Annotated in this window: 84 protein-coding genes and 2 pseudogenes; 44 read left to right on the plus strand and 42 right to left on the minus strand. The window is 37.2% G+C overall.

What is annotated here, in order from left to right; all coding sequences use genetic code 11:
• Positions 1 to 355 precede the first annotated feature (355 nt).
• Positions 356 to 1,537, plus strand: a complete 1,182-nt coding sequence (locus BT999_RS08480) for a tyrosine-type recombinase/integrase (RefSeq protein ID WP_072697359.1) — start codon at positions 356 to 358, stop codon at positions 1,535 to 1,537.
• A 10-nt stretch (positions 1,538 to 1,547) separates the two neighbouring features.
• Here the strand turns inward: BT999_RS08480 and BT999_RS12745 are convergent.
• The 12 genes and pseudogenes from BT999_RS12745 to BT999_RS08550 all read right to left on the minus strand — a co-directional run.
• Positions 1,548 to 1,685 (minus strand): annotated as a pseudogene (locus BT999_RS12745) (helix-turn-helix transcriptional regulator); the annotation flags it as partial.
• A 2-nt stretch (positions 1,686 to 1,687) separates the two neighbouring features.
• Positions 1,688 to 1,912 carry a hypothetical protein gene (locus tag BT999_RS08490; protein WP_072697361.1) on the minus strand — a complete coding sequence of 75 codons (225 nt, stop codon included), beginning with the start codon at positions 1,910 to 1,912 and terminating at the stop codon, positions 1,688 to 1,690.
• A gap of 15 nt (positions 1,913 to 1,927) precedes the next feature.
• Positions 1,928 to 2,281, minus strand: a complete 354-nt coding sequence (locus BT999_RS08495; RefSeq protein ID WP_072697362.1) for a nucleoside triphosphate pyrophosphohydrolase family protein — start codon at positions 2,279 to 2,281, stop codon at positions 1,928 to 1,930.
• Between the two features lie 192 nt (positions 2,282 to 2,473).
• Positions 2,474 to 3,298 carry a hypothetical protein gene (locus BT999_RS08505; protein WP_072697364.1) on the minus strand — a complete coding sequence of 275 codons (825 nt, stop codon included), beginning with the start codon at positions 3,296 to 3,298 and terminating at the stop codon, positions 2,474 to 2,476.
• A 12-nt stretch (positions 3,299 to 3,310) separates the two neighbouring features.
• A complete protein-coding gene (locus tag BT999_RS08510; RefSeq protein ID WP_072697365.1) occupies positions 3,311 to 4,234 on the minus strand; it encodes a DUF1351 domain-containing protein in 924 nt (307 codons plus the stop codon).
• Complete coding sequence (locus BT999_RS08515) at positions 4,234 to 4,446, minus strand: hypothetical protein (RefSeq protein ID WP_072697366.1); 213 nt, start codon at positions 4,444 to 4,446, stop codon at positions 4,234 to 4,236. Before BT999_RS08515 ends, BT999_RS08510 begins: the two co-directional genes overlap by 1 nt.
• A gap of 11 nt (positions 4,447 to 4,457) precedes the next feature.
• A complete protein-coding gene (locus BT999_RS08520; RefSeq protein WP_072697367.1) occupies positions 4,458 to 5,537 on the minus strand; it encodes a hypothetical protein in 1,080 nt (359 codons plus the stop codon).
• A 13-nt stretch (positions 5,538 to 5,550) separates the two neighbouring features.
• On the minus strand, positions 5,551 to 6,384 hold the full coding sequence (locus BT999_RS08525) for a PD-(D/E)XK nuclease family protein (RefSeq protein WP_072697368.1): 834 nt from the start codon (positions 6,382 to 6,384) through the stop codon (positions 5,551 to 5,553).
• Complete coding sequence (locus BT999_RS08530) at positions 6,375 to 6,836, minus strand: hypothetical protein (protein ID WP_143145522.1); 462 nt, start codon at positions 6,834 to 6,836, stop codon at positions 6,375 to 6,377. The genes BT999_RS08525 and BT999_RS08530 overlap by 10 nt, the downstream gene beginning before the upstream one ends.
• Before the next feature lie 1,051 nt (positions 6,837 to 7,887).
• Complete coding sequence (locus tag BT999_RS08540) at positions 7,888 to 8,616, minus strand: DUF5131 family protein (RefSeq protein ID WP_072697371.1); 729 nt, start codon at positions 8,614 to 8,616, stop codon at positions 7,888 to 7,890.
• A 54-nt stretch (positions 8,617 to 8,670) separates the two neighbouring features.
• Positions 8,671 to 9,738, minus strand: coding sequence for a three-Cys-motif partner protein TcmP (gene tcmP, locus BT999_RS08545; protein ID WP_072697372.1), 1,068 nt, complete (start codon positions 9,736 to 9,738; stop codon positions 8,671 to 8,673).
• A gap of 34 nt (positions 9,739 to 9,772) precedes the next feature.
• Positions 9,773 to 10,411: an XRE family transcriptional regulator gene (locus BT999_RS08550; protein ID WP_072697373.1), complete on the minus strand. Its 639-nt coding sequence runs from the start codon at positions 10,409 to 10,411 to the stop codon at positions 9,773 to 9,775.
• Positions 10,412 to 10,524: 113 nt separating this feature from the next.
• Here BT999_RS08550 and BT999_RS08555 point away from each other — a divergent pair, with 113 nt between their 5' ends.
• The 6 genes from BT999_RS08555 to BT999_RS08580 all read left to right on the plus strand — a co-directional run bounded on the left by BT999_RS08555 (position 10,525) and on the right by BT999_RS08580 (position 13,426).
• Entirely contained in the window at positions 10,525 to 10,737 is a 213-nt protein-coding gene (locus BT999_RS08555) for a helix-turn-helix domain-containing protein (protein ID WP_178139339.1), read from the plus strand.
• An 82-nt stretch (positions 10,738 to 10,819) separates the two neighbouring features.
• Positions 10,820 to 11,194: a hypothetical protein gene (locus tag BT999_RS08560; protein WP_072697375.1), complete on the plus strand. Its 375-nt coding sequence runs from the start codon at positions 10,820 to 10,822 to the stop codon at positions 11,192 to 11,194.
• A 1-nt stretch (position 11,195) separates the two neighbouring features.
• The gene (locus BT999_RS08565; protein ID WP_072697376.1) at positions 11,196 to 12,290 is read left to right on the plus strand and encodes a hypothetical protein; all 1,095 of its coding nucleotides are present in this window, start codon (positions 11,196 to 11,198) and stop codon (positions 12,288 to 12,290) included.
• On the plus strand, positions 12,220 to 12,720 hold the full coding sequence (locus BT999_RS08570; RefSeq protein ID WP_143145523.1) for a hypothetical protein: 501 nt from the start codon (positions 12,220 to 12,222) through the stop codon (positions 12,718 to 12,720). The genes BT999_RS08565 and BT999_RS08570 overlap by 71 nt, the downstream gene beginning before the upstream one ends.
• 26 nt (positions 12,721 to 12,746) lie before the next feature.
• Entirely contained in the window at positions 12,747 to 13,199 is a 453-nt protein-coding gene (locus tag BT999_RS08575) for a RusA family crossover junction endodeoxyribonuclease (protein WP_072697378.1), read from the plus strand.
• A gap of 41 nt (positions 13,200 to 13,240) precedes the next feature.
• On the plus strand, positions 13,241 to 13,426 hold the full coding sequence (locus tag BT999_RS08580; RefSeq protein ID WP_143145524.1) for a hypothetical protein: 186 nt from the start codon (positions 13,241 to 13,243) through the stop codon (positions 13,424 to 13,426).
• A 10-nt stretch (positions 13,427 to 13,436) separates the two neighbouring features.
• Here BT999_RS08580 and BT999_RS08585 read toward each other — a convergent pair whose 3' ends face one another.
• Complete coding sequence (locus BT999_RS08585) at positions 13,437 to 13,892, minus strand: type II toxin-antitoxin system YhaV family toxin (protein WP_072697380.1); 456 nt, start codon at positions 13,890 to 13,892, stop codon at positions 13,437 to 13,439.
• The gene (locus BT999_RS08590) at positions 13,885 to 14,523 is read right to left on the minus strand and encodes a hypothetical protein (RefSeq protein ID WP_072697381.1); all 639 of its coding nucleotides are present in this window, start codon (positions 14,521 to 14,523) and stop codon (positions 13,885 to 13,887) included. Before BT999_RS08590 ends, BT999_RS08585 begins: the two co-directional genes overlap by 8 nt.
• Positions 14,524 to 14,843: 320 nt before the next feature.
• On the opposite strand from BT999_RS08590, the gene BT999_RS08595 reads away from it, so the two are divergent.
• The 20 genes from BT999_RS08595 (at position 14,844) to BT999_RS08690 (ending at position 37,805) form a co-directional block, all read left to right on the plus strand.
• Entirely contained in the window at positions 14,844 to 15,341 is a 498-nt protein-coding gene (locus BT999_RS08595; RefSeq protein ID WP_072697382.1) for a glycoside hydrolase family protein, read from the plus strand.
• A 4-nt stretch (positions 15,342 to 15,345) separates the two neighbouring features.
• Positions 15,346 to 15,777: a holin family protein gene (locus BT999_RS08600; RefSeq protein WP_072697383.1), complete on the plus strand. Its 432-nt coding sequence runs from the start codon at positions 15,346 to 15,348 to the stop codon at positions 15,775 to 15,777.
• Between the two features lies 1 nt (position 15,778).
• A complete protein-coding gene (locus BT999_RS08605; RefSeq protein ID WP_072697384.1) occupies positions 15,779 to 16,036 on the plus strand; it encodes a hypothetical protein in 258 nt (85 codons plus the stop codon).
• Positions 16,023 to 16,355 carry a hypothetical protein gene (locus BT999_RS08610; protein WP_072697385.1) on the plus strand — a complete coding sequence of 111 codons (333 nt, stop codon included), beginning with the start codon at positions 16,023 to 16,025 and terminating at the stop codon, positions 16,353 to 16,355. Before BT999_RS08605 ends, BT999_RS08610 begins: the two co-directional genes overlap by 14 nt.
• A 2-nt stretch (positions 16,356 to 16,357) precedes the next feature.
• Positions 16,358 to 17,884, plus strand: coding sequence for a hypothetical protein (locus BT999_RS08615; RefSeq protein ID WP_143145526.1), 1,527 nt, complete (start codon positions 16,358 to 16,360; stop codon positions 17,882 to 17,884).
• 24 nt (positions 17,885 to 17,908) lie between these two features.
• Positions 17,909 to 18,208 carry a DUF4406 domain-containing protein gene (locus tag BT999_RS08620; RefSeq protein ID WP_072697386.1) on the plus strand — a complete coding sequence of 100 codons (300 nt, stop codon included), beginning with the start codon at positions 17,909 to 17,911 and terminating at the stop codon, positions 18,206 to 18,208.
• A 36-nt stretch (positions 18,209 to 18,244) separates the two neighbouring features.
• Entirely contained in the window at positions 18,245 to 18,463 is a 219-nt protein-coding gene (locus BT999_RS08625) for a hypothetical protein (protein ID WP_245791001.1), read from the plus strand.
• Positions 18,464 to 20,143 carry a portal protein gene (locus BT999_RS08630; RefSeq protein WP_072697388.1) on the plus strand — a complete coding sequence of 560 codons (1,680 nt, stop codon included), beginning with the start codon at positions 18,464 to 18,466 and terminating at the stop codon, positions 20,141 to 20,143.
• Positions 20,144 to 20,407 carry a Bbp19 family protein gene (locus BT999_RS08635; protein ID WP_072697389.1) on the plus strand — a complete coding sequence of 88 codons (264 nt, stop codon included), beginning with the start codon at positions 20,144 to 20,146 and terminating at the stop codon, positions 20,405 to 20,407.
• Between the two features lie 4 nt (positions 20,408 to 20,411).
• Complete coding sequence (locus BT999_RS08640) at positions 20,412 to 21,065, plus strand: hypothetical protein (RefSeq protein WP_072697390.1); 654 nt, start codon at positions 20,412 to 20,414, stop codon at positions 21,063 to 21,065.
• Positions 21,066 to 21,123: 58 nt separating this feature from the next.
• A complete protein-coding gene (locus BT999_RS08645) occupies positions 21,124 to 22,110 on the plus strand; it encodes a major capsid protein (RefSeq protein WP_072697391.1) in 987 nt (328 codons plus the stop codon).
• Positions 22,111 to 22,176: 66 nt separating this feature from the next.
• Positions 22,177 to 22,557 (plus strand): Bbp16 family capsid cement protein, encoded by a 381-nt coding sequence (locus BT999_RS08650; protein ID WP_072697392.1) that lies wholly within the window; start codon positions 22,177 to 22,179, stop codon positions 22,555 to 22,557.
• Positions 22,558 to 22,594: 37 nt separating this feature from the next.
• Positions 22,595 to 23,194, plus strand: coding sequence for a phage connector family protein (locus tag BT999_RS08655; RefSeq protein ID WP_072697393.1), 600 nt, complete (start codon positions 22,595 to 22,597; stop codon positions 23,192 to 23,194).
• Between the two features lie 6 nt (positions 23,195 to 23,200).
• Positions 23,201 to 25,513: a phage tail protein gene (locus BT999_RS08660; RefSeq protein WP_072697394.1), complete on the plus strand. Its 2,313-nt coding sequence runs from the start codon at positions 23,201 to 23,203 to the stop codon at positions 25,511 to 25,513.
• Positions 25,513 to 25,974 carry a hypothetical protein gene (locus BT999_RS08665; protein ID WP_072697395.1) on the plus strand — a complete coding sequence of 154 codons (462 nt, stop codon included), beginning with the start codon at positions 25,513 to 25,515 and terminating at the stop codon, positions 25,972 to 25,974. Before BT999_RS08660 ends, BT999_RS08665 begins: the two co-directional genes overlap by 1 nt.
• Before the next feature lie 28 nt (positions 25,975 to 26,002).
• Entirely contained in the window at positions 26,003 to 26,629 is a 627-nt protein-coding gene (locus BT999_RS08670; RefSeq protein WP_072697396.1) for a virion core protein, T7 gp14 family, read from the plus strand.
• A 69-nt stretch (positions 26,630 to 26,698) separates the two neighbouring features.
• The gene (locus tag BT999_RS08675) at positions 26,699 to 29,026 is read left to right on the plus strand and encodes a VgrG-related protein (protein ID WP_072697397.1); all 2,328 of its coding nucleotides are present in this window, start codon (positions 26,699 to 26,701) and stop codon (positions 29,024 to 29,026) included.
• Positions 29,027 to 29,038: 12 nt separating this feature from the next.
• Positions 29,039 to 35,869 carry a MuF-C-terminal domain-containing protein gene (locus BT999_RS08680; RefSeq protein ID WP_072697398.1) on the plus strand — a complete coding sequence of 2,277 codons (6,831 nt, stop codon included), beginning with the start codon at positions 29,039 to 29,041 and terminating at the stop codon, positions 35,867 to 35,869.
• A gap of 18 nt (positions 35,870 to 35,887) precedes the next feature.
• Entirely contained in the window at positions 35,888 to 37,120 is a 1,233-nt protein-coding gene (locus BT999_RS08685) for a hypothetical protein (RefSeq protein WP_072697399.1), read from the plus strand.
• Positions 37,121 to 37,145: 25 nt separating this feature from the next.
• The gene (locus tag BT999_RS08690) at positions 37,146 to 37,805 is read left to right on the plus strand and encodes a DUF4376 domain-containing protein (protein WP_072697400.1); all 660 of its coding nucleotides are present in this window, start codon (positions 37,146 to 37,148) and stop codon (positions 37,803 to 37,805) included.
• A gap of 249 nt (positions 37,806 to 38,054) precedes the next feature.
• Here the strand turns inward: BT999_RS08690 and BT999_RS08695 are convergent, their stop codons facing one another.
• Together BT999_RS08695 and BT999_RS08700 are read right to left on the minus strand one after the other, a co-directional pair.
• Positions 38,055 to 38,564: a hypothetical protein gene (locus BT999_RS08695; protein WP_072697401.1), complete on the minus strand. Its 510-nt coding sequence runs from the start codon at positions 38,562 to 38,564 to the stop codon at positions 38,055 to 38,057.
• 3 nt (positions 38,565 to 38,567) lie between these two features.
• Positions 38,568 to 38,984, minus strand: a complete 417-nt coding sequence (locus tag BT999_RS08700; RefSeq protein WP_072697402.1) for a hypothetical protein — start codon at positions 38,982 to 38,984, stop codon at positions 38,568 to 38,570.
• A gap of 218 nt (positions 38,985 to 39,202) precedes the next feature.
• Here BT999_RS08700 and BT999_RS08705 point away from each other — a divergent pair, with 218 nt between their 5' ends.
• The 4 genes from BT999_RS08705 to BT999_RS08720 all read left to right on the plus strand — a co-directional run bounded on the left by BT999_RS08705 (position 39,203) and on the right by BT999_RS08720 (position 42,938).
• Positions 39,203 to 39,550: a DUF4156 domain-containing protein gene (locus BT999_RS08705; RefSeq protein ID WP_072697403.1), complete on the plus strand. Its 348-nt coding sequence runs from the start codon at positions 39,203 to 39,205 to the stop codon at positions 39,548 to 39,550.
• Positions 39,551 to 39,612: 62 nt separating this feature from the next.
• Entirely contained in the window at positions 39,613 to 40,128 is a 516-nt protein-coding gene (locus BT999_RS08710) for a zinc ribbon domain-containing protein (protein WP_143145527.1), read from the plus strand.
• 293 nt (positions 40,129 to 40,421) lie between these two features.
• Positions 40,422 to 41,252 (plus strand): Rha family transcriptional regulator, encoded by an 831-nt coding sequence (locus BT999_RS08715; RefSeq protein WP_072697405.1) that lies wholly within the window; start codon positions 40,422 to 40,424, stop codon positions 41,250 to 41,252.
• Between the two features lie 477 nt (positions 41,253 to 41,729).
• Positions 41,730 to 42,938: a glycosyltransferase family 2 protein gene (locus BT999_RS08720; RefSeq protein WP_072697406.1), complete on the plus strand. Its 1,209-nt coding sequence runs from the start codon at positions 41,730 to 41,732 to the stop codon at positions 42,936 to 42,938.
• Positions 42,939 to 43,320: 382 nt separating this feature from the next.
• Here the strand turns inward: BT999_RS08720 and BT999_RS08725 are convergent, their stop codons facing one another.
• The 10 genes from BT999_RS08725 to argF all read right to left on the minus strand — a co-directional run bounded on the left by BT999_RS08725 (position 43,321) and on the right by argF (position 55,846).
• Complete coding sequence (locus BT999_RS08725) at positions 43,321 to 44,676, minus strand: amidohydrolase family protein (protein ID WP_072697407.1); 1,356 nt, start codon at positions 44,674 to 44,676, stop codon at positions 43,321 to 43,323.
• Positions 44,677 to 44,687: 11 nt separating this feature from the next.
• Entirely contained in the window at positions 44,688 to 47,441 is a 2,754-nt protein-coding gene (locus BT999_RS08730; protein WP_072697408.1) for a CBS domain-containing protein, read from the minus strand.
• Between the two features lie 153 nt (positions 47,442 to 47,594).
• Entirely contained in the window at positions 47,595 to 48,023 is a 429-nt protein-coding gene (locus BT999_RS08735; protein WP_072697409.1) for an ACT domain-containing protein, read from the minus strand.
• 75 nt (positions 48,024 to 48,098) lie between these two features.
• Positions 48,099 to 49,406, minus strand: coding sequence for a phenylacetate--CoA ligase family protein (locus BT999_RS08740; RefSeq protein ID WP_072697410.1), 1,308 nt, complete (start codon positions 49,404 to 49,406; stop codon positions 48,099 to 48,101).
• A 74-nt stretch (positions 49,407 to 49,480) separates the two neighbouring features.
• Positions 49,481 to 49,711: a hypothetical protein gene (locus BT999_RS08745; protein ID WP_072697411.1), complete on the minus strand. Its 231-nt coding sequence runs from the start codon at positions 49,709 to 49,711 to the stop codon at positions 49,481 to 49,483.
• Entirely contained in the window at positions 49,711 to 51,270 is a 1,560-nt protein-coding gene (gpmI, locus tag BT999_RS08750) for a 2,3-bisphosphoglycerate-independent phosphoglycerate mutase (protein WP_084650663.1), read from the minus strand. Before gpmI ends, BT999_RS08745 begins: the two co-directional genes overlap by 1 nt.
• 56 nt (positions 51,271 to 51,326) lie before the next feature.
• Positions 51,327 to 51,722, minus strand: a complete 396-nt coding sequence (gene rsfS / locus BT999_RS08755; RefSeq protein WP_245791002.1) for a ribosome silencing factor — start codon at positions 51,720 to 51,722, stop codon at positions 51,327 to 51,329.
• A gap of 20 nt (positions 51,723 to 51,742) precedes the next feature.
• On the minus strand, positions 51,743 to 52,324 hold the full coding sequence (locus BT999_RS08760) for a nitroreductase family protein (protein WP_072697412.1): 582 nt from the start codon (positions 52,322 to 52,324) through the stop codon (positions 51,743 to 51,745).
• Between the two features lie 188 nt (positions 52,325 to 52,512).
• Positions 52,513 to 54,525 carry an acetate--CoA ligase gene (acs, locus tag BT999_RS08765; RefSeq protein WP_084650664.1) on the minus strand — a complete coding sequence of 671 codons (2,013 nt, stop codon included), beginning with the start codon at positions 54,523 to 54,525 and terminating at the stop codon, positions 52,513 to 52,515.
• A 418-nt stretch (positions 54,526 to 54,943) separates the two neighbouring features.
• Positions 54,944 to 55,846 carry an ornithine carbamoyltransferase gene (gene argF, locus BT999_RS08770; RefSeq protein WP_072697414.1) on the minus strand — a complete coding sequence of 301 codons (903 nt, stop codon included), beginning with the start codon at positions 55,844 to 55,846 and terminating at the stop codon, positions 54,944 to 54,946.
• A 137-nt stretch (positions 55,847 to 55,983) separates the two neighbouring features.
• Here argF and BT999_RS08775 point away from each other — a divergent pair, with 137 nt between their 5' ends.
• Positions 55,984 to 56,763, plus strand: a complete 780-nt coding sequence (locus BT999_RS08775; RefSeq protein WP_072697415.1) for a TrmH family RNA methyltransferase — start codon at positions 55,984 to 55,986, stop codon at positions 56,761 to 56,763.
• Between the two features lie 27 nt (positions 56,764 to 56,790).
• The gene (locus tag BT999_RS08780) at positions 56,791 to 57,066 is read left to right on the plus strand and encodes a hypothetical protein (protein ID WP_072697416.1); all 276 of its coding nucleotides are present in this window, start codon (positions 56,791 to 56,793) and stop codon (positions 57,064 to 57,066) included.
• A 28-nt stretch (positions 57,067 to 57,094) separates the two neighbouring features.
• Here the strand turns inward: BT999_RS08780 and BT999_RS08785 are convergent, their stop codons facing one another.
• A complete protein-coding gene (locus BT999_RS08785) occupies positions 57,095 to 57,904 on the minus strand; it encodes a formate dehydrogenase accessory sulfurtransferase FdhD (RefSeq protein WP_084650665.1) in 810 nt (269 codons plus the stop codon).
• A 246-nt stretch (positions 57,905 to 58,150) separates the two neighbouring features.
• On the opposite strand from BT999_RS08785, the gene BT999_RS08790 reads away from it, so the two are divergent.
• From BT999_RS08790 to BT999_RS08820, 7 genes are all read left to right on the plus strand, one after another.
• On the plus strand, positions 58,151 to 58,708 hold the full coding sequence (locus BT999_RS08790; RefSeq protein WP_072697417.1) for a 4Fe-4S dicluster domain-containing protein: 558 nt from the start codon (positions 58,151 to 58,153) through the stop codon (positions 58,706 to 58,708).
• A complete protein-coding gene (locus BT999_RS08795; RefSeq protein ID WP_072697418.1) occupies positions 58,708 to 59,652 on the plus strand; it encodes a CoB--CoM heterodisulfide reductase iron-sulfur subunit B family protein in 945 nt (314 codons plus the stop codon). Before BT999_RS08790 ends, BT999_RS08795 begins: the two co-directional genes overlap by 1 nt.
• Positions 59,653 to 61,611 (plus strand): CoB--CoM heterodisulfide reductase iron-sulfur subunit A family protein, encoded by a 1,959-nt coding sequence (locus tag BT999_RS08800; protein WP_072697419.1) that lies wholly within the window; start codon positions 59,653 to 59,655, stop codon positions 61,609 to 61,611.
• Complete coding sequence (locus BT999_RS08805; protein ID WP_072697420.1) at positions 61,599 to 62,093, plus strand: hydrogenase iron-sulfur subunit; 495 nt, start codon at positions 61,599 to 61,601, stop codon at positions 62,091 to 62,093. Before BT999_RS08800 ends, BT999_RS08805 begins: the two co-directional genes overlap by 13 nt.
• Positions 62,083 to 63,051 carry a 4Fe-4S dicluster domain-containing protein gene (locus BT999_RS08810; RefSeq protein WP_072697421.1) on the plus strand — a complete coding sequence of 323 codons (969 nt, stop codon included), beginning with the start codon at positions 62,083 to 62,085 and terminating at the stop codon, positions 63,049 to 63,051. The genes BT999_RS08805 and BT999_RS08810 overlap by 11 nt, the downstream gene beginning before the upstream one ends.
• Complete coding sequence (locus BT999_RS08815; protein WP_072697422.1) at positions 63,051 to 64,109, plus strand: 4Fe-4S dicluster domain-containing protein; 1,059 nt, start codon at positions 63,051 to 63,053, stop codon at positions 64,107 to 64,109. Before BT999_RS08810 ends, BT999_RS08815 begins: the two co-directional genes overlap by 1 nt.
• A 217-nt stretch (positions 64,110 to 64,326) precedes the next feature.
• Complete coding sequence (locus BT999_RS08820) at positions 64,327 to 65,166, plus strand: FAD/NAD(P)-binding protein (protein ID WP_072697445.1); 840 nt, start codon at positions 64,327 to 64,329, stop codon at positions 65,164 to 65,166.
• 386 nt (positions 65,167 to 65,552) lie between these two features.
• Here the strand turns inward: BT999_RS08820 and BT999_RS08825 are convergent, their stop codons facing one another.
• On the minus strand, positions 65,553 to 66,374 hold the full coding sequence (locus BT999_RS08825) for a MipA/OmpV family protein (protein ID WP_072697423.1): 822 nt from the start codon (positions 66,372 to 66,374) through the stop codon (positions 65,553 to 65,555).
• Positions 66,375 to 66,551: 177 nt separating this feature from the next.
• On the opposite strand from BT999_RS08825, the gene BT999_RS08830 reads away from it, so the two are divergent.
• The gene (locus BT999_RS08830; protein ID WP_072697424.1) at positions 66,552 to 68,483 is read left to right on the plus strand and encodes a hypothetical protein; all 1,932 of its coding nucleotides are present in this window, start codon (positions 66,552 to 66,554) and stop codon (positions 68,481 to 68,483) included.
• Between the two features lie 260 nt (positions 68,484 to 68,743).
• Here BT999_RS08830 and BT999_RS08835 read toward each other — a convergent pair whose 3' ends face one another.
• From BT999_RS08835 to BT999_RS08890, 12 genes are all read right to left on the minus strand, one after another.
• Positions 68,744 to 69,646 (minus strand): hypothetical protein, encoded by a 903-nt coding sequence (locus BT999_RS08835; RefSeq protein WP_072697425.1) that lies wholly within the window; start codon positions 69,644 to 69,646, stop codon positions 68,744 to 68,746.
• A 48-nt stretch (positions 69,647 to 69,694) separates the two neighbouring features.
• The gene (locus BT999_RS08840; protein ID WP_072697426.1) at positions 69,695 to 70,222 is read right to left on the minus strand and encodes a hypothetical protein; all 528 of its coding nucleotides are present in this window, start codon (positions 70,220 to 70,222) and stop codon (positions 69,695 to 69,697) included.
• Between the two features lie 24 nt (positions 70,223 to 70,246).
• Positions 70,247 to 71,005, minus strand: a complete 759-nt coding sequence (locus BT999_RS08845; RefSeq protein WP_072697427.1) for an ankyrin repeat domain-containing protein — start codon at positions 71,003 to 71,005, stop codon at positions 70,247 to 70,249.
• Positions 71,006 to 71,073: 68 nt separating this feature from the next.
• Positions 71,074 to 72,381: a phenylacetate--CoA ligase family protein gene (locus BT999_RS08850; protein WP_072697428.1), complete on the minus strand. Its 1,308-nt coding sequence runs from the start codon at positions 72,379 to 72,381 to the stop codon at positions 71,074 to 71,076.
• 190 nt (positions 72,382 to 72,571) lie between these two features.
• Entirely contained in the window at positions 72,572 to 73,207 is a 636-nt protein-coding gene (locus tag BT999_RS08855) for a flavodoxin family protein (RefSeq protein ID WP_072697429.1), read from the minus strand.
• 41 nt (positions 73,208 to 73,248) lie between these two features.
• A complete protein-coding gene (locus BT999_RS08860) occupies positions 73,249 to 74,637 on the minus strand; it encodes a hypothetical protein (protein WP_072697430.1) in 1,389 nt (462 codons plus the stop codon).
• A 45-nt stretch (positions 74,638 to 74,682) separates the two neighbouring features.
• The gene (locus BT999_RS08865) at positions 74,683 to 76,101 is read right to left on the minus strand and encodes a CAP domain-containing protein (protein WP_072697431.1); all 1,419 of its coding nucleotides are present in this window, start codon (positions 76,099 to 76,101) and stop codon (positions 74,683 to 74,685) included.
• Entirely contained in the window at positions 76,082 to 77,254 is a 1,173-nt protein-coding gene (locus tag BT999_RS08870) for a DUF362 domain-containing protein (RefSeq protein WP_072697432.1), read from the minus strand. Before BT999_RS08870 ends, BT999_RS08865 begins: the two co-directional genes overlap by 20 nt.
• Before the next feature lie 31 nt (positions 77,255 to 77,285).
• The gene (ligA, locus tag BT999_RS08875) at positions 77,286 to 79,376 is read right to left on the minus strand and encodes an NAD-dependent DNA ligase LigA (protein WP_072697433.1); all 2,091 of its coding nucleotides are present in this window, start codon (positions 79,374 to 79,376) and stop codon (positions 77,286 to 77,288) included.
• Between the two features lie 58 nt (positions 79,377 to 79,434).
• A complete protein-coding gene (locus tag BT999_RS08880) occupies positions 79,435 to 79,782 on the minus strand; it encodes a type II toxin-antitoxin system PemK/MazF family toxin (RefSeq protein ID WP_072697434.1) in 348 nt (115 codons plus the stop codon).
• Entirely contained in the window at positions 79,770 to 80,345 is a 576-nt protein-coding gene (locus BT999_RS08885; protein ID WP_072697435.1) for a tetratricopeptide repeat protein, read from the minus strand. Before BT999_RS08885 ends, BT999_RS08880 begins: the two co-directional genes overlap by 13 nt.
• Before the next feature lie 117 nt (positions 80,346 to 80,462).
• The gene (locus tag BT999_RS08890; RefSeq protein WP_072697436.1) at positions 80,463 to 81,803 is read right to left on the minus strand and encodes a UDP-glucose dehydrogenase family protein; all 1,341 of its coding nucleotides are present in this window, start codon (positions 81,801 to 81,803) and stop codon (positions 80,463 to 80,465) included.
• A 422-nt stretch (positions 81,804 to 82,225) separates the two neighbouring features.
• Here BT999_RS08890 and BT999_RS08895 point away from each other — a divergent pair, with 422 nt between their 5' ends.
• Together BT999_RS08895 and acpS are read left to right on the plus strand one after the other, a co-directional pair.
• The gene (locus BT999_RS08895) at positions 82,226 to 83,770 is read left to right on the plus strand and encodes a hypothetical protein (protein WP_072697437.1); all 1,545 of its coding nucleotides are present in this window, start codon (positions 82,226 to 82,228) and stop codon (positions 83,768 to 83,770) included.
• A 6-nt stretch (positions 83,771 to 83,776) separates the two neighbouring features.
• Positions 83,777 to 84,157, plus strand: a complete 381-nt coding sequence (gene acpS, locus BT999_RS08900; protein ID WP_072697438.1) for a holo-ACP synthase — start codon at positions 83,777 to 83,779, stop codon at positions 84,155 to 84,157.
• A 2-nt stretch (positions 84,158 to 84,159) separates the two neighbouring features.
• Here acpS and BT999_RS08905 read toward each other — a convergent pair whose 3' ends face one another.
• Positions 84,160 to 85,593 (minus strand): cation diffusion facilitator family transporter, encoded by a 1,434-nt coding sequence (locus BT999_RS08905; protein ID WP_072697439.1) that lies wholly within the window; start codon positions 85,591 to 85,593, stop codon positions 84,160 to 84,162.
• Between the two features lie 65 nt (positions 85,594 to 85,658).
• Entirely contained in the window at positions 85,659 to 86,048 is a 390-nt protein-coding gene (gene crcB / locus BT999_RS08910; RefSeq protein ID WP_072697440.1) for a fluoride efflux transporter CrcB, read from the minus strand.
• 110 nt (positions 86,049 to 86,158) lie between these two features.
• Here crcB and BT999_RS12750 point away from each other — a divergent pair.
• Positions 86,159 to 86,257 (plus strand): annotated as a pseudogene (locus BT999_RS12750) (transposase); the annotation flags it as partial.
• Positions 86,258 to 86,507 lie beyond the last annotated feature (250 nt).

An 86,507-nucleotide genomic window follows, 5' to 3' on the forward strand; every position in this document is an offset into this window, starting at 1 on the left:
GGTAACTTGCGGGTAACAAGCAAGGCGTATATAGACTAATACTCATATAAAACAAACGCTTGTAAAACTTTAACGTGTCCCACCTTCTCCGCCAACTATAAGATTTAATAAAAATTATAAAGAGTCATAACGAAAGATTAACCAAGTAAACGCCTATCTTTTAAGAGCAAGAAAGAGCTAGGAAGAGTTGAGAAAGTTATAGACAGCCAAGCAATTTATAGGGTAACTTTAAGGGTAACAGAAATATTACCTAAAAAGTTACCCTTATCTTTTGTGAAAAATATCGAAATATTAAAGGTTTATAAAGTTTATAATGCTGGGTAACTAAAACAATTGAGTTGTCGAGGGTTTAGTTATGGCACTAACAGAAAAAGAAATAAGTTCTTTGAAGCCCAAAGAAAAGCTTTATCGTAAAGTAGACAAAGATAATTTATTTATTGAGGTTCCGCCTTCAGGTAAAAAACGTTGGCGGTTTCGTTTTCGTTTTAAGGGTAAGGATCAAGGCGTGTCTATTGGCATTTATCCTGAAATATCTTTAAAAGATGCTCGTTTAAAGGCTCATGAATTTAAAACAATGCTTTTAAACGGCGAAAACCCAGCAGATAGAAATAAAAAGAAAGCAAGCGAATATACTTTTAAAGATATTGCAGTAGAGTTTTTTGAAAATAATGCCCACAGGGTAACTCAAAATTATAAAGAAGATACTTTTAACCGCATTCAAAACCATGTATTCCCATTTATTGGCGATATGCCTATTGATACCATCACGGTACATCATATAATTGAGCTATTAAAGCAAATGGAACGGCTTAAGATTTTAGAAACAGCTAAAAGAATGCGTCAAAAAATAGCGGAAATATTCAGGTATGCTATTGTCTTGCGTTTATGTGATCACAACCCCGCAGCCGATTTACAAGGGCTTATCCCCCCACCCGTTAAAAAACATTATGCCACTATCACAGATGAAAAAGAAATAGCCCATTTGTTAAGGGCTATAGAAAATTATCACGGTTACGCAGGTACAAAATTAGCTTTAAAGATAGCCCCTTATATTTTTGTTCGCCCTGATGAACTGGCGGGAGCTGAATGGTCTGAAATTGATTTTGAAAAAGCTGAATGGCGTATACCGGCTGAAAAAATGAAAATGAAACAGACGCACATTGTGCCTTTAGCACGGCAAGTTGTGGAGCTATTTCAAGAAGCGAGAGAAATATCACGCAGTCAATATTGCTTCCCCTCGCTTAGAAGTCAAAAAAGAAGAATTACCCCTGATGCTTTGAGAATGGCACTCAGAACATTAGGGGTAACTAAAGAAGAACTTACTACTCATGGTTTTAGGGCTATGGCTTCAACCCTGCTTAATGAGCAGGGTTACAACAGAGATTGGATTGAGCGTCAGCTGGCACATGGAGAGCGGAACTCTGTTCGCTCAGCTTATAATCATGCTGAATTTTTGAACGAAAGGCGGAAAATGATGCAAGACTGGGCGGATTATCTGGACAATCTGAGAGATACTCTAGGTATTGGTCATAAATAGCCAAGTCGTTTTTTCTTAGAAAAGAAGAACGCCCAATTTTTATATAATTGGGGAACTGGTCTTTTTTTATCAAGGTTCTTATTTTTGAGACTGATATTTTATAGACTTTTGAGACTTCTTCCAAAGTAAACATTTTTTGTTCTGTCATGGTTATTCTTTCGCCTCTTCATATTTTCTTTCTGCGTCTTTAAGTGCTTTTTCATAGAAAGGGATAGCCTCTTGTTGTGTTATAAGAGAAAACACACCAACTGTTATATTATTTTCGTCTTTAATTTCAGACACCAATATATCAATTCCTTCTTCACTTATTTTTTTTACAACATTAGATAATGCATTTTTTAAAATTTTTGCGAGTAATAGGCTGTTAGTTTCCATGCTATTTCCTTCTTATTAAACTATTTTACCACCGTGGCGGTGTGGGCGTGTTTTATTAGTCTTGTGTTTTGTGGCGATACAACTTTCTAACGGCAGATTTAAAAAGCCCGCTAGGTCAAATATTCTAAGCACAGCATCAGCGAGTTCTTCAGTAAACATTAATTTAGCAGGAATATTAAAATCACCGCCCACTAATACAGTTGAAGACCTGTAAACTTCTAAAGCTTCAGATAATTCAGAGTGCATTAAAGATATTTGAGTCGGGATAAAGTAAGGTGAGAGCTTGCTTAAATCTTCTCTGTCTATGTCATCATACCAGCCTTTTTCTACTGCTAATTTGTGGACTTCGGCGGGAGTTGGGATATTCATGATTTATCCTTTATTTTTTTACCCCTGATGTGAAAACAAAAGGGGCATTCTTTTAATCTGTTGACTGTTCCGCACTTTTCGCAGGCTTTAGCCTTTAAGCCGTCGGACAGTTTAGCCATTTTACAAGAGCCATTAATTAAGGCGAAGTTCTTTGGTTTAAACTTCGCCTTTTGATTTGGGCTATCGCCTGAATTATTGGATTGGTTGGTCATCGTCTGGGCTTTGTCCTGCTAGGTCGTCATTCATTGGAATTTCGGTAAAATCGGCATCGTGAACTTCTTCGTTATTTTCGTCATTATCCGTTTTAGCTTCTTCACTTTCACTGACGGCGGTTATTGCCAAAATTTCTTGAGGCGGTGGCGGGGTATTTGTTTTTTTATTGAGAGGTAAAGGAATTTGCATACACTTTTCTTCATCTGTCATTGGTCTACGCTTGACAATGTCATGAGGTGGGTTTGCATCAGTCCAGACCATTTCATTTGTGTTAAAATCTGCTACCAGATCACAAAAGATTTCACGCTCTTCTTTACCGGTTAAATAGAGTCTTGAAGCTGATTTAGCATTTGTCTCATGCCCTTCAATTTGTCTTTTGAATTGCTTACGAATGCCGTCAAGTTCGCTTTCAAGCCTTGATATATTTGACAACGCTTCCGCCATTTCTTGACCGTATTCTAGCTTTTCTGTGTCGTTTAAGTCTTGGGTTACGGTTATTGTTTCGCTTCTTAAAAAATGGGCATCGTGTTTAAAGGGTTTAGCTTCCGTAGTTTCTGGAGCTTCTTCTAGGGGTTCGGTTGCCTGTTTTTGAGTTTCTGTTTCCTTTTCAAAACCGTGTTTTATAAAACCCTTTTGGTCATAAAGCCATTCCGGCAACTCAATAGTTGTTATTTCGCCCTCTATACCGATAAAATCTATTTGGCTAAGCGGTAACCATTCTTCAACGCCACAACAATCAACAAGCATTGCTTCATCTGTTATTTTTAGTATTGTAGCTTTAATAAAAGTCATTTCACCTGACATATTAAACTCCTTTTATTCAACCACTGCTGAACACTTAAGACAAAGGCGTTTTAGCTCTTGATAAAGAGCCGCTACTTTTTCGCTATTTGATGTTGAGTATTCAGCAGTAATTGTTAGTTTTTTAGTTGTTAAAAGTTTAATGCCAGCTTCTTCTAAAGTTTTCACCTGTGAAACTGGTTGTGGTTCTGGTTTAGGTGCTTCTTTTTCAGCAAGCGTAATTGTTAACTGGTTAGCCTCTTTAGGCATACCGCCTTGAACTGCTTTTTTGTTGTTTTCAAATATTAAGCGTATGTTTTTTGAAATTTCAGCAAGGCTTAAGTTTGGGTCTTGAAGGTGGCTAAAGAGTCTAAAAGCTAATGGCGTATCAAATTCTATAGCCAGTTTTTGAATTTCGTTGTTTATAAACTCTATTCTGTCGTTTTTTGCGTTTTCAGCCAGTTTTTTAAGCTCTTGTTCTTTTTTATAAGCCGTGATTATTTCAAGAATTTCGCCTTTAATATGAAGAAGCTTTGTTGTTTTATTCAGCCATTCGGGTTTAATATTGATTGTAAGCTCTGGCGTGTTTTCTTCTGTTTTAAAGCGTTCAATTTCAGCTAAAACAGCTTTACGCTTTTCTTCTCGCTCTTTTTCAATATAAACCTGAACTTGAGTGTCTAACTCTTCACGAGTTGTTTTAAAGATAGAGATTATTTCTTTAATTTGGAGTTCAAATTCTAAAATAGGCAAAGAGACCTGTTTGACAAGTTCTTTGCGTTTATCGTCTATTTCTCTCGCTACCTTGTTTAGCTCTGCCATGTCTTTTTTAATTTCTGTAACTTGGTCTTCTGTTACAACTAGCCCATTGTATTTTTCTACAAAAGATAACGCCCAGTTTTTAAGCTGGGCGTAATTTGTGGAGACTTGGGGGAGCGTCTCTATTTTTGCTGAAACTTCCATTATTTTTCCATCTCCTGTTTCTGAATTAAAAGCATTCTGTCTAAATCCTCTCCTGTTAATCTGTAATAATATTCATCATCGCAGAGAGAGCAAATTAACGAAGCTCTATAAATAGAGTTATTAAAAAACGAAATTGGGACATCATCTTCGTTGTCGCAAAATGGACACTTCACCGTTACAGCAAGCTTTGTATCTATTAACGGTTTAGTCATTATTTACCGCCTTAAAAGTCTGGGTTATCGCCATCAAAAGCAGGACAACCAGCCCGACAAGATTTAGAAGCACAATCAAGTTCATTTACTTGTTTTGTCCATTCAGTATTTGGACAAAGTATCATGTTGATATTGTCTTTTTCAGGTTCGGTGGTTTGTTCTTTTGGGGCTTGTGTCTGGGTCTGGGTTGATTTAGGAGTTTTCTTTTCAGATTGTTTAGGGGGTAAAGGTGGCGTTGTTGGCTCTGGTTCTTGGGATAAAGGGGTTTGAACTGCTTCTAATTCCACTATCTTTACCTGGTTAAAATCACTAGAACTTATTGTATTAACTTCGTTATTCGCAACAACTTCATAAGTATCAGTTACGTCTATGACTTCATGTTCAGATTGTAAGCCCATTAAAAGCTCTGGGGCGTACATCTTGCCGAAGAAAGAAGCGGCTCTATATCTTAACATTAGTTCGGGCATAGTCTGCCACTTTGAACCGTTTTTTTGATACCAACCTTCAAGCACCGCCATTTTCATAGAAATAGTTGGAGACTCAAGCTTAACGCCTGTTTTTTGGTCTGTAGCCCACGCCTTACAACAAATGTTTTGTATTTTAAGTTCTTTTTCTACTTTATTGCTTTGTCTTTGACCGTTTGGGCTAGTTCCCCAAACTGTTTCTTGATATTTAACAACTTCTTCGCCCATATCAATTAATTCAAATCTTAAGGGCGTGAATTTTCCGCTAGAGTTAATAAAGGCAATAATGGAAGTCGCAGACCAAGCGGGCTTACCTTCTACTATATAAAGGTTTTGCATAACCATTAACGGATCCGCTTTCATTCTGTTAGCCATATTTAAAGCGATAATACAGTTAGGAAGAGCGGTTTTATTAATTACTTCTCTTTTTGTTGTTTTATCAACCACAATGTTTCGATATTGAGCAGGAACTAAGCTTGAATCAGATAGCATTTTAGCAATGCGTTGCATCATTTCAAAGCCTTTTGTACTGTTAAAGCCAATTTCAACACTATCATTGTTAGCAACTATATTATTTTGTAACTGTGCAATGTTTGTTGTTTGCATATCTGTTTGAGCTTGAGACATATAAAAAACCTCTTTATTTACTGGTACAGGTTAAAAAGTTTGGGCAGTATTTAACATGACACATCATGCTTTTTGGATTGCCGTAAAAAATACCGCTATGCAGGACATTAGAAGCGTGAGTTAAAACACCTTTTTCAAGGCTATTACCAATTAAAACATCTTTAGCATTTTTAACGGTGCCGATACCGATACGTTGAGCTTTAGCGGTAGCCCCTGTTTGCATACCGATAATCAAGGCGGGGGCTGTTAAATCACAACCCAAGGCATGAGCGGTTAAAAGTTCGTAAACGGCGAGTTGTGTTTTATGCCCGCTTGTTTTTACTGTTCCGTCAGCACTAACGGCAGTTTTACCCGTTTTTACGTCAATAATGCCGATATTCTCAAATTCATCTTGATATACTCTATCAGTCGTACCAGTTAAAATTATACCTAAATCGCTAATTAACAAGTCAGGGCAAGTTAATTCAACCGCTAAATATTTTAGAGTTCTTGCGTATTCGTTACAATATTTTGTAACCAGCGGTTTAGTTATTTTTTCTAGGTCAGCTTGGGTTAGTTCTTCAAACTTGATTTCATCTTTTGGTTGCCATATTTCTTCAACAGCAACACCCACGGCATCATCAACGCTTATTTCTTGTAAATTTAAAACGCCTAAGTCAAAAGCGGCTGTTCCTTTATGGATTGCCGTTCCGAGTAAGGCTATTTCTGTTTTTGGTAGGTATTTTTTATAAATATTTTTAGACTCCCAACGGCGGGGACAGTCTAATAAATCAGGTAAAGAAGAAGCCCTAAGGCGAATTGCGTTAGGGCTTTCGGTTATCACTTGTCTTTCTGTATCTAGCAACATTCGCAAAACTCCATATCGGGACAACGTAAAAAGATTAATGTATTTATACTTAGCGGTTCGCAAGATTCAAACCATTTTTGAGAATAACGCCCTTTGTAAAAAGTTTTATCGCCGGATATTTTAATATCTTCGAGCATATCAATTATATAATCGGCTGTCGGGTTATCTTCCGGCTGTAAGAACCGACAAAACTTTCCGCAGGCTTTTGCAAAATTAAAGTTTTGCTCTTCTTCATATTCTTCAAGAGCAAATTCTTTTAATTCTTCTGTTTCGAGAACTTCACAATTTTTAAACCACTTTTGAGTAGCTTCGCCTAAAAAGGCATATTGATCATTTTTATACCTAATCGCTTCTAAAGTATCATAAACGGCTTGTTCGCCCTCGTGGTCAATAAATTTACATAGACAGCCCAAGGACTCGTCAATTCTTACATCAAACACATCGTAGCTCACTAGCTATTCTCCTTGAATAAATTTCTCTTTCGTAAGGGTTTATAAATTCCAAAAGCTCTGTATCATTCGTTTGTTTCGCCTGTTTTAAACAAAGTAAAATATATTTATGGATTGTTTTTAAGCTCGCTAGCTCTGAACAAAGCGAGTTTATATATAAGTTATCTACCCGCTTTTTTATAAATTCTTGCTTGGTCATAAGTACCCGCTTTTTTTAAGGTTAAAGTTTTAATTTAACTTTTTGTTTTGTGCTGGGAATAAAAAGACACTCACAGCACATTTAAAAAATTAAAATTTGCATATTTTCCGCTCCGGCTTGTTCTAAACGCATTGGGATTTTATTCCGTACAACGCCTAGATAGGGCTTTCTTCGCTCTGATTTTCAAAGATTTAAAGAGTGATAAATTGTAGGCGGGAACTAATAGAACATTGGGTTATCCAACACCCGCCTACTTCGCCTCAGCCAATAAATACAACTAATAGTAAGAAAGACTTCCCTGATTATTTCTAAACAGAGATGTTAAAAGGTTAAGTTTAAAGGTTATTTAAAAACAAAGCCTCTAGTTGATAGAGAGGGTCATCGTCATGGTGCAGTAACCACAACATTTTTGCTAAAGTGTCGCTGAGCCTTTTAGCTTCTCGCTCTCCGGTCTATTGCGTTATCTTTAGCGAAAATTTAATCTTTAATTTGAGTTAAGACCTCGCTTAAACCGTTGTAAGCTGTCCCAGCAATGTTGGCGTTTAGTTCAAAACGGTTATCCAACACCCCTTTCGGCTGCCCGTGTAAAAGCTTTTTGAGGTAACAATTAACAAGCTAGCTATATTGCTACTTCTATTCGTAAATATTCTTTCGCAAGCTTTCTTGTTCGTTGTTGAGCTAAATATATTTCATTTTGAAATGTATTTCAAGAAATATTTCAAATAAAAATGAAATATTTTCAAAAAAAATTACATTAAATAAAAAAACATGACTAAAAGTAAGGAATGGACAGAAAAAAGGACAAAAAAAAAGCCCCAACGAATGCTGGGGCGGGTGGTTAAAAACTTTTGTTTCCTAAAAAATGCAACAATATTCTGTTTTTTGGGGGAAGCTGTGCCAAACCTTTCCATCTAATTCATGACCTGTTTTCTTTTTATTTACACCACCCCATTGCTTAAAAAAGAATGGGACACTCTGTGTTTTACATTGCTCACGTATACTAATCACCCATTCTTTATCTATTGGTCTTGCACCTATTCCAGACTCTCCACCAACTATAACCCACTGTATATTGTCAAGATTAAGCTCTCCTAGATCAGCGATAAGTGGTTCACAGGATAAAAAGCGTAAGGCAGCAGGCACTTTTCGTAAATGATCTATTCTGTCTTTATATTGCGGAGCTTCAACACTCACACCAACCCAAATGTTTGGGTGCCATTCAAGGCGTGGTGCCAATGTTGCTAAGCGTTCAGATCTTTTTGTTAATACCTGAAAAGTGTGCTGAGGGTTACGCTTTGCTACGTTAAAAACCTTTTGAATAAAAACTAGAGGAACATCTTCATGAAATAAATCGCTCATTGAGTTAACAAAAATCAAGCGTGGCTTTTTCCACTTAAAAGGCATTTCTAATACGTGTTCATGCATTGTTAAATTGAAGCCATTTATATAATTCGCACTACCCATTGCTTGTAAGCGTAAAGCCATTTTTTCAGCGTAACAATTTTTACAACCACTACTAACTTTAGTACACCCAGTTAAAGGGTTCCATGTTGTTTCTGTCCATTCTATTTTAGTAGCACTCACTTAATTTCTCCTGATTGTTTAAAACATAATACCATGAGCAAACAACAAAAACAACTAAATATCAGCATATACCAATCGTTCAGCCTCTTTCATAACCCTATCATAGCTAAGAGCAGGAACTTTTTTTAGCAAGCCTTCTTTTTTTAATTTAGATAAAACTTCCTTAGCGTGCTTTGGTAAAAAACCTGAAGTTAAAGCATAAATATAAATATCTTTATTAAATACAAACTCTTTGTTTCTTATTTTTTGTTCTAATTCATCTTGAAAATTTGGTATTTTTTTCGGTATATTAAGCTCTGGCAGTAAAGCTAATTGGTCTTGTTTAACAACATCACCACCTAGATTATAATTCGCTTCACCATTATCTGACTTGTCCCAGAGAACCTTTAAAAATTTATCTAAGCCAAGCAAATGTTTAGAGCCAAAAATTATGCAATAAATATTATTATTGCGAGAATTTTCTTTCTTTAAAGAGAAGGGCACAAGAAATATGTCATTATTATGAACTAAGCTTTTAAGATGAGTACACAGATATTTAGGCATATCTCTTTCAGTCACCTTTTCAGGAATACCGAGTTGTTGAAAGCCTGGTTGCTGACAAAATCTTGCAATTTGACTTGAAGGTATAAATAATAAAAAATCTGTTTTTTTAAAAGAAAACAAAGAGGTCAATACTTCTTGGTAGTTAACTAAACCTGTAGGATCCAAAAAGAAAAAATTAGCTTCGTCTTTATGAAACCCCTGCTTTTTTATCTGCTCAAAGCACTCTTCAAAAGATTGTGATGTGTATAAGCATTTTATATTTTTCAGGTATGGTTCTGTATTAACCTTAGTTTGGTCTACTTTCTTTTTATCTTTATCATTAAACCAAATAAAAATCGTTTTATTTTTACTACTCAGGTTGTCTTTATGCTTGTTAATAACACTACAAACTTGCAAGGGGCTTCCTGAATTATCTTTTTTATCAACACCAGGACCGCAAAATAAATCAAAAATATTTATTCGCTTAGTGTATTCATCATGAACAAAAACAGGCAACCAAGAGTTTAAATAATCTGCAAATATATCTAGCTTTAGAATACTTGCACTATCAAACTGCATATCGTGAAAATCTTTTGACATAAAACCACCTTTTTTTTAACTACAAGGCTATTTCTTAATACTCCCGACAGCTCCAGACCATGCGACCATGGATCTCAAAGTTTACAGATTCATCATCTTTATTTATTTCTATTGGCTCATAATCAGGATTATCAGACTTTAGAATAATTTTACCCGGTTTTGTTTCCAAGCGTTTTATCATTAGTTCATCATCTATTCTTATTAGGTAAACATGCCCCGTGGTTACGTCTTTTTGTTTTAAATTTATCAAAACCATATCACCATCGTTCAGCGTTGGACTCATAGAATCGCCCGCAACATGAAAAAGACGCATAGTTTCAACGGAGCCGCCTTTACGAGTTAAAAAGCTTTGGTGAAAGGAGTACCAGCCCGTTATGTCTCCGTCTGTCTCCAACCCGCCATTCCCCGCCCGAGGACGGGCTTTAAGCAAGGGAATAAACTCAACATCGGGCTTATCTTCGTCTATTTTGTAAGCAAAAAATTCAGGGATTGTTATATCAAGGGCATCGCATATCTTTTCTAAGTTTTCGGTAGTCATACCTCTACGACCAGTCAACATATTAGAAATATGACTTTGAGTTATTCCTGCTTTATCTGCTATATCTTGTTGTTTTAGATTTAGCTTAGTAAGCCAATATTTTAAAGCTAGTGATGTAATTTTTTCTGCACTCATAAAAATATCCATATTTGTTATATAGAATGTTTATATTTCTTTTAGAAATAATCGTCAAATTTCCTAAAGCAATATATCTTGTTTTTTATTTTAAAATGAAATATATATATTTCATGAAAACACATAACAATACAAAAACACAGCAAGATATTGCAACAAAATGCAATATTAGCCAGCCACATTTCTCAAATATAGTGAATAAAAGACGTGTTCCCGCCCCCATTGTCGCAAAAAAATTAGAAGAAGTAACAGGTATAAGCCGTTTATATTGGCTTTACCCTGATGAATTTGATCAGGCGGGGAATAGGGTGTTTCAGACCACTTAAACAGGGTTATCTTTTCACTTAGCTATATTTATATTATCGCCAAAACTTTAGAAAATCTTTAGACTTTTATCGGGTTTTTTATATGAAAATCAATAAAATTTGCCCTGTTTGCGGGCTTGAGTTTTTAGCCATGCGTGATTTTGCTATATATTGCTCTGGTAGGTGTAGAAATAAAGATAGAAACAAAAAAGAGCCGACACTCAAAACTTGTTCTTTTTGTAAGTCTGAGTTTTTAAGTTCTCAGCCACATGCAAAATATTGTTCTCCGCTATGTTCTCAAAAGGCAACATACGAGGAAAAAGAAAAACGCAGAAGACTTAAAAACTTAGCAAAACCACGAGTATCAGAGTCTAAAATTAAGCGTTATAGTTATGATTTAAGCTTTAACTTAGATCAAGAATTTTGCCCCACAGATCAAGAAACGTTTAGACAGCCAGACCCGGCTTTGGGATTTTAGAATGAACACAGATTTTAGAGTGCAAACAGATTTTTTAAGTCATCATAAAACTAAAAAACTGAAAAGACGCTTAGGCTCTGACGGTATTATCTGTTTAATTGCTCTTTGGTCCTATACGGCTAATCATCGTTCTAGCGGTATTTTAAGCTGTATGAGTATTGAGGACATAGAAATAGCCGTTGACTGGGAAGGTGGCGAAGGGGAATTTGTAACGGCACTTTTTGAAATCGGTTTTTTAGAATTTGAAAACGATACTTATATTTTACATAACTGGTTAAAGCATAATCCGTGGGTTGCGGAAGCTGAAGAACGAAGCGAAAAAGCTAGAGCAGCGGCTCACGCAAGGTGGGGAGTTAGTAGCCAGAAAAATAAAACTAATAAAGATAGTGAGTTAATGCTAAATAATGCTACCGCATCAAGCGAGCATATGCTAAATCATGCTAACGCATTAAACGAGCAATGCCCCTCTCCTCTCCTTTCCTATCCTAACCAAGATAAGAAAGAAGGTTGTATTAAAAAAAGAGAGTGTATAAATATACCGCGTGAAGCAGAAGAAAAAAACGAAAGCCACACTCCCCCTGTTTTGGGTTCTGAAAAAAATTTAACGCCTTTGGCAAAGCCAGAAGCAAAACAGGACGTAAAGCAAGCAGAAACAAGACAGCCCAAAGCAGAAGATAAAAAGCTTTTTGGCGATTTTGTAAAGCTTAGCGAAAAAGAATATCAAGAGCTTATCAAGCTAAAAGGCAAAGAACTAACGCATAAAGCTATAGAAAAATTAAACTTTTATATTGGGTCTAAAGGCAAAGATGATTATAAATCGCACTATTTCGCCTTGCTCAAGTGGGCGTTTAAAGCCGTAGCAGAGGACGAAGCCAAAGCCTTACCCGCCAGAGCTTCACCCGCTGATGGGCGGGCTAGTGGGCGAACGGGGTACACGAAAAAAGAAGAAGCTAGGCATGGTTTAGCTAGTTTAGCCTTAAGTTTAAAACGTCATAACGGTCAAAAAGGGCAAGAGGGAGAAGAGAATGGCAACACCAACAGTTGTTTTGGAGCGGATAACCGCCCTTGCATTGATATATCGCCCAAACATGAGTGAGGCAGAATGTCAGCTTTTGGCGGAAGAATATCACGATTGTTTTGAAGACTTGAACGATGCGGCGTTTAGACAAGCGGTTACTTCGGCTATGAAAACTTGTAGGTTTTTTCCAACGCCGGCGGATATTCAAGAGGCTTATAATAACTGCCCCGCTCAGCCCATCAAGCATTTAAACAATGGTCCTTTAGCTCTTGAAGGCAAGACAGAAGAAGAACTTTTTAGAGAAAGCGAAATTTGTGCAATGATTTTTAATCTTGGCATGAAAGGCAACATTCAAGCCAAAGAGTTTTTAAGCAAAGGTCAAAAGACTGGTTCGCCAGAGTGGGAACATGAAGCATTTAAGCTTTTAGGTGATAGATACCCCGTTAAGCCAAAAGTTGCGTTTGAGCGTGAAATAAAACAAAACCCTGAGGTTTTAGCAAAGCAATAGATTTCAATAAAAGGCAGGCTAAAAAAATGAGCATAAAAATAATTTTACCCGTTGTTCCAAAAGCACAGCAACGCCCAAAGTTTTGTAACCGTGGCGGTTTTGTTAAATCTTACAAGGCGAATACTCAAGTTGCGGAAGAAGTGGCAATTGAGAATTTATTATTGCCTTATCGCCCCGCTACGCCTTTAACCGGAGCGTTATTTTTAGGCGTTAAAGTTTACCTACCCATTCCGCAAAGTAAGTCTAACAAGTGGAAGAATAACGCAATATCGGGCATTGAACGCCCCACAACAAAGCCAGACTTAGATAATTTAATTAAAAATATCAAAGATTGTTTAACACGGCTTTCGTTTTGGCGTGATGACGCTCAGGTAGTAGGCTATTTAGAAACAGGTAAATTTTATGGAGAACAGCCACGTTGGGAACTCGAAATAATCAGCCAAGAAGAGCTAAAACCAAGCCAAGCGTCTTTAATTTAAACTTGGATTTAATTTTAAACAGGGTAAATATATTTATAACAATGACAAATCATTACAACGTTTTACCTATCCGCTTAAAAAGCACAAAAGAAATAGCCGAAGCCTTTCGGGTTTCTCGCAATATGGTGTTTAAGTGGAAAAAAGAAAAAGCCCCTATCGTTAGAGTTGGTAGGGGCTTGCAAGCTGATTATTATGAGCTTAGTAAGTGGCTTAATGAGCGGGGGTAAAAAAAGATTTTTAAGAAAATGGCTGTGCGGTTAATAATAGCTCTTCTATTTGATTGGCAATTTTTTTATTTTTAAGCTTTTTTTTAAAAACTTTATATACATCTGTTTTAGATCCATCTTTGCGTAAAGTGCATTCGTCATTTAACCAAGCAAAACATACTTTTTGTTCTTTTTTTGAAGGCAGAAAAAATAAACGGTATCTATCAGATAGCCCATGTCTTTTAACCCTCCTCCAGTGGTTAAATGATTTTCCTAATGTTTTACCCAAACGATAATTGATATGTTCTGGATCTTCGCAGACAAGAGGCATTAAGTTTTGCAAGGTACCAAACAACTTTGCATCAGGGTGTTGTTTAAAATTATTAGGGTCTTTTTCTTTTAAGACTAAGGCTCTATAGAATAGAGTCTGATATTTATTACGAAAAAGACCACCAAGCCAAGCAGTATAAATATTGTTTTTAGTCATCACAGTTTATCTCATCTGCTAAATCTTGAGCGAGTTTTTTCATGCGTTTTGATAATATAGCAGATTCAAATAAGTTGTTTTCGGACAGGTTAAGTACTTGACCCAAGGCTTCATCAATCTCTTCTGGTTCTTGCTTCGTAGCTTTTGTCTCATTCGCTATTTTTTCTTCTAAGTAAAATATAAGTTCGCTTGGGTGAGGTTGGTTAAATAACTTATGCCAATGTTCTAAGGCTAATTCTAAAGTAACCGCATCTTCTGTAGCGAGAGAAGATTCAATAACATCATTTATTATCACTTTATCTGTTGGGTACTTTTTAAAACCTAAACAAGCTACTTCATGCAATTTATACATTCTGCCTAGATGTCTTAATATCTTCATGCTGTTCAAAAAAGATGCCTTGTGATTAGCTATATTTACAACTGACATAACCGCATTAACAGCTTCTTCGTTTTTGTTTTGAATAGCACAAAGCAAAGCGTGAGCAAGTAATGCTCCTTCTTTATTGGCTTTGGCTAGTTTATCAATCTCTTGGTTATATTTATAAATTTGTACTTCTGTTAAAGTATCAAGATTTATAAAACACTCAAATAAAGGTTCATTTATCTCATTAATTTTTGTAGCTGGTAGCATGGGCTTTACCTAAAAGTTTTTTAATCAGTTATGTATAAAGATTTAAGAAAGGGAATTAAAGGAGTTAATCGTTTTTTAAGATAAGCTATTTTGTTGCATTTGTATTTTAAAAAAAATTATTTTTTATGCTTTTAATACACAATGAAAATAGTGCAAGTCTTGCTTTTTGTCAATTTTTAAAAAGCTGTCAAGTTTTTTTTTGCGTTAAAGTGTACCGATAGCGTATCGGTAGAGTATTGATAGAGTACTATTTTTTATAAGCCACCTAAAAAGTTAAAAACCTATGTTATGTTTTTAGCAAAATTTAGGGGGCTTTTTTTATGATTAACAACTTAAAGTTTATTAGGCAACTAAAACGCCACGAAGGCTGTAGAAAAAACAAAGCAGGGCTTCATATTGCTTATCGCTGTACTGCTGACAAATTAACAATCGGTTATGGGCATAATTTAGACGCTAACCCTATTCCGGGTTTAATTCTCAAAGAAAAAGACACAATAAACGAAGAGCAAGCCGAACGTCTTTTAAAGGCTGATATTTTGGCTTGTATTGATGATTTAGACAGGCATTTAAGTTGGTGGCGTAACTTAAACGAAGCCCGTCAGGCTGTTGTTGTAAATATGTGCTTCAACTTGGGGATTACAAGCCTTTTAAAGTTTAAAAACACTTTAAGATTTATACAGCTTGGGAACTATGATCAAGCCGCTAAAAACATGATGCAATCACTTTGGTCGCAACAAGTTGGTGATGGTGTTGGCGGATATTTTGACAGAGCTGAAGAGTTAGCAAAACAAATGCAAACCGGTCAGTGGCAGGTTTAGCGGTATGATTGACGGAATTTTTAATTTTGGAACAAAGATAATTGATAAGTTGTTCCCCGATAAAAACGAAGCTGAACGGGCTAAATTAAAGCTAATTGAGCTACAGCAAAATGGCGAACTAACACAAATGCAAACATTGTTTGAGCATGATTTGGCTCAAGCAAAAATTAATGAAGTTGAAGCGGGACATAGTTCTATTTTTGTTGCAGGTTGGCGTCCTGCTGTTGGCTGGGTGTGTGTTTTAGCAATCGCTTGGAACTTTTTATTTCAACCCACGTTCAACTGGGTTTTACTGGTCGCAAACCCTGAAAGTTTAAGACACTTGCCTTCACTGCCTCGTGCTGATTTTGGCGAACTCTTTATTATTTTAGCTAATATGCTTGGTTTTGGTGCTTTAAGGTCTTGGGAAAAAATCAAAGGAATAGGAACAAAATAGAATGAATACAGAAATGCTCTTAGTTATCGCCAGCTTTAGCTTGCAATTTTTACTAGCAATAGTTGGTACATTGCTTTGGCATCTTTTTAAAAAAGTAGAAAGCAAGGTTGATGCACTTTTAGAACAGCGTTTCACTTGTAATGATAATTTTGCAAGTCGTGAGTCTGTTAACAAACTTTGGGACAAGGTGAATCAACATGACAATGCCATTACAACACTTATAGCAGACTATAAGCATCTAAACAATGACAAAACCTAAACAAACTAAAACAGCAACAGCGAAAAAACGAAGGCCCAAGGCTCAAGAGAATGAAGAAGCTAAGGTATTGTCTTATGCTGATGTTGTAAGGCTCGCAAAAGAGCAGGCAATTCCGGCGATCAACGCTTTAACCAATGCTTTAACAAGCCTTAAAGTAAGTGATCGCATCAACGCAGCCAAAGAGCTTTTAGACCGTGGATATGGAAAAACAAATCAAAAATTAGAATTAAGTGGCGAAATTAAACAAGATTTAAGCGTAAATCCCGAAGCTTTAGAGCTAATTGACAAGTTGTATTCAAACAAAACCAAGAAAAAGTAACAATGATGATACCTTTTGAAGATAAAAACGAAGCTAAGAAGCATTATGCAAAGCTTATTAAAATGAGCGAAAAGCAAAATGCTTACCTTGCGACAATAGCAGAGCTAGGCAAGAGAGACCTATTCTTTTTGCTCGTTTATCTTTTAAAGCGTGAAGATTGTTTTAATGACTGGGTGTTTGACCGCTGTAAAGAAGTACAAGCCAGCCCTAACGGGCATTTAGATTTATGGGCTAGAGAACATTATAAATCTACAATTATTACCTTTGCTTTAACCATTCAAGATATTCTAAACAACCCTGAAATAACAATCGGTATATTTTCACATACCCGCCCTATCGCCAAAGGTTTTTTAAAGCAAATTAAAGCTGAGTTTGAACAAAACGAATTACTAAAAGCGTGTTACCCCGATGTATTATATGACATACCGCACAAAGAAGCCCCGCAATGGGCAGAGGACTGCGGAATAATTGTTAAACGTAAAAACAACCCCAAAGAAGCCACGCTCGAAGCTTGGGGATTAGTCGATGGACAGCCCACAGGTAAACATTTTTCACTTTTAATTTATGATGATGTTGTAACTCGTGAAAGTGTTAGCACTCCTGAGATGATAGCCAAAGTTACTGAAGCTTGGGCATTATCTTTAAACCTTGGTGCTAGAGGTGGCGAACGCCGTTATATTGGGACACGTTACCATTTTAATGACACTTATAAAATAATGCTTGAGCGTAAGGCGGCGAACCCTCGTATTTATCCCGCTACAGACAACGGAGAAGCAAACGGACAACCACATTTATTAAGCAAAGCCGATTTAGAACAAAAGTATAGAGAAATGGGGGCTTATGTTTTTGGTTGTCAGATGTTGCAAAACCCTACCGCCGATAAAACTCAAGGCTTTAAAGAAGAATGGCTTAAGTATGCCGATGTTGAAGCTAATCACCGCATAAAATGGCAAGGAATGAACATTTATTTATTATGCGACCCCGCTCAGTCTAAAAAACAAGGCAGTGATTACAGTGTATTCGCTGTTATTGGGCTTGGACAAGACGGCAATTATTATCTTGTTGACGGAGTTAGAGACCGCTTAAACCTCACCGAACGCACCAACACTTTATTTAAACTACATCGGGAATATCGACCGCTAGATGTTGGTTATGAGCGTTACGGAATGCAGGCAGATATAGAGCATATTAAATTTATGCAAGAGAATCAGGGCTACCGTTTTAATATCACTGAGCTTGGCGGGGCTATGCCCAAGGTTGAACGCATACGCCAGCTTGTTCCTATTTTTGAGCAGGGTTTATTTTACCTCCCTTCTACTCTTCTTTTTATTGATGTTGAGGGTAAGGCTAGAAATTTTACGCATGAATTTGTTGAGGAAGAATATAAGGCTTTTCCCGTTTCTTCTCATGATGACATGCTTGATTGTATCGCTCGCATTTTAGACCCCAAAATGTGTGCGGTCTTTCCACGTTTAAAGCAAGGGGCATCACGTCAAAAGGCTAAGAATGATTTTAGTTTGTGGAATTAACAATTAACCACTGGAGTTTTAAATATGAAGGTTCTTATTTCTCAACCTATGAAAGGCTTAACAACTGAAGAAATCAACAAAAATAGAAAGGCTGTTGTTGAAAAACTGGAAGCCGAAGGACACGAAGTCATAGACAGTGTCTTTGAAGACTTTCAGGAAGCTAACTTTAAAAACATTCCTTTGGCTTATTTGGCAAAAAGTCTTGAATTAATCGCCAAAGAAGCTGACCAAGTAGTTTTTATGAAAGGTTGGCGAACGGCTCGAGGTTGTATTTTAGAACATCAGTGTTGTTTGGATTACGGCGTTAAAGTTTTATATCTCTAATTTAACAAACCAAAAACCAAGGAGTAATTTATGTGTATGGGCGGTTCATCACCAAGCATGCCGGAAGTAGCACCGGCACCAACACCACCACCGGTGGTAGCACCTATTTCAGCAGACCAAGACGCCGCAAGAGCTGGCGATAACGAACGCAAACGCAGACTAGCAGCGAGTGGCAGGAGTGATACTATTTTAACAGGTGGTTTGGGCGATACGGGAACGGCAACGGCTGGCGGTAAAAAGTTATTAGGTGAATAAATGAACGATGACAACGGCAACAAAGAACGTAAGAAAAAGTGTTTACGGCGTTTAACTAACCTTGAAGCCGTGCGTAAAGATTGGGAAGCTCACTATAGAGATTTAGCAACTCACTTTTTGCCAAGGCGTTCTCGTTTTTTAAACTCCGGAGACCATACGAACAAAGGCGACAAGTTAAATAAAGACCTAATAGACTCAACGGGTTTATTAAGTGTTAGGACTTTAGCCTCCGGTATGCAAAGCGGTTTAACTAGCCCCGCCCGCCCTTGGTTTAGGCTTGGGCTTCAAGATGATAACCTAGCTCAACAAGACGAGGCTAAAACATGGTTGCACGACACTCAAGAGAAAATGGTATCTGTTTTTAGTCGTTCTAACTTTTATGACTCAATTCACATGCTTTATCATGAGCTTGCTGTTTTTGGGACAGGGGCTTTAATTGTTGAAGAAGATCCGGATACGGTTATTCGTTGCCGTTGTTTCACCGTTGGGGAATATGCTTTAGACACTTCGGCAAGTGGACGGGTTAACGCTATTTATCGGCGTTTACGCATGACAGCCAAACAAATAGTAGAAACATGGGAGGACTGCCCCCAACGTATAAAAGACATGGCTGACAAAGACAACGGCGATTGGATTGACGTTTTACACGCTGTTGAGCCAAACGACAAAAAGAAAGATGACGCTAAAAACAAAAGAGAAAGGGCTTACACCTCTATCTACATGCTTTTAAGTGGTGGTAACGAAGTTTTAGAGGACGGTGGCTATTATGAATTCCCTGCTCTTTGTCCTCGTTGGGACGTAACGGGCAGTGATATTTATGGACGTTCGCCAGCTATGGACGCTTTGTCAGATTGTCGCATGTTGCAAAAGATGCAAAAGACCAAAATTGAAGCCTTAATTAAAGAAGTTAATCCGCCTTTAGCAGTTTATGGCGGTCAAGATGTTTACCCAGACATCAGCCCCGGGGCGATTAACTACGTTTCTTCGCTCGCTCAAGGTCAACAAGCGATAGCCCCGCTTTATCAAGTACGCTCTAATTTACAAGCTTTAGAAGGCACAACCGCAAGCATTCAAAACCAGATAAAACAAGTCTTTTTTAACGACTTGTTCTTGATGATTAGTCAGGTCAACAGACAAATGACCGCTACCGAAGTGGCAGAACGCAACTCTGAAAAGATGTTGTTGTTAGGTCCTGTACTTGATCGCCTGCGTTCTGAACTCTTTCAGCCTCTTATTGAAAGAGTGTTTGGAATTATGCAACGCAACGGCATGATTAGCCCGCCACCAGAGATATTACAAGGGCTTGAAATCAAAATAGAGTTTGTTTCTATCCTTGCTCAAGCTCAAAAACAAGCAGGTATTGCAGCAGTTCAACAAGTTGTTGGCTTTGTGGGTCAAAGTGCGGCTTTAAATCCTGAAATCATAGACAAGCTTGATTTAGATGAAGCGGTTGATCAGGTATCAGACATGCTGGGCGTACCGCCTAAGTTGATACGCTCTGATGAAGCCGTGGCACAAATCAGACAAGGCAGAGCAGCACAACAAGCCCAAATGCAACAGATGCAACAAATGCAACAAGGGGTAGATATGGCAGGCGGTGCAACTAAAGCCATGCAAAACGCAGGGTTGAACATTAAAGACCTTTTAGGTGGCGGTCAAAATGGGGAGGTAGTTCAGTAAATGGCAACCGTACAAAGCCAAGAGCTTAAGCACCTTCAGGAACAGGAAGATTTAAAACAGCTTTTAAAAACCCCCGCAGGGGTAAGAGTTCTAAGACGTATTTTAAAACAAACCGCCGTTTTATCGCCCTCTTATTCCGAAAAAGACCCTTACGCCACCGCTCACAACGAAGGATTAAGACGTACCGGTTTATGGCTACTCACTGAAATAGAAAGAGTAGACAAGTCAAAATTAACAACACTTTTATTTGAACAGGAGAAATAAAAATATGGCTGATGAAACAGACAACACTCAAGCAACGGAAACAGCAGGGGCAACGGAAACAGGCACAGAAACAAAGGGGGTAGACACCTTACTGACCAGAGATTTAACCACAACCACCGAACAGGAAACTGAGGAAACCAGCGAAACAGGCACAGAAGAAAAAGCAGAAGGCAAACAGGAAGAAAAGCCCGACCCTTTAGCCGTAGTACCTGAAAAGCCAGAGGGCTATCAACTCGCTTTTGATAAGAGCATTCAAGTTGATAACGCCTTACAAAGTCAATTTTGTAATACCGCTCACGAACTTGGCTTAAACCAAGGGCAGGCTCAAAAGCTGGCGGAATTATACGCCGGGCATATTGCCAAGAGTCAAGCCGAAAGTCAGAAGCAATTAGCCGAAACGGTTTCAAGTTGGGAGCAAACAATTAAAAGCTCTCCTGATTTTAAAAACAATATTGGTTTTGCTCAAAAAGCCTTGGCTCAATATGGAAGCCCTGAACTTATTGAAACTTTAAACCAAACTTATTTAGGCTCACACCCCGCTATATTTAACTTTATTTCTAAAATTGGAAAAGAGTTGGCAGAACCTAGTTTTCAGCGTGGCGAAGCTGGGGGACAAGGTAAAACAGCTGAAGAAGTTATGTACCCAAACAGTAAATAATAATTCAACTAATTAACCTTTAAAAAATAACCTTAAACAAGCAAAAGGAGCATGAAAGATGCCAGTAGTCGCACAAAAAAACCCTACCTTTTCCGACATCGCAAAACGTTTAGATCCTAACGGCAAGGTAGATATTATTGTAGAAACTTTGAAAAACACTAACGAAATTTTAGAGGACGCTGTTGTTTTAGAAGGGAATCTACCAACAGGGAATAAAACAACCATGCGTAGCGGTTTGCCTTCTGTTGCGTGGCGAATGATTAACCAAGGGGTACAACCCAGCAAATCAACAACCGTTCAACAAACAGACAACTGCGGTAATCTTGAGGCGTATGCTGAAATTGATAAAGACCTTGCAGATTTAAACGGTAACACTGCGTCTTATCGGGTTTCAGAAGATTCCGCATTTTTAGAAGCAATGAACCAGCAAATGGCAAACACTTTATTTTACGGTGATACCTCAAAAAACCCGGAACGCTTCTTGGGATTAGCCCCTCGTTTTAATACTTTAGACGTAAAAAAAGCAGCGAGTGCTGAAAACGTTATTGACGCAAAAGGCACAGCCAGTGGTAAGCTTTCCAGTATTTGGCTCATGTGTTGGGGAGCTCAAACTGTTCATTGCTTTTATCCTAAAGGTTCTAAGGCTGGCTTTGTTCACACAGACAAAGGTCAAGTAACATTGCAAGACGGAAAAGGCGGGAACTTTGAAGGTTACCGCTCTCACTACAAGTGGTCTATTGGCTTAAGCGTTCGTGATTGGCGTTATGTTGTGCGTATCGCAAATATTGACCTCGCAACAATCACTGATGATGCCTTGATTGAAGCAATGGTTTCCGCTGTTGAGTCTTTACCAAATCAAAATTTAGGCAAGCCTGTTTTTTATGTGAATAAAAACGTACGTAAACGCTTGCGTAACGCCATACGCAGGGCAGACAACGTTCACCTTGGCATTAGAGAAGTAGCAGGGAAAAAAGTTGTAGACTTTGATGAAATTCCGGTTCGCCGTTCTGATGCGTTAGTGAATACTGAAACAAGAGTCGTTTAAGCTTAGCTAATTATCAATAAAAAACACATTAAAAAAACAACTGATCAAAAAAAAAGGAATAACAAAATGATTTTAGATAAAGAGAATTTATTTTCGGATAAACAACTCGTTTCGGCTACGGCTAATGCTGACAATATTGTAGATTTAGGCATTAGTAATTTTAGTGCCAATAATAACGCCAGCTTGTTCGCTTGTACTACTCCTTATGTTGGTACAGGCACTTTGGTTGTCGAATTGTTAACCAGCAGTGAGCTTAATAACGGGATTATGGTTAACCCTGTAACGGTAGCAACTTATCCTATTACCAACGCTGCTTTAATTGCGGGCGGAAAGATTGTTGATACTCGTATTCCTATGGGTGTTAGTCAATACGCCGGTTTAAGATATACCGTTACCGGGACATTAGCAGGCGGCATTATCACCTCCGGTATTGCCTTTGACGCATAAAAACAACTTCGCAATATAAAATAAATAAGGGGTATTTATGCAGGCACAAACAGCATTAACAGCAAGTATTGTTTCTATTTATAATCTTAGTTTAGCTAGGCTTGGTGGTCATCAGCTTGGGCGGATTAATTCGCCGTATGAAGACAGCACCGAAGCAAGCCTTTGTAATAACTTATATCCACACATCAGAGACTTAAGTTTAAGCTCTTATGCGTGGAATTTCGCACGCAAAAAAGAAACTTTGGCTATTGTTGAAAGCAGTATTGTGAATGCTGAATACCCATTTTGTTTTAAGTTGCCTGCTGATTGTTTACGCCCAATTTGTTTGGAGGGGCATAATCAAGACAACCAACCAACGCCTTTTATAATTAGAGAGCGTGATCTTTTAACAGGCTCTAACCCCGCAGTTTTAGAATATATTGCAAGAATTGAAGACCCGAATTTATGGACGATGAGTTTTAAAAATGCTGTCGCTTGGGGCTTAGCTTCTGAATTAGCCACGGCTTTGACAAACGATATTAATAAACAAATGCGTTATTTAGAATTTTACCATAGGTCTTTAGCTGATGCGTTTAGTTCAGAGCGTAACACCGAAAAGCCCGCTAAACTGCCTAACCCGTGGCTAGAAGCGAGGTAAATTATTATGTCTTTTACTAATTTACAAGGTGCTTTTACTGCCGGAGAATTATCACCCGCTTTACAAGGCAGAATAGACTTATCAAAATATGCTCAAGGCTGTAAAAATCTTACAAATATGTTGGTTCAGCCTCATGGTGGGGCGATTAAACGCACAGGTTTTAAACTTTTAGACGAAATAGACGGAGAAGCCGTTTTAATACCTTTTGTTTTTAATTCTAACCAAGCTTATTGCCTGGTTTTTGGTGAAAAATGGCTTAGAATAGCCACAAAAGACGGCTTTATTTATAAAGATGATACAATTTATCAAATAGCTAGCCCTTATACCTTAAAACAAGCTAAACAATTAAGCTACGCTCAATCGGCTGATGTATTGTTTATAGCTATGCAAGAGGTTAAACCCCAAAAGTTAAAACGCCTCGCTCATGACAATTGGATATTTGAAGATATATCTTTTTTACCTGATATAAACCCGCCTAAACTGAACGTTTTAGCGGATATGAAGCTACAATATGCAAAGTCTTTTCCCTTGTATACAAGAAGGCTTGGGGACGTCAACGGTATTATCGGTGGCGGAGCTGGTGATTATGACCTACTTGACCATGAAAATTTATATATTAAAGGTTCAGGGACTCGCACCGATGGTTTTGTTTTAGCTTATCCTAAAAACACGATATATGAGACGAGTAGCGGACACTATAGGGCTGTTGCTGTTGACTTATACGAGGCAGACACAGCCAAAAACAATATAAAATTTGTAAATGAGGCGAAAAAGTCAGACGGTTCAATACAACCGGCTCAAGTGAATACGCCTTATGCCTATTACATTACAGCGGTAAACGAAAAAAACAAAGAAAGTGCGGCAAGTCTAGCAATTAATACAACGGCACCGGCAAGTAACAATTGGTCAGCCGGGGATTATGTAGAAATTTATTGGGACGTTGTTCCCGGTGCCGTTGAATATCGTATCTATAAGTCAACTTTTGGGGGGAGTGCCGGCTTTATCGGGACAGCTTCTAAAACACTTTTTAGAGATTATAATATTCAACCGGTAAGCAGTGATTCTTATCCCCGTTGGCTTGATCCATTCCCTGAAAATGATTACCCCGCCACCGTTTGTTTTTTTGAACAGCGGTTAGTTTTTGCTTCAAGCATTAAACGCCCGCAAACTATTTGGATGAGCAAGTCCGGGGATTATGACAATTTTTCATCATCAATACCTTTAAAGGCTGATGACTCAATAGAGTTAACAATTGCGAGTAATGAAGTATCAAACGTTTGTTGGCTTATTCCTTTACGCTCTTTAATTCTCGGAGCGGCGGGCATGGAGTGGGAACTAAGTTCATCAGAAGGAGCTTTTACCGCTAAAACAGCCAAAGCCACGCCCCAGAGTTATAGAGGGAGTGCCGCACATTTAAGGGCTATTGTTATTGGTGATACCGTTTTGCATATTACCCGTTCAGGTCGTCAAGTTAGAGATTTAAAGTATGACTTCGCCGCTGATAGTTACGGCGGGAGCGACCGCACTATTTTAGCCTCTCACCTTTTTGAAAACCAAAGAATAATCAGTTGGACCTATCAGCCTTCGCCTCATTCTATTGTTTGGTGTGTGCGTAATGACGGCGTTTTGCTAGGCTTAACCTTTCAAGCAGAGCATGAAATCTTTGCTTGGCATAAACACACAACTCAAGGTTTATTTAAGACTGTTTGTAGCGTTCCGCAGGGACAAGATGATTGTCTTTTTGTAACAACCCGAAGAAACAATAAACACTTTTTAGAAGTCTTGGCAGAAAACGACAGCGAATTAGTAAACTTAAATTATTTGGATTGTTCGCTTCAATATAAAGGCAAAGCGACAAGAAAAGTTATAGGGCTTGAACATTTAGAAGGTCTTCAGGTTTCAGCCTTGGCAGACGGTTCGAGCGTTGCGAATAGAAAAGTTATAAATGGAAGTATTGAATTAGAACACGAAGCCAGCAACATTATTGTTGGTTTACCTTATAACGCTGATTTAGAGACTATGCCCGTTGAGATGATCAGGCGGGACGGAGCGAGTCTTGGGCGTAAAAAATATATTAACGCCGTTAATGTTTTATTTAAAGACACGGTAACAGCGAAAATTGGTTGTAATTTTGATAAACTTGAAGAAGTTAAATGGCGAACAACCGAAGCTTACGACACAGCTTTAAAGCCTTATTCTGGACAACATAGAGTGATAGTCCCCGAATACGCTAAAAATCAAATTACTGTTTGTGTTAGGTCAAGCGAACCCTTACCTATGACTATCTTAGCACTCATGCCCGAAATGGATGTAAATTAATGAACATTAAAGTAGTAACAGCAAAACAAGCACACCTTTCTTTTATTGCTGAAAATATGCGAGAAGCTGACGTTTTAGAGCTAAAAGCCTTTAGTGGACACACGCCTATTGAAGCATTGGACCTTTCGCTTAACCGCTCTTTATTGAGTTGGGTTTGTCTTGTTGACAATAAGCCCGCTTTCATCTGGGGCGTTGCACCATCTGGCTCTATTTTAAGCAAGGCTGGCATTCCTTGGCTTTTAGGTACGCCAGATATTTATAAGGCTAGGTTTAGCCTTTTAAAAGAAAGTAGAACGTATGTAGGGCTGATGAAAAGCACGTTTGAAACTCTTGAGAACTATGTTCACAGCAAAAACAAGTTTTCTATACGCTGGCTCAGGTGGTCTGGTTTTAAAATAGAAAAAGAAGCCAAGCCTTGGGGCATTGATAAAAATGAGTTGTTCTACAGATTTTACAGTTAAATTAAATAAAAATAAGGAGTAATTTATTATGTGTAGTATTCCAATCGCAGGGTTAATTATAACTCTCGCATCTACAGCAGTAAGTACAGCCTCATCTATTCAACAAGGCAAAGAACAATCCAAAGCCGCCGAAGCTCAAGCGAGATATGGGGCAGAAGTAGCATCACAAGAAGCAGCAACAAAAGAACAATTAGCCAAAAACGAAATATCAAAAGGCATCGCAGATCGTGAACGACATTTAAGAAATGCCGGACGATTACAGGGTGAAGCTACCTCTATGCTTGCCTCTAACGGGTTTGAGTTAGATAGCGGATCAACCGCTTCAATGCTCGCTGAAAGTGCGTCAGAAGCGGCGTATGATGCAAATATTATCACAGCTAACGCAGAAAATGCGGCGTGGTCGCACAGAGTAGGAGCAACGCAAGCACAAAACGCACAAAGCTCTTATTTAGCCCAAGCAAATAATTCTAAGTTCAATAGTGGTAACGCATGGCTTAATGGCGGGGCTTCTATGTTGGGGGCGATTGGAAGCGGAATGGCTATGTATAGTCAGGCGAAACCGACAAGTACGCCAGCAGGAAGCTCTTATTATGATGGAATGCAAGATGCTATTTATGCGACAAACCCTTATTTTTCCAAAAGTACAAAATGGTAAAAGCCAAGCAATTTTCATTAAGCCTTACTGCCCTAAAATAAACATTAATTCAAACCAGAGTAAAACAAAATGAGAATACCATTAAATCAAAGCAATCAAGGCATATCAACAGCTAATGCGGGGGCTGTGGCTTCTGTTCCAAGTATTAACGCTTTTTATAAACAAGGGGCATGGGACGGCTTAGCAAACCTTAGCCAAAATGCCAACAAGCTTTTTGTGGCTATTCAAGAAGAGAGCTTAAAAGATAAAGAAAAGCTTGAAAGTTTGGAAGATATGGAGGCGTTACAACGATTAGAACAGGCTCACCAAGAAAGAGACCTTGAAAACCGTGAGAAGTATCAAGGTAAAAATGCTGAAGGTGTTGATCTTGATATGCTTGGTTATTCAAAAAGCTTACTTGAACCGGAACTCGCAAAACGTACAGGCGAACGAGCTAGGTATTTTGCTTTAAAAGCTAATGATATTCAAAATAAATATGTAAATCACTCAAATGTTTATAAACTTGGAGAGCTTGAAAAATATAAAAGCTCTATCTTAAAAGCGAGTGATGACAAACTTGCGTTAGCTTTGAGCGACCCGAATATATCGGCTTTTGACAAGCAACGCATGACAAACGAACGCATAGCCGAAGAAAGAGCGTTTAACGCTGAAGCTTTTGATTCATCGGGAAAAGAGGCTGTTTTTAACGGCAACTTAAACGAAGCTATTCAAAATGATGCCTTTTTAAGGCTTCAGCAGGAAATTGACAACGGGAATTTTGTTTTTCAAGCAGACGAGAACAACCCGAATTCTGTTTATTATTTAGCGGCAAGCAAAGAGTCCGGAGGGCGTGGAAGTAGTGCTATCGGATATGATAAAAATGGTGGTACGAGTTACGGCACTTATCAGTTTTCAAGCAAGCAAGGCACGGCTCAAAATTTCGTTGATTGGTTGGCTCAAAATGGAAGCCCCGAAGTAAAAGAGCGGTTTGCCAAGCTTGGTGGTTTTAATACCGGCTCTAAAAAAGGGGCGGCGGCTCAAATGTGGCTTGCTTGTGTTAAAGATGGTTTAATTACACCCGAACTTGAAACGAAATTCATACAAGAACGCATGGTGAACCCCGCTTCATCTAAGCTATCGCCCACCCTTCAACAAACAATCAAAGACAACCCTATTTTAGGTTCGGCTTTTGTCTCAACCGTAATTCAACACGGAACAGGCGGGGCTAGTCGGTTAATGAACGAGGCGTATTCAAAAAATAAAGACGGTAAAATTGAAACCCTTTTACATGATTTATATGAAGCAAGAAAAGGGAACTTCCCCTCTTCTACGCCCGAAGTTCAAGCGAGCGTTGCAAGAAGATTGGAAGAAGAAAAACGCAGTTTAATAGAACACAAGGAAGCCGTTTTAAACGCAGATTTTAATAAGCTTAGTTACCCAAACCAACAAAAGATACTTAATTATTCAGCTCAAAAACAAGAGCATCATAGAAAGTTGGCAGAAGAACAAGAAGAAAACTCTATTTATCAAACGTTGGTAAAAAACAATGAAAGCTTGCCTTTTGAGCTTCAAGAGGCGAACGCTTTTAAGGTGATTGACGGATACAGGGATAAACCCGAGCTTCAAGAAAAATTAAGCCAAAGATTTAAAGGCCACCTTGAAAGACAAAAAACAGTAGTAAAAGCTCAAGACCAAAGCATTATTAACCAATTCTTAATTAATATGGAAAAGAATAAAACAGGCAGATTTGACGCTTTGGCAAATGTTGAACAAATTGAAGGTTTAAGTCGTGAAGGGAAAGAGCTTTTAACTAAAAAACTTACGGAAGGATCTTATAATAAAAAGACTGCTCTTAATCAAAAAGCAACAATTGACGCAAGGCGTTTAGTTGATAACGGCACATTAAAAACCCAAGAAGAGATAGACTCTTACGCACTTGATAATGAACTCACTTTTGAGCAGGCGGAACAACTCGGAAAATATTATGCAGACGGCGGAAAGCTTGGCAGGTTTAGTCAAAAAGACGTTGATAGAGTCATGTTAATGTTAGACGTAGACCCTAATAAATATGACGGTGAGGATATTTATCAAACTATTTTAAGAACGCCCGGATTGCTTAAAGACGGCTTAGCCCCAAGCGTAGATAACTTAAGGCAAATTATCAGCGGTTTTATCATGGACGGCGAAACCCAAGACAAGACAAGAACTTATCTTGGATATGGTGTAGATGAAAACTATTTAGAGGCTGTCAAAAACAAACAAGGAAGCCAGTGGCTACCTGATATTTCAGAGCTGTCAGCAGAAGAAAAAGCAAGATACGCCCAAACTCCAGAAGTTCAAAAAATGATTAAAGACGGCGAAAGCGAAAAGACAGCCATAAGAAGATATTACAAAAGACTTAAGGGCTTACCCGAGTAAGGAGTTTTAAATATGAGTTTAATTATAGAAAAACAACAAGACCAAAACCAACCAAACGAAAACAATAATTATTTATACAGCCCAAGAGATGAAGAAACAGGCGAAGACAATTCATTTACACCGCCAACACCACCACAACCCGTACAACAAACAGCCGAACCGCAACAGGTTCAGCCACTACAGCCAAAACAACATAAATGGATTACCAAGGCAGACGTTGAACGCTCTGTTATGCCCGCTATTATTGCCAGCGAGGGTTTAACTCTTAATAATATCGTCCAATCTAAAACACTTAGTAAAGAATTAAATTTAACGCCTGAAGTTATAAGCCAAAACATAGCAAAAGCTGAGCAAATGGCTTTAGTAAAACGCTTAGAACAAATGCCAGCCGTAAACAATTGGGTAGCGGAAAGCACGGAAAACGCAATTATTTATAAAGAAGATACGGCGATAGGAAAAACGGCTAGTTTTTATGATGAGAACTCTATTAAGCGTTCTATTGAAGATATTGAAAATTCAGCACCATTCAAAAAGGAGTTTGACCGCTGGACAGGAAGTACAAGAGAAAGCTTTTATCATAGTAGTGGTTTTGCATTAAGTCATTTAGGAAATGTTTTTAAAGCAATAGGATTTGATAACGATAATGTAGCCACTAAAAACGCATATTTATTGAGAGATACGCTTTACAAATATGCTACGGAAGAACGAGACCATTTAAAAACAAGTGTAAAGTCTCTTAAGGTTTCAGACTTTGAAACTTGGGATAGTTTTACAAATAGTTCTCTATTTAATTCTGATTTTTATTCGGAAGGTATTTCTGATCTTATAGGTGGTATGACACCGGGGCTATTAGTTACGGCTATGGGGGGTGGCAATTTTGGCTATGGAGTAATGGGCATGTCTGACGGTGGCTCTTTAGAAAAAGAGTTATTAAGTCAGGGAGTAGCACCAGAAACAGCTTTAAGTGCATCTACGGCTCAAATGGGTATATCGGCAATACTTGACAAGGTTGGACTTGAAGGGGTTTTTAAAAAGAATTTAAACAAAGCAACAAACAGTTTAGCAAAAAAAACAATAAATAAAGCAACAGCAACAGTCGTAGCGGGTGGAAGAGAAGGAGTCACAGAATACCTACAGGACTTAGCAAGACCTCTCGCAACAAGCTGGGCATTAGGAGAAAACATTGAACAAGCAACAACACGCTTCCTAAACGCCGCTAAGCAACTTGACTCTTTAGTGTTAGCATTTTTATTCGGCGGTGCTGGGAATATTGGCTATCAGGCGACATCAGCCTTACAACAAAAACAAATAGAAACCCAAGTTAACGACACTCAAGAAAAGCTTAAAACGCTTGATGAATTAGCGAGCGAGTCTAAAACCCGTGAGCTTATGCCTGAAAAGTTTGAAGAGTTTGCGGAAAGAGCCTCTGAACATAGCGATATGAAAGACGTTTATATTAACGCAGAGACCTTTTTTCAGAGCGATATTATAAATAATGAGCCTTTGCTTGATAAACTTGGAATAGATCAAAATATGGCTTATACGGCGTTAGCTTTAGGTGATTCCATAAAAGTTCCTTTAGCTAAGTATCAAACTTATATTGCCGGTACGCCTGTTTCAGACCAGCTTAAAGAAGGCGTAAAGTTTAGCGAACAAGATTATACCGTTAAAGAAAGTAAAGAATTTAGCGAACATGAAGCGGAAAAGGCTTTAAACGTAAACGAAGAATACACGGCGTTAAATAATGAGCTTGAGCTTGAGAAACAAAGACATAGAGAAATGCTTACAGGGGCTATACAACAAAGCCCTAACCTCTTTACAGAGCTTTCAAGCAGAGAAGGCGGGGTTGAAGAATATATAAACACTTGGCTTCATATGTTTGAAAACGGTGCAACTCGCATAGGTGGCGGAAGCTTAGAAAGCACTCTTGAAAGATTTAAACGCATAAAAGAGATTAAGACAGAGGCGTTTGGCGGTAACACGAAAACCGAAACGAACGGAGATATTAACACAGATGACAGTATTTTAACTTTAAAAGACACTAAAAACTGGACAGAAGAACAATTCGCAACGCTAACACCGAAGCAACTTGCGAGTTTAGAGGAAGAATATAACCAAACGGTAGCCAAAGAAGTTTTTGGAAAAGATCTTTTAAAAGACAAAGACCCACGCATAAAACACGTTTGGGGAACTATTGACGGTAAATCTTTAAAAAGAAACCACCCTTACGCATATAAAGAAATTGTTAGAAATTATGGTGTTGGTATATTTGGAAACGCTAAAAAGGGGGCTGTTGGAATAGACGTAGCGGCTCAAAGTTTAGTAAACGAAAAACTCGCTCCTTTAGATTTTGATGAAGAAGCTTTAGTTAGCCTACTCTCAGCACCACGCCAAAAAATAGGCAATGTTTTATATCAAGAAGATACAGACTTAACGCCCGCCTTTTTGCCTGAACTGGTTAAAAAATCAGCGGAACTGGAAACCAAAGAGCAACAAGCCATTGATTATGGACGTAGGGTTAAAGAGGCTTCTAAGAAGTGGGCGGAAGGGCTTAATAAACTTCAATCAGAAAAACCAAAAGCCAACGAAGTATTACAAGCGGGTAGAACCTCTGAAGTATTAAAAGCTTTGGGCGTTAAAGACCTACCTACAATAATGTTAGCTAATAAAATGAAATCAGTTTTAGAGGATAAAGGGCTACCTTTGTCTTTTATAAAAACCATTCCCGAACAGCTCGCTAGCCCTGTGATGGTGTTTGATTCTAAGACACAGGCGGATAGTTTGGTTGTTCTTACTGATTATATTCATGAAGGCATGCCTGTTGTTGTAGCTATTCATTTAAATACGGTACATGGTAATATAGAAGTAAATAAAATTGCCAGTATTCATGGGCGAAGCGGCAAGGCTGGCTTTATAAAAGAACAGATACAAAGTGGCAATTTAAGGTATTGGAACAAAAACAAAAGCTTTACATTAAACAGGGCACTCAGTGGGCTACAATTGCCCACAGTTATGTTTAATGCAAAGCGTTTTGATGACAATAAAATACTCACGGATAAAGATATTGTCAAGCCGATATATGAAGAAGAATTTTATCAAGACAAAAAAACAGCAAAACCGCCACGAGGTAGTTTGAAAGTAGCTGATGACGGTTACACAGTTACTTTAAGCGAAAACGCCAACGTCTCTACCCTATTTCACGAAACGGCACACTATTTTTTATTAGAAATCAAGCACATGGTTGACAACGGTTTAGTAGATGAAAGTCTACAAGCCGATTATCAAACGATTTTAGATTATTTAGAAGTTAAAAATAATAATATTAATCGTGATCAGCATGAGGAGTTTGCTAAGGCGGTTGAGTCTTATTTGATGGAAGGTAACGCCCCCAACAGTAAACTGGCTAAAGCGTTCGCAAGGTTTAAACGCTGGCTCACTAATCTTTATAAAAACAGTTTACAATTAAAAGTGCCGTTAAATGATGGTATTAGGGGCGTTTTTGATAGGCTTATCGCTAACGAAGTTGAAGTAAGACAAACGGCTTATAACAATGAACTAAACGATTTAACGAATAAACAACTTGACGCTTTAGGAGTTGTTGGTCCTGATCGCTCTTTTGTGAAAAGTTTAATGGAACAAGCGATAGAAAAAGCAACTGAAAAGCGTTTTATCAGAAATACTAAAAATCGCCGTGAACGGCTTAAAGGTTTTGCCCAAGAAGCCAAAACAGAACTTGAGAAACAACAAGTTTATAAACTAAGAAAAGACTTAGGTAATAAAGATGCAAACGGTGAGGTCAAAGCTCTTGATAAAGAGACAATCGCCGCTCTTTTTGGAGTAGAAACCGCAAACAAATTACAAAAGAAATTAAAAGTGGGTAGTCTGAAAAATCAAGGTGGAAACCCCGCTAAAATAGCCAAAGAATACGGTTATAAAAATGTTGATGAAATGGTGGCAGATTTGCTTAATTCAGCCCCTATTAGTTATCACATCAACGAAATAGTCAAAAAAAGAAATGCACAATTTGAAAAAAACAATATTGACCCCGAAGCCCTACTTTTAGAACAAGAAGAAATTGAAACACAGTTCGCTTTTATTAATCGCCATGTTGCCAAGCTAAACGGCAGTGAGCATATTGAACAAGCTAAAATAGATGATGCCGCCGTTATTAAGATGCAGGGTATGCCCTTATCCAGAGCTGTATCACACAAAAGCTTTTTAAATGCCATGCGTTTCGCTAGACGGCGGGAGCTACTCGCTATTTCTAAAGGTGAGTGGAAAACAGCTTATGAGTCAGGTCTTCAAGTGCGTTTTAATCTAGCTTTTGCGAAGCTGGCTTTAGAGAATCAAAAAAATATTGATACTTTTACCAAGAGTGTAAAAAGCTTTGTTAATAATAAAAAGGCAGACCCGAACGCCCGTTATATGGTTATGGCTTTAGGTTTACGTTATGGCATAACCAAGGCGGATACACGCCTAGCAGACGGACGGAGCCACAAGACTTTTGTTGACTGGATAGAACAATCGAAAGACCAAGGTTATGACCTGATAGTTGATGATAATATTATGTATAACGATGGAAAACCTTTAAACAAGTTAACCGTTGGCGAATATGAAGCTTTAAAAGAACAACTTAACCAGATTATGACTATAGAAGAAAACTTAAGAACAATCAAAACAGAACAAGGAAAGATAGAGCTAGAGGCGTTAACAACAGAAATAGCCGATAGTATCACGGCGAAAAACAAAATTAAAACTCATAATTTAGTGGCTGATGATAACGCAATCAAGCAAACCATTGCAGGCGTTCATTACGGCTTAGCAAAAGTTGAAACAACCATGATGCAGGTTGATGGAAACAATCAAGGGCTATTGTGGTTGCATGGGTATAAGCCCGTTTCTGACGCTTTAGACAATAAAAATATCAGAATGACAAAAGAACAAGCCAAAGTTGAGGCTATTTTTAGAAAGCATTTTACCCAAAAGGAACTTAACTCACTCTCTGATAAAACAATCGCTATTGAAGGTTTAAACGAAACCATAGATAACTATGGCTTAAAGAACAAAGTAAAAAACAAAATCAAAGGTTTTATAAGTTTCAACAATAAAGAAGTTTTACACAGCAAAGAAAACTTGCTTTGTGTGGCTCTAAACTTAGGCAACGGAATAAATCGCCAAAGACTTTTGGCAAGCGGTTTAACTCAAGATAATATTTTAGCGATTACAGATAAATTAACCCAAAAAGATTGGGAGTTTTGTCAAGATATTTGGGACTTTTTAGAAAGCTTTAGAGAAGAAAGCTTTGCACTCGAAGAACGGCTAAGAGGTTTACGCCCGCAGAAAGTAGAAGCAAGCCCAGTAATAACAAAATACGGTACATTTAGGGGTGGATATTACCCAATAGCATATGACGTAAAAAAGAGCGAAAACGCCCGCCAGTTTAACGAAAAAGAGTTGATGAAAGATGAATTTGGCGGAACTCATACCCAGACAAAACAAGGACATTTAAAACAAAGAGCTAAACAGGGGTTAGGCACACCGCTTATTTATAACTTTGGAGTTTTAACTTCGCATGCTTATAACGTTGTTCACGATATAACGATGAGAGAGGCTATTTTAGACACAGCCAAAATTTTCAGAGATAAGAAAGTATCAACGGCTTTAACTCAAAGTTTAGGCACAAAAGGACACGGCATATTCATGCCTTGGTTAAAAGACATAGCCAGAGAAAAAAAAGAACCCAGCACTTATATTGAAAGTTCCATGCGTTGGTTTAGATCCAGAACAACTACTTTTGTTTTGGGTTATAAGCTTGGCACGGTTATTTTGCAAAGTACGGGCTTTGCTATCGCCGCTAATCGGATTGGAGCTAAAAACTTGGCTTTAGGTTTTAAAAAAGTTTTTGGAAATGGCTTAAACCCGATTGAACAAACAAAGCAAATTAATGCACTCTGGGCAGAAACAAAAGATTTAAGCCAGTTTATGGCGGGACGATTAAAGAGTTTTGATAGAGATATTAAAGACGCAGGCAATTTTTTAGAAATAGAAAGTGGCGTTGTGAAATTCACTCAAAAACACGCATTAACGGCAATTGGATACGCTCAGCTTGGCGTTGACATGGTTGTTTTTCATGGGGCTTTAGAACAAGGAATAAAGCTTTATAACGGCAATATGAAAAAAGCAGTGGCTCACGCTGATCAGGTAGTTAGACTCACTCAAGGTTCGGGGCGGGTCTCTGACCTTTCCGCAATTCAAAGAGGGTCGGAATTAACAAAAATTATGACCATGTTTTATAGCTTCTTTAATACAATGTATAATTTAACCGCCTTGAATTTTACAGAAATTCAAAGAGCCGAAACAAAAGGCTCTCAAATAAGCTTAACAGCCAATTTTATACTTTGGACGCAACTTATACCACTCGCAATGTCAATAGCGTTCCAAGCATTAAAAGGCAAAGAGATGCCGGACGATGAAGAAGCTTGGTTGAAAATGATTGGGCTTGAATTTTTACAACAAACGGTAGGCATGTTTCCTTTTGCTCGTGATTTCGCTTCTGTTGCTCAAGGATATAATTATCAACTAAGCCCTGTTGTTGGCAGTGTTAATATGCTTGTAAGGTCAAGCTATGATATACTGACCGTGTTTGGCGAAGACAAGAAAAAGAAAGGTAAGAAAAAAGTTAGAAACGAAAAACTTAAAAAAGGCGTTACCGGAGCTATTCGCACAGGGGGGTTTGTTAACGGTATAGCCAGCGAGGGAGTAGCTAGGTTTGTTGAAAACATTTGGAATTATATGGACGGAACAAGCCCCGAACTTGAACTAAGAAAAACTATTTTAAGGTAAAAAGGAGATAGAAAACAAGTGAGTATAATCACACAAAAAAACAAAGTTTCGTATCTCGGAAACAGTTCTGCAAGTTTGTTTCCTATTGATTTTCCATTAACAGCGGATATTTTAAAAGAAGATTATTTAAAAGTCGTTATTACGGATACGGACGGGAAGATTACGCCGGCAGACAAAAACAATTATAGACTAGAACAAAGTGGCGGAAGTTATAGCCTACGCTACCCTTTAGCGGGCGATTTATTACCAAACGGGTATAAGCTTACCATTTTAAGAGAAGTGCCGTTTATTCAGCCTTTAGACTTAGCAAACGGCGGGTCTTTTAGTTCTGATGTTATTGAAGGGGCTTTTGACTTTCAAGAGTTCCAAATTCAACAATTAAGTGAAAAGTTTGAACGCACCCCAACCTTCCCTCTCGGTAGCTTAACAGACGGAGAAACAGCTTATAACGCTTTTATTAATAACGTAGCTAAAGCCGAAGCGGGAGCAATAACTGCCACAGCCGAAGCAGACAGGGCGAAGTTAAACGCCGATACTGCGGAACAGTACGCCAGCCAGCTCACAGGTTTAACCGCCACCGCTGAAACAACAGAGGCAGGCACAGAGGCAGAAGCGGAATATAACCCTGATACTGGCTTACTCCTTTTAAAAATACCAAAAGGAGACAAAGGCGAACCGGGAGATAAAGGAGAACCCGGGGACAGCTTTAAAGGACAAGAGGCTCTTGACGAAAAGCTAAGGTTATTTGAACAGCAGATTAAGCAAATAAAAGCAGATAACGAAAAAGCCTTTAAAAAAGTCATCATGATGTGGGGCGGTTTAATAACTGAAATTCCAGAAGGTTTTGTACTATGCGATGGCACAAACGGTACGCCTGACCTTCGGGATAAATTTATTCTTGGGGCTGGTGCTTGCGAAGACTACAAAGAAGTTGGCGAAAGCGGTGGCAGTTATAATGCTACTACTGAGAATACAACAGCGGTTAATAATGCAACAACGCTGACGGTTGCACAAATCTCAGCACATAAACATGAATTTTATGGTGCAAGTGGTTCTGGTTCGAAGGCTGCTATTACTGCAAATTCGGATCATTCGATCACAGCTGTACAAATTTACAACGGAGCAAAACTGTCATCTGCGATGGATAACACAGGCGGTGGACAACCACACAACCACGACCAAAAACCGCACGACCATAAAGTAACGGTAACGCCACCGTACTACGTTTTAGCGTTTATTCAAAAACTGTAAAAACAATAAATAAAGAGTTAAAACCATGAACATAACAGTAATTCCGAGTGATAAAATAATTATCGTAGACGGCGAAGCTCTCTATTTTGATTATAAAGCTAATCCGAATGTCCACGCTATTCAATACGCAGACGGCAAAGGTTGGATAGAGTTCAAAAACAAACCAAACGAGCCGATCGAAACTGAAGAAGAATATAAAAACGATGTTGAAGAGTTCCTAATACTCTGGCAAGCCGAAAAAGCCCGCATAAACGAAGAACTGGCGAAGCTTGAAGCGGAAAGGAATAAGCCTTTGACGTTACTTGAAGCCCGAAACAAAGCTTATGATTTAATCAAACAAGCCCGTGATAACCGCATGAATAACGGCGGGATAGTCTGGAATGATTATCTTGTGTCTTGTGATGAAGAAGCTCTCAATAAAATAGCTCAAACAACTTTACAATTTATAACCAAAAGAATTGTATCAAAAGAATGGAAGATGTCTGATGGCGAATATGCGTTCTTAGATGAAAATCTGTTTTTTGAAATGGCTACGGCTGTTGGAATGTTGGTTGATGCTTGTTATATTGTAGAAAAAGAAAAACGCAAAACAATTGAACAATACGGCACAGCCGAAGAGATTTTAAACTGGCTTAATGACTCTAAAAACTTACATGACGGCTATCCGAGCGACGGGGCGGAGTAAAATGAGCGTCTTTATGGCTGTCATAAATGCGTGTTATCGGCGTTTGAAATGGTTAAAACGCTCAAGGCTTGAGTAGTTTTTAGAGGATAAACGTTAAAAGTTTAAATAATGATTCTCTTTATTGACAAAAAAACACAAGACGGCGTATATGTATTTTACCGTCTTGTGTACTCGTCTCTTGGATAGAGACAACTCGTAAAAAAAAAGCTCGTTAGAAATAGCGAGCTTTTTTTGTTTTAAAAATGTTTTTTACGCACTTTGTTCTTGAAGAAAATCACGAACATTAAAATAATTTTTAATAAACTTAACGCTCTTACCTGTTTCATTTAGTATTAAATATAAAATCACAAGTATGATTTTAAGCGGTTTCCCTGTGTTATAGTTAAAAACATCAAGTGAAATAGAAAAGAACTCTTTTAACAAATTATGTGGGATTGTACTATTTTTATTTACAAGACAGTGCATATCTTTAATAAGTTTCGGTGAGTTCATTTTTTTGCTAATAACAAAACTTAAAATCCCGATAAAATCTTTTTCTTCGATTGTTCTCAACATGCTGTTTATTACTTTAACAAACAAAACAAATTCTGGGCTTTTTTCGTCTATTTCGCCTTTCATAGCACGCATAAAAAGAGCGTCTCTAACCGCAAAAAGGCGAAACCTAAAGACATCATAATGGCTTTTTATTCGTATATTTAGATTGGCATACATTAATATCCAACAACATAAAAGTATAATAAAAGAATTAAAAAATATCATAAATTACTCCATTTTATCATCACACGAACTAGGGTAATGTTGCTTGAGAGGTTTTAAAGTCCCGTCTTTTAAGCCAAGCATTAATGCCGTTCTTTCTTCAGCAAGCCTTTTAAGCTCTTTTTTAAGATAGTTTTTTTCTCTTTTAGACCATAAAAAGTATAAAACAAAAACCGCAGGCATCAAGATATAAGACAAATTATCAAATTTTAATATATCAATAAAAGTTAATAAAACACGTCCAGAGTCTTCAGGGGTTAACTTATAAGAAATAAAGCCTAAATCGAAAACAAAACCTGCAATAATAAGACCAATTATGTTTCCTGAATTAATAAGCTGTAATACTCCACGCACAAGCACCATCGCAACGTCAGCCCAAGAATGCCCCCTTGTTAGATCGTTAGATTTTTGACCCCTTGGCATGAGTTTCTCTCCATTGTGCATTTACGCAAATTAGCGAAATTTATTTAGCAATATAGAAATAAGACTTTTGCCCTTTTCCGTCAAGCGTTTTATAATACAACAACGGTTATCAAAGGATATTAACGAACATTAAAGAACTTTTAAGCTTTTTTCGTATTGTCTTTATCGTATTTTTTTTATACAAAAGTATAAACGATATTTTAAAACATGGGGGTTTTATGAAAAAGGTTCTCTTGCTTCTTTTGTGTGTAGTTGGCGTTTTTTGTTTGGCGGGGTGTGCTGCTAAAACTGTTAGCCCTGACGGGCTTAAAGTGAAGATTGTGTATGAAAAGCCACAAGGCGATTGCACAGAACTTGGAGAAGTTGTCGGAACTCAGGGCAATTGGTTTACTGGTGGAATGACACCAAACAAACAGCTTGTTGAAGGTGCTAGAAACGACATGAGAAACGAAGCAGGGAAAATGGGAGCAACTCATGTATGGTTAAGAGATTTAAGCGCTCACACTGGGGCATACTCTGAAACCGTTAACGCTTTAGGTATAGGCGTTGCTTACCGTTGTCAATAAATTAGAAACAGAAGGCGGTTTAACCAACCGCCTTTTTTAATATTTTAAATGGGTATGAATTTATGAAAAGATTTTTTTCAGCAACGAAAAATTTGCTTATTATCACTATAGCAATAATATTAGTATTAATAGTAACACATTATATTATAGACAATCATAGAGAAATGCTAACAAAAAAGAGGATGTCTTTTGTATTTACTAGCGATTTTGAAGAACGTTCTAAGGCATTAGAAAGTAACAAGGCAGAAGACTCGTGGGTCTCTCGCCTTCCGACAAAAACTAGGCAAGAGGTAGTTCAAAGGCAAGAACAAGACCTTAAAGAACTCAAAGCCCATGCAATCCATTGGACTAGGGCTTTTCACGCAGCAGAAACTTTTTTTTATACATCTCTCTCTTTATATGTAGTTTTTTTATTAAGCTTAGTTGTATATATTATTTTTCAACGCAACCAGATTTTATTAGAGCTAAAAAATCTTAAAAACAAACTATTGCCACAAAAGCGTAGATGCCCTTTTTGTGCTGAAAAAATAAAAACTGAAGCTATCGTGTGTAAACATTGCCTAAGGGATATAGTTTAATATTTTTATTGACATTTTTCTTATAATATGCTTTCGTCTTTATTAGGTGCTTAATAACGCCTTAGTCTGAGACGATCCACGCTCGTCAGTTTCGTGGTTTTTTTGCGTCTAAATAAAAGTCAAGTCTATAAATGATTTTTATTTATGCTATAATTATACTTATGTTACTCCGAGTGTGGGCTAATACAATACCTTGTAAAAGGGAATATGCCCGCCGTTCTCAGACGGTTATTAGCTCTCGGAGTTTTTTTATTTTTTAAAACTCCAATAATAAAATCTGAGGGGTTTTTATCATGACTAATTTAGTTGAAACAGTGAACGGCAAAGTTGTTGTATCGTCTTTAAAAGTAGCTGAACATTTTGAAAAACAACATGCCCATGTTTTAAGAGCGTTAAAAAATATTACAAATGATTGTGAGGAATTATTTAACCGCTCCAATTTTGGATTGGTTGAATATATAGACGAAAAAGGCGAAAGCCGTCCTTGTTACCACTTAACCCGAGATGCCTTTACTTTGCTCGCTATGGGTTTTACTGGTAAAAAGGCTTTAGCGTGGAAGATAAAATATATTGAAGCTTTTAACAAAATGGAACAAGCTTTATTAAACCACCCTACCACAATCGCAGACCGTAGACCTTTAGACAAGCTGGTTAAAGTTTGGGCTGTTTTATTGGGCGGGGACGGCGGGGTTTATCCTCGTTTATGGACGCAAGTTAATTCTCATTTAAATATAACTAATATTGACAAGGCAAGCCCTAAACAAATAAAAAAGGCTATTAGCTTTGTTCAAGCCCGCATAGATGAACTACAAAGCAATTCAATAGCACCAGCTAAAGAACAACCACAAAAACAACTAGAACTAGCCCCAGTGGTTAAAGCTTTACCTCCTCGCATTCTTGAGGTAGAAACAGAAATCAAGTATTTAGAGCAAAGATTTAGAACGCTATACACAAATATAACTATAAAGTTATCGCCTGATAGTGTTTCATCTAAGGACTTTGCACGAAAAAAAGAAATGCTTGTTATCGGCGAACACTCAACAAACGCAATATTAAGCGGTATAAGTAGCATTATTAATCAGCTTAATATTACTAAACGTGTTTATATGAGTTTGAAAGATTAGGGAAATGTGGGGTAACTTGGTTTTATTTTAACAAGTAAAATCAATAGACTACACATAAAAGAGGATTGTATTTATTCCGCCACTTCTAAGTATCTGATTTTAATTAGAAAAAAATCAAATATTTTAGATATTAAGCTTTTTGCGGGTAACTTGCGGGTAACAAGCAAGGCGTATATAGACTAATACTCATATAAAACAAACGCTTGTAAAACTTTAACGTGTCCCACCTTCTCCGCCAAAAATCATAGATTAAAAACTACAATAAGTTATAAATTTAAGTACGATATAAAAACTAAACTAAGCATCATAAATTTCATTTTATTTCTATTTATAAAACAAAACAGTTGTGAAAGTTTTCAACTTTTTTCTTGATAAAAACCATCACACAAGATATTTTTATAAATAATACCAATACTTTTATTTATCTAATATTTTTTTCTAATACCATATCTAACAATTATATAAAAGCAGGCTGTTATGCACTATCTTGGTTTATGTTGTATTGTAAAAAACGAAGACAAATTTTTAAAAGAATGGCTCGCCTATCACTCTTCCATCGGAGTTGAGCATTTTTATTTATATGACAATGAAAGTACAATCCCCGTTGATACTTGGCTTCCAAAGTTTGCCGATACTTCAAAGGTTACAATATTAAGAGCTTCCGGTGCCGTAATGCAGCTCCCGGCTTATAACCATTGCCTCACTAATTTTGGCTCAAAGTTTCAATGGCTGGGTTTTATTGATGCTGATGAATATTTATTGCCACACGAAACAGATGATTTACGAACTTTTTTGGCAGAATTTGAACCACATGGCGGACTTGGAATCCATTGGCGAATGTTTGGCTCTTCAGGGCATGAAAAAAGACCGGAACAACCTATAATCAAAGCATATACCAAAGCCTTTATAAACCCTGACAGTCATATAAAAAGCATTGTGCAACCACACAAAACAACAGGTTGTCGTAACCCTCACGCTTTTGGGTATATTTGTGAATCAGGTTGCGTAAACGAACAACATCTTCCAATTGCAGATGGCAGTGCATGGAGCGTTCCGTCTATACAACGCATTCAAATTAATCATTATTATTTCAAATCACGTGAAGACTTTATGTCTAAACTTAAAAGAGGCAGGGTAGAAGGTTCTTTTGAAAATGATCTGGCTCGCCGCATGGAATATTTTGACCAACACATAGAAACGCCAGCTATCGAAGACACCAGAATACAACGCTTTTTACCCAAAGTAGAAAAAATACTTAAAGATGATTGTTTAAGTTTAAACCCGGACAAAGAAAATCTTAACTTATCAACAACGGAACTTTTAAATAAAGCCCAAACCGCTATCCAAAATATGGATTGGATAAACGCCGAACTATGCATGTGTAAACTCAGTAAGGAGCTTCAAGATGTTTCTGATTTATGGCTGATGCGTGCTATGGTTGCTCGTTCTCAAAAGCGTCTAAAAGCCGCAGAATTTTTCATATCCGAAGCCTTAAAGCATAGCAACAACCTCAATATTTGGGTAGAACAATTCCAATTGGTTATGTTAAATGAAGACTATAATCTCGCCGAGGCGATTTTACATCATTTGAAACGCATGTCAGGGCTAAATGCCGAAGAAGATCCAACCTTGACCTATAACATTGATATAATGGAAAAAATGTTAAAACACAAAACTAAAGCATAAACTCATAAAAAAGAACAAAAAGCGACTTTGTGAACCGTTGTTTTTTGCTCTAACTAAATTTTCTCTTAACCAAACTATAATTTATTTGCTACGTTTTGTTTATCCAATCTTTTATCTCTTTAACCTCAGCCTTTATATCTTCCAAGGAAATATTATTATAAACGCCATCTTTATATAAAAACTCACCATTAACCATAGTAAAGCAAACTTCATGCCCATTGGCGGCATAAAAAAGCTGTGAAACCGGAGTATATAGAAGATGGAAAAGATGTTAAAACACAAAACTAAAGCATAAACTCATAAAAAAAACAAAAAACTACTTCGTGAACCGTTGTTTTTTGCTCTAACTGAGTTTTCTCCTAACCAAACTATAATTTATTTGCTAAGTTTTCTCTATCCAAGCTTTTATCTCTTTAACCTCAGCCTTTATATCTTCCAAGGAAATATTATTATAAACGCCATCTTTATATAAAAACTCACCATTAACCATAGTAAAGCAAACTTCATGCCCATTGGCGGCATAAACAAGCTGTGAAACTGGCGTATATAGAGGTTGAAGATTTATGTTGTTTAAATCAATGCCAATAAGATCAGCCGAATAAGATGGGGCTATTTTTCCCACATTATTCCATTGTAAAGCTTTGGCATTATTAATTGTCGCCATATTTAAAACCGTTTGAGCCGACATTACCGTCGGGTCATTAGCGTTTACCTTGTGAATTAACGCCGCATAATTCATTTCGCTAAACATATTTAACGTATTGTTTGAAGCGGCTCCATCTGTTCCAAGACCAACAACTATCTCTCGTTCAAGCATTTCAGGAACAAGAGCAATTCCTGAATTTAGCTTTAAATTACTTTTTGGGTTATGTATGATTTTTACATTATTTTCCGCCAAAAGATCAATTTCATCTAAAGTTAAATCAACGCAATGAGCAAGAATTGTATTGGAATTAAGTAAGCCAAGCCTGTTGCAATATTCCACAGGGCGTTGTTTATGTAACTTAAGGCTTTGCTCTGTTTCTGTTTCGCTTTCTGCCAAATGAATATGTAAAGGCAGCCCATGTTTTTCCGCAAAGTTTTGACAACGTCTTAACAAGCTTTCAGTTGTGGTATAAACAGAATGAGGGGAAACAGCAAAACGTATGTTGGGGTTGCCCTGCCATCTTTCAATTTGAGCTTCCAACAAAGAAAAAGCTTGTTCTTCCGTTTGATAAGCGGGAGAAGGAAAGGCGAAAATTCCTTCGCCTGCCAATAATTTTATTCCAAGTTGAGCCGCCGCTTCACAAACAGCATCTTCAATTAAATACATATCGCAAGCAAGGTTGGTTCCTGTCCTAATCATTTCGGCAAAACCCAGCAAAGCCCCCGCCCTAACAAGTTTGTAAGTCAGCTTTGCTTCTTTGGGAAAAATATGTTTGCTGAGCCATTCCATTAAAGGTAAATCATCGGCCACGCCTTTAAAAATATTCATACTCGCATGAGTATGTCCGTTAATTAAAGCAGGCATCAACAACGTATTTTTAAAAGCCGAATGGATATAGTCAGGATATTTATTTTGTAACACGTCGACCCTATCAAGCTCGACAATAACTCCATTGTTGATCGCCACCCCACAATTTTCTAAAACAACGTTATCTGCCTGTTTTCCCAAAATAAAATTATCTTGCCGTAATTCATTACAAGTGCTTTGGGTTAAAATATAATCTGCACTCAATATTAACTTTTTTGACTTCATAGTTTTTTGTTTTAGTTTTTATTATTTTTTGATTTTTCTTCTAAAAAGTTTTTCACTAAAGATTCAGCCAAGTTGAGTTCTTCTTGTTTATCTTTAATTAAGCCATCTATTTTAGCATCTAAAACTTGTTTTAAGACCGTTTTTATCTCAACCCCGGGACTCATTCCCATTTTTATAAGACTTTTTCCGGTTATACTCAATTTTTCTTCTCTCGCTTTAGTGATATAATATAAAATCGCCTTGCGTATATCAGCGTCTTTTTCTGTCGCAATCACAAAAATCATGGCATTCACCGACAAAGGGTTCAAAATATCAGCCAACATACTCATTTTATAACGAATATTTTTATCTTTGTTGTTTTGAGGTGAAAACGCCATTTCACTCCAAGCCTTTATTTTAAACTTCATATCACGACATTGTTCACGCATACTTAAAAATGAATGTGTTGCTTTTGAACTAAACATAAGACGCTTTAAAAGCTCTGAAACTTCTAAGTATTTCGCACCCAAACACAAAGCCAAAAGATAAAGCACCCAGTTTTCACGTTTAGACTTTTGATAAAGCATTTCATACGCATTAGATATTTTTTCAAGCTCTAAAATCAATTCTTCTTTAGCATCGGTTAAAGGCAAAATAGGGTGAATTTCTTGCAAAACTTTAAACTCGTCCATACGTTTTAAACAAGCCAAGGTGTTTTCTTCCTCACACACAAGTTGAAAACCATGAAAAATTCTTTGTCCTGAAATTTTTTTGATCATGCCCAACTGAATAGCATTATTAATCAAGCGTTCTGTCTGTAGGCTCAATTTAAAGTTTAAACGTACTTCAAACAAAATAGCTCGAATAATACGAGTTGGATCTTCGATAAAACTTAAAGAGTGAATCGGTTGAATAATCTTATTTTTTATATCCCTTTGAGCCCCATAAAAATCTAAAATATTTCCAAAGTTTGTTTGATTTAATTCCAAGGCAACCGCATTAATCGTGAAATCTCGTCTATATAAATCAAGGCGAATAGATGAATGTTCTACGTTTGGTAAAGCCCCGGGGCTTTCGTAATATTCCAATCGAGAAGTCGCTATATCTATTTTCATTAAAATTTTTTCGCCACTATCAGTTTCAACGGTATACTCCAAAATAGCGGTTTTAAATTTAATATGTTCGGTAATTGAAGCGTTTAAACGCTTTCCTAGGGCATGGGCAAAGACAATTCCGTTTCCTTCAACACATAAATCAATATCATGGTTTGGAATCGCCATCAAAAGGTCTCTTACAAAACCACCAACAACGTAAACAGAAAAACCAAGTTCATCACCGAGTTCTCCTGCTAATTTCAAAAGCTTAAATATATATTTGGGTAATTTATCTTTTAATATACCTGAAACATTACGTATTTTTAGCTTTGTTTTATCTGCGTTACTTTCTAAAACAAATGAATAATCAGCATTATTATGCATAAACGTATTAATAATATCCGTTCTGGTGATTACTCCAACCATTTTTTCATCTTGAATAACAGGAATTAAACGTTGGCGATTATTAATTATTATATTTAAAGCAATATCAAGGTCATCATCAGGAGAAACGCTTAAAATATTTCTATTGATATAATCAGAAATAGAAAGAGAACCCAATAAATGGGCTTTAGCTCTTACAACAGTATGATATTCGATAATCCCTATAGGTTTTAAAGGATTTTTTTCATGATTAATAACCGGTGCGGCTTTTAAACCATAACGCCCCATAAAATTTTCAGCATAACTGATACTATCTTTAATATTTAAACTTAAAGCCGGACTCGCCATAAAATTATTAACAACTAATTGAGGCTGAACTTCATTAAAAATTTCCGACAATAACTTTTCTTTAAGCTCAGGCAAGGTCATATTTGAAACAGAGGCAGAAGCCGCATAACTATGCCCTCCGCCACCAAACACCTTACAAATATTTGCAACGTTAACAGACTTTAGAGAACTTCTTGCTACAAGCTGAATTTTATCTGCCATTTGAGCAATCGCAAATAAAACCTTTGTTTTTTCCATTTCTACCATTTTTTGCACTAAAGTAGAAAACTCAACCAGATACGAATCTAAAACTATTTCGCTGACAGTAACGCTTATCCCTTTAAAGTTATGAATTTCAGCCGCTTGCAACAATGAATTTAAGGTGTTAACCTGAATACTGCTTAAATTATCACTATCTGCATCTTGAATTATATTAAAATCTATTCCCTGTTCTATTAGCCAAGCCGCCGCATTAAAATCATAAACGGTTGTAGAATTAAATTTAAAAGAACCCGTATCTTCATAAAGCCCTAAAGCTAATAAAGTCGGCTCGGGTTCAACTAGTTGTATTTTTTTTTCTTTAAGTAATTCAATAATAAGTGCAACTGTAGAACCATAAGGTTTTACTAATGAAAAGTTTACTTTAAGGTCATCTTCGGCATCAGGGTGATGATCATAAGCGTGAATAATTAAATCAGAATTTTGTAAAACAGGAGAAATATGCAACAAACGAGAACGCTGTCTTGTATCAACAACCACTAAATTTTTAGTTTTACTAAAATCAAAATCTTTAGGATTTACAAACTTAAAAGTATTGGGAATAGCCTTAATAAATTCATTACTATGAGAGCGAACCTGAATTGAGGGGTTAATCAAAACAGCCTCAGGATATAAATAACTTGCGGCAACCATTGAGGCAACAGCATCTAAATCAGCGTTATTATGAGTAGTAATAATTGTATCTGCGGTTTTTTTATTCATAGTAAACGACTTTTAACCTTGATATATAATGCCTACAAAACTTAATAAAAATAAAATAAAACCCCAAACATATCCGGTAAAAAGTAATTACATATTAAAATTTTACTTTATATTGAACAAATTTAGGGTTTTATAAAAAAACAATAAAAAAGTTTATTTCAAGATTTTACTTTGTGGCAATAAAGTGCAGCCACAAGCTTGTAATTCTTGAATACCAAGATCAGTATTATCAATACGAATAATTAAAACTGCTTTGTCATCACAAAGAGAGGCAAAGGCGTACATATATTCTACGTTAACACCCTTTTGGCTAAACATTTGTAAAATATTATCCAACCCACCAGGGCTATTAGGAACTTCAAGGGCAATAACCGAAGCTATATTAACCGTAAAGCCAGCTGCCTTTAAAACTTCCTTTGCTCTTTCAGGATTGTCAACAATCATTCTTAAAATGCCAAATTCATTAGTATCAGCCAAAGACAAAGCACGCATATTTAAACCCGCCTCATAAAGAGTATGGGTAACGTCTGCAAGTCGTCCTGACTTATTTTCCAAGAAAATAGAAATTTGTTGAATTTTCATAGCTAAACTCCATATTGGTTGAAAAACAAAAAAAGATTATACCAAACTAAAATATACTCAAGGCGTTATTATACCTTAAGCTTGTTTTTTACGATTATCAATAACTCTGATTGCTTTTCCTTCAGAGCGGGCAATACTTTTTGGTTCGACCAAGCGTATTTTTGCCGTAACACCCAAAAATTCTTTAATACCTTTTTGAAGGCGATTAGATAAAGATTGTAAGGTACGCACTTCATCAGAGAACCCTTCTTCAGAAAGTTCTACTAAAACCTCAAGCATGTCTAAATTATTTTCACGAGAAACAACAATTTGATAATGAGGTGAAACACCCTCTGTTTCAACAATTAAGCTTTCAATTTGAGAAGGAAATACGTTAACACCACGAATAATCAACATATCATCACTACGTCCAAAAATACGTTGCATTTTAACATGCGTCCGTCCGCAAGCACAAGGCACATAGTCAAGACTGGTAATATCCCTTGTACGATAACGAATAAGTGGAATTCCCTCTTTGGTTAGAGTAGTAATAACAAGCTCACCCACGCTACCCGGAGGAAGTTGTTCGCCTGTAACAGGGTCAATAATTTCAGGAAGCATATGGTCTTCTTGAATATGCATACCGGATTTGGCAACAGCACATTCCATAGCCACACCCGGACCCATAATTTCAGATAAACCATAAATATTTAAAGCATCTATATTAAGTTTGCTTTCTATTTCCTGACGCATTTCTTCTGTCCAAGGCTCTGCTCCAAATACCCCTATGCGTAAAGCCATATCTTTCATGTCCATGCCCATTTCTTGGCTTGTTTCATTTAGGTAAAGAGCATAAGACGGGGTAGAACATAAAACAGTAGAACCAAAATCTTTCATCAACTGAATTTGTCTGCGAGTCGCACCGCCGGAAGCAGGAATAATAGTCGCACCAAGACGCTCTGCTCCGTAATGAGCCCCGAGTCCTCCGGTAAAAAGACCATATCCGTAAGCGTTATGAATCAAATCTCTACGTTCAACCCCTGCCATACTTAAACAACGAGCCATCATATCTGCCCAGTTATCAACATCACGTTTGGTATAACCAACAACAGTGGCTTTACCCGTCGTTCCACTTGAGGCGTGAATGCGTACTATATTTTCTTTGGGAACCGCAAAAAGACCATAAGGAAAATTATCTCTTAAGTCCTGCTTTTCGGTAAAAGGCAGTCTTTTTAAATCGTCCAAGCTTTTAATATCAAGCGGAGTAATTCCTGCTTCATCAAATTTTTTAGTATAATGCTTTACGTTAGCATAAACCCTTTGACAAACATTAACCAAGCGTTTTAACTGTAGTGCCTCAAGTTCCTCACGAGGCATGGTTTCTTTGTCTACATCATAGATCATGTTTTTCTCCGCAAATTTATAGTTATTTATAATTATTAAAAAGCCTTATAATTAGTTACGTTAACAAGCTATTTTTACAAAAAATCTTGATCAATTCCCGCTGGTCCACCGGATAACATGAGTTTTAAATAAGTTACATTATACATATCAACCGGAACTATAGGAAAAGTTTCACCGCAACTGGAACATTTTATCATCGTAGGGTTTGCAGGAGAAATCACAGGTAGTTCTTCCCTACACACAGGACAAGGATAAAAAAATAAAACTTCTACATTACTTGGTTTTATCGGTACAAACTTAGGCATTAAACTTCCTCCGTCAAACTGTTTCCGTCCATCTCAGAAGGAACAGAAGCACCCCAGAGTTTTAAAATAGTAACGGCAATATCTCCGAGTTTTCCGGAGTTAACCATTTTCCTTGGCGGTAACAATTGATGATTTTTATCAAATTCCATCAAAATAAAAGGAACGGGGTTTTTAGTATGTGCGGTTTGCGGATTTCCCTCAGGGGTAAGAAGCTCTTCGATATTACCATGATCGGCGGTAATCATTAAACGTCCACCTGTTGCGGCAACGGCATCAATAATCTTTCCAAGACAAGCATCAACCGCCTCACAAGCCTTAATTGCCGCCGGAATTATTCCCGTATGTCCAACCATATCACAATTGGCAAGGTTACAGACATAAAGACTTGCCTCGCCTTTTTCCCATTCTTTTATTAAAGAATCGGTAACTTCATAAGCACTCATCTCAGGCTTTAAGTCATAAGTCGCCACATCTCGTGGAGAATTAATTAAAATTCTTTTTTCTCCGACAAAAGGTTCTTCTTTTCCCGCATTAAAAAAGTAAGTAACGTGGGCATATTTTTCTGTTTCAGCAACTCTTAATTGCTTTAGCCCCATTTTAGAAACAAGTTCACCCAAAGTATTATTCAAAGGCTGTTTAACAAAAGCCGCAGGTAGAGGCAAAGAAGCGTCATAAGCGGTCATTGTAGCAAGGTTTATATTAGGGCGTGAATTTTTTAAATCAAACCCCGTAAAATTTTCAGCTTTAAAAGCCGCCGTAATTTGACGTACACGATCAGCTCTAAAGTTAAAAAAGAAAACAGCATCACCATTACTGATTTTATACTCAGGATTTAAAATACGCGGTTTTATAAATTCATCGGTTTCACCGTTAGCATAGGCTGATTTTAAAGCTTTAACAGGGTCGGAAATAAGCTCGGCTTTAGCCTCAACCAAACAATCCCAAGCTATTTGCGTCCGTTCCCAACGCTTATCTCTATCCATAGCATAATAACGCCCGATTAAACTGGCAATATGAACTTTATCTTGAAAATTATTTTGCTTAATCCAATCCAAAAGTTTTTGCATATAAACAACACCACTGGTTGGTTCAGCGTCGCGCCCGTCCATAAAACAGTCAATCAAAACTTCCAAATCTGCATTTCTGGCTATTTTGATTAAAGCAAACAAATGATCTATATGACTATGAACACCGCTATCTGATAAAAGCCCGCAAAAATGTATGCGTTTTGAACCTTTTTTGGCGTCTTCCAACAGTTTTAAGAGAACTTCATTTTTTTCAAGCTCATGTTTTTCAATTGCCATGTCAATTTTGGTCATATCTTGATAGACAACTCGCCCGGAACCAATATTCATATGTCCGACTTCAGAGTTGCCCATATAGCCCAAGGGTAATCCAACCGCACGCCCCGAACACTCAAGTCGAGTTTGAGCCTGATAATTCAAAACTTTTTTCATGTTCGGTACATTTGCAAGAGAGATAGCATTGCCCGAACCTGAGTCCGCAACCCCCCAACCGTCCAAAATTAATAGAATTGTAGGTATGTATTGATTATTCACAGCTCTCCCTCATAGATAACGTTCAGCAAAAACACCTTGAACAGCAAAAAAATAAACTAACCGGCTCGTTCATCACAAATAAACTCAGCATTACCCCATAAATCTTCCAAGCGGTACAACTCGCGTTCTTCAGGCTGAAAAATATTTACGATTATATCGTTTAAATCAAGTAAAATCCAAGTTCCTGATTGATACCCTTCCATACGAAAATATTCAAAACCCTCTTTACCGGCACATTCCAATAAATAATCAGCCAAACCTTGAGCGTGGCGAATAGAGTTAGCACTAAGAATTACAATCGTTTCAAAGGCAAGGCTTTGTTTTTGGGTAACAGATTTCAGATCAATAGCCACAAGCTCTTGGGCTTTTTTTTCTCTCATCCAATCTAAAATAAATTGGGTTTTTTCAACACTGGGCAACAGGGAATATTTTTTAGGTTTTTCAATCATCATAATTATTTAGCTAATCTTCTTTATTTAAAACTTTTTAACAATATATCGTTTAAGTTGCGTTTAGGTACATAATGTACCAACGCTTCATCTCGCCAATAAGCCGTTGATCCGTCTTTTCCAAGCTCTGTGATTTTTCGCTTTTCAAGGGGGTAACCAAAAGCCATAGTCAACATTATTTCAATATTATCCGCAAAACCAAGCTCTTTATGTAAGGCTTTTGCGTTCATTGAACTAAACATGCATGAAGCCAATCCTAAAGAACTTGCGGCTAATTGTAAAGTCTGTGCTGCTATTCCAAGGTCAATTTGAGGGTTTTTTAATATATTTTCATCGTTGGCGATAATAATATATGCCGTTGGTCTTTCCCCTTGTTTTGGACCAGCCCAATCTTTTAACATCATAGCCCACTTTAAAGAGGAAAAAATAACCGCATTTTGAGCAGGAGAAATACTAAAAGAATAGCGTAAAGACTGTTTATTCCCCGTACAACTCACAACACGCACAGTATCTATTAAATCAACAATTTGGCTTTCGCTAACTTGTTTTGATTCGTCAAAACGCCTGCAAGTTCTGGCATCTATCACTAGTTGTTTAAAACTCATATATCCTTCTTTCTTTATTAATAGGCAATATAAAATAAAAAATTAAACTCTTGCAAAGAGAATACTAGCCTTTTCTCTATAAAGCAATAAGTTGGAAGAAAAATAGTATATTTTATTTGAAAAGACCACCGCAAAATAGAACTTTCCTATTTTACGATGGTCTTTTTTTGAATATTTTAATAAAAAGCTTAACTTAAACTGCTACGTCCTGTTAGAAGTTCATGCTCTGTAACAAGAGCCTCTACAACGCTTACATCAACCAAGGTTGTTAAGTCGCCTAAATCTTCGATATTGCCCGAAACAATCTTGCGTAAAACTCGACGCATGATTTTTCCGGAACGAGTTTTAGGAAGAGACTCTACAAACTGGATATATTCCGGTGTTGCGATTGGTCCAATCTCTTTACGCACCCATTTACGCAAATCAGATCTCATAGCATCGGTTGGCTTTTCTTCTTCTTTTAGATGAATAAAGGCATAGATTGCTTCCCCTTTAACAGAGTGAGGCATTCCGACAACAGAACTTTCGGCAACCGCAGGATGTGCATTAAACGCAGCTTCCATTTCAGCGGTGCTAAAGCGGTGTCCTGATACGTTAATAACGTCATCAAGACGTCCTTGAAGCCAAAGGTAACCATCTTGGTCTTTTTTAACTCCATCTCCGGATAAATAAAAGCCAGAGAAACGACTAAAATAGTTTTCTTTAAACTTCGACTTATCGCCAAATACGCCTCTTAACATACCCGGCCAAGGGTTTTTAACGACAAGGTGTCCTTCTTCGTCAACCTTAGCAGGTTTTCCGTCTTCTTTTAATACCTCAACATCAATACCGGGAAGAGGTAAACTGGCGGAACCTGGCTTAAGCGGAGTAACATAAGGAATCGGGCTGACAAGTATTCCGCCTGATTCTGTTTGCCACCAAGTATCAACAACAGGGATTTTTCCGTCTCCAACCGTATCTCTGTACCAATTCCAAGTTTTTGCATCAATAGGTTCACCAACGCTACCGAGAATACGCAAAGAAGAACGATCATGTTTTTCAAGCCATTCATCACCATCACGGATAAGCAATCTAATAGCTGTTGGTGCAGTATAGAAAGTATTGACTCTATATTTTTCAATAATATGCCAAAAGCGATCAGGGTCAGGCCAACGAGGACCACCTTCAAACATCATGGTTGTTCCGCCAAGCAACAAAGGACCATAAACGCCATAAGTATGCCCGGTAATCCAACCAATATCAGCGGTACACCAATGAACATCTTCTTCTCTGGTATCAAAAACTAACTGGGTAGTATGTGCGGCATAAGTCAAGTAACCACCTGTAGTATGCATAACACCTTTAGGTTTTCCCGTGCTACCACTGGTATAAAGTATAAACAATAAATCTTCTGCGTCCATTTGTACTGCTGGTAAACGTGCGTTTAAGGAGCGATCTGACATAACATCTCGCCACCATATATCTCGGCGTTCTTTCATGGCGGTTGGCATATTTGTGCGGTTAACGACAATAACTCGACGCACACTGGGGCAATCTTTAAGAGCTTCGTCAATATTTGCCTTTAAAGGCATAACACGCCCGGCTCTAAACATACCGTCTGAAGTAATAACAACTTTTGCTTCACAGTCTTGAATACGACTTTGAGCACTAGAAGCAGAAAATCCGGCAAAAACAAGAACATGAACCGCACCAATGCGAGAACAAGCAAGCATTGAAACGACCATCTCAGGAATCATCGGCAAATAAATAACAACCCTATCGCCTTTTCTGACTCCTAAATTTTTTAACGCACTGGCAAAACGACACACACGGTCGTATAACATCTGGTAAGTCCAAATACGTACATCATCTTCCGGATCACCTTGCCAAATTAAAGCAACTTTATTACGCCTCGGACCATCAATATGACGATCTAAACAGTTATAAGAAGCATTAGTTTTTCCGCCGGTAAACCACTCAACATGCGGCTTGGCAAAATCCCACTCTAAAGTTTTTTCCCAAGGTTTGAACCAGTGCAACAAGCTTTTTGCTCTTTCTCCCCAAAATTTTGCAGGGTCTTCCAACGCTTTTTGGTGTATAGCTTCGTAATCATCCATACTTTTAATTTTAAGCTTAGACAAATTCACATTAAAAGCAGAAGACTTTGCTGCAACCTTGGCTGTATTGGTTCGCTTTGTTTTTTTTACATTTTTAGTATCCATAGTACCCCTCTTTCCCATGTTTATGCTCATAATATTGCAAATTCATGGCTGTTTGTCTTTCTTTAAATAGAAGACGTTTACATCGGTAAAAAACTACAAAGACCAATCAGTACTTTCTTTAGAATATATATGTTCTACCTAAAAACACGGAACATATATAATTTTTAGATTTTTACTCCACCTCCAGTTTAATAAACAATATAGGATATATTTTTATCTTAACATATAAATAAGTCAAGAAACTTTACACAAAATAATAAAATAAATAATAAAACATTATAGTTAGGCAATCAATTTGTGATTTTTTATACAATCATAAATACTATTAAAATCGGTTAAGCTTATATTAAAAAAACAACAAACAAATGATAATAATTCATCATGTTATAAGTTAGCTATATTAAAATGATTTCAAAAATTACTTAGTAAAACACCACTCCAAAATCGCTTTTTGCACATGTAAGCGGTTTTCAGCCTGATCAAAAACAATCGAGTTAGGGCTTTCAAATACTTCTTCGCTTACCTCTTCGCCTCTGTGAGCAGGTAAACAGTGCATAAACTTTGCGTCTTTTTTCGCAAGACTCATTAAACGATTATCCACACAATAACCCTTAAAAGAAAGCTCTCTCGCTTTTTGTTCATGTTCTTGCCCCATAGATGCCCAAACATCAGTATGAACATAATCAGCGTCTTTTATTGCTTCTTCGGGTTTATCAGTTAAAAAGATTTTGGCTTTAGCTTGTTTAGCTTTTTCTAGTAAAGTAGCATCAGGCGTAAAACCTTTAGGACACGCAAGATGTAGTTCAAAATTAAATAAAATAGCTGCTTCAATCATAGAATTAGCCATATTGTTTCCGTCACCAATCCAAGCGACTTTTATTTCATCAAGCTTAGGAGTGCGTTCATACATAGTAAGCACATCACACATCACCTGACAAGGGTGTCCTTGGTCGGTTAAGGCGTTAACAACCGGAACTGAACCATATTTAATTAGTTCTAAAATTTTATCTTCGCTAAAAGTACGCACAACCATGCCATCACAATAACGGCTCACAACTCTGGCGGTATCTTTTAAAGGTTCAGAACGCCCAAGTTGACTTTCATTAGGAGTCATAAAAATTATATCTCCGCCAAGCTGATGAATAGCCACATCAAAAGACAAACGTGTACGAGTTGAGGCTTTTTCAAAAATCATTAATATCGTTTTATTTTTTAATAAATCACTACGATAATTATTTTCTTTCATTTCTTTAGCTCTTTTGATAATATTAAGAGCCTCACTTGGGGTAAAATCTAAAATTTTTACAAAATGCTTTCTCATTTAAGATACTCCTATTTATTCTTTAAACTCGTTATAACTCTATAAAAAATATACTAAAATATAGATAATCATACGCTCTAGTTAACTGCTAAACTAAAATTCTATCAAAAATATATAAAAAGACAAAACAAAATATTATGAATCAAAATTTAAACCTTAAAATAACAGAAATCACAAGCGCACAAAACCCACGCTATAAACAGTGGTTAAAAATTCTTGAAAGTAAAGGAATTAAAAAATATAACGAAGCGATTATTTCAGGTCGTAGTTTTTTAAACGAAATTTTAACGGAGTTCCCTAGCCAAGTTTTAGGCATTATCACTTCAAACATTGATGAGTTAGATAATTATAATATTCCAACAAATGCAAGCGTTTATCTTTTGCCAAATGAACTTTTTTCAAGCTTAGATATTTATGGAATTAAAGCTCCCCTACTGATTATTTCCGCCCCTGCTCCACAACCTTGGAATGAAACACTTGCCTCAGGATTAACTCTATTTTTACCGCTTCAAAATCCAATCAATTTAGGAACTTGCATTAGAAATGCGGCAGCCTTGGGGGCAGAAGTCGTTTTATTAAAAGAAGCGGCAACTCCATATTTGCCCAAATGTTTGCGTGCCTCAGGCCCTGCTATTTTTCAGGTTAAACTTTGGGAAGGCCCTAGCATTAAAGATTTGGCTCAATATGACAAGCTCCCTATTTATGCACTTTCGCCAAACGGTATGAATTTATTTAGTTTTAACTTTTTAGAAACAATGGGCTTAGTCGCCGGCATAGAAGGCCCCGGACTAGACCAATATTGGAGCGAAAATAAACGCCTGTCTATACCCATGCAACCAAAAGTAGAATCTTTAAATACCGCTGTCGCCGTGGGCATGGCAATGGCGTGTAGGCTGGCTCATTTGAATTATAAGTAGATTAGAGGTAAAATAAGAGAGGGAAATATGAAAAAACTAGAAAAAATCGTGAATTTAATCGAAGGGTGTAATAAAAGAAAATATTTTTCGCCAGAAGAAGTTACAGAACTAACAAATATGCTTACTCAGATAAACCCAGAAGACACACAAACACTACCAAAAGAAGTCTGTAATACGATTAAAGAACTTTTAAGTACGCATCTTTTTTATTCAACGTTATCCGATGGCGACCCTACTGAATTGTCTGCTGAAAAAAAACAGCACTTAGATTTAATTCTAGAAAGAATCCGGCAGACTATCTAAAAAGAATACAGCTATCAAACAACACTAACTACTTCTGCACTAAATTTTTACTATCATTAAAAACAGTAAAACGCCCTTCTTTATCACGAGCAAAGCCAAGCAAAGTCGCTTCGGCATTTTTCGCCATCTCTACAGCCGAGCTAGTAACAGCCGAACGACTAATCAAAAAGCGAAAACCCGCCTTTAAAGCTTTTGCACACAAACTCGCCGACATTCTGGCAGAAACAAGCAGTATATAATTTGATAAATCTAACTTATTTATAGTTGCCCAACCTTTTAAGCGGTCTATGCAATTATGTCGCCCAATATCTTCGGCAAGTTTTAAAATAGTTTTTGTTTCCACATCAAAAATAGCCGCACGATGAAAACCGCCGGTATCTTCCCAAAGACCATCAATCCCCATAAAATTACGCATAGCCTCAACCACTTCTTCGGGTTTTATTGCTAGCTTTGTATCAACACTGATTTTTTTAGGAATACTTTCTTGAATTGTTAATTTAAAAACAGAGTGAAACAATAAACCCGCATGATTTTTTAAATCATTAACGTCTTCTTGTTCCAGAAAAAAATATTCAAAATTGACTTGTGGTTTACTTTCTAATAAAACAGTTCCAACAGCCAAGTCTTCCAAAAAAATCGGACAAGCCCAAAGCTCTATCGCTCCAAGCTGATGCCAAACATTATTAGACTTTTTTCCATATTTTATTAAAACAGGAACTTCTTGGCTAACCACATCTGAAATCAACTGAAACTGATTCGCCTTCCAACGACTTAATTCTACTTGAATATTATTGTCTTGACCTTTATTATTATTTGCATATACATTAATCAAGTTCATTTTTTCACAACACTGCCTTATTTAAAATATAAAATGTAAACCCATAACTCTAACACAATTTATGTAATATTGCTGATATTTAAACATTATAAAGTAAAATGTTTACTTGTCAAAAAAAAAAGCATAAATTAAATTGTTCTTACTAAGGAAGCACTCTAAACGGCTCATAAAAATAAGAAATTCTTTCTGTCAATAATGTTTTAATTTTGTTAACCGCTTAAATTACAGCAAAAAAGGTGAAATTCAATGGATAATGTAAACCTTTCGCGAAGTTGTGATCGGTCTTTTACCCGTCAGGTAGAAAAAGCCAGTGGTCAGAACCTTAAGAATTGTTATCAATGTGGAAACTGTACTGCCGGTTGTCCTTTAAACGCTGCTTATGATATTCCCGTAAGTCGTATGATGCGTTTAATCCAACTTGGGCAAAAAGAAACTCTTTTAAAATCTAAATCTATTTGGATGTGTGCCAGTTGCGAAGCTTGTACGACTCGTTGTCCAAACAGCATTGATATAGCAAGAGTTTTAGAAGTTTGTCGCCATATGGCAAGAAAAGAAGACTATGTCGCCGAACCAAGAGTGAAGAAATTTTTTGATTCTTTCTTACTAACCGTCGCTAAATTCGGTCGCTCATTTGAACTTGGAGTTATGGCTCTTTATATGTTAAGAACAGGTCGCCTGACAACAGATATAGACTTGGTTCCTAAGATATTGCCTAAAAACAAACTTGCCTTTCTGCCTCATATGATTCAAGGCAGAAAAGAAGTAGAAGAAATTTTCAAACGATATCAGGAGCGTAACAAATAATGAATTCAAATACGCCTCAAACCAATATCGGCTATTATCCCGGCTGTTCCGGGCTTGGAACTTCTAAGGAATATGACGCTTCCACAAGAGCGGTCTGTAAAACTCTTTCTGTTCCGCTCGTTGATATTAACGATTGGAACTGTTGCGGTTCGACCCCTGCTCATACGGTTGATTACAGCCTTTCCGCCGCCCTTTCAATTCGTAATTTTGTACAAGCCGGCAAACAAGGTCTACATAATATAGCAACACCTTGTCCAAGCTGTTTGAAAAACTTACATAATAGCTTGCATGTTTTAACTGACCAAGAATTAAAAGAAAAAACCGAATACTTGCTTGGCTATCCTATTCCCCCAAAAGAATCAGATAACTACAGTGTTCGTTCCGTTCTTCAGGTTTTATACGAAGAAATCGGTCTTGATGCTATTAAAGATAAAGTTAAAAAACCACTAAGCGGGCTTAAAGTTGTCCCTTATTATGGTTGTTTAATGACTCGCCCGGCGTCTATGAATTTTGATAATACCGAAAACCCAATCAGCATGGATAAGATTCTCGAAGCCTGCGGTGCGGAAGTTTTGCCTTTTCCTTTAAAAGTAGAATGTTGCGGAGCTGCTTTTGGTATTCCTAAAAGAGAAGTCGTAACCAGACTTTCAGGAAAATTGATTGATTTGGCTGACCAATTGGGAGCACACTGTATTGTTGTTGCTTGTCCTTTATGTCAAATGAATCTTGATTTAAGACAAGAAGAAATCAATAAATTTAATAACCGCAACTTCAAAATGCCTGTTATCTACTTTACTCAACTTATGGGAAAAGCCTTTGGGATTGATGACTCTGAGCTTGGTTTTGATATGTTGGCGGTTGATCCCTCCTCTGCCTTTAAATCAGCCCAAAGCGTTGCCGCCGAACAAAAATTGGCAGCAGAAAATACAGGAGGAAAAAAGTAAATGAATATCGGAGTATTTGTTTGCCACTGTGGTACAAACATCGGTGGAACAGTCGACTCAGCCAAAGTGGCGCGTGAAGCTTTTGCTTTTCCTGATGTTACCTTTGTAACCGACTCATTATATACTTGTTCCGAACCGGGACAAGACGCAATTATCCAAGCTATTAAAAACAATAAACTCGATGGCGTTGTTGTTGCCGCTTGTTCTCCTCGTATGCACGAACCAACTTTTAGACGTGCGGTTGAAAGAGCCGGTATAAACCGCTATATGTTTGAAATGGCTAATATTCGTGAACACGTTTCTTGGATTGGTAAAGACAAAGACGCTAACACCAATAAAGCCCTCGAACTCGTACATATCGCCGTAGAAAAGTTAAGACGCAATACCTCACTTATGCCTAAAAAGTTTCCTGTAAACAAAAGGGTTATGATTGTTGGCGGAGGCGTAGCCGGAATTCAGGCTGCCCTTGATTGTGCCGAAGGTGGACTTGACGTTATTTTAGTAGAAAGAGAAAGTAGCATTGGCGGAAAAATGGCAAAGCTTGATAAAACTTTCCCAACCGTTGACTGTTCAAGCTGTATTCTCGGCCCAAAAATGGTTGACGTAGCTCAACACCCTAAAATTAAACTTTATTCTTCTTCTGAAATCGAAGAAGTCGGCGGTTATGTCGGTAACTTTGAAGTTAAAATACGCAAAAAAGCTACCTATGTTGACTTTGATAGCTGTACGGGCTGTGGAACTTGTGTAGAAAAATGCCCTAGCAAAAAATCTTTTGCTCACTTTAACGAAGGCATGGGCGAAGTTAGTGCTATCAACATTCCCTTTCCTCAGGCTATTCCTAAAAAAGCAGTTATTGACCCTAGCTATTGTCGCCAGTTTACTAAAGGTAAGTGTGGCGTTTGTGCTAAAGTTTGTCCGACAAAAGCCATTCGTTATGATATGCAAGATGAATTTGAAACAGAACAAGTGGGAGCGATTGTTGCCGCTACCGGTTATGATTTAATCGATTGGACTGTTTATGAACAATACGGCGGTGGGCGTTATCCTGATGTTATAACTTCTCTACAATATGAACGTTTACTTTCAGCCTCAGGACCAACCGGAGGACACGTTAAACGCCCTTCAGACGGAGCGGAACCTAAAAACGTTGTATTTATCCAATGCGTTGGTTCAAGAGACCCCTCTATCGGTCGCCCTTATTGCTCTGGTTTTTGTTGTATGTATACAGCAAAACAAGCAATTTTAACAGCAGACCACATTCCCGGTTCTCAGTCTTACGTCTTTTATATGGATATTCGCTCACCGGGTAAACTTTATGATGAATTTACGCGTCGAGTTCAAGAAGAATATGGTGCTAATTATATTCGTGGGCGTGTTGCTTTAGTTTATCCTAAAGGCAAAAAGCTAATTGTGCGTGGTGCGGATACCCTACTCGGTACTCAGGTTGAAATAGAAGCCGACCTCGTTGTTTTGGCTGTTGGTGGCGAAGCCTCTAAAGGTGCTCCTCAACTAGCTGAAAAACTACGCATATCTTATGATCAATATGGCTTTTTTATGGAAGGACACCCAAAATTACGCCCTGTAGAAACAAATACAGCCGGTGTATATTTGGCTGGTTCTTGTCAGGGGCTTAAAGATATTCCGGCTTCTGTTGCTCAAGGTTCAGCAGCCGCCGCCAAGGTATTGTCTTTATTCTCAAAAGATATGTTAGAAAGCGACCCTGCCATTGCTAATGTAGACATTAAACGCTGTATTGGCTGTGGTAAGTGTATTAAAGTTTGCCCTTATAAAGCAATTAAAGAAGTCGAAATTCGTGGTGCTAAAAAAGCTGAAGTCATTGAAACAATTTGTCAGGGCTGTGGACTTTGTAACGCAACCTGCCCTCAAGGTGCTATTCAGCTCTCTCACTTTACAGATAATCAGATATTAGCGGAGGTTGAAACTCTATGTCAGTTTTAGCAGGAAAAGAACTTAGAATCGTAGGGTTTCTTTGTAACTGGTGTTCTTATGGTGGTGCTGATACTGCCGGAGTTGGTCGTTTTAACCAACCAACAGACTTGCGTATTATCCGTGTCCCCTGCTCCGGGCGTATAAACCCATTATTTATTGCAAAAGCATTTTTTAATGGTGCTGATGGCGTTCTTGTTTCCGGCTGTCACCCTCGTGATTGTCATTATTCAGAGGGTAACTTTTATGCACGTCGTCGCCTTGAAGTAATGAAACAATTCTTACCATTTTTAGGTATAGAAGCAGGTCGATTTGAATATACTTGGGTATCTGCCTCAGAAGGACAACGCTGGCAAAGTGTAGTTTCCAGCTTTACGGAACAAATTCATAAGCTCGGTGCCGCTCCTCGTTTACCTGAGCCTAAAATTCTTTCACGAATTAAAGAATTTGACCTTCAGGCATTAAACCTTGAAGGAGGCAAGCATGTCGGTTAATGAACTCATAAAAGAAAAAATTCGCCAAATATTACCGGAAGTTAAACTAGTAATGGCTTGGGGTAAGGGTTATGACGCCCTACACTCCACCCCTTTATTTATTGAGAGTGAAAAAGACTTGGATAAATTAGAAATTGGTCCTTGTTCCGTACAAAACCTCGCTTCTTATTTGCTCGATTTTAATGCTCAAAATATAAAAGTCGGTATTGTTGTTAAAGGTTGTGATAGCCGTTCTGTCGTTGCTCAAATCCAAGAAACTCTCGTAAAAAGAGAAAATGTGGTTATTATCGGCTTTCCTTGTGATGGCGTTATTGACCTTAGTAAAGTAGAAAGTGCCTTACCTAAACAACAAGCTGAGATTCAGGCAGTAGACAAAAAAGGCGATGAACTAATTATAAAGCTGAAAGATAGCGAACTAAAACTAAACTGGGATAGCGTTAGAGCTAACCGTTGTGCTAGTTGTGCTTATCCAAACGCTATTATAAGCGACCATTTTGTAGGCATTCAAAAAGCGGCTCAACCCAGTGATGCTTCAAAAAACAATATTCTGGCAGTTCTAGAGGCAAAAAGCCCCGCAGAATTAATGGAATTTTGGAAAAAAGAAATGGAACGCTGTATTCGCTGTTATGCCTGTCGAAACGCCTGCCCTCTTTGTGCATGTAAAGAACATTGCGTAGCTCAAAGCCGTGAACCACACTGGTTGTCTCAAGAAGACAGCGTAACCGACAAGTGGTTTTTCCAAGTAATTCACGCAACTCACTTAGCCGGACGTTGTACCGGTTGTGGCGAATGCCAAAGAGCTTGTCCGATGAATATTCCTGTTGGTTTATTTAAAATGAAGTTTAACAGTATAATAAAAGAACTCTTTGATTATGAGGCGGGCGTTGATATTGATGCTAACCCACCACTTCAAACCTTTTCATTGGAAGAAAAGAAAATTAAAGAGAGGAATTGGTAATGCTTAAATTTATTTCAGAAACCAATTTAACTAGCTGGTTAAATGAGCTCTCTCAAGCGTTTACAGTCTTTACGCCACAAAATATGGGGCGTGGAATTATTTGGCAAGAACATAAAACAGATAGCAAAGCTGATTTTAGCGTTCAACCTTTAGAATCAGCCAAACACGTTATTTTTCCTCGTAGCCAAGAACTTTTACGTTTTCGCTATGAAAAACAAGAAAACGGAACAAAAGATTTAAAGATAGAAGAAGCTGTTAATAACAAAAAACAAATTATCTTCGGTGCCAGACCTTGCGATGCTCGTGGATTTTTTACTTTTGACCCTGTTTATAACGGAAAAATTAAAGATACTCCTTATTTAGAAGTGAGAAATAATACTTTAATTATCGGCTTATCTTGTAATGATAACAACGAAACTTGTTTTTGTTCTTGGATAGGTAGTAACCCTGTTGATGAAAATGGCTCTGATCTTATCTTAACACCTGTTTCAGGTGGTTATACGCTTAAACTTATAACAGAACGTGGTAAAGAACTCTTTAATGCCAGCCTGTTACAAGAAGCGAGTACAGAGCAAAACACAGAGACAGACAGCTTTAAACAAGCTTCTTTGGATAACTTAAAGCCAATCCCTGACTTAAATAATGCACCTGAGAAAATTCTTGCACGTTTTGATGATATGGATTTTTGGCAATCCCAAAGTTATAAATGTTTAAGTTGTGGTGCTTGCACTTATCTTTGTCCTACCTGTTATTGTTTTAATATAACTGACGAAAACAAAGGAAGTGCCGGAGCTCGCCTGCGTTCTTGGGACGCTTGTATGTCTGCCAATTTCACCCTTGAAGGTAGCGGACACAACCCTCGTAACACTCGTTTTCATCGCATGAAAAACCGTGTCGGTCATAAGTTTAGCTATTATCCGACCTTACATAAACATTTTGCCTGTTGTGGCTGTGGACGTTGCATAAAGAGCTGTCCTGTGGCTGTTGATATTCGTGAAATCGTTTTAGCAGCTATTAATCATCAAAGTGTTGATAAGGGAGTAGAAAAACATGGCTAAAAAATCACCACAAAAAAAAGCTATTGTCGATAAAAAGCCAGAAAACACTGACAAACAAGTGCCTGTTAAAGCTACTGATGTTAAAGCACCTGATGTTAAAGCTACTGAAGAACCTAAAACAGCTAAAACCGAAACACTACAAAAGACCACAATGCCAGAAAATATAACAAATAAAACAAACGTGTTACAAGAAACTCAAGAGATAATTGTTCCGCCTCTGCCTGAACACACCAAAAACCCTTATATACCCTATGAGGCAACAGTTCAGGAAGTTATAAGAGAAACAGCCAATATTATGACTTTTAGAGTTACTTTTGACGACCCTGAAGTTAAAAAGAACTTTAAATTTGAACCCGGGCAAGTAGGACAGCTTTCATTTTTTGGAGCAGGTGAATCAACTTTTGTTATCAATTCACCTCCGACCAGAATGGATTATATCCAATTTAGCGTAATGAAGGTTGGCGAAGTTACCTCTAAGCTTCATACTATAAAAGCCGGAGATAAAGTTGGCGTAAGAGCTCCACTTGGCAATTCTTTTCCTTATGAAAAAATGAAGGGTAAAGATATTGTTTTTGTTGGTGGCGGAATAGGCATGGCACCTTTGCGTACCCTCTTGCTTTACATGCTAGATAACAGAAAAGATTATGGTAAAATCACCCTGCTTTATGGTGCCAGATCGCCACAAGATATGGCTTATATCTATGAAACAGAAGAATGGCTAAAAAGAGACGACCTAAACACAGTCCTAACTATTGATAGAGAAGCCGAAGGCTGGCAACACAAAGTCGGGCTTATTCCTAATGTTTTATTAGAAATAAACCCTGATCCTAAAAATACTGTTGCCATTACTTGTGGTCCTCCTATTATGATTAAGTTTACTCTTCAAGCTTTAAAACAATTAAAATTTGAAGACAGCCAAATCTATACAACGCTAGAAAAACGTATGAAGTGTGGTATTGGTATTTGCGGACGTTGTAATATTGGAACTAAATATGTATGTATGGACGGACCGGTATTTAGCTATGACGAACTCAAAGATCTACCAAACGAATTATAGATAAAAAATGAATTGGATTTGAGACTATTTTGCAATAGTCTCAAAGTGGCTTTCGCTAGAAAGACACTCCCCAAAACACGAATAAGGAAAATTTAATTTTCCTGTAAAATGAGTGGTTTTTGTGTCTTAAAACGTTTGATTCTATGTGGATACAGAGCGTCAAACGATAATAAAAGCACGCAAAACAGAGTTTTGCAATGGTCTTAGTTGAAAGATTTTTTGCGATATTTTTTACCGCTTTGTGCTCAAGGCTAAATGCTGTGAGAATCTGTTATAAATCTTTATCTTATTAATATATCATAATTTTAAAACCCAAGAGCCACTTAAAATACAACTTTAAGTGGCTCTTGATATACGATCTAAAATAAATATATAATGTCTAAAAACTAGTTTCCTGAATTAAAGGAATAGACTAAACCGCAACCACCAGTAAACTGATTTTTTGAACCCGCCTCAACTAACGGAGAATCTGCCGCCGGTCCGACAAGGCGGTTATAACCCGCAAAAACCCTTAGTCCGATATCGTCAGTCAGGCTCACACCAAGTGAAGTTTTCAAGGCAATATCTTTAAAGCCACTATCTGCGTCATAAGCGTCATAACCTGATTTACGGCTTTGCTCCTGAGTAATACCAAAAAAAGTTTCGTTACGACGCTCGCTCGCATAGGTTGAGCCTACGCTATTTGTCCATCTAACTTTTTCGTTTAGCATAGTCGCATGTCCGACCTCGGTTTGCACCTGAAAACCACGAATATCTCCGGTACCGTGCAAAGCGGTGGCTTTTACAAAAAATGGGTCCGGATTCCATGATGCAAATATACCAAGCTCGGCACTAGGATCAATATCACCAAGCCCATTTAGCAAATCACTCGCACTTTCTTCTCTTCCACGGTTATATTTAGCTACAGCTCCAAGCTTCCACTGTTCCTGATTAACTACATATACTCCAAGCCCGTTTTGGGTTGAAAGAAAAAATCTATCCAGACGCAACTCAACAATAGGCATAAAACGCAAATCGTTGCTATCTGAACCTTCAAATTCAGGGGCAGTCAACACACCACCACCAAGAGAAACAGACCAAGTTAAGTCTTGGCTTTCCCCTCCTCTTTCATCTTGTGCATGAGAGATTGCGACACTACCCACAAAAATAAACATAGATATAAAGGTATAACAAGTAAAATTAAGTAAGCACTTAGAATAAAAGAACATTACAGTCTCCATAAGTTAAAATTTAAAGCATTGGCAATATAAAATAAATTTACAATATTGTCAATGCTTTATTATGTTTTAATTACATCTATAAAAAAATATAAATCTATAAAAAAATATAAAGTTTTTTTATAAACCTTCCGATATTCATATTATGAAGTAAACAGGGAGCACATTATGACTAACTCTTGGATCAACGGAGTACTAGAAAACTCCAACCAATCAGGATTATGGACACCTAAACAAAACAAGATTGTCGTAGGGCGAGATGTTGGGCGTATTAGTGCCACCGGGTTTGAGACACAAAAAGAAAAGATTGTACTTGGCGATGGCGACGATGTTGCCTTTAAGTCTAAAAATATTTTTGACCTTGCCAAACGTGGGTCTATGTCGGGATATAGCGTTAAAAATTTTCGTGATGTATCAGATAACGATTTGGCAAATAAAACAGTTACCAATTCAGAATCTCTTTTTGAAAATGATAAATACTTTGTTGCTTTTTTTGATAACACAATAACTATTTATGAAAAAAATGATGATCCCAAAACACCAGCCAAGCTAATAATCTCTACCAAAATAAAAGACGATACCCTAATTAGTTGGGGCGAAGACGGCGTTCCTCAAATTACTACAGGTGCGGCGGCTAAAACAGATAATGTGCTTAAGGCTACGGGCATCAACGATATTTTAATCCGCAAAAATGCCTCTAAAGTAGAAGCCGGAACAGGAACCATTGTGTTAAACCTTGCAAAAGGCGGAACCTTCAGCGGTGGTAGCAATGTTACTTATAAAGGGTTCTATGACACAGCCGATATTGTTGATGATGGCACTCAAAAAACATTTGCCGGATACTTCACCAATATGAAGATATCTACGGAAAAAGGGAATTCTATTTTTTCAGGTGTTTTTGAAGACTCAACTATTAAAGCAGGGAAAGGAGCAGATACTTTCTCCGGATATTTTGCTCGTACAGAAGTAAGCGGTGGAGATGGCGATAACCTCTTTAATGGTATGTTTATGGATCATAGTAAGGTTATTGGAGGGGAAGACAACGATACTTTCTATGGTCGTTTTATAGAGTCTAGCGTGGATGGCGGAAAAGGAGATGATAGCTTTGGTTCAGGGGCAAGAATTAGCCAAATGAGTTTATTATACTCTCTTCAATTCCAACAATCTTACATGGGGTTGGAAAGCGATTTTATTAATAGCGAAATTGATGCAGGAGAAGGCAATGATACTTTCAAGGGTATCATGTCTGGTGGAAGCATAAATCTGAATAAAGGGAATGACAAGGCTGAGGGTATATTCCAAGAGGCTTCGGTTGACGGTTCTGACGGAGATGACAACATTAACGCATGGTATAGCGAGATGAGTCATTTTTCTACAGGTGAAGGTAATGATGCCATAATGCTTGAAACAGGTAGTTTTAATACTGTTAACACAGGAAAAGGCTATAACTCTATTATTATGGGTGCAAATGAGCAACAAACCGGCGGAAGCAGTGATGCAGATATGATACACCGTGGAGTTATTTGGATGAACTCTATGGAAATGCAACCAATCGAAGCAGGAGAACAACACAACAACCATGTTAACGCAACAGAGGGAGAAAGTACTGTTGTCGTGCGTGATGGTAAATCAGAACATGTTGTGGTTAGCGGTTCAGCCGAGAACTTAGGTAATAAAGACAATTCAACAACTCAAGCTACAAGTAATGGATCAGAAAAAGCATCTGAAAATATCGATGAATTCTCTCCATATACAACACAGAGTGGGATAATTAACGCTATCGTAAAAGCAGAAGAACAGAATAAAACACAAGCTCAAAAAACTGAAGCAATCAGTGATGCTAAAGAAAAAACTGAGAATAAACAAGATGCCGTTCGCCCCACTGTAAAGCAATATAGCATTTTCAACTCAGGTGAAAAGCAAAATACAGGATTAGTCGCAACTACCGTAACAACAAGTAATGGAGAAAATTTAAGTTTTGATGGTATTGTGCGTCGTGCGGAGACTGAAAAGAAAGGAGACGATCTTGGCATGGTGAAAGTCATGCGTTATGCGAACGCTCAAGGATACTATGAATCTCAAATATATAAAATATTCTAGAAACTTCTTTTGTAAACAAATAAAGACCATTGCAAAACCAACTCATTTTACAGGAAAAATTGATATCCATTCTTCACAGGTTTATATGCTTTTGAAACTCCATGTAAAATAACTAGTCTGATCAGGGACAACATTAATATCTCTATCAATATCCCATAAGGTTGGCTGATAATTGAAACTGCGTGGGACTATGTCCCAACAAAACTGAAAAGGTAGTAGCCAAAAGCAAAACAGACACAAGAAACAACGAAATTCTTAACCTAAGCCTCTGGAGAAACAAAAAAAGTTTTATCTTCACGAACCCAACCGTGTCGATTTTTAACATCCTTTATTTTTAGCCACAAAAAATCGTCGTCATCAATTATCGCGTCAATTACGCTACAAGAACTATCTCTATTTATTATATATGCAACTTGAGATTTAGTGTCATGATTTTTATATACAGTAACAGGCGACTTTGCATATATACTGACTGGAGGCTGTGAACCCGATATATTGATAACTAGTTTTTCTTTTTTATTTTCAAATAAATGTACTTTTTCCAATGCAATTAATTTATTCCCTCCAGATTGTGTGTCGTACGTATCTCTAGAATACAAATTATACGTGTCTGAATGCAACGAGTATCTTTTTTTGTTTAAAAAATATTTCGTTATCCTAAGGATATTCCCTGTTTTGTCATAAAATTCTAAACTTTTTTCTTTTCTATTAAATCGAGGGGCTGAAAGCCATATTTGTTCATCGCTACCTATTTCAAGATCACTACGCATTCTTTTTATACTTGCAGTTTCAAATATATCATCAATACCATCATATCCATCTTCATCAATTAGGTAGTACCAAATATTCGCACCGTCAGATTTTTTTATGAAAAATTCTACCCTGCCATCAAAGGTCAAGTCCGCAGCAAGAACATCAGGAGCGCCGAACCCACAGCCTTTTTCCACATTTCCGTCCATCAACTCTCCCAGAAGAATGTTATTCTTGCCGTCAAATCTATAAAGAGAACATCCAACCCTAATAATGCTGATATTTTTATTAGCTATACTGATGTTATAGGCAGTATTTTCTTTTCCAAGAGTCAAGGGAACAAAATCATTTGCCACTGATATGTTGCACATATAAGCATAAAAGCAGATTAAAAAAAATGTTATTCGTTTCATAAAAAGAGCCTCAGTTATAAGATTTTTCCCATGCGTATATGGCTGAAATTACCAATAATACTTCTCAATAAATGTACTAATAAGTTCAGAATCTTGTTCCGTGAGTTTAACAGCAGTACAGTCATCGGCATCAAAAAACACACCTTTGGCAGCAAAAACCTCTGTTAATTCTGAATATAATACTATATCTAATAAATCAGAGTTTTCCCCTGTTCCTTCAAGCATTTTCATCTTGAAATTCTTTTTAAACCGCCCCGTACAAACTAATTTAGACACAGTCATCCCATATTCTTTATCAGAAAAATACTCTTTATACCAAGAACGTTCTTGATTATACTTATCACCCCAATCACGCCCTTGAACATGCAAATAAACATCTTTACCAACATATTGATTGTTATTAACATTTTCATTGCTAATCACCAACATATCCGGACACTCACCACATGCCCATCGAGGATACCACAGCGAAACAGTATCTTGCTCCGAAACATAATACGGATACTGCATCAAGAGTTTATAAAATAAAACAGGTGCAAAAATCAGAAATATTACGATAAAAAGTTTTCGTTTCATAAAAAGAGCCTTTTTTTAGTGCCATTATTCTTTTGCACCTAACTGGATTAATTCATTCACTGCGTTAATATTTTTATTTTTTTTGGCAAAAGCTAAAGCACTCACTCCATCTTCGTCTTTTGCATTTATATCAGCACCCTCTTTTACTAATGCCCTAATAATTTCAGGATTTTTATTTTGCCAAGCGGCAGCCATCAAAGCTGTTTTTTCATATTTCGTTCTTGCGTTAACTTCCGCCCCCGCTTTGATTAATGCGTTTATCACAACAGGGTCATTACTCTTGGCGGCAGCTTTCATTAAAACAGTCTCACTCTGTTTATTTTTATAATTTACCTCAGCTCCTGCCTTGATAAATTCAAGTGCAATCGCAGGTTTAGGATTCTCCACGGCAAAAACTAAAGGGACGCCATAGCCGTTATTTTGATTAATTTCAGCCCCTGCTTTAATTAATTCAGCGATAATTTTCGGATTTTCATTTTTCATTGCCGCAAAAGTCAGGGCTGTATTCCCCATTTTATCTTTTGCATTCACATCAACCCCGGCTTTAATAATTTCAGCAATAAATTCCGCATCTTTGCTATAATATACCGCACACATTAGAACGGTTTCATTATCTATCGCTTTTAAATTTATATCAGTCCCTAATTTAATAACTGCCTTAAATTCTTCTATTTTGTTCTCTTTAATCAGCTCAAACAACTCTTCAACCGTCGCACTATAAGCAGGCAAACAAAGACACTGTAAAAACAAAAAAACACAAGTTAAAACCATTAGTTTACGCATAAAAATATCCTCAAAAAAAAACTCCAACACCTACAAAGATGCTGGAGTTTATTTATTATAACAAATACTTAGTCCTTTCTTTTATCAACAACTCTGATCGCTTTACCTTCGCTTTTGGGCAATGAATTTGCCTCAACCAAGTCAACTTTAGGCGTAAATAAAAGTTCGTCTTTTAAACGCTCCGCTATGTTGCGTTGTAATTGATGCAGGACGCGCATATCTTCTTTCTTTTCTTCTTCAAAGAACGCAGGATTGATTTCAACTTTAACTTGAAGCTGATCTATACTGCCTTCTTTAATAAGTTCAAGCACATAGTTTTGTCCAACTTGAGGGAAAGACAATAAAACCTGCTCCACCTGCATAGGATAAAAGTTACAACCTTTGATAATAAGCATATCGTCAGAACGCCCTAAAATTCTATCAATACGGCGATGTTCTCGCCCACAAACACAAGAACCATTAATAAAACGACTCAAATCACGAGTTCTATAACGTAAAATCGGCATACCCTTACGGCATAAAGTAGTAAAAACCAACTCTCCGATTTCGCCATCTTTAACGGGTTCTAAGGTTTTAGGATCAATGATTTCAACAATATAAGCATCTTCCCAAACATGCAGACCATTTTGTGCAATACATTCAAATGCAACGCCAGGCCCGTTCATTTCAGACAAGCCATAAGAGTTAAAGGCTCTTAAACCCAATAAATGTTCTATACGCTGGCGAGCTTCTTCCGTATGCGGTTCTGCTCCGATTAAAGCGATTTTAGCGGGTAATTCCCTAGGGTCAAAACCGTCTTCTTTTAATTTTTCGCCAATATGTAAGGCATAAGAAGGTAAAATATGTACGGCTTTAACTTTAAAATCTTGGATAAATTTTAGTTGGCGACGAGTGTTACCCGCTCCGGCAGGAATAGTCATACAACCGAGCCTTTCCGCCCCATAGTGAATCCCGAGTCCACCGGTAAACAAACCGTAGCCTGCCATATTTTGAAAGCTGTCTTCTCTGCGAATTCCGACCATATACATACAACGAGCCATTAAATCAGCCCAAGAATTAATATCATCTTGAGTATGACAAATAACAGTCGGCGTTCCCGTTGTTCCGCTTGAAGCATGAAGACGCACGATTTCAGAGCGTGGAGTAGCTAAAAAAGCATCAGGATAACCGGCACGCAGATCATCTTTAGTTGTGAAGGGAATTTTTTTTAAATCATCTAAGCTTTTTATAGTCGAAGCATTAATTTTAGCTTCTTTTAGTTTTTTTGCATAATAAGGTGCTTTTAAAGCTTGTTCAACTGTATTTTGCAAGCGTACTAATTGTGCTTTGTTGATTTCGTCTCGTGTCCATTTTTCTTCTTCATGCAAACAATCCATAACCTACTCCGCTATTTTTTATTATTTTCAACTTATAAATCGCTAAAAGCCTTTAAAAGAGATAACAAGTTTTAGAAAAATACACTAGCGAGAAATTGAGGTTTTTAGATTTTTCTTTTGTTATCAAGTTATAAAAAATGCTAAACTCATTTTAAAACAAGCTTAGCATTTTACATATTATTTCAAGATATTAACGAATAAAATTCATATAAACTTTATCTTCACGAGCCGGAGGAGTAACCACGCCCTTTCCGTTTTCGACAAGTTTTAAAAGCCACGCCATGTTTTTTCCTAACATACGCATAACTTGCATACCTTCGAGGTCTTGTTCTACTTCGCCGGGGTTCATGCCGTATGTTAAAGTCCAATAGTTAGAATTTGGCATAAGCATTTCGTTATATTGTAGATATTTGTTGAGCTGATCAACAACATGAATACCGCCCGCACGACGCACAGCAGCCACAGAAGCCCCGACCTTGTGTCTTAATAAACCGCCATTAACAGCGGAGACATAAAACACACGGTCTAAAAAGCCTTTCATATTTCCGCTCATGTTCGCAAAATGCACGGGCGAACCTAAAACTATGCCGTCCGCTTCGGCTAATAAAGGAATACTGCTATTCACAATATCAGTATCAATCGCACATTTCATGTTTTGTTTTTTTCTACAAGTTCCGCAGTGAATACAGCCACTAACAGGCTTTGTCCCGATTTGTAACATTTCGGTTTGAATGCCGGCGGCGTTAAGCTCCGCTCCAACTGTATTTAAGGCTAAAGCGGTATTGCCTTTTGATCTTGGGCTACCGTTAATTAATAATACTTTCATGTGGTTATCCTTTTATATTTGGGGTTTGGTTAAAGTTTTTGTTATTTTGTAGGGTTTATGGTGGATTTTAAACTACTAGCCATACTAGCCATAGTCGCCATTGTTTTTAACATTTCTTGTTGTATTGCCAAAATATCATTAGAATTTTTACTGTTGATATAACCATTATCTGGGAGTTGTAACATGGAGTCAGTCATTTTTAGAATTAAGTTTTGGCGTAAATCACTTTTATCATCAATATTTTTCATGATTTCAATACAATTTGCAAGTGCTGTTGCTAAACGATAATAATTTTCTTGGATATTTCTACCAACTTTATACATTTTTCCACACCAAAGCATAGCAGAAATAAGCAGAAAGAAAAATAACATACGTGGAGCAATAAAGATAAGAAAAGAAAAAATATCAAAACTATCTTTGGGTACAGATGGAGAATTCAAACCAGGAGCTATTCCATCAAGTGCTTTTTTTATATAATCAACAATACTGATATTAGGTGAAATTATTGTAAATAATATCACAATAGTCATTAAAAACAACACAACCGCTGTTCGCAACCACCATTTATTAGGCACATCAAACTTTTCAGCTAGTTCATCAAAATTACTAGCATATACAATATTAATAACTCTTTTTTCAGCAGTATTTATGACTTTTGAAACTTTTTCTTCACCAGTGTTGATAGCTTTCGAAATTCTTGTTTCAAATCCTTTAACTTGTTGTTCCATTTTAAAGATTTGAAGTTCCTTGCCATATAAATAAAGTAAAGAATTTAATGTATTTTGTTCTTCTAAGGTTAAATTGTCTTGAGACAAAATTTTATCAAGAAAAAATTTTATACTCTGTCGTTGTTTCTCTAAATTTGATGTAGCTTTTTCAAAATCACTTAGCTCAGTATTGATATTAAAAAGAGAAAAATCACCTGACATTATCCAAGGATAAAGAACCTTGATTTCTTTACCGTTCACTTGATAGTCTTGAATATGCTGATTCTTCAACATAGACCACAACGGAACAAGCGTTCGGAATAATTCCTTAGACTTAATTAATAATTCTAAATGTGCAAGGATATTCTTAATATAAGGATGATTATCAAAACAACTGTTTATAGATGAAGTTGCGTTTTGAATATTATCAACAATAATTTTTAGTTCATCACTAGAAAATATTAAATCATCATCTAGAAGGCTAGATTTATTATTAATCGCATTTTCTACAAGAGAAATAAGACTCCAATCCGAAGTACCAAAGTAAAAAACAATATATTCACTAATAACAGAATATACACTATCCACTATCGCCAATTTAGATTTAGGGTTATTTTTTTCTCTTTTTATTTTTTTTATCGCCTCATAAAACCCCTCCAAAGCGGTAATAAAAGTTCTATTACCGCTCGGAGTTCCATTATTATCATCTGGTGTTTGCGTCATAATCAATGCCTTTTATTATAAGACCTTATTTATCAGACCAAAAAACTACTTGCCTTTAACTAAGTCCAAGACCCAAATTTTACCACCGTTTGGTTCAAAGGCTATCCCCGCACTATCAAAAGACGGCGACATGATTTTTTCACAATTAAACGGATTATTTATCCAAGTATTAAAGGTGGCTTGAGCGTTAAACTGCCCTTTTGCCAATAATTCTTCTATTTTTGTCCATCTAAAACCTTCGGCACTAATTCTCGCATCAGCCCCAACACCATCAGGGCTACGCTCGCCAAAAAAGTTGTTTTGTGCCATGTTTTGTACGTGTTTTATAGCCGCATTCGTTAAAGCGGAATTCGGTCTTAAAGCAGGCACGGCAGGCATTTGTTTTGAGCCACACTGTCTTGGTTTAGAACGTGCATCATTAAGCAAATCAAGCAATAACAAGGGTTCTCCGCTTAACGCAACATAACGACTAGCAGCTTGTGGCACTGGAACTGGCGTAACAACCTGATTATTCACAGGGGTATTCACAGATTTATTTACTGGCTGATTTACTTGATTATTTATAGGAACTACCACACCCGAACTACCAACGATTTGAACAGGCACTGTATTAGCGTTAGTTTGCACAGTACCCGCCATGTTTCCAACCAACTTATTAGCATCATTCGCCGTATTCACCGGCAAATTATTCGAATTAACTTGAGAAGACGGCATTGTTCCCAAGACTACCTGTTTTCCATCAGGACCTTGATAAACCACCGTTGTTTCTTGACCCGCAATATTTCCGCTCCCCTTCGCCTGCTCCATTGTCTTCGCTATTGGAGGCGTTTGGAGATTTTGAGCAGTTTGCACAGGTTCGGGTTCCGTTAAAGGAACAGACTTAATATTAGAACCCGCATAAGGCTTAACCGGCACAATCGGCGGAGCTTGTTCCGTTTTGTTTTGTTGCATCATCTGCCAGCGGTCTGTATCTTTTATATCAACAGGCACATCATCACCGGGTCTGGACGCAGCATGCACATCAGCCAAAACAACAACTATGCGGTCGCCATTGTCAAATACGCCAATGTTGTTAAAATTTCCCATTAAACTATTGCAATCTTGAGCTTTTATTGCCTCAAAAGCCTGCTTGGGCGGAAGTTTGGGAATAGTATATAACATAGTCGTTACGCTAGTTAAACCTTGTTCACTAATCGCCACTTTTAAATCTTTTCCGCTAATGGTTTGTTCCGCAGCTTTTTTTAATGGCTCTGAAATCGTTAACGGACTAAGATTATTATGTTTAGAACCATCACAACCAACACCGCCTTTGCGATACATTTCAATCATATAAGCAATAACAGTCGAATCGTCGGCAAATTGTGCCAAAACAATATTTGGTAAAAAAACACACGACAAAAGCAAGACAAAACCGAGCTTGGTAACAAAAAACAAAGATTTTAACTTAGATTTTAACAATTTCATATTCTAAACTCCCCATTCCTAATTTTTCAGCATAACTTAATTGAATTTCACCAACAGTATAATCCCAAACACCTTTAAACTTATCTTCACCCGGAGCATAGTTTTTTTGCAAGTGCGAATGAGAAATTCCTTGTTGGGCGTTAACCATATCAAAACACGCCTTGTCTAAGGCTACCGGGTCAAGAGACGCCATAATCCCAAGGTCTGGCACCATTGGAGCATCACTCCAAGACGCACAATCACAATCAGGCGTAATATTTAACAAAAGGTTTATATAAATTATTTTTGTTTCGTTATCTTTAGTTGATTTATCTCTGGTAACACCATAGGCATATTCCGCCATACGCTCATTAAAAGGTATCATTTCCGTACCAAAATCAATAGCAATAGCGTCATATTTACAAACAGTTAAACACTCGCCGCAACCAATACATTTATCTTTATTTATGCTCGCTTTGGGTTTTTCATTTTCTTTCTTAGTAACAATGGCTTTAGGATTTAATATTTCTTTATGCACAAAACTAATTGCATCTTCGGGACAATGAGCAATACACATTCCACAGGCGGTACAGTTTTCTATTTTAGTATGAAAGCGAGAAGCGTGTTGTTCTTTTTTTCCCTGCCCCGGTGCACAACCCATCGCTAAGTTTTTTATCGCTCCGCCAAAACCGGCGAGTTGATGACCTTTAAAATGCGATAAAACAACCATGGCGTTTGCGGCGTGGATAGCTTCGGCAATTTTAACTTTTTTAAAATGCTTGCCTTTAATCGGGCATTCTATAAAGTTACCGCCTTTTAAACCATCAGCAATAATAATCGGGGCGTTAATAGTAGCAAAGCCAAAACCATGTTCCAAAGCGGTCATTAAATGGTCAACCGCATTATGACGACTTCCTTTATATAAGGTATTGGTATCAGTAACAAAAGGCTTTCCACCTAAAGATTTTATTTCATCAACAATAGAACGCACAAAAACAGGGTTCATAAAAGTATCATTTCCACGTTCGCCAAAATGCACTTTTACCGCTGTTAAAGCGTCTTTTTCTATTATGTTTTTAAGACCTATTTTTTTTAATAACTTCTTTATTTTATTAATTTTACTTTCTTTAAAATCTCTTGACCTTGCATCAGAAAAATATACTTTTGATTTCATTGTAAACTCCTTAAGGGTTATAGCTTGTCAACTATTGAATCAATAATGCATTAAACTCCGTTTCATTCAATATTGCAAGCCCTAATTCCTCTGCTTTTTTTAGTTTTGAACCGGCTTTTTCTCCAACAACTAAATAATTGAGATTTTTACTTACGCTTGAGGCTATTTTTGCCCCATATGCTTTTGCTTTTTCTTCCGCCTCTGAGCGAGGAATCGTTAAAGAACCTGTAAATAATATTGTTTTATTAAATAAAGGGTGGGCAGTGTTTAAAGTTAAAGGCTTTGTGTCTTTTTCAATCGGGTTCAAGCCCAGTTCTTGTAATTCTTTTAAAACTCTTAAATTAATCGGGTCAGAGAAATAAGTACAAATCGATTTTGCGACTTCTTCACCAATACCGTTAATATTTTGCAGTTCTTCAAAAGACGCATTTTGTATATTCTCCAAACTACGAAAATAATCCGCCAAAAGCTTTGCGGTTTCTGCTCCAACGTGGCGAATGCCTAACGCACTGATTAAACCGCTTAAACTAGCGTTTATCTTTGCTTCTTCCAAAGCTTTTAATAGATTATCCGCAGACTTACTACCCATACGCTCTATGCTTAACAAATCTATTTTTTCTAAACGAAAGAAATCAGCAGGGCTTTGAACTAATTTTTTATCAATCAAAATCTCCACCCAACGCTGACCTAAACCTACAATATCTAAGCCCGCTTTAGAAACAAAATGAATAAGCGACTGTTTTAAAATAGCAGGACAAAGACTGTTAACACAACGCCAAGCCGCTTCGCCCTCTTCTCTTTTAGCAGGTTCTCCACAACTTGGGCAGACATGCGGAAAGTCAAAAGGGGCTAAACCTTCGGCTGGTCTAGCTTCTAAAATCGGGCGTAAAACTTCGGGAATAACGTCGCCAGCTCTTTGAATAACCACTAAATCACCAATGCGTAAGTCTTTTGATTTAATCATATCTTCATTATGTAAAGTAGCATTGGTAACGGTTACTCCAGCTAAAGCAACCGGCTCTAAAACAGCAACAGGCGTTAAAGCACCTGTGCGTCCGATTTGAATTTCAATATCTAACAAGCGAGTTTGAGCTTGATAAGCAGGAAATTTTAACGCCAAAGCAAAACGTGGAGCCCGAGCAGTAAAACCAAGCTTTTTTTGTAAGGCTAAACTATTTATTTTTGCGACAACTCCATCAATTTCAAAAGGTAAACTATCTCTCGCTGTCTCTAATTCTTTATAAAAGTTCCAAACAGCCTCAGGCGTTTCACAAAGACGCACAATAGAAGGCAGGGCAAAGCCAAAAGCCGCTAAAGCGTGCATCATTTCCGCTTGAGTAGACCAAATATTACTGGCTGAAAAATCTGTATTTTGTGTTTGTTCAGCATTATTTAATTTCACCGCCCCAACACCATAAGCAAAAAATCTTAAAGGGCGTTGACTGGCTATTTTTGGGTCAAGCTGACGCACAGAACCCGCGGCGGCATTGCGTGGATTGGCAAAAATTTTATCTCCACGCCCTGCTTGGGTTTGATTGAGTTTTTCAAAATCAGCCTTGTTAATAACAACTTCTCCACGCACTTCCAATAAATCAGGAACTTCGAGTTGTGTTCCATTTTTTGTTTTAGTGTGTAGCTTTAACGGAATATTTTTAATTGTGCGAATATTTGCCGTAACCAGCTCGCCTACTTCACCGTCGCCTCGAGTCAAAGCCGAAACAAACACACCCTTTTCATAAATAAGCTCAATAGCAAGCCCGTCCATTTTGGGGTCTGTCCAAAACATCAAGTCATTTTTGGTTAAAGCCGGGCTAAAACGTAATATTTTTTGTATAAATTCGTTCCATTCCGGTTCGCTAAAAGCATTGTCTAAACTATACATAGACAAGGTATGAGCTTTGCTTTCGATATTTAATAAAGCCCCGCCCACCCTTGAAGTTATGGAGTTTGGGTCTTTTAAAAGAGGGTATTGTTCTTCCAGACTTTGCAATTCTTTAAACAGCTTGTCGTATTCGTAGTCGCTAATCTCAGGGGTATCTTGAGTATGATAAAGCCAGTTGTGATGCCTTAAACTCGCCTGTAATTCTTGCATTCTTTGTTGTGCTTGTGTTGTATTGGTCATGGGTTATAATTTAATTGTTTAGTGTTTTATTTTTTCATGTAAAATTAAATAGCAGGCTTTATTTTTTTATAAAGTCTGCTATTTTTTCTTTTAAGCTTGTTAAAAGTTCGTCTGGGACACGGCCTGTTTTATTTCTAATTCTCGTTTCGTTTACAACAAATAAACGAGAATAACGAATTACAGATTCTCGAGGTAAACCAGCTCTTCTTTGGTTGTTCATATCAAGTGCATAAATATATGGATCACAAAGACCTTTGCTAGTTATCATTGCAACCAAAAAATCGTTATTCGCAAGAGCCTTTATAATTACTACAGGGCGAACTTTACTCTGACTTAAATCAGAATAATCAAAAGGAACAAAAACAACATCACCTGAAACATATTGGGGTGTATTTATTTGTCCCATGCTGTCTCCTCTTCAGTTTTTCCCCAATCTCTTAGAGCAGAAGAAGAGGTAGCATATAAATCTAGTTCTTTATCTTCTTTTATAGTTTCTTCTTTGCCTGCATTGAACCCGCTAAAATCAAAACTTTTGCCTGTAATTTTTTCATATTGTTTGCTTAGTTGCTTTAACAAAACTTTATCTTCTGCTAAAAAGGCATATTCAATTGCCTTCACAATATAAGAAACTCTCACTCCATCAAGAGATATTGCCTTAAGTGCATATCTTATAGCTTTCTCAAGCTCTCCTGTGTTGCGAAAAAAGACTGCATAATTATAATATACTTCGGCATCATTGGGGTTTAAGCGTATCGCAGTTTCATAACATTCTTGGGCTTTTTTTATTTGCCCCAATAAAGCATAATAAGAGGCATGATAGGCATTTCCTTTAGCTGGATCTATCTTTTTGATATATTGAGCAATAAAAGATTCAAGTTTATATTGCTCAATATCTGATAAGCATTCTCGCCATGCTTTTTCAAACAAAGCAATAATATCATTTTGGATTGTTTGAGCTTGTGCTTTCATTTTATCTACCTAGCCTATTAAATATTACATTAAATACTTATTTATAACAAAGTTCTATTTACAATTCATCTTAACTTATAACTAAGCATTATTTTACTTAGCACAAGCCATGCCTCGTTAAGCCTTTCCTACGCTCAGATAAGTAAAGCCAAGTTCTTTTAAAGTCGCATCAGAATATAAATTACGCCCATCAAAAATCAATGGATTTTTCAAGCTTTCTTTTATGCGTTTAAAGTCAGGGGTTCTGAATTGATTCCATTCTGTAACGACCAAGAGAGCGTCTGCATTTTTCAACACATCATATTGATTATCCATAATGCTAACTAAAGGATTATTTTTTAAGATGTTACGTGCGTTATTATGAGCCACAGGGTCAAAGGCTTGAATCTTCATGCCATGTTTTGTTAAATCTTGAATAATACTTAAAGAAGCGGCATCTCGCATATCATCAGTATTCGCTTTAAAAGCCAAGCCCCATAAAGCAAGGGTTTTTCCATGGACGCTATTTTCTGATTTAGTCATTTTGTCAAAATAAGCTCTAATACGCTCAGCCATACGCACTTTTTGGCGATTATTAACGTTATCAACCGCTTCTAATAATTCAGGAGCAAAGTTATATTTGCGGGCTGTATGAATAAGCGCCTTAACATCTTTAGGAAAACAAGAACCACCATAACCAAGACCGGGATAAATAAAGTGATAACCAATACGATGATCCGCCCCAATTCCGGTACGCACATCTCTAACATCCGCCCCAACTTGTTCACACAAATTAGCGATTTCATTAATAAAAGATATTTTTGTTGCGAGCATGCAGTTCGCTGCATATTTAGTCATTTCAGCACTGCGTACACTCATTACGATTAATTTATCACGACTGCGTGCAAAAGGTGCATAAAGCTCTTTTAATAAACTAGCACTCTTTTCGCTACTTGTTCCGACAATTACTCTATCAGGCTTCATAAAGTCTTGAACAGCGTCGCCCTCTTTTAAAAATTCAGGGTTAGAAACGACATCAAAATCAATATCAACCTTACGTTTTTTTAACTCAGCGGCAATCAGCTCACGCACAAAGTCGGCTGTTCCTACCGGTACTGTTGATTTATCAACAATAACTAAAGGTTTTTGCATTTGACTACCAATTTCTTTGGCTACGGCTTCAACGTATGATAAATCACAAGAACCATCATCACCGGACGGCGTGCCTACACAAATAAATACAAGTTCTGAGTTTGATAAGCCTTCTGTTAGTTTTGTGGTAAAAACCAAACGCCCATCTTTAAAATTTTGTTGGACTAACTTTTCTAAACCCGGCTCATAAATATGAACTTCACCATTTTTTAATTTTTCTACAACCTTGGGGTTTACATCAACACAAACAACATCATTACCCATTTCAGCAAAACAAGCCGCACTCACTAAACCCACATAACCTGTTCCCACTATACAAACACGCATTATATACTCCAGATTTTTATATTTTTTATAAATAAAAAAACAAACAATTCTATTTTATTTATTATATTAATAAAAGTCAAAACATGCAAGCCAGACCCAAAGATTTTCTTGAATAAAACAAAATTAAGACCATTGCAAAACTCTGTTTTGCGTGCTTTTATCATCGTTTTATGCTCTGTATACCATAACATAAAACGTCTTAAGCCACAAAAAACACTCGTTTTATAGGAAAATTAAATTTTTCTTATTTGTGTTTTGGGGAGTGTCGTCCTAACGGAAGCCACTTAGAGACTATTGTGCAATAGCCTCTAATTCGCAGCATAAAAAACAAAAATCTTGCGTTAAACATTTTTTTTTGATAATACTAAAAGGATAAAATAATTTATCAAAATTATACTATAAAATTCATACGAGGGATCAGAATGAAAAAACAACACATTTTTATAATAGCAATTTTTGCTGTTATGGCTGTTGCTTACTTTGGCGTAAGCACAGTTGAAAAACGCACGGAAGACTCCTTGCGTCAAGCCTTTATTGCCGGTTTTAAACAAACTGCACCAAACGAAACCATTACCGTTGGCGACGTTAAATATTCCATGTTTAATAAGTCTATAAGCTTAAGCAACATTGAAGTTCCGGCTAACCCTAGTAATCCTAACAATCCTACTTTCAAAATTGAAAATATTAACCTTGAACTAAATAAAACCTTTTCTGATTCTTTTGTTATTGAAGATCTCAAATCTGTCAGAGTTACCGGTTTATCGGCAACAAACACCGCCACGTCTTTAAAGCTCAAAGAATTTTTCCTTGCTAAGCCACAACTTAATCTTGCTGTTGCCATGCCGGCTTTCCAACAAATGATTGTCGCAAAAAGCCAAGAGAATATCGTTGGAATTATTGAACAAATAGAAATTTTAAGCGAAAACTTCAGCTATGAAAACCTGTTGTTTGCAGGTTTTGAATTTAGTGAAGGCAAAGATATAGCCAAACTTGAGCGTTTTGAATTCAAAAATGTAAAGAACAATATTGCAGAATCTTTCACAATCAAGAACTTTTTCTTTTCTATAACTACCGGAGATTCTTTCAACGTTGAAAGTATAGAAACCACAAACATGCCAGTGATTGCCGGTTTCAGATATTTATCAAACGTAGATAACTTTCTTGTTGACGGAAGCCAAAAGTTTGATTTTAAAAACGTCAGCCTTACTAAAGGAAACGACAAACTCCTTTCTATCGCCAACATTAATTTCGATAGCAATATAAAAGATAAAAAAATAACCGGAACAGCGAACATAAAAGACGCAACTATCCATAATGCGACTGATAAAATGATGCTTCCTCCGCCTGTACAAGCCATCTTTACTGAAAATAAACTTAAAGATGCCGTATTTAATTTGACACTGGAAACCGAGCTTGATTTTGTAAAAAACACAATGAATGTAAAAAATTACAAGATCAACATGAACGAACTTGTCGGAGTTACAACTGAATATCAAATAAACTCTACTGACTTAAAACAATATTACAAAGATTATTTCACCGGGTTAACTGATTTCATCAGAGTGGCGTTAGACAATGATAAAGATAATAATGGCAACATGTTAGCCATTCTACAAAAATTGTCCGACGGCGATAACTTAAGCTTAGTCTCAGCATCATTTACTTTTGATGTCAAAACGCAAGTTAGAGAAATGCTCATTAAAGCAGCAAAAGCATTGAACCCAAGCTTAACTGATGAAGCAATCGCAACTCAACAAAAAATGATGGAAGAACAAGTTGCACAAGGTTTAGCTTCTTTTAACTTAACAGGTTTAAAAGACCCGATAAACAGCTTTATTGCTAACTTTGGTCAAATTACCTTTAAAATTAACCCCAAAGAACCTATTCCATTTACCGTGTTCCAAACCCCTCCAACACCTGAAACCATTAGTAGTCTTAACCTAACCGCAACTCATCAGGCTAACTAAGCCACAATGATTATAGGTTTAGGAATAGATATAGTTGATATTAACCGTCTGAAACGTTCTTATGAGCGTTTCGGGCGGTCTTTTTCCGACCGCATTCTTCATTCGGAAGAATTAAAAAACCTGCCTCATAACCCGGAACAAATTCCAACTTTTTTAGCCTCTCGCTTCGCCGCCAAAGAGGCAGCCGTAAAAGCCCTTGGCACAGGGTTTAGCCAAGATATCCACCTGCAAGATATTGAAGTAAAAAAAGAAAGTAACGGAGCACCGCTTTTAATATTGCATAATCAAGCAAAAAAACGCTTTGATGAACTTGGTGCCACCAATAGCTTTATTTCTATAAGCCACGAAAAGACAATGTGTGTTGTAGTCGTAATTTTAGAAAAATAGTTTTACAGCTTTGGTTCTGTATGAATAATAACCAAGTCTAAATCAGGCATCGTTTTATAAAGTTTTGCCTGCACTCTCGAAGAGATTTCATGAGCATCTCTCACAGATAAATCAGGTGGCATATGACAATGAAAACTTAATTGTTTTCCGTCCTGCGATTCTCTAAATAAAACTTTATGTACATCAAAAATTTTCTCTTCGCCTAATATTGCATCTTCAATAACATTTTTACGAGTGCTAAGTTCTTCTTTATTTACGGAATAAGCCGCAAGATGTTTTTGCTCTCTTGGTTCAAGATGCGAAATTATAGTTATATTAGAAAGTTCTTTTCTTAGATCTTTTTCAAATTTATTCACTAAATTATGTGCATTCAATAAAGTTTCATTAGGTTCAACTTCTACATGAAGCTGTAAAAGTTCTTTTAACGCCCCACCACTTTCTGTTTCAAACTCCGAAAACTTAATCGCATGCACCTCTAAGCCATAAACCGAAGCAATTCTTTTAACCTTTGAGATATGATCAAGTTGCTCTATAGGAAAGGGTAAAAACTCAATGGTAATTTCAATAGTTGAATCAAGTTTAGCCATTTCAAGGTTAATCTTTTGACGAATTTCATCAGTTTGTTCAAGCAAAACAGCCGTTTTTAAAACAACAGCCAAGTCCGCAAAAACCTTAGACCCGCTGTGTCTTAAACGTAAACGCTCAATTGAATATACACCGGGAATAGCTTTAACAAGTTCTGTCATTGTTTTTTCAAGCTCAACATCGCCTGCGTCCAACAAAATATTAACAGCTCTCACCGCAAGCTTAAAACTTACATTAATAACAATAGCGGCAACGCCTAAGGCCGCCAAGGCATCAGCACGCTCAAACAAGATTCTTAAAACAGAACCCTCGGGGAAAAACGAAGCCAAATATAACGCCAATAAACCCACGATAACAACGGCTGATGACCATATATCCGTATAAAAATGTAAAGCATCGGCCTCTAAAGCCTGACTTTTATGCTTTTTGGCTACTCGCATTAACATTCTGGCACGAGAAATATCAACAACGATAGAAACAGCCATTATCCCTAAACCCCAGAGTGAAGCCTCTACCAAAACAGGGTTGAAAAACAAGCGATTAATAGACTCGTAGACAATCCAAATACAGGTAACAAGCAACAATAACGCCTCAACAAAGGCGGATAAATTTTCTATTTTACCATGTCCGTAGGGGTGTTTTGAATCAGCCGGATTCGAAGCATAACGTACGGCAAAAAGAGTCAAACCGGCGGCAACTAAGTCAAGAGAGCTATGCAAAGCTTCTGATAAAATACCCAAGCTATTTGTAGAAAGACCAACAACAAGCTTAAGACCGGTTAAAAATAACGCCGCTAAAACAGAGGCTGAGGCCGCCTTACTCGTTTCATGCTTACGCTCTTCTTCGTACATTAAACACTCCAACTATTAACAATAATCTCAATAAGATACTAATATATAAAAATAATATACAACAACTAAGAATAAAAGTTTTTTAACAAATTATAAGTTCCAAAACCTAAAAAAGTCATCAATAAAGAACCGCAAACATTTAAAGCGATTGTACATAATGCCCAAAACATACGTGCATCTTTTAATAACAAACTTGTCTCTAACGAAAACGCCGAAAAAGTTGTTAACGCACCTAAAAATCCGGTAATAATAAATAAACGAAGCTCAGGGGAAAGTTCAGAGAAGGTTGAAAACACTCCAAAAAAGATACCTATTAAATAACCGCCTATTAAATTAGCAGACAAAGTTCCCAAAGGAATATACATTAAAAAGCCATTAAGCCAAAGACTCAATAACCAACGCAAACTCGCCCCTAAAGATGCACCAAGACTAATCGCCAACAAAGATTTTAACATTTATTTATGCTCGTCATTTTAATAAAAGTATAACAGGCGTATATCATAGCTATAGATATTTGTCATTATTGTTCATTCTGTTAAAAGAAATTTATCGCAAGGACATCATTTTCGTGAAAAATAATGGAATAACAGAAGGCTTTCACCAGAAAATGAAGTTGATACAACGTCGGGTTTATGGGCTCTCCCTCAAAGACGGGGGCAGGTAGAAAAAATCTAATAAAAAAGACATACTGCCATAAAGCGGTATGCCTAACAGGGCAAAACGCGATTCCGACCAAAGAAAGGAGATCGCCCTGTGGAAAGAATTCTAATCGGTTTGCCAGAATTTACAATAGAAAATGTTGTTTCCGCCAAACCCGTGGTATTACAAGTTTCTTGGATGGGACAGGCTGTTTGCCCGCATTGTGGCAGCAAGCAACTGCGTATCAAGGATAGTTTTTGGAGAAGCATAAAAAA

The organism is Desulfovibrio litoralis DSM 11393 (assembly GCF_900143255.1).
In the GTDB taxonomy this organism is placed as follows: domain Bacteria; phylum Desulfobacterota; class Desulfovibrionia; order Desulfovibrionales; family Desulfovibrionaceae; genus Frigididesulfovibrio_A; species Frigididesulfovibrio_A litoralis.

Coding starts and splice junctions, on each gene's coding strand:
- BT999_RS08480 (WP_072697359.1), top strand. CDS start 356: ATGGCACTAACAGAAAAAGAAATAAGTTCTTTGAAGCCCAAAGAAAAG.
- BT999_RS08490 (WP_072697361.1), bottom strand. CDS start 1,912: ATGGAAACTAACAGCCTATTACTCGCAAAAATTTTAAAAAATGCATTA.
- BT999_RS08495 (WP_072697362.1), bottom strand. CDS start 2,281: ATGAATATCCCAACTCCCGCCGAAGTCCACAAATTAGCAGTAGAAAAA.
- BT999_RS08505 (WP_072697364.1), bottom strand. CDS start 3,298: ATGTCAGGTGAAATGACTTTTATTAAAGCTACAATACTAAAAATAACA.
- BT999_RS08510 (WP_072697365.1), bottom strand. CDS start 4,234: ATGGAAGTTTCAGCAAAAATAGAGACGCTCCCCCAAGTCTCCACAAAT.
- BT999_RS08515 (WP_072697366.1), bottom strand. CDS start 4,446: ATGACTAAACCGTTAATAGATACAAAGCTTGCTGTAACGGTGAAGTGT.
- BT999_RS08520 (WP_072697367.1), bottom strand. CDS start 5,537: ATGTCTCAAGCTCAAACAGATATGCAAACAACAAACATTGCACAGTTA.
- BT999_RS08525 (WP_072697368.1), bottom strand. CDS start 6,384: ATGTTGCTAGATACAGAAAGACAAGTGATAACCGAAAGCCCTAACGCA.
- tcmP (WP_072697372.1), bottom strand. CDS start 9,738: ATGTCAAAAGATTTTCACGATATGCAGTTTGATAGTGCAAGTATTCTA.
- BT999_RS08550 (WP_072697373.1), bottom strand. CDS start 10,411: ATGAGTGCAGAAAAAATTACATCACTAGCTTTAAAATATTGGCTTACT.
- BT999_RS08555 (WP_178139339.1), top strand. CDS start 10,525: ATGAAAACACATAACAATACAAAAACACAGCAAGATATTGCAACAAAA.
- BT999_RS08560 (WP_072697375.1), top strand. CDS start 10,820: ATGAAAATCAATAAAATTTGCCCTGTTTGCGGGCTTGAGTTTTTAGCC.
- BT999_RS08565 (WP_072697376.1), top strand. CDS start 11,196: ATGAACACAGATTTTAGAGTGCAAACAGATTTTTTAAGTCATCATAAA.
- BT999_RS08570 (WP_143145523.1), top strand. CDS start 12,220: ATGGCAACACCAACAGTTGTTTTGGAGCGGATAACCGCCCTTGCATTG.
- BT999_RS08575 (WP_072697378.1), top strand. CDS start 12,747: ATGAGCATAAAAATAATTTTACCCGTTGTTCCAAAAGCACAGCAACGC.
- BT999_RS08580 (WP_143145524.1), top strand. CDS start 13,241: ATGACAAATCATTACAACGTTTTACCTATCCGCTTAAAAAGCACAAAA.
- BT999_RS08585 (WP_072697380.1), bottom strand. CDS start 13,892: ATGACTAAAAACAATATTTATACTGCTTGGCTTGGTGGTCTTTTTCGT.
- BT999_RS08590 (WP_072697381.1), bottom strand. CDS start 14,523: ATGCTACCAGCTACAAAAATTAATGAGATAAATGAACCTTTATTTGAG.
- BT999_RS08595 (WP_072697382.1), top strand. CDS start 14,844: ATGATTAACAACTTAAAGTTTATTAGGCAACTAAAACGCCACGAAGGC.
- BT999_RS08600 (WP_072697383.1), top strand. CDS start 15,346: ATGATTGACGGAATTTTTAATTTTGGAACAAAGATAATTGATAAGTTG.
- BT999_RS08605 (WP_072697384.1), top strand. CDS start 15,779: ATGAATACAGAAATGCTCTTAGTTATCGCCAGCTTTAGCTTGCAATTT.
- BT999_RS08610 (WP_072697385.1), top strand. CDS start 16,023: ATGACAAAACCTAAACAAACTAAAACAGCAACAGCGAAAAAACGAAGG.
- BT999_RS08615 (WP_143145526.1), top strand. CDS start 16,358: ATGATGATACCTTTTGAAGATAAAAACGAAGCTAAGAAGCATTATGCA.
- BT999_RS08620 (WP_072697386.1), top strand. CDS start 17,909: ATGAAGGTTCTTATTTCTCAACCTATGAAAGGCTTAACAACTGAAGAA.
- BT999_RS08625 (WP_245791001.1), top strand. CDS start 18,245: ATGGGCGGTTCATCACCAAGCATGCCGGAAGTAGCACCGGCACCAACA.
- BT999_RS08630 (WP_072697388.1), top strand. CDS start 18,464: ATGAACGATGACAACGGCAACAAAGAACGTAAGAAAAAGTGTTTACGG.
- BT999_RS08635 (WP_072697389.1), top strand. CDS start 20,144: ATGGCAACCGTACAAAGCCAAGAGCTTAAGCACCTTCAGGAACAGGAA.
- BT999_RS08640 (WP_072697390.1), top strand. CDS start 20,412: ATGGCTGATGAAACAGACAACACTCAAGCAACGGAAACAGCAGGGGCA.
- BT999_RS08645 (WP_072697391.1), top strand. CDS start 21,124: ATGCCAGTAGTCGCACAAAAAAACCCTACCTTTTCCGACATCGCAAAA.
- BT999_RS08650 (WP_072697392.1), top strand. CDS start 22,177: ATGATTTTAGATAAAGAGAATTTATTTTCGGATAAACAACTCGTTTCG.
- BT999_RS08655 (WP_072697393.1), top strand. CDS start 22,595: ATGCAGGCACAAACAGCATTAACAGCAAGTATTGTTTCTATTTATAAT.
- BT999_RS08660 (WP_072697394.1), top strand. CDS start 23,201: ATGTCTTTTACTAATTTACAAGGTGCTTTTACTGCCGGAGAATTATCA.
- BT999_RS08665 (WP_072697395.1), top strand. CDS start 25,513: ATGAACATTAAAGTAGTAACAGCAAAACAAGCACACCTTTCTTTTATT.
- BT999_RS08670 (WP_072697396.1), top strand. CDS start 26,003: ATGTGTAGTATTCCAATCGCAGGGTTAATTATAACTCTCGCATCTACA.
- BT999_RS08675 (WP_072697397.1), top strand. CDS start 26,699: ATGAGAATACCATTAAATCAAAGCAATCAAGGCATATCAACAGCTAAT.
- BT999_RS08680 (WP_072697398.1), top strand. CDS start 29,039: ATGAGTTTAATTATAGAAAAACAACAAGACCAAAACCAACCAAACGAA.
- BT999_RS08690 (WP_072697400.1), top strand. CDS start 37,146: ATGAACATAACAGTAATTCCGAGTGATAAAATAATTATCGTAGACGGC.
- BT999_RS08695 (WP_072697401.1), bottom strand. CDS start 38,564: ATGATATTTTTTAATTCTTTTATTATACTTTTATGTTGTTGGATATTA.
- BT999_RS08700 (WP_072697402.1), bottom strand. CDS start 38,984: ATGCCAAGGGGTCAAAAATCTAACGATCTAACAAGGGGGCATTCTTGG.
- BT999_RS08705 (WP_072697403.1), top strand. CDS start 39,203: ATGAAAAAGGTTCTCTTGCTTCTTTTGTGTGTAGTTGGCGTTTTTTGT.
- BT999_RS08710 (WP_143145527.1), top strand. CDS start 39,613: ATGAAAAGATTTTTTTCAGCAACGAAAAATTTGCTTATTATCACTATA.
- BT999_RS08715 (WP_072697405.1), top strand. CDS start 40,422: ATGACTAATTTAGTTGAAACAGTGAACGGCAAAGTTGTTGTATCGTCT.
- BT999_RS08720 (WP_072697406.1), top strand. CDS start 41,730: ATGCACTATCTTGGTTTATGTTGTATTGTAAAAAACGAAGACAAATTT.
- BT999_RS08725 (WP_072697407.1), bottom strand. CDS start 44,676: ATGAAGTCAAAAAAGTTAATATTGAGTGCAGATTATATTTTAACCCAA.
- BT999_RS08730 (WP_072697408.1), bottom strand. CDS start 47,441: ATGAATAAAAAAACCGCAGATACAATTATTACTACTCATAATAACGCT.
- BT999_RS08735 (WP_072697409.1), bottom strand. CDS start 48,023: ATGAAAATTCAACAAATTTCTATTTTCTTGGAAAATAAGTCAGGACGA.
- BT999_RS08740 (WP_072697410.1), bottom strand. CDS start 49,406: ATGATCTATGATGTAGACAAAGAAACCATGCCTCGTGAGGAACTTGAG.
- BT999_RS08745 (WP_072697411.1), bottom strand. CDS start 49,711: ATGCCTAAGTTTGTACCGATAAAACCAAGTAATGTAGAAGTTTTATTT.
- rsfS (WP_245791002.1), bottom strand. CDS start 51,722: ATGATGATTGAAAAACCTAAAAAATATTCCCTGTTGCCCAGTGTTGAA.
- BT999_RS08760 (WP_072697412.1), bottom strand. CDS start 52,324: ATGAGTTTTAAACAACTAGTGATAGATGCCAGAACTTGCAGGCGTTTT.
- acs (WP_084650664.1), bottom strand. CDS start 54,525: ATGGATACTAAAAATGTAAAAAAAACAAAGCGAACCAATACAGCCAAG.
- argF (WP_072697414.1), bottom strand. CDS start 55,846: ATGAGAAAGCATTTTGTAAAAATTTTAGATTTTACCCCAAGTGAGGCT.
- BT999_RS08775 (WP_072697415.1), top strand. CDS start 55,984: ATGAATCAAAATTTAAACCTTAAAATAACAGAAATCACAAGCGCACAA.
- BT999_RS08780 (WP_072697416.1), top strand. CDS start 56,791: ATGAAAAAACTAGAAAAAATCGTGAATTTAATCGAAGGGTGTAATAAA.
- BT999_RS08785 (WP_084650665.1), bottom strand. CDS start 57,904: ATGAACTTGATTAATGTATATGCAAATAATAATAAAGGTCAAGACAAT.
- BT999_RS08790 (WP_072697417.1), top strand. CDS start 58,151: ATGGATAATGTAAACCTTTCGCGAAGTTGTGATCGGTCTTTTACCCGT.
- BT999_RS08795 (WP_072697418.1), top strand. CDS start 58,708: ATGAATTCAAATACGCCTCAAACCAATATCGGCTATTATCCCGGCTGT.
- BT999_RS08800 (WP_072697419.1), top strand. CDS start 59,653: ATGAATATCGGAGTATTTGTTTGCCACTGTGGTACAAACATCGGTGGA.
- BT999_RS08805 (WP_072697420.1), top strand. CDS start 61,599: ATGTCAGTTTTAGCAGGAAAAGAACTTAGAATCGTAGGGTTTCTTTGT.
- BT999_RS08810 (WP_072697421.1), top strand. CDS start 62,083: ATGTCGGTTAATGAACTCATAAAAGAAAAAATTCGCCAAATATTACCG.
- BT999_RS08815 (WP_072697422.1), top strand. CDS start 63,051: ATGCTTAAATTTATTTCAGAAACCAATTTAACTAGCTGGTTAAATGAG.
- BT999_RS08825 (WP_072697423.1), bottom strand. CDS start 66,374: ATGTTCTTTTATTCTAAGTGCTTACTTAATTTTACTTGTTATACCTTT.
- BT999_RS08830 (WP_072697424.1), top strand. CDS start 66,552: ATGACTAACTCTTGGATCAACGGAGTACTAGAAAACTCCAACCAATCA.
- BT999_RS08835 (WP_072697425.1), bottom strand. CDS start 69,646: ATGAAACGAATAACATTTTTTTTAATCTGCTTTTATGCTTATATGTGC.
- BT999_RS08840 (WP_072697426.1), bottom strand. CDS start 70,222: ATGAAACGAAAACTTTTTATCGTAATATTTCTGATTTTTGCACCTGTT.
- BT999_RS08845 (WP_072697427.1), bottom strand. CDS start 71,005: ATGCGTAAACTAATGGTTTTAACTTGTGTTTTTTTGTTTTTACAGTGT.
- BT999_RS08850 (WP_072697428.1), bottom strand. CDS start 72,381: ATGGATTGTTTGCATGAAGAAGAAAAATGGACACGAGACGAAATCAAC.
- BT999_RS08855 (WP_072697429.1), bottom strand. CDS start 73,207: ATGAAAGTATTATTAATTAACGGTAGCCCAAGATCAAAAGGCAATACC.
- BT999_RS08860 (WP_072697430.1), bottom strand. CDS start 74,637: ATGACGCAAACACCAGATGATAATAATGGAACTCCGAGCGGTAATAGA.
- BT999_RS08865 (WP_072697431.1), bottom strand. CDS start 76,101: ATGAAATTGTTAAAATCTAAGTTAAAATCTTTGTTTTTTGTTACCAAG.
- BT999_RS08870 (WP_072697432.1), bottom strand. CDS start 77,254: ATGAAATCAAAAGTATATTTTTCTGATGCAAGGTCAAGAGATTTTAAA.
- ligA (WP_072697433.1), bottom strand. CDS start 79,376: ATGACCAATACAACACAAGCACAACAAAGAATGCAAGAATTACAGGCG.
- BT999_RS08880 (WP_072697434.1), bottom strand. CDS start 79,782: ATGGGACAAATAAATACACCCCAATATGTTTCAGGTGATGTTGTTTTT.
- BT999_RS08885 (WP_072697435.1), bottom strand. CDS start 80,345: ATGAAAGCACAAGCTCAAACAATCCAAAATGATATTATTGCTTTGTTT.
- BT999_RS08890 (WP_072697436.1), bottom strand. CDS start 81,803: ATGCGTGTTTGTATAGTGGGAACAGGTTATGTGGGTTTAGTGAGTGCG.
- BT999_RS08895 (WP_072697437.1), top strand. CDS start 82,226: ATGAAAAAACAACACATTTTTATAATAGCAATTTTTGCTGTTATGGCT.
- acpS (WP_072697438.1), top strand. CDS start 83,777: ATGATTATAGGTTTAGGAATAGATATAGTTGATATTAACCGTCTGAAA.
- BT999_RS08905 (WP_072697439.1), bottom strand. CDS start 85,593: ATGTACGAAGAAGAGCGTAAGCATGAAACGAGTAAGGCGGCCTCAGCC.
- crcB (WP_072697440.1), bottom strand. CDS start 86,048: ATGTTAAAATCTTTGTTGGCGATTAGTCTTGGTGCATCTTTAGGGGCG.